104 protein-coding genes, 1 tRNA gene and 2 pseudogenes (1 of these 107 running past the window's edge) are annotated in these 115,343 nt (G+C 71.6%); 36 read left to right on the top strand and 71 right to left on the bottom strand.

The features are described from left to right. Positions 1-188: the 5' portion of a TetR/AcrR family transcriptional regulator gene (locus AB0C76_RS17325; RefSeq protein ID WP_359965374.1), read on the bottom strand. The gene continues 403 nt to the left of window position 1, outside the view; 188 of the gene's 591 nt are visible here — the first part of the coding sequence; its start codon is at positions 186-188; the stop codon falls past the left edge of the window. Between the two features lie 123 nt (positions 189-311). On the opposite strand from AB0C76_RS17325, the gene AB0C76_RS17320 reads away from it, so the two are divergent. The 6 genes from AB0C76_RS17320 to AB0C76_RS17295 all read left to right on the top strand — a co-directional run bounded on the left by AB0C76_RS17320 (position 312) and on the right by AB0C76_RS17295 (position 5,584). After that, positions 312-1,865: an MFS transporter gene (locus AB0C76_RS17320; RefSeq protein ID WP_359965372.1), complete on the top strand. Its 1,554-nt coding sequence runs from the start codon at positions 312-314 to the stop codon at positions 1,863-1,865. Between the two features lie 248 nt (positions 1,866-2,113). Further along, positions 2,114-2,749, top strand: coding sequence for a methyltransferase domain-containing protein (locus AB0C76_RS17315; RefSeq protein WP_359965370.1), 636 nt, complete (start codon positions 2,114-2,116; stop codon positions 2,747-2,749). Positions 2,750-2,885: 136 nt separating this feature from the next. Continuing rightward, on the top strand, positions 2,886-3,455 hold the full coding sequence (locus tag AB0C76_RS17310) for an isoprenylcysteine carboxylmethyltransferase family protein (RefSeq protein WP_359965368.1): 570 nt from the start codon (positions 2,886-2,888) through the stop codon (positions 3,453-3,455). A gap of 201 nt (positions 3,456-3,656) precedes the next feature. After that, positions 3,657-3,935, top strand: a complete 279-nt coding sequence (gene tatA, locus AB0C76_RS17305) for a Sec-independent protein translocase subunit TatA (protein ID WP_359965366.1) — start codon at positions 3,657-3,659, stop codon at positions 3,933-3,935. A 156-nt stretch (positions 3,936-4,091) separates the two neighbouring features. Further along, positions 4,092-5,057 (top strand): hypothetical protein, encoded by a 966-nt coding sequence (locus tag AB0C76_RS17300; protein WP_359965364.1) that lies wholly within the window; start codon positions 4,092-4,094, stop codon positions 5,055-5,057. A gap of 5 nt (positions 5,058-5,062) precedes the next feature. Beyond that, on the top strand, positions 5,063-5,584 hold the full coding sequence (locus AB0C76_RS17295; protein WP_359965362.1) for a potassium channel family protein: 522 nt from the start codon (positions 5,063-5,065) through the stop codon (positions 5,582-5,584). A gap of 151 nt (positions 5,585-5,735) precedes the next feature. Here AB0C76_RS17295 and AB0C76_RS17290 read toward each other — a convergent pair whose 3' ends face one another. Beyond that, positions 5,736-5,996 (bottom strand): hypothetical protein, encoded by a 261-nt coding sequence (locus AB0C76_RS17290; RefSeq protein WP_359965360.1) that lies wholly within the window; start codon positions 5,994-5,996, stop codon positions 5,736-5,738. After that, a complete protein-coding gene (locus AB0C76_RS17285) occupies positions 5,996-6,361 on the bottom strand; it encodes an ATP-binding protein (RefSeq protein WP_359965358.1) in 366 nt (121 codons plus the stop codon). Before AB0C76_RS17285 ends, AB0C76_RS17290 begins: the two co-directional genes overlap by 1 nt. Positions 6,362-6,606: 245 nt before the next feature. Here AB0C76_RS17285 and AB0C76_RS17280 point away from each other — a divergent pair, with 245 nt between their 5' ends. From AB0C76_RS17280 to AB0C76_RS17270, 3 genes are read left to right on the top strand one after another with little or no spacing between them, the layout of a single operon-like run. After that, positions 6,607-7,470: a helix-turn-helix transcriptional regulator gene (locus tag AB0C76_RS17280; protein WP_359965356.1), complete on the top strand. Its 864-nt coding sequence runs from the start codon at positions 6,607-6,609 to the stop codon at positions 7,468-7,470. Next, a complete protein-coding gene (locus AB0C76_RS17275; RefSeq protein ID WP_359965354.1) occupies positions 7,463-7,654 on the top strand; it encodes a DUF397 domain-containing protein in 192 nt (63 codons plus the stop codon). The genes AB0C76_RS17280 and AB0C76_RS17275 overlap by 8 nt, the downstream gene beginning before the upstream one ends. A gap of 42 nt (positions 7,655-7,696) precedes the next feature. Further along, on the top strand, positions 7,697-7,882 hold the full coding sequence (locus AB0C76_RS17270; RefSeq protein WP_359965353.1) for a DUF397 domain-containing protein: 186 nt from the start codon (positions 7,697-7,699) through the stop codon (positions 7,880-7,882). 36 nt (positions 7,883-7,918) lie between these two features. Here AB0C76_RS17270 and AB0C76_RS17265 read toward each other — a convergent pair whose 3' ends face one another. Both AB0C76_RS17265 and AB0C76_RS17260 read right to left on the bottom strand, forming a co-directional pair. Then, positions 7,919-8,290, bottom strand: a complete 372-nt coding sequence (locus AB0C76_RS17265) for a VOC family protein (protein ID WP_359965351.1) — start codon at positions 8,288-8,290, stop codon at positions 7,919-7,921. Between the two features lie 123 nt (positions 8,291-8,413). Beyond that, entirely contained in the window at positions 8,414-9,016 is a 603-nt protein-coding gene (locus tag AB0C76_RS17260; protein WP_359965350.1) for an ABATE domain-containing protein, read from the bottom strand. A 99-nt stretch (positions 9,017-9,115) separates the two neighbouring features. On the opposite strand from AB0C76_RS17260, the gene AB0C76_RS17255 reads away from it, so the two are divergent. Next, positions 9,116-9,859, top strand: coding sequence for an MBL fold metallo-hydrolase (locus AB0C76_RS17255; RefSeq protein ID WP_359965348.1), 744 nt, complete (start codon positions 9,116-9,118; stop codon positions 9,857-9,859). A 63-nt stretch (positions 9,860-9,922) separates the two neighbouring features. Here AB0C76_RS17255 and AB0C76_RS17250 read toward each other — a convergent pair whose 3' ends face one another. The 3 genes from AB0C76_RS17250 to AB0C76_RS17240 form a co-directional block, all read right to left on the bottom strand. Then, positions 9,923-11,437, bottom strand: coding sequence for a protein kinase (locus AB0C76_RS17250; protein WP_359965346.1), 1,515 nt, complete (start codon positions 11,435-11,437; stop codon positions 9,923-9,925). Positions 11,438-11,987: 550 nt separating this feature from the next. After that, on the bottom strand, positions 11,988-13,010 hold the full coding sequence (locus AB0C76_RS17245; RefSeq protein WP_359965344.1) for a hypothetical protein: 1,023 nt from the start codon (positions 13,008-13,010) through the stop codon (positions 11,988-11,990). Further along, positions 13,007-13,834, bottom strand: coding sequence for an RNA polymerase sigma factor (locus AB0C76_RS17240; RefSeq protein WP_359965418.1), 828 nt, complete (start codon positions 13,832-13,834; stop codon positions 13,007-13,009). The genes AB0C76_RS17245 and AB0C76_RS17240 overlap by 4 nt, the downstream gene beginning before the upstream one ends. A gap of 273 nt (positions 13,835-14,107) precedes the next feature. On the opposite strand from AB0C76_RS17240, the gene AB0C76_RS17235 reads away from it, so the two are divergent. From AB0C76_RS17235 to AB0C76_RS17225, 3 genes are all read left to right on the top strand, one after another. Then, entirely contained in the window at positions 14,108-14,803 is a 696-nt protein-coding gene (locus AB0C76_RS17235) for a hypothetical protein (RefSeq protein ID WP_359965342.1), read from the top strand. 178 nt (positions 14,804-14,981) lie between these two features. Then, positions 14,982-15,722, top strand: a complete 741-nt coding sequence (locus tag AB0C76_RS17230; protein WP_359965340.1) for a VC0807 family protein — start codon at positions 14,982-14,984, stop codon at positions 15,720-15,722. A gap of 121 nt (positions 15,723-15,843) precedes the next feature. Next, entirely contained in the window at positions 15,844-16,584 is a 741-nt protein-coding gene (locus AB0C76_RS17225) for a tyrosine-protein phosphatase (RefSeq protein ID WP_359965338.1), read from the top strand. A 19-nt stretch (positions 16,585-16,603) separates the two neighbouring features. Here the strand turns inward: AB0C76_RS17225 and AB0C76_RS17220 are convergent, their stop codons facing one another. After that, complete coding sequence (locus AB0C76_RS17220; protein WP_359965336.1) at positions 16,604-17,188, bottom strand: GNAT family N-acetyltransferase; 585 nt, start codon at positions 17,186-17,188, stop codon at positions 16,604-16,606. Positions 17,189-17,293: 105 nt separating this feature from the next. Between AB0C76_RS17220 and AB0C76_RS17215 the strand changes: the two genes are divergently transcribed. After that, the gene (locus AB0C76_RS17215; RefSeq protein ID WP_359965334.1) at positions 17,294-18,049 is read left to right on the top strand and encodes a Clp protease N-terminal domain-containing protein; all 756 of its coding nucleotides are present in this window, start codon (positions 17,294-17,296) and stop codon (positions 18,047-18,049) included. Positions 18,050-18,111: 62 nt separating this feature from the next. Here AB0C76_RS17215 and AB0C76_RS17210 read toward each other — a convergent pair whose 3' ends face one another. After that, on the bottom strand, positions 18,112-18,603 hold the full coding sequence (locus AB0C76_RS17210; RefSeq protein ID WP_359965332.1) for an NUDIX hydrolase: 492 nt from the start codon (positions 18,601-18,603) through the stop codon (positions 18,112-18,114). Positions 18,604-18,773: 170 nt separating this feature from the next. On the opposite strand from AB0C76_RS17210, the gene AB0C76_RS17205 reads away from it, so the two are divergent. Next, positions 18,774-19,103 (top strand): hypothetical protein, encoded by a 330-nt coding sequence (locus AB0C76_RS17205; protein WP_359965330.1) that lies wholly within the window; start codon positions 18,774-18,776, stop codon positions 19,101-19,103. Here the strand turns inward: AB0C76_RS17205 and AB0C76_RS17200 are convergent. From AB0C76_RS17200 to AB0C76_RS17185, 4 genes are all read right to left on the bottom strand, one after another. Beyond that, complete coding sequence (locus tag AB0C76_RS17200; RefSeq protein ID WP_359965329.1) at positions 19,011-19,988, bottom strand: sigma-70 family RNA polymerase sigma factor; 978 nt, start codon at positions 19,986-19,988, stop codon at positions 19,011-19,013. The genes AB0C76_RS17205 and AB0C76_RS17200 overlap by 93 nt on opposite strands. Before the next feature lie 175 nt (positions 19,989-20,163). Beyond that, on the bottom strand, positions 20,164-20,436 hold the full coding sequence (locus AB0C76_RS17195) for a hypothetical protein (RefSeq protein ID WP_359965327.1): 273 nt from the start codon (positions 20,434-20,436) through the stop codon (positions 20,164-20,166). 154 nt (positions 20,437-20,590) lie between these two features. Further along, complete coding sequence (locus tag AB0C76_RS17190) at positions 20,591-20,860, bottom strand: UBP-type zinc finger domain-containing protein (RefSeq protein WP_359965325.1); 270 nt, start codon at positions 20,858-20,860, stop codon at positions 20,591-20,593. 72 nt (positions 20,861-20,932) lie between these two features. Then, positions 20,933-21,781, bottom strand: a complete 849-nt coding sequence (locus AB0C76_RS17185; protein WP_359965323.1) for a helix-turn-helix transcriptional regulator — start codon at positions 21,779-21,781, stop codon at positions 20,933-20,935. A gap of 167 nt (positions 21,782-21,948) precedes the next feature. Between AB0C76_RS17185 and AB0C76_RS17180 the strand changes: the two genes are divergently transcribed. After that, on the top strand, positions 21,949-22,710 hold the full coding sequence (locus AB0C76_RS17180; RefSeq protein ID WP_359965322.1) for an SDR family oxidoreductase: 762 nt from the start codon (positions 21,949-21,951) through the stop codon (positions 22,708-22,710). A 72-nt stretch (positions 22,711-22,782) separates the two neighbouring features. Beyond that, on the top strand, positions 22,783-25,449 hold the full coding sequence (locus AB0C76_RS17175) for a lysylphosphatidylglycerol synthase transmembrane domain-containing protein (RefSeq protein WP_359965320.1): 2,667 nt from the start codon (positions 22,783-22,785) through the stop codon (positions 25,447-25,449). 28 nt (positions 25,450-25,477) lie between these two features. Here the strand turns inward: AB0C76_RS17175 and AB0C76_RS17170 are convergent, their stop codons facing one another. Then, the gene (locus AB0C76_RS17170; RefSeq protein WP_359965318.1) at positions 25,478-25,684 is read right to left on the bottom strand and encodes a hypothetical protein; all 207 of its coding nucleotides are present in this window, start codon (positions 25,682-25,684) and stop codon (positions 25,478-25,480) included. Positions 25,685-25,906: 222 nt separating this feature from the next. Here AB0C76_RS17170 and AB0C76_RS17165 point away from each other — a divergent pair, with 222 nt between their 5' ends. The 10 genes from AB0C76_RS17165 (at position 25,907) to AB0C76_RS17120 (ending at position 37,840) form a co-directional block, all read left to right on the top strand. Continuing rightward, positions 25,907-26,374: a carboxymuconolactone decarboxylase family protein gene (locus AB0C76_RS17165; protein WP_359965316.1), complete on the top strand. Its 468-nt coding sequence runs from the start codon at positions 25,907-25,909 to the stop codon at positions 26,372-26,374. A 132-nt stretch (positions 26,375-26,506) separates the two neighbouring features. Continuing rightward, positions 26,507-27,151, top strand: coding sequence for a methyltransferase (locus tag AB0C76_RS17160; RefSeq protein ID WP_359965314.1), 645 nt, complete (start codon positions 26,507-26,509; stop codon positions 27,149-27,151). After that, entirely contained in the window at positions 27,148-27,720 is a 573-nt protein-coding gene (locus tag AB0C76_RS17155) for a TrmH family RNA methyltransferase (protein WP_359965312.1), read from the top strand. The genes AB0C76_RS17160 and AB0C76_RS17155 overlap by 4 nt, the downstream gene beginning before the upstream one ends. A gap of 234 nt (positions 27,721-27,954) precedes the next feature. Then, on the top strand, positions 27,955-28,854 hold the full coding sequence (locus tag AB0C76_RS17150; RefSeq protein ID WP_359965310.1) for an ABC transporter ATP-binding protein: 900 nt from the start codon (positions 27,955-27,957) through the stop codon (positions 28,852-28,854). Continuing rightward, positions 28,848-30,446, top strand: a complete 1,599-nt coding sequence (locus tag AB0C76_RS17145; RefSeq protein ID WP_359965308.1) for a hypothetical protein — start codon at positions 28,848-28,850, stop codon at positions 30,444-30,446. The genes AB0C76_RS17150 and AB0C76_RS17145 overlap by 7 nt, the downstream gene beginning before the upstream one ends. A 131-nt stretch (positions 30,447-30,577) precedes the next feature. After that, positions 30,578-31,141, top strand: coding sequence for a hypothetical protein (locus tag AB0C76_RS17140; RefSeq protein WP_359965306.1), 564 nt, complete (start codon positions 30,578-30,580; stop codon positions 31,139-31,141). Positions 31,142-31,306: 165 nt separating this feature from the next. After that, on the top strand, positions 31,307-32,134 hold the full coding sequence (locus AB0C76_RS17135; RefSeq protein WP_359965304.1) for a CPBP family intramembrane glutamic endopeptidase: 828 nt from the start codon (positions 31,307-31,309) through the stop codon (positions 32,132-32,134). Between the two features lie 49 nt (positions 32,135-32,183). Then, on the top strand, positions 32,184-33,476 hold the full coding sequence (locus AB0C76_RS17130) for a histidine kinase (protein ID WP_359965302.1): 1,293 nt from the start codon (positions 32,184-32,186) through the stop codon (positions 33,474-33,476). Continuing rightward, the gene (locus AB0C76_RS17125) at positions 33,428-34,096 is read left to right on the top strand and encodes a response regulator transcription factor (RefSeq protein WP_359965300.1); all 669 of its coding nucleotides are present in this window, start codon (positions 33,428-33,430) and stop codon (positions 34,094-34,096) included. Before AB0C76_RS17130 ends, AB0C76_RS17125 begins: the two co-directional genes overlap by 49 nt. Before the next feature lie 681 nt (positions 34,097-34,777). Then, on the top strand, positions 34,778-37,840 hold the full coding sequence (locus AB0C76_RS17120) for a BTAD domain-containing putative transcriptional regulator (protein ID WP_359965299.1): 3,063 nt from the start codon (positions 34,778-34,780) through the stop codon (positions 37,838-37,840). A 17-nt stretch (positions 37,841-37,857) separates the two neighbouring features. On the opposite strand, the gene AB0C76_RS17115 is transcribed toward AB0C76_RS17120, so the two are convergent. The 3 genes from AB0C76_RS17115 to AB0C76_RS17105 all read right to left on the bottom strand — a co-directional run bounded on the left by AB0C76_RS17115 (position 37,858) and on the right by AB0C76_RS17105 (position 39,865). After that, positions 37,858-38,010 (bottom strand): hypothetical protein, encoded by a 153-nt coding sequence (locus AB0C76_RS17115; RefSeq protein ID WP_359965297.1) that lies wholly within the window; start codon positions 38,008-38,010, stop codon positions 37,858-37,860. 165 nt (positions 38,011-38,175) lie between these two features. Next, positions 38,176-38,538: a transposase family protein gene (locus AB0C76_RS17110; RefSeq protein ID WP_359965415.1), complete on the bottom strand. Its 363-nt coding sequence runs from the start codon at positions 38,536-38,538 to the stop codon at positions 38,176-38,178. A 274-nt stretch (positions 38,539-38,812) separates the two neighbouring features. Then, positions 38,813-39,865 (bottom strand): aspartate-semialdehyde dehydrogenase, encoded by a 1,053-nt coding sequence (locus AB0C76_RS17105; RefSeq protein ID WP_359965295.1) that lies wholly within the window; start codon positions 39,863-39,865, stop codon positions 38,813-38,815. A 233-nt stretch (positions 39,866-40,098) separates the two neighbouring features. Here AB0C76_RS17105 and AB0C76_RS17100 point away from each other — a divergent pair. Further along, a pseudogene (locus tag AB0C76_RS17100) lies at positions 40,099-40,819 on the top strand (transposase). Between the two features lie 28 nt (positions 40,820-40,847). Here the strand turns inward: AB0C76_RS17100 and AB0C76_RS17095 are convergent. From AB0C76_RS17095 to AB0C76_RS16970, 26 genes and pseudogenes are all read right to left on the bottom strand, one after another. Continuing rightward, a complete protein-coding gene (locus tag AB0C76_RS17095) occupies positions 40,848-42,071 on the bottom strand; it encodes an ATP-grasp domain-containing protein (protein WP_359965293.1) in 1,224 nt (407 codons plus the stop codon). Next, on the bottom strand, positions 42,068-42,625 hold the full coding sequence (locus AB0C76_RS17090; protein ID WP_359965291.1) for a flavin reductase family protein: 558 nt from the start codon (positions 42,623-42,625) through the stop codon (positions 42,068-42,070). The genes AB0C76_RS17095 and AB0C76_RS17090 overlap by 4 nt, the downstream gene beginning before the upstream one ends. Beyond that, positions 42,576-43,850 carry a methylaspartate mutase gene (locus AB0C76_RS17085; RefSeq protein ID WP_359965290.1) on the bottom strand — a complete coding sequence of 425 codons (1,275 nt, stop codon included), beginning with the start codon at positions 43,848-43,850 and terminating at the stop codon, positions 42,576-42,578. Before AB0C76_RS17085 ends, AB0C76_RS17090 begins: the two co-directional genes overlap by 50 nt. 1 nt (position 43,851) lies before the next feature. Continuing rightward, a complete protein-coding gene (locus tag AB0C76_RS17080) occupies positions 43,852-44,352 on the bottom strand; it encodes a cobalamin-dependent protein (RefSeq protein ID WP_359965289.1) in 501 nt (166 codons plus the stop codon). Between the two features lie 135 nt (positions 44,353-44,487). After that, positions 44,488-45,699 carry an MFS transporter gene (locus AB0C76_RS17075; protein ID WP_359965287.1) on the bottom strand — a complete coding sequence of 404 codons (1,212 nt, stop codon included), beginning with the start codon at positions 45,697-45,699 and terminating at the stop codon, positions 44,488-44,490. Between the two features lie 52 nt (positions 45,700-45,751). After that, positions 45,752-46,993: an ATP-grasp domain-containing protein gene (locus AB0C76_RS17070; protein ID WP_359965285.1), complete on the bottom strand. Its 1,242-nt coding sequence runs from the start codon at positions 46,991-46,993 to the stop codon at positions 45,752-45,754. 48 nt (positions 46,994-47,041) lie between these two features. After that, the gene (locus AB0C76_RS17065) at positions 47,042-48,112 is read right to left on the bottom strand and encodes an LLM class flavin-dependent oxidoreductase (protein WP_359965283.1); all 1,071 of its coding nucleotides are present in this window, start codon (positions 48,110-48,112) and stop codon (positions 47,042-47,044) included. 11 nt (positions 48,113-48,123) lie between these two features. Next, entirely contained in the window at positions 48,124-49,299 is a 1,176-nt protein-coding gene (locus AB0C76_RS17060) for a hypothetical protein (RefSeq protein WP_359965281.1), read from the bottom strand. After that, positions 49,289-50,509 (bottom strand): hypothetical protein, encoded by a 1,221-nt coding sequence (locus tag AB0C76_RS17055; RefSeq protein WP_359965279.1) that lies wholly within the window; start codon positions 50,507-50,509, stop codon positions 49,289-49,291. The genes AB0C76_RS17060 and AB0C76_RS17055 overlap by 11 nt, the downstream gene beginning before the upstream one ends. A gap of 13 nt (positions 50,510-50,522) precedes the next feature. Beyond that, positions 50,523-51,908 carry a diaminobutyrate--2-oxoglutarate transaminase family protein gene (locus AB0C76_RS17050; RefSeq protein ID WP_359965278.1) on the bottom strand — a complete coding sequence of 462 codons (1,386 nt, stop codon included), beginning with the start codon at positions 51,906-51,908 and terminating at the stop codon, positions 50,523-50,525. A gap of 130 nt (positions 51,909-52,038) precedes the next feature. Beyond that, positions 52,039-53,325: an ATP-grasp domain-containing protein gene (locus AB0C76_RS17045; protein WP_359965276.1), complete on the bottom strand. Its 1,287-nt coding sequence runs from the start codon at positions 53,323-53,325 to the stop codon at positions 52,039-52,041. A 116-nt stretch (positions 53,326-53,441) separates the two neighbouring features. Continuing rightward, complete coding sequence (locus tag AB0C76_RS17040; RefSeq protein WP_359965274.1) at positions 53,442-53,567, bottom strand: hypothetical protein; 126 nt, start codon at positions 53,565-53,567, stop codon at positions 53,442-53,444. A gap of 175 nt (positions 53,568-53,742) precedes the next feature. Continuing rightward, positions 53,743-54,015, bottom strand: a pseudogene (locus AB0C76_RS17035) (transposase); the annotation flags it as partial. A gap of 186 nt (positions 54,016-54,201) precedes the next feature. Further along, positions 54,202-54,360, bottom strand: coding sequence for a hypothetical protein (locus AB0C76_RS17030; protein WP_359965272.1), 159 nt, complete (start codon positions 54,358-54,360; stop codon positions 54,202-54,204). Positions 54,361-54,975: 615 nt separating this feature from the next. Then, complete coding sequence (locus AB0C76_RS17025) at positions 54,976-58,053, bottom strand: HsdR family type I site-specific deoxyribonuclease (RefSeq protein WP_359965270.1); 3,078 nt, start codon at positions 58,051-58,053, stop codon at positions 54,976-54,978. Between the two features lie 3 nt (positions 58,054-58,056). Next, complete coding sequence (locus AB0C76_RS17020) at positions 58,057-59,196, bottom strand: hypothetical protein (RefSeq protein WP_359965268.1); 1,140 nt, start codon at positions 59,194-59,196, stop codon at positions 58,057-58,059. A gap of 52 nt (positions 59,197-59,248) precedes the next feature. After that, entirely contained in the window at positions 59,249-60,823 is a 1,575-nt protein-coding gene (locus AB0C76_RS17015) for an N-6 DNA methylase (protein ID WP_359965266.1), read from the bottom strand. Positions 60,824-61,174: 351 nt separating this feature from the next. After that, a complete protein-coding gene (locus AB0C76_RS17010) occupies positions 61,175-65,113 on the bottom strand; it encodes a P-loop NTPase fold protein (RefSeq protein ID WP_359965264.1) in 3,939 nt (1,312 codons plus the stop codon). A gap of 413 nt (positions 65,114-65,526) precedes the next feature. Beyond that, positions 65,527-66,051 carry an ATP-binding protein gene (locus tag AB0C76_RS17005; protein WP_359965263.1) on the bottom strand — a complete coding sequence of 175 codons (525 nt, stop codon included), beginning with the start codon at positions 66,049-66,051 and terminating at the stop codon, positions 65,527-65,529. A gap of 199 nt (positions 66,052-66,250) precedes the next feature. After that, positions 66,251-66,985 (bottom strand): methyltransferase domain-containing protein, encoded by a 735-nt coding sequence (locus AB0C76_RS17000; RefSeq protein ID WP_359965261.1) that lies wholly within the window; start codon positions 66,983-66,985, stop codon positions 66,251-66,253. Between the two features lie 34 nt (positions 66,986-67,019). Beyond that, the gene (locus AB0C76_RS16995) at positions 67,020-67,706 is read right to left on the bottom strand and encodes a class I SAM-dependent methyltransferase (RefSeq protein WP_359965259.1); all 687 of its coding nucleotides are present in this window, start codon (positions 67,704-67,706) and stop codon (positions 67,020-67,022) included. A 43-nt stretch (positions 67,707-67,749) separates the two neighbouring features. Further along, positions 67,750-69,117, bottom strand: a complete 1,368-nt coding sequence (locus tag AB0C76_RS16990) for a hypothetical protein (protein ID WP_359965257.1) — start codon at positions 69,115-69,117, stop codon at positions 67,750-67,752. 2 nt (positions 69,118-69,119) lie between these two features. Continuing rightward, the gene (locus AB0C76_RS16985; protein ID WP_359965255.1) at positions 69,120-69,884 is read right to left on the bottom strand and encodes a hypothetical protein; all 765 of its coding nucleotides are present in this window, start codon (positions 69,882-69,884) and stop codon (positions 69,120-69,122) included. A 43-nt stretch (positions 69,885-69,927) separates the two neighbouring features. Next, positions 69,928-70,512, bottom strand: a complete 585-nt coding sequence (locus tag AB0C76_RS16980; protein ID WP_359965253.1) for a hypothetical protein — start codon at positions 70,510-70,512, stop codon at positions 69,928-69,930. Between the two features lie 149 nt (positions 70,513-70,661). Beyond that, complete coding sequence (locus tag AB0C76_RS16975; protein ID WP_033346891.1) at positions 70,662-70,961, bottom strand: hypothetical protein; 300 nt, start codon at positions 70,959-70,961, stop codon at positions 70,662-70,664. A 78-nt stretch (positions 70,962-71,039) separates the two neighbouring features. Further along, positions 71,040-71,549, bottom strand: coding sequence for a nucleoside-diphosphate kinase (locus AB0C76_RS16970; RefSeq protein ID WP_033346890.1), 510 nt, complete (start codon positions 71,547-71,549; stop codon positions 71,040-71,042). Between the two features lie 424 nt (positions 71,550-71,973). Here AB0C76_RS16970 and AB0C76_RS16965 point away from each other — a divergent pair, with 424 nt between their 5' ends. After that, positions 71,974-72,639 (top strand): NUDIX domain-containing protein, encoded by a 666-nt coding sequence (locus AB0C76_RS16965; protein ID WP_359965251.1) that lies wholly within the window; start codon positions 71,974-71,976, stop codon positions 72,637-72,639. Beyond that, positions 72,636-73,049, top strand: a complete 414-nt coding sequence (locus AB0C76_RS16960; protein WP_359965249.1) for an NUDIX hydrolase — start codon at positions 72,636-72,638, stop codon at positions 73,047-73,049. Before AB0C76_RS16965 ends, AB0C76_RS16960 begins: the two co-directional genes overlap by 4 nt. Positions 73,050-73,108: 59 nt before the next feature. Here the strand turns inward: AB0C76_RS16960 and AB0C76_RS16955 are convergent, their stop codons facing one another. From AB0C76_RS16955 to AB0C76_RS16930, 6 genes are all read right to left on the bottom strand, one after another. Beyond that, the gene (locus AB0C76_RS16955) at positions 73,109-73,435 is read right to left on the bottom strand and encodes a hypothetical protein (RefSeq protein WP_359965247.1); all 327 of its coding nucleotides are present in this window, start codon (positions 73,433-73,435) and stop codon (positions 73,109-73,111) included. A 163-nt stretch (positions 73,436-73,598) separates the two neighbouring features. Next, entirely contained in the window at positions 73,599-75,350 is a 1,752-nt protein-coding gene (locus tag AB0C76_RS16950; RefSeq protein ID WP_359965412.1) for a relaxase/mobilization nuclease domain-containing protein, read from the bottom strand. Beyond that, the gene (locus AB0C76_RS16945; protein WP_359965245.1) at positions 75,340-76,230 is read right to left on the bottom strand and encodes a hypothetical protein; all 891 of its coding nucleotides are present in this window, start codon (positions 76,228-76,230) and stop codon (positions 75,340-75,342) included. The genes AB0C76_RS16950 and AB0C76_RS16945 overlap by 11 nt, the downstream gene beginning before the upstream one ends. A gap of 249 nt (positions 76,231-76,479) precedes the next feature. Continuing rightward, a complete protein-coding gene (locus AB0C76_RS16940) occupies positions 76,480-77,274 on the bottom strand; it encodes a DUF2637 domain-containing protein (RefSeq protein ID WP_359965243.1) in 795 nt (264 codons plus the stop codon). A gap of 468 nt (positions 77,275-77,742) precedes the next feature. Beyond that, positions 77,743-79,050 carry a DUF3631 domain-containing protein gene (locus AB0C76_RS16935; RefSeq protein ID WP_359965241.1) on the bottom strand — a complete coding sequence of 436 codons (1,308 nt, stop codon included), beginning with the start codon at positions 79,048-79,050 and terminating at the stop codon, positions 77,743-77,745. A gap of 303 nt (positions 79,051-79,353) precedes the next feature. Next, positions 79,354-79,617 (bottom strand): hypothetical protein, encoded by a 264-nt coding sequence (locus AB0C76_RS16930; protein ID WP_359965240.1) that lies wholly within the window; start codon positions 79,615-79,617, stop codon positions 79,354-79,356. Between the two features lie 88 nt (positions 79,618-79,705). On the opposite strand from AB0C76_RS16930, the gene AB0C76_RS16925 reads away from it, so the two are divergent. After that, positions 79,706-80,374 carry a helix-turn-helix transcriptional regulator gene (locus AB0C76_RS16925; RefSeq protein WP_359965238.1) on the top strand — a complete coding sequence of 223 codons (669 nt, stop codon included), beginning with the start codon at positions 79,706-79,708 and terminating at the stop codon, positions 80,372-80,374. Further along, entirely contained in the window at positions 80,371-81,966 is a 1,596-nt protein-coding gene (locus tag AB0C76_RS16920) for a site-specific integrase (protein ID WP_359965236.1), read from the top strand. Before AB0C76_RS16925 ends, AB0C76_RS16920 begins: the two co-directional genes overlap by 4 nt. A 130-nt stretch (positions 81,967-82,096) precedes the next feature. Here AB0C76_RS16920 and AB0C76_RS16915 read toward each other — a convergent pair. The 13 genes from AB0C76_RS16915 to bldG form a co-directional block, all read right to left on the bottom strand. Next, positions 82,097-82,170: transfer RNA gene (locus AB0C76_RS16915), tRNA-Thr, on the bottom strand. Between the two features lie 80 nt (positions 82,171-82,250). Continuing rightward, the gene (gene leuE, locus AB0C76_RS16910) at positions 82,251-82,910 is read right to left on the bottom strand and encodes a leucine efflux protein LeuE (RefSeq protein ID WP_359965234.1); all 660 of its coding nucleotides are present in this window, start codon (positions 82,908-82,910) and stop codon (positions 82,251-82,253) included. Between the two features lie 102 nt (positions 82,911-83,012). Then, entirely contained in the window at positions 83,013-84,617 is a 1,605-nt protein-coding gene (locus tag AB0C76_RS16905; protein ID WP_359965232.1) for an alpha/beta hydrolase, read from the bottom strand. Between the two features lie 112 nt (positions 84,618-84,729). Beyond that, positions 84,730-85,875: a hypothetical protein gene (locus tag AB0C76_RS16900; RefSeq protein ID WP_359965230.1), complete on the bottom strand. Its 1,146-nt coding sequence runs from the start codon at positions 85,873-85,875 to the stop codon at positions 84,730-84,732. Positions 85,876-86,110: 235 nt separating this feature from the next. Further along, the gene (locus AB0C76_RS16895; RefSeq protein WP_359965228.1) at positions 86,111-87,322 is read right to left on the bottom strand and encodes a DNA polymerase III subunit delta'; all 1,212 of its coding nucleotides are present in this window, start codon (positions 87,320-87,322) and stop codon (positions 86,111-86,113) included. Positions 87,323-87,691: 369 nt separating this feature from the next. Next, complete coding sequence (gene tmk, locus AB0C76_RS16890) at positions 87,692-91,093, bottom strand: dTMP kinase (RefSeq protein WP_359965226.1); 3,402 nt, start codon at positions 91,091-91,093, stop codon at positions 87,692-87,694. Positions 91,094-91,397: 304 nt separating this feature from the next. Continuing rightward, on the bottom strand, positions 91,398-94,277 hold the full coding sequence (gene topA / locus AB0C76_RS16885; protein WP_359965224.1) for a type I DNA topoisomerase: 2,880 nt from the start codon (positions 94,275-94,277) through the stop codon (positions 91,398-91,400). A 367-nt stretch (positions 94,278-94,644) separates the two neighbouring features. Continuing rightward, positions 94,645-95,103 carry a DUF3592 domain-containing protein gene (locus tag AB0C76_RS16880; protein ID WP_359965222.1) on the bottom strand — a complete coding sequence of 153 codons (459 nt, stop codon included), beginning with the start codon at positions 95,101-95,103 and terminating at the stop codon, positions 94,645-94,647. Between the two features lie 214 nt (positions 95,104-95,317). Beyond that, positions 95,318-96,850, bottom strand: a complete 1,533-nt coding sequence (locus AB0C76_RS16875; RefSeq protein ID WP_359965220.1) for a methyltransferase — start codon at positions 96,848-96,850, stop codon at positions 95,318-95,320. Between the two features lie 81 nt (positions 96,851-96,931). Continuing rightward, positions 96,932-97,702, bottom strand: a complete 771-nt coding sequence (locus tag AB0C76_RS16870; protein WP_359965218.1) for a hypothetical protein — start codon at positions 97,700-97,702, stop codon at positions 96,932-96,934. Positions 97,703-97,867: 165 nt separating this feature from the next. Beyond that, positions 97,868-98,236, bottom strand: coding sequence for a cyclophilin-like fold protein (locus AB0C76_RS16865; protein WP_359965216.1), 369 nt, complete (start codon positions 98,234-98,236; stop codon positions 97,868-97,870). 196 nt (positions 98,237-98,432) lie between these two features. Further along, a complete protein-coding gene (locus tag AB0C76_RS16860; RefSeq protein ID WP_359965214.1) occupies positions 98,433-98,852 on the bottom strand; it encodes an ATP-binding protein in 420 nt (139 codons plus the stop codon). Between the two features lie 158 nt (positions 98,853-99,010). Then, a complete protein-coding gene (bldG, locus tag AB0C76_RS16855; RefSeq protein ID WP_049659132.1) occupies positions 99,011-99,352 on the bottom strand; it encodes an anti-sigma factor antagonist BldG in 342 nt (113 codons plus the stop codon). Between the two features lie 223 nt (positions 99,353-99,575). Here bldG and AB0C76_RS16850 point away from each other — a divergent pair, with 223 nt between their 5' ends. Next, positions 99,576-101,933 carry a DEAD/DEAH box helicase gene (locus AB0C76_RS16850; RefSeq protein WP_359965212.1) on the top strand — a complete coding sequence of 786 codons (2,358 nt, stop codon included), beginning with the start codon at positions 99,576-99,578 and terminating at the stop codon, positions 101,931-101,933. Here AB0C76_RS16850 and AB0C76_RS16845 read toward each other — a convergent pair. From AB0C76_RS16845 to ssd, 7 genes are all read right to left on the bottom strand, one after another. After that, positions 101,928-102,392, bottom strand: coding sequence for an Rv3654c family TadE-like protein (locus AB0C76_RS16845; RefSeq protein WP_359965210.1), 465 nt, complete (start codon positions 102,390-102,392; stop codon positions 101,928-101,930). The two genes, AB0C76_RS16850 and AB0C76_RS16845, sit on opposite strands and share 6 nt — an antisense overlap. Next, a complete protein-coding gene (locus AB0C76_RS16840) occupies positions 102,380-102,781 on the bottom strand; it encodes a TadE family type IV pilus minor pilin (RefSeq protein WP_359965208.1) in 402 nt (133 codons plus the stop codon). Before AB0C76_RS16840 ends, AB0C76_RS16845 begins: the two co-directional genes overlap by 13 nt. Next, positions 102,771-103,043 (bottom strand): DUF4244 domain-containing protein, encoded by a 273-nt coding sequence (locus AB0C76_RS16835; RefSeq protein WP_359965206.1) that lies wholly within the window; start codon positions 103,041-103,043, stop codon positions 102,771-102,773. The genes AB0C76_RS16840 and AB0C76_RS16835 overlap by 11 nt, the downstream gene beginning before the upstream one ends. Positions 103,044-103,142: 99 nt before the next feature. After that, on the bottom strand, positions 103,143-103,724 hold the full coding sequence (locus tag AB0C76_RS16830) for a type II secretion system F family protein (RefSeq protein WP_359965204.1): 582 nt from the start codon (positions 103,722-103,724) through the stop codon (positions 103,143-103,145). A gap of 182 nt (positions 103,725-103,906) precedes the next feature. Continuing rightward, positions 103,907-105,037 carry a type II secretion system F family protein gene (locus tag AB0C76_RS16825; RefSeq protein ID WP_359965202.1) on the bottom strand — a complete coding sequence of 377 codons (1,131 nt, stop codon included), beginning with the start codon at positions 105,035-105,037 and terminating at the stop codon, positions 103,907-103,909. Between the two features lie 171 nt (positions 105,038-105,208). Next, positions 105,209-106,588, bottom strand: coding sequence for a TadA family conjugal transfer-associated ATPase (locus tag AB0C76_RS16820; protein ID WP_359965200.1), 1,380 nt, complete (start codon positions 106,586-106,588; stop codon positions 105,209-105,211). Continuing rightward, complete coding sequence (gene ssd / locus AB0C76_RS16815; RefSeq protein ID WP_359965198.1) at positions 106,588-107,712, bottom strand: septum site-determining protein Ssd; 1,125 nt, start codon at positions 107,710-107,712, stop codon at positions 106,588-106,590. The genes AB0C76_RS16820 and ssd overlap by 1 nt, the downstream gene beginning before the upstream one ends. 713 nt (positions 107,713-108,425) lie before the next feature. Between ssd and AB0C76_RS16810 the strand changes: the two genes are divergently transcribed. After that, complete coding sequence (locus AB0C76_RS16810; RefSeq protein ID WP_359965197.1) at positions 108,426-109,325, top strand: HAD-IB family hydrolase; 900 nt, start codon at positions 108,426-108,428, stop codon at positions 109,323-109,325. Positions 109,326-109,826: 501 nt separating this feature from the next. Here the strand turns inward: AB0C76_RS16810 and AB0C76_RS16805 are convergent. Beyond that, on the bottom strand, positions 109,827-110,717 hold the full coding sequence (locus AB0C76_RS16805; protein ID WP_359965195.1) for an oxidoreductase: 891 nt from the start codon (positions 110,715-110,717) through the stop codon (positions 109,827-109,829). A gap of 233 nt (positions 110,718-110,950) precedes the next feature. Between AB0C76_RS16805 and AB0C76_RS16800 the strand changes: the two genes are divergently transcribed. Beyond that, the gene (locus AB0C76_RS16800) at positions 110,951-111,958 is read left to right on the top strand and encodes an ATP-binding protein (protein WP_359965193.1); all 1,008 of its coding nucleotides are present in this window, start codon (positions 110,951-110,953) and stop codon (positions 111,956-111,958) included. 529 nt (positions 111,959-112,487) lie between these two features. Continuing rightward, entirely contained in the window at positions 112,488-114,821 is a 2,334-nt protein-coding gene (locus AB0C76_RS16795) for a SulP family inorganic anion transporter (protein WP_359965191.1), read from the top strand. Positions 114,822-115,343 lie beyond the last annotated feature (522 nt).

Here is a 115,343-nt window from a genome sequence, read left to right as displayed (position 1 = left end):
ATGCCCATCTCGCCGATCGCCTCGATCATCGCCGCGTTGAGCAGCGCGTCCTTCGAGCCGAAGTGGTAACCGATGGCGGCCAGGCTCACGCCCGAGGCGGTGGCGACGTCCCGGGCGGTGGTGCGCCCGTAGCCCTTCTCGTACAGGCAGCGCTTGGCGCCGGCCATGAGGTCTTCGCGGTTTCCCATGGCCCCGATCCTACGGAAGGACTGCACAGATGTCTTGCACTGACGTCTGGCACGAAAGTCTCGCACGTTCGATTTACACATACGTACTAGACAGGCGTCTGAAACGCTCGTACGGTACTTCCCATGACCGCAACCACCGGCCGCGCAGGCCGTCGCGAATGGCTCGGCCTGGCCGTCCTCCTGCTGCCGACCCTCGTCCTCGCCATGGACATGGGCGTGCTCTTCTTCGCCGTCCCCTACATCTCCACGACGCTCGCCCCCAGCGGCACCCAGCAGTTGTGGATCATGGACATGTACTCGTTCCTGCTGGCCGGCCTGCTCATCACGATGGGCGCGCTCGGTGACCGGATCGGCCGCCGCCGGCTGCTGGTGATCGGCGCCGCCGGGTTCATCGGCGCCTCGCTGCTGGCCGCCTGGGCCGACAGCGCGTGGCAGCTGATCGCCGCCCGGGCCCTCCTCGGCACGGCCGGGGCCACGGTGATGCCCTCGACGCTCGCGCTGATCCGCACCATGTTCCACGACTCCAAGCAGCGACAGGCCGCGCTCGGTGCGTGGGGCGGCGTCCTCACCGCCGGCGCCACGCTCGGCCCGGTGGCCGGCGGCCTGCTGCTCGACCACTTCTGGTGGGGCTCCGCGTTCCTGCTCGCCGTCCCGGTGATGGCCCTCGTGCTGGTCGCCGCCCCCGTACTGCTCCCCGAGCACCGCGCCACCGCCCGCACCGGCCGCTTCGACCTGCTCGGCGCCGCGCTCTCGATGGCCGCGATCCTGCCGCTCGTCTACGGCGTGAAGACCCTCGCGGTGGACGGCTGGAGCCTGCTGCCCGCGCTCGCCGTCCCGGCCGGACTGCTGCTCGCCGCCGCGTTCGTGTGGCGCCAGCGCACCGCCGCCGAGCCGCTGCTCGACCTCGGCCTGTTCAGGATCCGCACCTTCAGCGGGGCGATCAGCGTCAACACCATCGCGATGTTCGCGATGATGGGCTTCGCCCTCTTCACCTCGCAGTACCTGCAGCTGGTCAAGGGCATGAGCCCGTTCACCGCCTCGCTCTGGTCCCTGGTGCCGAGCGTCGGCGTCGGCGCGGCGGTCGGCCTCGGCGCGGCGCTCGCCGGGAAGGTCCGCCCGGCGGTGCTGATGGGCGGCGGGTTCGTGATCGGCGCGGCGGGCTTCGCGATGATGACGCAGGTCGGCGCGGACTCGCCGCTCGCCCTCGTCCTGACCGCGGCGGGCGTGCTGGCCGCCGGGACCGTCGGCACCATGACGACGACCGCCGAGATGGTCGTCTCCGCGGCCCCCGCCGAGCGGGCCGGCGCCGCCTCGGCCACCTCCGAGACCGCCGTCGAGCTCGGCAGCTCCCTCGGCATCGCGCTGCTCGGCGCGGCGGGCGCCGCGGTCTACCGCCACCAGCTGGACGGCGCCCTCCCGGCGGGCGTGGACGGCGAGGCCGCCCGGGCGGCCCAGGACACCCTCGGCGGCGCCGTCACCGTCGCCGCACACCTCCCGGGTCGGCTGGGCACCGACCTGCTGGACACCGCCCGGGTCGCCTTCACGGACGGACTGCACGTGGCGGCCGTCGTCGGCCTGGTCTTCGCCCTCGGCGCCGCCGTCCTGGCCTACCGCCTGATGCGCCACCTCCCGGCCGCCGCCCCGGCCGCCGCCCCGGAGACCGCCGGGGTCTGCTGAGCCCACCGGCCGGTGCCCACGCGCGTCAGCAGGAGCCCCCGCCCACTCCGGGCGGGGGCTCCTCGCCGTTCCAGGAACCGTTTAGGCTGGCCCCTGCCCTGCGTCGGCCGGCGCCCACACCCCTAAGCGGCGGCCCGTTGTGGAGGGGACCAGCCGTGTTCGAGCCGGGCCGGGGCGGGGGTCACCGGCCGTTCTCCCGGTTGCGGAAAGCGCCCCACGAGCGCCGTCCCGGGTGCCAAGGTGGGCCCATGGTTGCTGATCACACCCGCGTGCGCGGGAGTTACGACACGGTGGCGGAGGAGTACCTCGTTCGGATCGGGGACGAGCTGGAGCACAAGCCGGTCGACCGGGCCCTGCTCTGGGTGGTCGTGGCGGAGGCCGCCGGCGGGGTCGTCGCGGACCTCGGGTGCGGGCCGGGGCACGTGGCGGGGTGGCTCGCCGGGCACGGCGCCGAGGTCGTCGGGATCGACCTCTCCCCCCGCATGGTGGAGCTGGCCCGCCGCGAGCACCCGAAGGCCGCCTTCCGCACCGGTGACCTGCTCGACCTGCCCGCCGAGGACGGCGAGTTCGCGGCGGCGGTGGCGCTCTACTCGGTGATCCACCTCGAACCCGGCGAGCTGGCGCCCGCGTTCGCCGAGATGCGGCGGGTGCTGCGGCCCGGCGGCTTCCTGCTGCTCTCGTTCCACCTGGGCACCGAGGTGCGGCGGCTGGACGAGTGGTGGGGACACCAGGTCGACGTGGACTTCCACTTCCTGCAGACGGACGCCGTCGTCGCGCACCTCACCGCCGCCGGGTTCGCCGTCGAGGCCCGGCTGGAGCGCGAGGGCCTGCCCGAGGAGGCCCCGACCCGGCGCGGCTACCTGCTGGCCCGGAGGACGGACTGAGGCTCCACCCGGGGGTGGAAGCCCGCACGTCCACCCTCGGGTCCGTGCGGGGCCCAGCGGACGGGAGGACCGTGGTGGGTACGCGGCCGCCGTCCGCGGCCCGTGCCCGTGGTCCACGAGCGTCAGGAGCCCCACCATGTCCCTGCCGAGCCTGCTCTCCGTCCTCGGTGTCCTCGCGTGGGCCGGGTACGAGCTGCTGCTGCGCCGGCGCGAGGACTCCGCCGCCGGCAGCTGGCACGCGGACGACCGCGACCGCGGCTCGACCCGGCTGCTGCTCGCCTGCTACGCCGCCTCCGTCCTGGTGATCGCCCTCCTCGACCGTGCGTCGGTCGGCGAACTGCCCGTGTGGGCGCGCTGGTTCGGCGTCGCGCTGATCGCCGCCGGGCTGGCCCTGCGGGCCTGGGGCATGCGCACCCTGGGCCGCTTCTACACCCGCACCCTGCGCACGGTGGACACCCAGGAGGTCGTCCGCACCGGCCCGTACCGGCTGATCCGCCACCCCGGCTACTGCGGCAGCCTGCTGGTGTGGACGGGCTACGCGCTCGGCCTGGGCAGCTGGCCGGCCACCGCGGTCGTGTTCGCGCTGCTGCTGGCCGCCTACGGCTGGCGGATCGCCGCCGAGGAACGCCTGCTGGTGGCCGCCCTCGGCCCCGCGTACGCGCAGTACCGGCGGGAGTCGAAGCGGCTCGTCCCCTTCGTCTACTGAGCCCCGCCCCTGTGAGCTACGACACCCCGGCCGGGGCGCACCGGCCGGGGCCGCGGCACTCGCGGTCCGCTTGAGCGGCACCCGCTTTTCGGCCAGCGTTTCCCGGCCGGTGTATCCGTTCCGCACCGGGGCCAGGCATACTGGCCGGACGGGCACTTTGCCCTCCCGTGACTCTAGACAAGAAGGGACCGGTGGCCAGGGATGCTGCGGAACGGTCTTGAGCCCTGGCACATCTTGGTGGTGCTGGCGGTCGTAGTCCTGCTGTTCGGATCGAAGAAGCTGCCGGAGATGGCACGCGGCCTCGGCAAGTCGATGCGCATCCTGAAGGCGGAGACGAAGGCGATGCGCGAGGACGACACCCCGGCCGAGGCCGCGGGCACCGCGCAGAGCACCGCCCAGCAGCCGGCCGACCGCCCGGCCGTCACCCCGACGAACGTCACCAAGGCGACCGAGACCAAGCGGCCCGAGACGACCGCCTGAGTCCCGTCGGACCTTCCGGAGGCCCCCGGCACCGTCACCGCGACGGCGCCGGGGGCCTCCGTCGTTCCCGGACGCTCCGCGGTGTGATCCCGAGTGGCCGCCCCCGGTGATCCGTTGTCTCCTGGGAGCGACCGCCCGGAGGAACGGAGCCGCCGCATGCCGCCCGACGCACCGTCCGACGAGCCGCGCGACGAGCCGTCCGGCCCGGAGCCCGGCGAACTCGCCGACCTGCGGGCCCGGCTGAGCGCCGTGGAGGCCCACGAGGCGCGGCTCGCCGAGGAGTTGCGGGCCCGCCCGCCGCGCCACCGGGTGCGGTTCTCGTTCGGCGTCCTGCTGGTCCTGCTGGCCTGCCTGCTGGCCTGCCTGCTGACGCCGCTCGGCGCCGTCGCCGTGCGGGCGAAGTCCGAGGTCCCCGACACCGACCGCTACGTGGCCACGACGGCCCCGCTCGCCCGGGACCCCGCGGTCCGGGCCGCCGTCACCGACCGGGTGAAGAGGGCCCTGGTCGACGACGGGCCGTCCCTCGCCCCGAAGGTCCCCGAGATCCGCACCTCGAACGCGCTGGTGCAGTCCGACGCCGTCCCGAAGGTCCGCACCGGCCTGCGGCTGCTCGCCGCGGCCGGCTTCCGGGTGCCGGTCCTGGCCGTGGCCTGCGCGCTCGGCGGGGTCCGGGCCGTCCACCCGGACGCGCTCCCGGCCCACGTGGACCAGGCCGCCGCGCACGCCGTCCACGACGCCCTCGTGCGTTACCCGCGCTCCGCCGTCCGGGTGGTGGTGGCACTCGGGCTGCTGGTCGCGCTGGGCACCTGGATCAGCGGCTCCGGGCGCCGGGCCGGGACGGTGCGCGGGATGTTGCGGGTGGCCGAGCGGGCCGGGCTGCGGCGCGGGCCGGCCGGGCGGCTCGTGCACCGCCGGGAGGCCCGGCCGGGCTGGGCGGCGGTCTCGGGGGCGATACCGGCCTTCGTGCCGCGGGACCGTCCGGTGGAGCCGGCGACGCTCCGCCTGGTGCTCGGGCCGGTGGGGGTGCTCGCCCTGCCGGAGCTGCCGGAGCTGCCGAAGCTGCCGGGCGAGCCCGGACGGAGCACGTCGGCGGGCGTCCGCGGGGCGGCGGGGGGAGGCTGAACGAGATGTCCGAGAACACGCCGCCCCCTGCGGACGTACGGGCCTGGTTCTGGCTGCTGGGAGCGTTCACGCTCCTGATGGTCGGGTACTTCACGCTACCGCTGGAGTGGTTCGGCGACCGTCGGCCGGTAGTGAGCTGGGGTACCTTCGTGATCGCGCTGGCGGGTCTGACCTGGCTGTTGCTGGCCAAGATCGCCGGAGTGATGCGCGGGAACGCGAAGCGCCCGGTGCCGTGGCTGATCTTCCTCATCGTCCTGACGATGACGATCTTCGCCGCCGCCTACTACGTCCTCGGCTCCCACAAGCCGGAGTTCGCGGGCCTGGAGACCCGGCTGGACTCGCTGTACTTCACGATCGTGACGATGGCGACGGTCGGGTACGGCGACATCACGGCGACGGGGCAGGCGGCCCGGCTCGTGGTGATCCTGCAGATCGCGTACAACTTCGTGTTCCTCGCGGCGGCGGCCGGCACGCTGTCGCGGGCGGTCCGGTCGAACGTCGAGAACCGGATCCGACGGAAGGGCTGATCCGACGCGGCGGGCCTGTGCACGCGACCCGCCGTTCGTCCGGTCGTTCCTCAGTCGTCCTCGTGGGGCGGGGTCGCGCGCAGGGCGGTCACGACGCCCAGGACGACGGTGGCGATCGCGAGGGCGAGCAGGACGGCGAAGGCCGCCGCGATCAGGAACCGCACGGCGTGCCCCGCTCCCGGCCGACGTCGAGGAGGAGGGAGAGGAGGTTGAGGAGGGTCGAGGCGGGGGCCGTGTTGAAGCGGACGAGGACGCGGCCGTCGATGGTCCTGTCGGTGCAGGCGGAGGGGAAGATCAGGCCGAACTCCCGTCCGCGCTCCTGAACTTCGGCGAGGAGGGTGCGGATGTGGTCGTCGGTGCAGCCCCGGATCCGGGGGTCGGTCGGCAGCATCGGGTGGCGGCGGGCGGGCATCAGGCGGCGTCCAGCTCGCACTCGAACCACACGGACTTGCCGCGCTGCTGCGGGTCGACACCCCAGCGACGGGAGAGCCCGGCGACGAGCTGGAGGCCCCGGCCGGACTCGGCCAGCTCGGGGAGGGGGCGCTGCTCCGGCAGGGTGGGGCTCTCGTCGGCGACGGAGACCCGGAGGGTGTTGTTGATCGCGATGATCTCGACGACCGGCGCGGGGGTCTCGCCGTGCCGCCAGGCGTTCACGAGCAGCTCGGCGAGGGCGAGTTCGGCGTCGGCGATGGCGGAGGACGGCCAGCCGGCGCGGGTCATCGCGTCGCGGAGGGACTGGCGGCAGATGGCGAGGGAGGGCGTGTTGAGGTGACGCATGGGAGGACTCCCGAGGCGTGGAGGAGAAGGACGGATACGTCACCGTGAGCCAGGTCAGATGGAGGCATGACTGCTCTGCGGTGCGACAGGGGTGCATTACTGACGACCCGTCGGATCGATGTGACATCGACCATAACGCACGAGGACACAAATTTTAGACTCCCGCCGAGAAGTTCCCTCTTCCGTGGCCGCCTGACCCCTGGACCCTGCGGCACACTGATCTCATAACCCGCAGAGAGGACGCCATGGCCCTTCGACCGAACCCGACGCTGCGTCAGCGACGGCTGGGTACCGAGTTGCGGCGGATGCGGGAGCAGGCCGGCCTCGGCGGCAGCCAGCTGGCACGAGAACTCGGCATCCAGCCCGCCCAGATCACGCAGATGGAGAGCGGGAAGAGCGGGATCAGCGTCGAGCGGCTACGGACCATCGCCGCCGTGTGCATGTGCACCAACCAGCCTCTGATCGATGCCTTGGCTGACATGGCCTCGGAGCGCACGAAGGGATGGTGGGAGGAATACCGCAGCACCCTGACCATCGACTTCCTTGAGGTGGCAGAGCTTGAGGGTCACACCAAGCGGATCACCTTCTGCAACACCGTCTACATTCCTGGCCTGCTCCAGACCGGAACCTACGCATCGGCAGTGTTCACTCGACTTGTCCCTCCGCTGCCACCACAGGAAGTCGAGACCCGGACGACCTTCCGCCTCCGGCGCCAGGAACTCGTCAGGTCGGGGACAACTCCTCTCCGCGCCTTCGTCCACGAGGCCGCTCTGCGCATGCAGTTTGGTGGACCCGTAGTGCTCGCGGATCAACTCGCCTCCCTGCTGGATGACTCCGAGCGCCCCGGCATCTCCGTTCGCGTGGTCCCGTTCGCCGTTGACACCTTCCCTGGCGCCGGCGAGAACCTCACCTACATCGAAGGGCCCGTCCCCGAGCTGGACACGGTCGAGATGGATGTCTCGCAGGGCGCTCTGTTCTTCGACTCGCCAGCGAACTTGGCCAAGCACCGAATCATCTTCTCCAGCTTGGATTCCACAGCCCTCACCGATGAACAATCGCGCGACTTCATCCGATCCATCATGAAAGAAGTGAAATCCACTTATGCCTAGCCTGGAGTGGCAGAAGTCCAGCTACAGCGCGTCGAGCAACGAGTGCGTGGAGGTCCGCACGGCCGCCGGGATGGTCGAACTCCGCGAGTCCGACGACGGCGACACCATCCTCCGCACCACCCCCGCCGCCCTCGCCGCGCTCCTCCGCGCCATCAAGGCCGGCGAACACAACCCCCGCGTCTGACCAATCCAACGGCCCCTCACCGCACGACCCTTGGAGAACAAGATGCACCAACTCACGTGGCAGAAGTCCAGCTACTCCGGCGCAAATGACACCTGCGTCGAGGTCCGTACGACCGATGAGGCGATCGAACTCCGCGAGTCCGACGACGGCGACACCATCCTCCGCACCACCCCCGCCGCCCTCGCCGCGCTCCTCCGCGCCATCAAGGCCGGCGAACACGCCCGGTAGCAGGAAGCCGGCCTCCCCGGCCTCCTGCTCCACCCGTCATCCGTGGCTGGTGTCGATGACGCAGAAGACGTTGCCCTCCGGGTCCGCGAGCACCACGAAGTCCGGGTCCTCCGGGTACAGATCCCAGTCGACGTCCTTCGCCCCGAGAGCCAGCAGCCGCTCGACCTCGGCGGCCTGGTCGGCGGCGTCGCGGGCGTAGAGGTCCAGGTGCACGCGCGGGTGGCGCTGGACGGGCGTCTCGCTGAGCCCGAGGGCGAGTTGGACACCCGGGCCCGCCGCGGGTTCGAGCACCGTCCAGTCGTCCTCGACCAGGCCGCCGCGCGGCACGTAGTCGAGCGCGGCCGTCCAGAACGCGACGGCGCGCGCCATGTCGAAGACGCCGAGGACAAGGGATCCGACGGTCAGCATGCGCCCATTGTGGCGCCGTCGTTCGGGCCCGGTCAGTCGTTCTCCGGTCGCCGCGGCCGCCGACCCGACCACCACGCCCGACCGGCGCGGCTCCTCGCACTCGTGCGAGCAGCCGCGCCTTCGTCACGCCGGCTTCGCCTGGCTGCGGCGCGCGTAGGCCCGGGCCGCGCGCACCCGGTCGCCGCAGCGCACCGAGCACCAGTGCCGGGCGGCGTGGGTTCGCACCAGGAAACGGGTGCACGGGCTCGCTCCGCACGGGGCGAGGCGTTCGGCGTCCGGGCCGGTGAGCAGGTCCGCCGCGTCGGCGGCGATCACGGCCATGGCGTGGTCGGCGATCCGGTCGGCCGGATGGACCTGGGCACGACGGAACCCGCTCGTCCCGTCCCAGTGCAGTAGTGCGGCCGCCGGCGCGGCGGTCAGCGCCGCGTTGACCGCGCCCACGGCCTCGGGCGGCGGTACGGTCCCCCCGCTGCGCGCCGCGAGGAGGGCCCGCAGGTGGGTGCGCAGTTCGCGCAGCCGCCCCGCGCAGGGCTCATGGAGCACCGCGTCGGCGCCGGCCAGACCCCGTTCGACCAGCCACTGAGTGGCCTCGGCCGGCGTGGCCAGCAGGTCGAGACGGCCGGCGGGCAGCACGAGCTCGCTGTTGGCGAAGTCGAGCGCGACGTACCGGTCCGCGCCCGCCGCAGGCGGTGGAGGGGCTGCGGCGGTCTCGCCAGGAGTTTTCATGGCTCTCACAGTTCTCATGGTAAACCTTGCGCTCTTCCGTGATGGCCAGTTAGGTTTCATCACGTCAAACATTCGACTTACCCGTGAGGTGAACCCAGCATGGCGACCATCCGCGTCTTCGGCGGCCCGACCACGCTCATCGAGTTCGGCGGCCTGCGTCTCCTCACCGACCCGACCTTCGACGGGCCCGGCGACTACCCGACCGGCGGGGGCTACGCGCTCACCAAGACCGCGCCCTCCGCCACCACCCCCGCCGACCTCGGCCCGGTCGACGCCGTCCTGCTCTCCCACGACGAGCACCCGGACAACCTGGACGCCTCCGGCCGCGCCCTGCTGCCGACCGTCCCGCTCGTGCTCACCACCACCAGCGGCGCGGAGCGGCTCGGCGGCACCGCGCGCGGCCTCGCCCCGTGGGACTCCGTGGAGTTGACCCGCCCGGACGGCGGCACCGTCACCGTCACCGCCGCGCCCGCCCTGCACGGGCCCGAGGGCTGCGAACCGGTGATCGGCCAGGTGATCGGATTCGTCCTGACCGCGCCCGACCTCCCGACCGTCTACGTCAGCGGCGACAACGCCTCGCTGCCGCTGGTCAAGGAGATCGCCGACCGCTTCGGCCCGGTCGACACGGCGGTCCTGTTCGCCGGCGCCGCCCGCACCCGGCGCTTCGACGGCGCACTGCTCACCCTGGACAGCGCGCAGGCCGCCGAGGCCGCCGTCCTGCTGGGCGCACGGCGCGTCGTGCCGGCGCACTTCGACAGCTGGGGGCACTTCACCGAGGGGCGCGAGGCCCTGGAGGCCGCTTTCGCCGCGGCGGGGCTCCGCGACCGCCTGGAGCTCTCCTGACCGGCAGGACCAACGGGCGGGACCGACAGGCCGAGCGGCACGACCGGCCGCAGGGCCGTCGCCTCAGTCGTTCTGGTTGTCCGCGGCCGTGTGGAGGGCGGTGAAGAGCGCGCCGAGGCGGGTGTTCCAGTCCTTGGTGGTCGGGCCGTCGATGGCGTGGCGCTTGCTCATGTCCCGGATCACCTTCTGGGCGTCCTTCAGGTCCTGGGCGGCGTCGTCGGGGCTGCCCTCGTTGAGGCGCGCCGAGGCGTCGTCGAGGATGCGCAGGAGCTCCACCTGACGGTCGCGCTCCTTGCCGCCGACCTGGGTCTGGGCGACCGCCTGGCGCAGCGCGTTCAACTGCACGGCCGGGGGCTGGTTGCGCGGGACGGTCGGGGTGGGGGTGGGCAGGCCGGGCACCGTCGTGGGCGCGGCGCTCGGGCTCGGGGCGGTCGTGGCCTGCGCGGGCGCCTGGGTGGCGGGCGCGGCGGCGGCCGGCTTCTTGGCGGCCGCGTTGCCCGGCGGCGTGTCGAAGGCGGTGAGGGCGATGGCGGTGACCCCGGCCAGGCCGGCCACGCCGAGGGCGCCCAGGACGAGCGGCTTGCGGCTGCGCGCGGGCTTGGCAGGCGCCGGCGGCTCCACCGGGACCGGCGCCATCAGGGAGGTCGCGGGGGCCTGGGGCGGGAGCACGGTGGTGTGCTGCTGGTTCGACGGGACCGGCGGCAGCATCTGCGTGGGCGCGGCGGTGGCGAGCAGCTCCGCCGTCGGGTCGCCCACGGCCAGCCCGGGGACGGTGGCGAGGAGCTCGGCCCGTGCCGCGGTGGCGTCCGCCGGGCGGTCGGCCGGGTTCTTGGCGAGCAGCCGCAGCACCGCGGCGTCCAGCGCGGGCGGCAGCCCCGGGCGGCGCGCGGAGGGGGGCAACGGCTGCTCGCTGACGTGCTTGAACGCGATCGCCACCGGCGTCTCGGCGGTGAACGGCGTCTCGCCGGTCAGCATCTCGGTCAGCACGCAGCCGACCGCGTAGAGGTCGGTGCGGCCGTCCAGCGCGGAGGCGGTGGCCTGCTCGGGCGACAGGTACGCGGCCGTCCCGAGCACGGTGGCGGTCTGGGTCAGGTTGTTGGAGGAGCCGGCCCGGGCGATGCCGAAGTCGACGACCTTCACCCCGCCGTCGTCGGTGATCATGATGTTGCCCGGCTTGATGTCCCGGTGCACCAGTCCGGCCGCGTGCGCGACCGCGAGCGCCTCGCACACCGCCGCCGCGATGCCCACGGCGCGCTCCACCGGCAACTGCGGCTGCTGCGCCAGCACGGCCGCCAGCGAGCGCCCGTTCACCAGCTCCATGACGATGTAGGGCGAGCCCTGGTCCATGCCCGAGTCGAAGACCATGACGACCTTCGGGTGCACCAGCATCGCGGCGTGCTGCGCCTCCCGGGAGAACCGTTCGGCGAAGCGCGGGTCGTCGGCGAGGCCCCCGTTGAGGACCTTGACGGCCACCTGGCGTCCCAGCACGCGGTCCACCCCGCGCCAGACGGTGGCCATGCCGCCGACGCCGAGTATCTCGACGAGTTCGTAACGCCCGTTGAGCGCCCGTCCGATCACCTGGAACTCCCCTCACGCCGTGCCCGGGTCTCCGGGCCGCATCGCGCACCCGTGCACGATAGCCGCCGGCGTCCTTGACGCCCGGCGCGGCGTCCGGGCCGGTCCGGGCCGAGGCCGCCGGAGGACTTCACGCGCGTCGTGGCGGCGGCGGTTCCGCCCGCCCGCCGCGAAGGCCGCCGGCGGGGGGAGGCGGCCGGGGAACCGGGCAGCGGATCCCCGACCGCCCGTTCGGGGTGTGTGTGGCCCGCCCGGACTGCGGGCGGGCGGGCCACACGTTCCGGGCCGGCCGGGCCGGCGGCGCGTCCGGGGTGAGCGCCTGCCGGTCCGGCCGGGGGCCGGCCGGGTGGACGGTGGGCACGGGGGAGCCGACCGGCCACCCGGGGTCTCGGGTGGTCGCCGCGGCGCCGCGGGTGTCGCGGTGCCGCAGGTCCTGCGTTGGTTACTGCGGTGGTGCTGGTCACTGCGGTGGTGCCGGGTACTGCGGTCCTGCTATCCGGGTGGGCGGCGAGCCCGGGGGGATTCGCCCGCCGCCCACCCGGAGTCCTGTGGGTCACCCCTGGGCTGCCTGCCGGTCCTGCCCGCTGGGGCGGACGTCGGGCAGTGCGGGCGACGCCGGGAGCGTCGGCCCGGTCCGGCCGGGCTTGGTTCCGCCTCCGTTGGTGGTGTTCCCGCCGCCGGAGCCGCCGTTGCCCTTGCCGCCGTCGGTGTTGCCACCCGCGGTTCCGGAACCGCCGACGCCGGAGCCCTGGCGGTCGTCGTGCGTCGGCTGCGGGGTGGCGCTGCGATGGGCGTCGTCGCCCGCCCGGCCGAGCGCCTCCCCGCAGTAGTCCTCCACCTTGTCCGGGCCGCCCGCCGCCTCGACCAGCGAAGCGAACACCGGGTCCAGCACCAGCTGGCGCGAGTGCTCACCCTTGCCCGTCCGGTCGCCGAACACGTGGCAGAGCGCGACCATCGCGGCGGAGGCGGGCTGGGCGGCCCGCCCCGTCGCGGAGGGGGTCCCGGGCGTCGGGGAGGCCGACGGCCCGAGACCCTGGGCACCGCCGCCGGAGCCGCCGGCGGACGGGCCGTTGTACGGCCGGGCGGACTGGCCGCCCGGCGTGGCACTGCCCTGCCCGTGCCCGGACGTGGACACCGCGCCCGTAGCGCCACCGCTCGCGAGGGTGCGCTCGGGCTCGGTGCCTCCGCCGAGGGAGGGCAGGTTCCCGGTGCCGGCGGCGACCGCGACCCCGCACAGCGCCGTGGCGCTCAGCACGGCGGCAACGGCCTTCGTGCTGAAGGCCCTGGCGAGGGCGGCGGTTGCCATCGGTCGTCTCCGGACGGGTGCGGTCGTTGTTACGGGGTCGGGCGCGAAACGGGCCTCCCGGAACGCGGTCAGGGCGGCCTGCTCCCCGGTCAGCTCGGCGGCCGTCGCCGGGGCGGCGGCCGCGGCGAGTACCCGGGCGACCTGCCCGGCGGCGTCGCCGTCCGGTCCGGTGAGCGAGGCGTCCTGCCCGGCCGACGGGCCGCCCACGGCGCCGCCGAGCAACTGCTCGGCGGCGTCACGGTCGATCCGACGGGATCGGTTGGTGCTCATCTCATGTCCTTCAGCGTCGCGGCCCGGCGTTCTGTCACACCCTGCGGAGAAATTTTTTTCGCGGCCTTCCCGGCGGCCCTCCCGGAAGGTGTCCCCGGCTCCTGTCCGGCCGCCCGCGCGGCCGGGATCCCACGGTCGGATCCCGGCCCCGCGCCCGGCCCGAACGACTGCTCCAGCAGCTTGGCGAGCCGCCGCAGCCCCCGGTGGGCGGCCATCCGGACGGTGCCGGCCCGCTTGCCGAGCACCTGCGCGGCGCTCTCGGCGTCCAGCTCCATCACCACGCGCAGCAGCACCGCCTCGGCCTGGTCGCGCGGCAGCCGGGAGATCAGCGCGAGCGCGTCGCCGGTGCCGACCCGGGCGAGCGCGGCGCCCGCGGTGTCGTCCCCGGCCGACAGCTCGGCGAGGTACTCGAACGGCAGGTCGGCCACCGGGCGCCGGCGCCGGGCCCGCAGGTGGTCCATGGCCCGGTTGCGGGCGATGGTCGCGGCCCAGCCGCGGAAGCCGTCGCCGTCGCCGGAGAAGCCCCGCAGGTCGCGGGCGACCTGCAGCCAGGTCTCGGAGGCGATGTCCTCGGCGTCCTGCACGTCCTCGGGCCGGCCCCCGACGAGGACCCGCAGGTAGCGCAGCAGGCCGGGCTGGACGGTCCGGAAGAGGAGCCGGAACGCCTCCTCGTCACCGTCCTGCGCGGCCCGCACCGCCTCGGTCAGGTCCGCGGAAGCGGTGGCCGGGCCCGGTGGCGGGGCGGCGGGTGGTACTGGTCCGGACCGGCCTTCGGGGCTGCCGGTGCCCGCTCCGGGGCGCTCTGCACTCTGCACCCGCCACATCATGCGCCATCCGCGCGGTGCGGGCGGGCCTGACCTTGGACCGGCCCGCCCGGGGCACAAGGTCCCGCGGACGACCGCCCTTCGCCCACGGCCCCGGCGGGGCCGCCAGGCCTACGTTGTCCGTGGGCGAATCGACCGGGCCCGCAGCCCCTCGTGACCGCAGCCCCATCCGGGGCGTGCCGTCCGTCACGCCCGCGCCTCCGTGCGCCCCCACCCCGCCGGACTGCGCCGACCCGGCGCCCGGCCCGCCCGCAGCCGCCCGGAAGGACCTCCATGACCGCCGCCCGCGAGCTCCACGCGGCGGGGCTGCGCGACCACCTCGCTCCCGCCCTGCGCGCCCTGGGCCTCGTCGGGTGGCGCCGCACCTTCAGCCTCCCGGACGAGACCCACTGGCTGCTGCTCGGCCTGGTCGAGCGGGCCGCCGTCGACCGGGTCCGCTTCACCTTCGGCCTCAGCGTCGTCCGGCGCGCCGACTGGGCCGCCGCCGGCCTGCCCGGACACCGGCCCGACCCGCGGACCGTCCACGGCGTCGAGACCTGGCGGGCCGGGATCGGCGAGGTGCTGCCGGTCGGCGACGACGTGTGGTGGGAGGTGCTGCCCGGACCGCGCTGGCGGGTGGCGCTGGACGACGCGGCGGCCGCCGTCCGCCACTACGCCCTGCCCGAGCTGCGCCGCCGGGCCGAGCGGGACCGCACCGGTGCCGGCGGGGCCTACCTCTCCCCCGCCGACCTGGACGACGTCAACGCCGCGCTGCTGACCGCCGCGGTGCCGCGGATCCAGCGCGCCGAGCTCGTCGACGGAGCGCTCGTCCTGACCGGCGCCTGGACGAGGGCCGACGCCACCGCCCGGGCCGTGCTGGAGGGCACCGCGCTCGGCTTCCTCTCGGCCGGGGACGAGCGCTTCCACGGCGTGCGGTGTGCGGACACGCTGGGCCGCGAGCTGTGGACGTTCAGCGCGGCCGAGGCGTGAAAGCGCAGGTCACAGGCCCTTCCCGGCGTCCCGGCGGAGGCGGCGTCATGACGCGCACCATGACGTCTGTCATACGGATCAGGCAACGGACGGCACTGATCTGACGGAGGGTCGCGCCGGAACACTGGAGGCACGACGCGGGCACCGGCCCGCGGCCACCAGCGGGGAGGAACCCACCATGAGCCAGACCCTCAGCGCCGTCGCCACCGAGGCCGCGACCATCCCGGCCCGCGACTCCGCCCCGGCCGGCGCCAGGAAGCAGCCGAACCCGATCGGCTCCGCGTTCCGCCCGCTGCTCCTGGACGTCGCCGCCCCGCTGGCCGGCTACTACCTGCTCCACTCGGTCTTCGGGATGAGCGAGTTCGCCGCCCTCGCCTGGAGCAGCGCGGTCCCGGCCGGCCGGACGGTCTTCGGCCTGCTGCGCGAGCGCACGCTCAACCTCTGGGCCGCGCTGATGCTGGCGGTCAACCTGGCCGGCCTGGCCCTCACCTTCCTCACCGGCGACGCCCGGATGATGCTCGCCAAGGACGGCCTGCTCAGCGGCACCGTCGCGGTGGCCGTCCTGGTCTCCGTCCTGGTCGGCAAGCCGGTGATGACCCCGGTGCTGATGCCCTTCCTGACCAAGGGCAACCACGCCCGCGCCGCCGCCTGGCAGCGCCTGGTCGAGGGCCGGGCAGCCGCCTCGCGCTCCTTCCACCGCCACGCGCGCGTCTTCTCGGGGATCTGGGGCACCGCGCTGCTGGCCGAGTGCACCGCCCGCGTGGTCGGCGCCTTCACCCTCCCCGTCTCGACCATGGCCTGGCTGTCCACCGTCTTCCTGATCGGCGCCATCGTGGCCGGCTCGATGCTCGGCCAGCTCGCCGCCGAGCCGATGGAGAAGCTGCTCACCGCCGAGACCGACGCCCCGACCGCCGCCTGACCGGCACCTCTTCCGAACAGCGGGTTCCCACCGGTCGAACGGCGAGGAACCATCCGGATCTCCCGATAGTCCTTCATAACGAGGGGGTAACGGGCCCCCGGACGACGAAACGGGGAACCCCATGGACCGGACGCACGCGCAGACCGCCACCGAGGACCGCACCCTCGTCTGGGACGGCTGCCTGAACGTCCGCGACCTGGGCGGACTGCCCACCGCCTCCGGCCGCCCGACCGCCCGCGGCGCGATCGTCCGGGCCGACAACCTCGACCGCCTCACCGCCGAGGGCTGGGACGCCCTCCTCGACCACGGCGTCCGCACCGTCGTCGACCTGCGCGACGCCGAGGAGCACAGGCCGCTCCTCCCCCGCCCCGAGGGCGTCGAGCTGGTCCGCGTCCCGCTGGACGAACTCGCCGGCCCCGCCTGGTGGGAGACGTACGGACGGCTGGACGGCACCCCGCTCGCACTCCGCCCCTACCTGGACCACTGTCCGCACGCCGCCGCCGAACTGGTCACCACCGTGGCCGGCGCCCGGCCCGGCGGCGTGGTCGTCCACTGCGGCGCCGGCCGTGACCGCACCGGCCTCGCCGCCCTCCTCCTGCTCGCCCTGGCCGGGGTCCGCCCGGCCGCGATAGCCGAGGACTACCTGCTCAGCGGCCCCAACGTCCGCCCGCTCTACGGGATGCTGGGCCTGCCGGACCAGTACCGCCGGATCGACGCGGTGCTCGCCGAGGCCGGCACCACCGCCGAGGCCGCCCTGGCCGACACGCTGGACGGCTTCGACCCGGCCGGCTACCTGCTCGCCGCCGGGGTCACGCCGGCCGACGTCGCCGCCGTCCGGGCCCGGCTGGTGCCCGCGGCCTGACCGCCGCCCGGTCCCGCGTTCACCAGAGCCGGTCGACCGTCCCGGGGTGGAGGGCGATCCGGCGGTGCGGGAAATCCGCCCGGTGGCGCTCGGCGCGCGCGGTGAAGAAGGCCGCCATCGTCACCTTGTCGAAGCCCTCCCGGTCGCTGGGGAACGGATCCTCCGCCGTCCCCCCGACCAGGACCGCGCCCGGCAGCCACTCCCAGCCCGCGCTCTCGTAGAAGCCCCGCAGCCCGCGGTCGCAGGTGAACAGCCCGAGGTCCGCGCCGCGCTCCCGGGCGGTGGCGCGGGCCGCCGCCACCAGCCGCCGGCCGTGCCCGAGCCCCCGGCGGGCCGGGTCGGTGACCACGGTGGACAGACCGCTCGCCGCGTACGTCCGCCCGGCGTGGACGATCTCCTTGGAGAGCACGTCCAGCGCGGCCACCACGCGGGAGCCGTCCAGCAGCAGCATGGAGAGCGGGCGCAGGGCCGGATCGTGCACCGGCGCCGCGGACGGACCGGGTGGACCCGGCCACGCCAGATCCTGCAACTCGGCCACCCGCAGCTTGAGTTCGGCGGGCACCTCGGCCTCGGGCAGGGCGATGATCCGCAGGTCAGCCGTCATGTCCGACTCCTTCTCCGCACTCCGTCACCCGACCGCCCGAAGCCTACCCGGCAGTATCGTCAACTATCGGTTGACGATGCAGGATCGACAACCTACGGTTGACGCATGGAGAATCCCGTTGTTCCCAGCACGACTCCGCTGCGCCTCGACGACCTGATCACCGCGATCAAGAAGGTCCACAGCGACGCGCTCGACCAGCTGTCCGACGCGGTGATCGCCGCCGACCACCTGGGCGACCTCGCCGATCACCTGATCGGCCACTTCGTGGACCAGGCCCGCCGCTCCGGCGCGTCCTGGACGGACATCGGCCGGAGCATGGGCGTGAGCAAGCAGGCCGCCCAGAAGCGCTTCGTCCCCAAGGACCCCGCCACCCCCAACGACCTCGACCCCAGCCAGGGCTTCGCCCGCTTCACCGACCGCGCCCGGCACGTCGTCGTGGTCTCGCAGGAGGAGGCCAGGAACGCCGGCAACGCCGAGATCACCGCCGAGCACCTGCTGCTCGGCCTGATCGCCGAACCCGAGGGCATCGGCGCCAAGGCGCTCGCCGCCCAGGGCGTCGACGCCGAGGCGGTCCGCGCCGCGGCGGGCGCCGCCCTGCCGGCCCCCGCCGCCGAACTGCCCGCACTGATCCCGTTCGACGCGCAGGCCAAGAAGGTGCTGGAGCTGACCTTCCGCGAGGCGCTCAAGCTGGGCCACAACTACGTCGGCACCGAGCACATCCTGCTCGCCCTGCTGGAGCAGGCGAACGGCACCGGCGTGCTCGCCGACCTGAACGTGGACCGGGCCGAGACCGAGACGTTCATCTCGGAGGCCATCGCCGCCATCATCGCCGAGCGGCAGAAGGACCCGACGCAGCCGTGAAGCACGGACGGGCCCGGGGGCGGTCGACCGCCCCCGGGCCCGCACCACTGTCCGGCGTCCCCTCAGAACCCCGACACGCTCGTGGTGACGATCCGCACCCGCCCGTCGACGGCCGCCTCCAGCGCGGCCCGCAACCGCGCCGAACGGGACGGGCCGAGCAGGACGAGCGCCTCCTCGTCGGGGACCCAGCGGTAGTCGTCGAGCTCACCGGCCGGGACGGTCACGGGGGTGCCGTCCGGGACGGTGCCGAAGTCGAAGAGCAAGTGCTCGGCCGGGTGGTCGAGTTCGTCGGAGGGGTGGGTCCAGGAGATCGCCAGCAGGTCGCCGGCGGCCTTGACGATCCCGGTCTCCTCCTCCAGCTCCCGCGCCGCGCACTCGGCGGGCCCCTCGCCGAGGTCGATCGTGCCGCCCGGGAACTGCCAGTGCTCGCGGTACCCGGCCTTCACGATCAGGATCCGCCCGGACTCGTCCCGCAACAGGCAGCCGGCCGCCGCGTAGATCCGCGGCAGGGAGGCCAGCCACTCCTCACGGGACTTCAAAGGCTCAGCCGACACGGCGGTCCTCCTCGCTCGATGCCAACGGCCCACGGCCGCGGCAACGGTGGTCTCTACGCCCCCACTCTGCCATCGCCGCCGACGGCGCACGGACGGGGCGGACCGGCGAACCCGACCTGCGCGCCTGCGCCGGACCGATGATTCGCGACCGCCGGAGCGGTCCAACCCGCATGGAGACCAAGCGAACCACCACCACCACCGGCCGGACGCTCACCTGCGACCTCCGCGCGCTCACCGCCCCCGACCTGGCGGTCGTCGACGCCCTCGCCCGGCTGCGGCTCGCCGCCGCCCGGTACGGCGTGGGCGTGCTGCTGCTGAACGCGAGCGGCCCGTTGCGGGAACTGCTCGCGTTCAGCGGGCTGACCGACGTCCTGCCCGTGGCGGGCGGGCCTTCGGCAGGCGGGCCGCTACTCGGCGTCCAGCCGGGCCGGGAGACCGAACAGCGGGAAGAGCACGTCGGTGTCGAGGAAGTTGGTGAGCCCGGTGATCCGGCCGTCTGAGACCTCGGGCACGATCAGCGCCCAGGGCTCGTGCCCGCCCGCCGGACTCGGCCGGTACTGCGCGAAGGCCGGACCGCCGTTGGCCGTCACCGGGACCAGGCGCGAGCCGCGGCAGCCGCAGCCGGGGCCGAGCATCCACGCCCGGATCTCGTCCTTGCCGCGCAGCCACATCGCGAACGGCGGCATGTTGAGCGTGACGTCCTCGTGCAGCAGTGCGGCGAGGCCCGCCATGTCGTAGGCCTCGAAGGCGCTGACGTAGCGGTCCAGCAGCGCGCGGTGGTCGTCGTCCAGGGCGGCCACCGGACGGGCGGCCGCGCCCTCGCCGGCGAGCACCGCGCGGGCGCGCTGGAGCGCGCTGTTGACCGAGGCCACCGTGACGCCGAGCAGTTCGGCCACCTCGGCGGCCCGCCAGCCGAGCACCTCACGCAGGATCAGCACCGCGCGCTGGCGCGGCGCGAGGCGCTGGAGCACCGCCACGAAGGCCAGCTTCACCGACTCGCGCTGCGCCGCCACGTCGGCCGGGTCGCCCGTCTCGGGCAGCACCCGGCCGTCCGGCGCGGGGCCGATCCACGTCATCTCGGGCAGCTGCGCGTCGCTCGCGGTGGCGACCGTCACCGGGCCGGCCAGGTCCATCGGGCGGGCCCGGTTGTTGCGGCCGTTCAGCGCGTCCAGGCAGACGTTGGTGGCGATCCGGTACAGCCAGGAGCGCAGGGCGGCCCGGCCCTCGAAGTTCTTGTGGCCGCGCCAGGCGCGGACCATCGTCTCCTGCACCGCGTCCTCGGCCTCGAAGACCGAGCCGAGCATCCGGTAGCAGTAGCCGGTGAGTTCCGTCCGGTAGCGCTCCAGCTGGAGCTCGACCGGCTCCTCCGTGATCACGTCCGCCATCGCGCGCCCCCGTCGCCCCATCGCCCTGGCCGCCCTTCGGCCGACGGATCGACCGTACCGCAGGGGTCCGACACGTCGCCCCGGCGCGATCCGGCGGTCGCCCCGGCCGGACCTGAGCACGCGCCGGAGGCAGGTGTCCCGCAGGGACGCCCACCTCCGGCGGCGGTGGCGCCGCTCAGTGCGCGGAGTGCTTCTCGGCGCCGCGGTGCCGGTGGCCCTTGAGCTCGGCGTGCATCGCCGGAGCGGCGTGCGCCGCCGTCGTCCCGGTGTCGCGCCCGCCGTGCCGGAACGGGTCGCCCGCGGCGTACCCGGCCACCGCGGCGGAGGTGCCGCCCGTGCGGACGCGTGGACCGAGCTGCTTGGGGCTGCTGGCCATGCCGCGGCGCTCCAGCAGTTCCTGGGTGCCCTGGCGGAGCTTGGCGGTGCTGGCGGGTGTTCGCTTGGTCATCGTCGGCCTCCCTTCGGCGGTCACCGACGGCGACGGACGTCGGCCGGTGGCCGCTCGGGCGCTGCGCTTCGACTGTCGGGCGAGCGCTATGTCCGGATTTTATCCGGATTGGGGCCCGGTGCCACCGGGAATCCGCCCCCGGTAGCAGCGCTGCTCAGCCCATGGCCTCGTGGACGAAGCACCAGCGCCAGTCCTCCCCCGGCTCGTACGAGCGGATCACCGGGTGCGAGGAGGCGTGGAAGTGCGCGGTGGCGTGCCGCCCCGGCGAGAAGTCGCAGCAGCCGACGTGGCCGCAGTCCAGGCAGATCCGCAGGTGCACCCAGTCCCGCCGGCCCTCGGCCAGGCAGTCCGCGCACCCGTCCGCGGGCGGGGCGGGCCGGATGGTCGCGGGGGCCATGGCGAGGTCTTCGCAGGCGGCGGTCATGCCCGCAGGGTAGTGACGCCCGCCCGGGGCGGGGCGCGAAGACACGCCCGGAGCGGGCCGCGGAGCAGCGGTTCACTCCACCCTGGCCGGGCTCCCGTCCGCCGTCCAGCTCGCCAGCAGCGCGAGCTTCTGCGCGGTCGGCGAGCCGGCCGGTGCCGTGAACGCGACCAGCAGCTGCTCGGGCGATCCGTGCACGCCCAGGGTCTCGTAGCCGAAGTCGAGTTCGCCGACCAGCGGGTGCCGGATCAGCTTCACCCCGTGGGTCTTCTCGCGGACCTGGTGATCGGCCCACAGGCGGCGGAACTCCTCGCTGCGCACGGACAGTTCGCCCACCAGCGCGCTCAGCTTGGCGTCCTCCGGGTGCAGCCCGGCGTCCCGCCGCAGGTACGCGACGGTCTCCGCGGCCACCGCCTCCCACTGCACGTAGAACCCGCGGGCCGCCGGGTCGAGGAACACCTGCCGGGCGGCGTTGGTGTCACTCCCCGGACGGGACGAGTAGCCGTGCACCGCGTCCGCCAGGGCGTTCCACGCGAGGACGTCCATCCGGCGCCCCAGCACGAACGCCGGCACCCCCGCCATCATGTCCAGCAGCAGCCGGGTGCCCTCGCGCACCTGCTGCCGCCCGCGCGCGGCGCCGGCGCCGGACGGCTTCGGCGGACGGGCCAGCGACCGCAGGTGCTCCGCCTCCACGTCGTCCAGGCGCAGCACCCGCGCCACCGCGTCCAGGACCGCGTCCGAGGCGCTGCCGCCCCGGCCCTGCTCCAGCCGGACGTAGTAGTCCACGCTCACGCCCGCGAGCTGCGCCACCTCCTCCCGGCGCAGCCCCGGCACCCGGCGGCGGCCGTGCGAGGGCAGGCCCACCTCCTCGGGCTGGATCCGGGACCGGCGCGAACGGAGGAAGTCCCCCAGGCTGTTCTCCATGCCCGGCAGCGTAGTCCCGGGACGGCGCTGGAAGGTGGTACTGCCGTTCCCAGGAAGGGAGTTCCCGGGTCCGTCCTTCCCAGGAAGAGCTCGGCCCTGGGTGGCCGTCCGCCGCCGCAGCAGAGTGGTCGTCGTCAGCCCGACCGCCCCACCCCCGGAGCCTCCCGATGAGCTACCCCGCCCTCGCCACCCGCACCGCCGTCGTCACCGGAGCCGCCAGCGGCATGGGCGCCGCCACCGCCCGGCTGCTCGCCGCCGGCGGCGCCCGCGTCGCCCTGCTCGCCCGCCGCGCCGACCGGCTGGCGGACCTGGCCGCCGGGATCGCCGGAGCCGGCGGCCAGGCCGTCGCCGTCACGGCCGACATCACCGACCAGGCCTCCGTCGACGCCGCCGCCGAGGCCGTCCACGCCGCCTTCGGACCGGTCGACCTGGTGGTCAACAACGCCGGCGTGATGCTGCCCAACCCGCTCGACGACGGCCGCATCGACGAGTGGGCCCGCATGATCGACACCAACCTGACCGGCGCCCTGCGGGTCGTCCGCGCCTTCACCCCCGACCTCGTCGAGGCCGCCGCCGAGGGCCGCGCCGCCGACCTCGTCAACGTCTCGTCCATCGCCTCACACGTCGTCTTCCCCAACTACGCGGTCTACGGCGCCACCAAGGCCGGCCTCACCCAGCTGTCCGCGGCGCTGCGCACCGAGCTCGGCCCCCGCGACGTCCGGGTCAGCGCCGTCGAGCCCGGCCTCACCGACACCGAACTCGGCGGGCACATCGACAACCCCGCCCTGCGCGAGCAGCTCGGCGGCATGTTCGAGGCGATCCCGGCCCTGAGCGCGGACGACATCGCCGACCTCATCGCCTACACCGTCAGCCGCCCCCGGCACGTCAACCTGCGCCACGTCGTCGCGCTGCCCACCCGGCAGGCGTGAGGGGCCACGACGGCTCCGGCGGGCCCGGCGGCTCACGGCGCGCCCTCAGGGGGGCATGGGAGCATGCCCCCCGTGGCAATCGTGACGGGGAGAACGGACGGCGGCACCGGCGGCGCGGGGGCCGACGGTGCCGGGACGGGCGCTGCGCCCGGGCACCTGCCGGGGCAACGGCCCCGGGAGGCGGAGCGCGCTCCCGCGTCCGGGGGGCACGGGAGCGTCCCGGCCCGGGTGCTCGACACCGGCCGAATACGGCAGCCGGTCGCCCTCGTCCGGCTGCTCACCGGCCTCCTCGGAACCGCCCTCACGCTCCTGCTCGCCGACTACGCCCGCGCCACCACCAGCGGCCTGGCCGCCGACATCTCCGGGGCCACCGAACTGGTGCCCCGGCCCCTGGCGGGCCTGGCCGGCGGCCTCACCACCGCCGCCGTCCTGCTCCTGCCCGTCGGCCTCGCCGCCCGCCGCCTCCTCGGCCCCGACCGGCGGCGCGCCCTCCAGCAGGTCTCCGACGGCCTGCTCGCCGCCGTCCTCGCGTACGGCGTCACCCTCGCCGTGGGCATGTGGGCCGACGGGCTCGCCCCGGCCTCCCTGCTCGCCTCCCTCACCCAGGCCCTGCCCGGCGGGCCCACCGGGCACACCGAGCCCGTGTACGGGTACCTCGCGCCCGCCCTCGCCTTCCTGACCGCCTCCGGCAGCCGCGAACGGCGCGTGCCCTGGACCGTCCTCGCGCTCTCCGGCCTCGCCGGGCTCGCCGCCGGCTACGCCACGCCCACCGCGCTCCTCCTCGGCCTGCTCATCGGCTGGACCACCGCCCACGGCGTCCTCTACGCCGTGGGCACCCCGGACCCGCGGCCCCGGCCCGCCGAGATCCTCCGCGGCCTGCGGGAGAGCGGCCTGCGGCCCACCGCCGTCCACCCCGCCGGGCCCTACCGCCACCTCGTCCGGCAGGCCGACGGCCGACCCGACCTCGACGTCCAGGTCCTCGACCGCCAGGCCGTCACCGCCGCCGCCCTGCACCGCGCCTGGCGGCGCCTGCGGCTGCGCACCGCGCCCCACCCGCGCGCCCTGCGCTCCCCCCGCACCGGCCTGGAGCACGAGGCCCTGGTCTCGTACGCGGCCGTCGCGGCCGGCGTCCGCACCCGCCGCATCGCCGCCACCGCCGGACTCGGCCAGGACACCGCCCTCATCGCGTACGAGCACCTCGCCGGCCGCACCCTCGACGAACTCGCCGACGACGAGATCACCGACGACCTCCTCACCGACGCCTGGCACCAGCTCGCCCTCCTCCAGCGCCGCGAGATCGCCCACCGGGCCCTCGCCCCGTCCGCCCTCCTGGTCGACCCGGCGGGCGCGGTCCACCTGGTCGACTTCGCGGACGGCGACATCGCCGCCAGCGAACTCGTCCTGCGCAGCGACATCGCCCAGCTCCTCACCACCCTCGCCCTGCGCGCGGGCCCGGCCCGCTCCGTCCGCACCGCCATCGCCGCCCTGGGCCCCGACCCCGTCGCCGCCTCGCTCCCCCTGCTCCAGCCGGTGGCCCTGGCCCCCACGACCCGACACTCCCTGAAGCGCAGGCCCGCGGCCACGGGGACGGACGGGGAGGCGGCCGGTTCGACCCCCGGCAACGGCGGTGAGGCCGTGGTCGGAGGCACCACCGGGACCGACACCCACCCCGACGCCGACGGGCCGGCCACCCCGCGGGCGGCCGCGCCCCCCGCCGGGGCCAGGGCGGCGGACCTGCTGGACGGGATCCGGGCCGAGGTGCTGCGGTTGCGGCCGCAGGCTGCGGTGCGGCCGGTGAAGCTGGAGCGGCTGCGGCCGCGGACGCTGCTCGCGGTGGCGGGCGGGGTGGTGGCCGGGTGGCTGCTGATCCCGCAGCTGTTCGCGGCGGAGCAGAACCCGATCGCCGCCGTGGCCGACGCCGATCCGCTCTGGCTGCTGCTGGCCGTCCTCGCCGCCGCGACGAGCCACGTCACCGCGGCGATGGGGTTCGTCGGCTTCGTGCCGGAGCGGCTGGACTTCCGCAACGCCGTGTTCGCGCAGGTCGCCGGGTCCTTCGCGAAGCTGGTGTCGCCGGGCGGCGTCGGCGGCGTCGCGCTGAACACCCGGTTGCTGCAGCAGGCCGGCATCCCGACCGCGCAGGCGCTGTCCAGCGTCGGCGTCGGCCAGTTGATCGGCCTGGTGCTGCACCTGCTCCAGTTGGGAGCGTTCGTCTACCTGCTCGGCCAGGAACCGGGCGGCTCGGAACTGGACGCGCTGCCCGCCGTCGCCGGCGGCCTCGCGGGGGCGGCGGTGCTGCTGGCCGCGGTGTCGGCGGTGCCGCCGGCCCGGCGGTGGCTGGCTGCGCGGCTGCGGCCGCTGACGGCGGAGGTGCTGCCGCGGCTGCTGGAGCTGCTGCGCGACCCGGGACGGCTGGCGGTCGGGGTGACCGGGCAGCTGATGGTCTCGATGTGCCTGACGGCCTGCCTGTACTGCTGCGCGCGGGCGGTCGGCCGGGAGCCGTCGTTCGCGGCGGTCGCGGTGGTGTTCCTGACCGGCAGCCCGGTCGGCAACGCGGCGCCGACCCCGGGCGGGGCGGGCGTGATGGACGGGGTGCTGGTCGGGCTGCTGCAGTCGGCGGCGTCGATGGAGCAGGGCGGCGCGGTGGCGGCCGTCGTGCTCTACCGGTGCCTGACGCTGATCCTGCCCGTCCTGCCGGGTTGGGCGGCGTTCGCCTGGCTGCAGCGGCGCCGCGCCCTGTGAGCCCACGGCGGCCGGAGCGCCACGGCCGCTACTCCCGGTACTCGTCCTCGTCGAGCTGGACCACGCGGCTCTGCTCGGCGGCGTCCGCGAGGTCGGTGGCGGGGTCGGCGCCGAGGGCCCGGCGTTCGGCGACCTCGTCGTACTCGTCGTACTCGTCGCCCTCGGGCGCCTCGTCGTCGGGTTCGACGGTCTCGACGGCCTCGTCGATGAGGTAGTCCTCGTGGTTCTGCGGCATGGCGTCCGTCCTCGCTGTTCGGAGGCTCCCACGAGCGCCGGGTGGCGGTGCGCGGGCGGTGCTGGGCAGTACTGGCAGTATCCGCCGCCGGGCGCCCGGACGCGAAGTGCCGGCCCGGTTCCGGCGTGTTGCCCGAACCGGCTCGCCGTGCGGAATTGACCCATGGATCAAGAGATCGAATGACCCGTGTCCATGGTGCATTCCGTTCCTAGAGTCGTAGTCATGACGACGAACGAGATCACCGCAGCCCCGGCCCGCCTCGACTACGCCCGCACCGTCCCCAAGGTGTTCCGCGCGATGATCGCCCTGGACGCCGCCGCCCGCGAGGGCCTGGACCCGGCCCTGGTCGAGCTGGTGCAGCTGCGCACCTCACAGCTGAACGGCTGCGCCTACTGCCTCGACATGCACGTCAAGGACGCCCGCAAGGCCGGCGAGACGGACGAGCGGATCTACCTCCTCCCGGTGTGGCACGAGGCCCCGGCGGGCGTCTACACCGAGCGCGAGCGCGCCGCCCTCGCACTGGCCGAGGAGATCACCGCGATCGGCGGCGGCGTCTCGGACGCCGCGTACGCGCGGGCCGCCGCGCTCTTCGAGGAGGAGGAGCTGGCCCGCCTGATGTCGGTCTGCTTCACGATCAACACCTGGAACCGGATCAACGTGACCACCCGCAAGACCCCCGGCACCGTCTAGGGTCACGGCACCGGCCGCGGGCGGCCGGACAGAACGCGGCCGGGGCCGCCGGGGGTACGATCGGTGCCGTACCAGGGCTTACCCGCACCCACCCGGTGGCCCCGAAGCCCACACGAACGACGGGGAAAGCACATGTCCGGCTCGCACTACTTCACGGGTGCGCCCGAGGTCGCCAGCGAGCGCCGGCCGATCACGGTCTCCCTGCCGGACCTCACCCTCGAACTGACCACCGACGCCGGGGTGTTCTCGCGCGGCCGGCTCGACCCCGGCACCCGGATCCTGCTGGAGCACGCGCCGCACCCGCGCGTGCGCGGCCCGATCCTGGACGTCGGCTGCGGCTACGGCCCGATCGCGCTCACCTGGGCGACCCGGCGCAAGCGCCTCCCGGTCTGGGCGGTGGACGTCAACGAGCGCGCGCTGGAGCTGGTCCGGCTGAACGCCGGGGCGCTGGGGCTGGGCAACGTCCAGGCCGCGCTGCCGGACGACGTCCCCGAGGACCTCCGGTTCGCCACGATCTACTCGAACCCGCCGATCCGGATCGGCAAGGCCGCGCTGCGCCGGCTGCTGACGCACTGGCTCGGCCGGCTGACCCCCGACGGTTCGGCGTTCCTGGTCGTGCAGAAGCACCTGGGCTCGGACTCGCTGCAGAAGTGGCTGAACGAGCAGGGCTACCCGACCTCCCGGATCGCGTCGGTCAACGGGTTCCGGATTCTGGAAGCGCGGCCCCGCCCGGAGACGGGCGAGGGCTCCGAGAGTGGACGAGGTACGACGTCGTGAAGCAGCTCCGCGGGACCGAACTGAAGCGCCTGCACCGCTCGTGGCGGCGCAGCAACGAGTTCCGGCTCGCGCTGATCCTGGAGAACCTGCAGTCCCCCTTCAACGTCGGCTCCGTCGTGCGGACCGGCGCGGCCATGGGCGCCGAGAAGCTCTACCTGACCGGGGACACCCCGTCGGTGCGGTCGTCCGGCGCCCAGAAGGCCGCGATGGGGACCGACAAGTACCTGAAGGTCGAGCACTTCCCGACCGTCGCCGAGGCGGTGGCGGCGGCGAAGGCGGACGGCTTCAAGGTGGTCGGCCTGGAACTGGCGGACGACGCGGTGCCGATGTTCGCGGCCGAGCTGACGCCGGCGGTGGCCTTCGTCCTCGGCCACGAGGACCGCGGGATCACGCCGGAGGCGCTGGCGATCTGCGACCAGGTCGTGTTCGTGCCGCAGCTGGGCCGGGTCGGCTCGCTGAACGTCTCGGCCGCCGCGACGGTGGCCTGCTACGAGGCACGCCGGCAGGGGTACGCGATCACCGGGACCCCGGACGGCAGCGAGGACGTCGGCGGGCTCGACGACGAGTGACTCCGCGGACCGGCCGGTCCGCTCGAACGCGTGATGGGTGTGCCGATCGGCACACCCATCAGGCGTTTTCGGGGTGGTGCGGCGCGCGAAAGCCCGCCGATATCTCCCGAACGGCAGATGTGCGGGTGCGCCGCGCGGCGCAAGCATGGCGGTCAGGAAGACGCCGACTGCCGGGCCGGCGTGCAACGACCAAGCGTGCGACGCCCGGCCGCACGCACCGGGGGGGGCCGAGCGTTGGAGCTCAGGATCCACGACCTGACCAAGGAGTACGGCGGCGGCAGGCGCGCCGTCGACTCCTTCTCGCTGACCTTGCGGCCCGGCGTCCTCGGCCTGCTGGGCGCCAACGGCGCCGGGAAGTCCAGCCTGATGCGGATCCTCGCCACCGTCACCCGGCCCACCTCCGGGCGGGTGCTCTGGGAGGGCGCCGACATCGCCCGGCGGCCCGGCCCGCTGCGCCGCACGGTCGGGTACCTGCCGCAGGACTTCGGCGTCTACCCGCAGCTGACGGCCCGGGAGTTCCTCGGCTACCTGGCCGCCGCCAAGGGCCTGCGCCGGCGCTCGGCCCGGGCCAGGATCGACGAACTGCTCGCCCTGGTCAACCTGTCCGGCGCCGCCGGGCAGCGGCTCGGCGCGATGTCCGGCGGCATGCGCCAGCGGGTCGGCATCGCCCAGGCGCTGCTCAACGACCCGAAGCTGCTGATCGTCGACGAGCCCACCGTCGGCCTCGACCCGGAGGAGCGGCTGCGCTTCGGCGGCCTGCTCGCCGGGCTCGGCGCCGAGCGGATCGTCGTCCTGTCCACCCACATCGTCTCCGACGTGGCCGCCACCGCCGACCGGATCGCCGTCATGGGCGGCGGCCGGCTGCTGCACCACGACACCCCGGAGGGGCTGCTCCGGACGGCCGCGGGCCGGGTCTGGGAGCTGACCGTCGATCCGTCCCAACTCCCGGTGCTGCGCTCTCGGTTCCTCCTCGGCGGCAGCACGCGCACCCCGCAGGGTGTCCGGGTCAGGGTCCTCGCCCACGAGCGGCCGGCCCCGCAGGCCGAGCCGACCGCGCCCCGGCTCGACGACGCGTACCTGCTGCTCGCCGCCGGCCCCGCCACGCCGGTGGCCGAGGGGGTGGCGGCATGGTGACCACCGGCGCCGTCCGCGCCCTCGCGCTCGCCGACTTCCGCGAGCGGCGGCGCCGGCCGGGCTACCTGGCCGTCCTGCTCGGGACGCTCGCCCTCGGGCTGCTCGCCGCGCCGGTCGGCGACTCCCGCTGGCAGGTCTTCCAGGTCAGCGACCACCTCGGCCGCTACACCAGCGGCTACGTCGGCACCGTGACGGCGCTCGGCGGGGCCGTCTGGCTCTCGCTGGCCGGCTTCGGCATCACCCGCGGCACGGTCGCGCGGGACGAGCGCACCGGCGTCGGCCAGGTCCTCGCCGCCACCCCGCTCAGCCGACTCGCCTACCTGGCGGGCAAGTTCCTCAGCAACCTGCTGGTCCTCGGCTCGATGCTGCTCGCCCTCGCCGGGACGGCGCTCGCCGTGCAGCTGCTCAAGGGCGACTCCGACGACGTGGACGTCGTGCGGCTGCTGCTGCCGTACGTGCTCATCACCCTGCCGCTGCTGGCGGCGGTCGCCGGGTGCGCGGTGCTCTTCGACACCGTGCCGGGGCTGCGCGACGGCCCCGGCATGCTCCTCTGGTCCGTGGTCTGGCTGACCGGCGTCCTCGGCGCGCAGGCGAGCCGCGGGTACGACCTGCTGGGCATGCGCCTGATCACGGCCTCGATCCGCAAAGTCATCGCGGCGAGCGGCTACCCCGCGGACACGGTCGAGTTCGGGGTCGGGCTCACGGCGGACAACCGGGTGCGCGGCAGCTTCGACTGGCCCGGCCTCGGTCCGGAGGAGACGGGCGGGCTGCTCGGCCACGCCGGGCTGACGGCGGCCGTCGCGGTGGCGCTCGCGCTGGCCGGGGCGGCGTGGTTCCACCGCTTCGACCGGGCCGCGCCGCCCGTCCGGCGGCCCACCCGGCGGCCCGTTCGGCAGGCCGCCTCTTCGGGCTCCCCCGGCTCGCCCGCGTCCGGACCGGCCGCGTTCGCCCTCGACCCGGCCCGGATCACCCCGGCGGAAACGGCGCCCTCCCGGGCCGGCGGCACCCTGCTCGCCGCCACGGCCGGCGAGCTGCGCGTGCTCGTCCAGGGCCGGCGCCTGTGGTGGGCCGGCACGCTCGGCCTGGCCCTGCTCGCGGCCGTCACCCGGCCCGACGTCCCGACCCACGCGGTGCTGCCGTTCGCGATGCTCTGGCCGGTGCTGCTCTGGTCCCGGATGGGCCACCGGGCGGACGGCGGCAGCGTCGGCGAACTGCTCACCGCCTGCCCCGCCCCCGCCCGGCGGCTGCTGGCCGGCCTGCTCGCCGGGGTCGTCCTGGCGCTCGCCGTCGCCGCCGCCCCGATCGCCCGGCTGCTCGCCGCCGGGCAGCTCCGGGCCGTCGCGGCCGCGCTCGCCGGGGTGCTGCTGGTGCCCGCCCTGGCGCTGCTCTGCGGCACCGTCACCCGCGGCCCGCGGCTGTTCCAGTCGCTCTACCCGATGCTCTGGTACGGCATGGTCAACCACCTCGCCGGGCTCGACTTCCTCGGCGTCGACCCGGCTCGCGGCCCCGGCCCGGCCGCCGTCGCCGCCACCGCGGCCGCCCTCGCCCTGGGCGCGCTCGCCCTGGAGGCGATACGGGAGTCCACCCGGTGAGCGGGCGGTTCCCCCGCTCGGGGGAGGCGGCCCGTCCTCGGGGTGGAGGCCCAAGTCCATTCCTTCCAGGGATCTTTGATGTGCCGAGGGGAACGATTCCCGCTCCCCCGCACCGATCCGGAGGAACGACCATGCGCAAGCTCATCGCCGGTCTCGCGCTCACCACCGCCGCGGCCGCCGTTGCCGCGGTGACCACCGCCCCGGCCCAGGCCGCCGAGGCCGCCCACCCGCGCCACCAGCACCTGCACGCCTGGACGCTCCTCAACTACCACGGTCCGGGGCCCCTCCCGAACGAACGGCTCACCGCAGAGGTCGACGCCCGCACCACCACCGGCCACGACGCGCGCGGCCACGCCACCGTCCTGCACGTCTTCCCCGACAAGTCGGCCGTGCGGGCCGAGATCGCCGTCGACTGCCTCGTCACCGGGGCCGACGGCGCCGTCACCGTGACCGGCCCGGTCGAGTCGCTCCACTTCACCGTCCCCGCAGGCCAGGAGGAGCCGAAGCCCGCCCCGAGCACCTGGCACCCCGAGACCGGTCTCACCTTCTACCCCGCCGACGCGAGCGGGGCGCAGCGGGTCGGCTGGGCGGGCGCCGACGCACTCGACTACAGCGCCCCGGCCCGGGGCGCCAAGTGCCGGGCCACCGCGCCCGACTCGTGGGTGATCCGGGGCGGCTACACCCTCCGCGGCTGAGCGGGGGTGCAGCTGGCTGCACCCCGACCGGACAGCTGCACGCAATGGCCACCGGTCCGCGAGCCGGAATCGTCGTCTCCGAGAGGTACGGGCCATTCGGAGGCCCGTACGGCACACAGGACGACGATCACCTCGGGGGCGTACGGCATGCGGACGGAGACGGCAGTGAAAGCGGCCGAGGTGGCGTGGAAGGCGGAGGCGGGCGTGTTCCTCGCCGTCGCGTTCCTCGCGGCGGGGGCCCTCGGTGCGGCCCAACCCGCCACCGGCATACCGGCCGTGGTCATCCAGCTCACACAGTTCGGCCCCGCGCTCGGAGTGGCGGCGGTGGCCCTGCTGTGGCCATCCCGGATCCGGCACCGGCTCTCCGGTGCCCTGCCCGCCCGCCGGGCCGTCGACCCGGCGGGGTCGACGGCCCGGCGCCACGCCCGCGGCGCCGGGCTACTGCTCAGCGCCGTACCGGTCATCGCGCTCGGCGCCGGCACGTACGCGTGGGTGGAGGGCGGCCTCCGGGTCACCGACCCGGGCACGCTGGGCAGCCCGTTCGCGCTCGTCGTGGCGGCGCAGCTGGTCGGCGCGTGCGGGGAGGAGATCGGGTGGCGCTGCCTGCTCCAGCCGCTCCTGCGGACGAGGTTCGGCCCGTTCACGTCCTCGGTCGCGGTCGGGCTGCTCTGGGGCGCGTGGCACGTGCAGGTCTTCGGCCAGGGCCCGGCCTACGCGGCCGGGTTCCTGCTGGCCACCGTGGCGATGTCGGTCGTCCTCGGGCTCGGCCTGGAGCGCGCCGGAGCCAACCGCCTCCTGCTCGCGGGCGGCTTCCACGCCCTGGTCAACCTGGGCATGCTGCTGTTCATGGACGACGGCTCCGGCAGCGCTCCGGCCGCCGACGCCGACCTGTCCATGGTGCTGTTCGGCCTGGCCGCCCTGGTCACGGCCGTCCCGTGGGTCGTCCGGGAACTGACGGCCGATATCCTGCCGACCGCGGACGGGGCCCGCTGACATGCGCGCCGGCATCGGCGCCGACCGGCGATTCGGAGGAGAGCACGTGGTGACGGCTCGGGGGGCGGTGCGCCCGCTCGTCGACCGCGCGGCCGCCCTCGGCCGCTGCCAACTGCTCTCGCTGAACGGCCTCCTCGTCTCCGCGACCGGCTCGCTCGTCGTGGGCGCGCTCCTGCTCCTCCCCGTCGGGGCGGGCCTTCCGCTGCTGCCGCGCGCCGCGGCGGCCCTGCGCACACTCTCCGACCGGTACCGGTCCTGGACCACCCGGTGGAGCGGCACCCCCGTCAGCCCGCCCGAACCGCTCGGCGGCCACGGCCACGGCACCGGCCGCCGAACCGGGGCGGCCCGTGTCCTCGGCGACGACGGCTTCTGGCACGACCTCCGGTGGGCCTGGCTGGAGCCGCTGGTCGGCGGGCTGCTCGTGGCCGTCCCGCTCGCGCTCGTCGACTTCGGGCTGTTCGGTGTGCTCGTCCAGCCGTTCGTCTGGCGCCGCCTCGGCCCCGACAACTGGTACGCCTTCGTCCCCGTCGAGTCCACCGCCACGATGCTGGCCGCCGCGGTCCTCGGCCTCGGGTCGATCGCGGCCGGACTCCTCCTCGCCCCCGCCGCCCTCGACCTCCACGCCACCTGGAGCCGGCGCATGCTCTCCGCACCGCGCACCGCCGAACTCGTCCGTCGCATCGCGCACCTCACCGACACCCGGGCCGACGCCCTCGACACCCAGGCCGCCGAACTCCAGCGCATCGAAAGGGACCTGCACGACGGCGCCCAGGCCCGGCTGGTCGCCCTCGGCCTCACCCTCGACCGGGCCACCCGGCTCCTCGACACCGACCCGCGGGCCGGGCGCGAGCTCCTCCTCGACGTCAGGGCCGCCTCCGCCCGCGCCCTGCAGGACCTCCGCGACCTCGTCCACGGCATCCACCCGCCGATCCTCACCGACCGCGGCCTCGGCGACGCCGTCCGCTCGCTCGCCCTCGACAGCCACCTCGACGTCCACGTCGAGAACGGCCTGCCCGGGCGCCTCCCGACCCCCGTCGAGTCCGCCGCCTACTTCGCCGTCGCCGAACTGCTCGCCAACGCCGGCAAACACGCGGACGCCCACGAGGTCCGCATCCGCCTCGTCCACACCGACGGCGCCCTGCGCGTCACCGTCACCGACGACGGCCACGGCGGCGCCGACCCCGCCCGCGGCGGCGGCCTGCACGGCATCCGGCGCAGGATCGGCAGCTTCGACGGAACCCTCGCCCTGCAGAGCCCGCCCGGCGGGCCGACCACCGCCACCCTGGAGATACCGTGCGCGTCGTCATCGCCGAAGACCTCTTCCTCCTCCGGGACGGCCTGATCCGGACCCTCCAGGACCACGGCTTCGAGGTCGTCGCCGCCGTCGACAACAGCCCCGAACTCCTGCGCGCCCTCCGCGAACACGAACCCGACGTCGCGGTCGTCGACATCCGCCTGCCCCCGACGTTCACCGACGAGGGCCTCAAGGCCACCCTAGAAGCCCGCCGCGCCCGCCCCGGCCTGCCGGTGCTGATCCTGTCCCAGTACGTCGACCAGCTCTACGCCCACGAGCTGCTCGCCGGAGGCGGGGGCGCCATCGGCTACCTCCTCAAGGACCGCGTCACCCACACCGCCCAGTTCGTCGCCGCCGTCCGCACGGTCGCCGCCGGCGGCACCGTCATGGACCCCCAGGTCATCGCCAAGCTCCTCGCCCGCAGCGACGCCCGCGGCACCACCGCCGCACTCACCCCGCGTGAACACGACGTCCTCGAACTCATGGCCGAGGGCCGCTCCAACGCCGCCATCATGCACACCCTGCACATCAGCGAGAGCGCGGTGGCCAAGCACACGGCCAACATCTTCGCCAAGCTCGGCATCGAGGCCTCCGCCGACGACAACCGCCGCGTCCTCGCGGTGCTCGCGTACCTGAAGAACGCCGAGCGGATCGCGCAACCGTTCTGATCCTTCGACCGTCCGACCGCGCGGAGGCCGCCGCGAACCACGGCATCCGAGGACGCCTCCGAAGGGCCGCCGACCGTTCCCCGGGGGCACCTTCCGGGGGCGGCTGCTGCTGTCAGGCCGCCCGCCGAGCACCGTCGGCGGGGGCGGGGGCGGGTGCGGCGGCGGGGGGCGGACGCGAAGCCCGTCGGGAGGGCGAGCTCCGTGTAGCGGCTGCGGCCGCCGAGCAGGGTCAGCAGGATCACGTCCCCCGCCCGGCAGCCCTGCAGCGGCGGCGAGTTCGGGCGCGCGGACGCTCCGCACGGGACGCAGGAAGTACCCGCCGGCACCCGCCGCGAGGGCGAGGCGCCGGTAGCAGGCGCCGGCCGCGGTGGCCTGTCCATTCCCCGGTCTCCCGTCACCTGCCGATGAACCCGAGTTCGCCCACGGCAGACGTCCTTGCCGGAAAACGACTACGCACTTCGGCATGTCACATGCCAAAGTACGGAGGTCGGGAGGACCGCAGCTCAACGAAGGGATCCATCCAACCGTGAGCACCTCTGCCACCCTCCTGCCTGCCGTCGTCCGTCCCGAGGCGGACGCTCTCACCTGGGCCTTACATGCTGTTGACCGCCGCGGCAGATGGCTTATGATCCCCAAACCAAGCCTTTGACCTTGGGCATTCTGATGGGCGATAGAGGATCGATGACAGTCGCAGACTCGGGAAAGGATGGTTTTCCGTCCGTACAGGAACTCCGGTTCCATGTACTCGGCTCGCTTGAGGTATGGGCCAGCGGCATACGAGTGCGTCTCGGCGGAACCATCCAAGAGCGAGTACTGGCCACCCTGCTCCTCGAACCCGGGCGGGTCGTACCGATTGCCAGACTGGTTGAGGCCGTCTGGGAGGAGGACCCTCCTGCGACTGCGTCGCACCAGGTGCGCAAGGCTGTCGCCGATCTCCGCCGACGCCTGCCGTCCGGTCGAGAGATGATCAGCACGGACGGCCCGGGCTACCGGGTGATCACGTCGGTCAGCCAACTCGATCTTCTCGATTTCAACGCACGGATCCAGACAGCGGCACAAGCGGTGGGCGTCGGGAGGCTGACCGATGCCTGCGCAGAGCTGCAGGGCGCTCTCGATCTGTGGCGGGGACCCGTCCTCGCGGGTGAGGGCGGCCCGGTGATCGGCCGCGCGGCGAATGCGCTGGAGGAGCGCCGTCTCGCCGCAGCCGAACAGCTCCACGAACTGCGCCTCGAGCTCGGCGCAAGCAGCGAGCTTGTCGCGAGTCTGCGGGCACTCGTCGATGCACACCCCTTGCGTGAGACGCTGCGCGGCCAACTCATGCTTGCCCTGTACCGCTCGGGACGACAGGCGGACGCCCTGGAGGAGTACGGGAAGGTACGCGAGTTGCTCGTCGACGAGCTCGGCATCGATCCGGGGTCCCGACTGGTCAAGCTGTACGAGGGGATCCTGCGGGAGAGTCCGGAGCTGACAGCCCCGCAGGGTGGGCCGCCCGCCACTGCCTCCGGAATGCCAGCTGAGCAACGCGGTCCGGTTTCCACACTGCCGTATGCGCTGCCGGATTTCACGGGCCGGGCCAAGGAGCTGGCGATCCTGCTCAGCCGGGTCCGGGCCGAGAGGTTGCCAGATGAGCACAGCGCCCGGGTCGTAGCCATCGACGGGATGGGCGGCGCGGGCAAGACCTCATTGGCTGTACGCGCCGCTCACCAGCTGACCGAGGAGTTCCCCGACGGGCAACTCTATGTGGACCTGCGCGGGTTCACCCCTGGTGAGCAGCTCCCCATATCGGCATCGACAGCACTGGACATCCTGCTGCGCGCGATCGGTACGCCGAGCGAGCAGATACCCGAGGACCTGCCTGGCCGCACCGCCACTTGGGGGTCTGCACTGGCGGGGCGCCGGATGCTACTACTACTCGACAACGCCTCCGACGCCGCTCAAATCCAGCCGCTGTTGGCGGCTCCCCCCGGCTGCCTTGTGCTAATCACCAGCCGGGTGCGGTTGCTCGACCTCGACGGCATCGAGTGGATCTCCCTGGGGCTGATGCCACCCGAGGACAGTGCCACGCTGGTGGCACGGACGCTGGGCCCGGCCCGTGTGAAAGCCGAACCACAGGCGGCCGCCGAGCTCGCCGAGCTGTGCGGCCATCTCCCCCTAGCGCTGCGTATCGCCACCGCACGGCTGCGCAACCGGCCCCGGTGGACCGTGCGGCATCTCGTCGAGCGACTGCAGGACGAGAGCCGCCGGATGGACGAACTGAGCTCAGGCGAACGCAGCGTCGCAGTGACACTTCAGTTGTCATATCTGGCCATGGACGACAGGCACCGCGCCGCGTTCCGCATCCTCGGGTTGCACCCTGGCGATGGCATCGACGCACACTCGGCGGCCGCGCTGCTCGACACCGGTGTCCGGGATGCCGAGGACATTCTGGAGCTTCTGCTCGACGTACATCTGCTCCAACAGCCCGGATTGGGCGAGTATACCTTCCACGACCTCGTACGCAGCTTCGCCCAGAGCCTGCACGGACCGATGACGGAACGGACCGACGCGGACGCCGTCCAGCGGTTGCTCAGCTACTACCTGACAGCCACCAACGTAGCCTGCGACGTACTGTTCCCAGGCCGTACCGCCCGGTCGACAGGGATCCCTCCGTATCAGGGAGAGCTTCCGGAACTGACGGAAGAGAAGACCGTCAGCCTCTGGTTCCGTCGCGAACATCAGCGACTGCTGGCGGTCGTGGACCTGGCCGATCGGCTCGGCTACGACCGGCACACCGGCTGGCTGGTCCGCGACCTGGTCTTCCATCTGAACGCGGGTGGTTATTTCGAAGAGTTCCGAGCACTCGGCCGCCTCGCGGTCCAAGCCGCGCGCCGGCTCGACGATCCGGTCCTGTTGAGTATCAGCCTGTCCAGTCTTGGCGCCGCTTGCTGGAAGCTCGGCTGCTTCGAGGAGGGCATCAACGTCGCCCGCGAGGGACGCGAGATCGCGGTACGCCTCGGCGACCGTGACGCCGAGGCGAACAGTGAGTCCGCTCTCGGGCTGCTCATGTCGATGCTGGGGCGGTACAACAAGGCCCTTCCTCTGTTGGAGCACGCGGTCGAACTGGCCAGGGAACTTGGCACTGCCCGCGCTGAAGCGGAGACTCAGACGAATCTCAGCTCGCTGTACGCACGATGGGGCCGCTATCCGGAGGCTGCAGCGTCCGCCCTCCGGGCCCTTGAGCTGGAGCGGGACACCGCGAACCCGGTCAACGAGACCATGGCTCTGGCCGATCTGGCTTTCGCCCAGCTGGGCATGGGTCAGTACGTGGATGCCGAGGCGAGTCTGAGGCGAGCCCGCGAGTTGTGTGACGAGAGCGCGCCCCAGGGCGATGTCGCCCTGGTGCTGGCTCTGTCCGCCGAGGTAGCGCACCGTCTCGGCGACAGTGATGCGGTGTCCGAGCTCGCGGAACGTGCCCAGATCCTCGCACGGTCCAGTGGTACGCCGGTCCGCCAGGCGAAGGCCGAGAACATCCTCGGTCGGCTGCATACCGCACAAGGGCGGTACACATCGGCGACGGCGTTGCACACCCACGCGCTCGAGGTCGCCTCGGCGATCCAATTCCGCTCTGAGCAGGCATCCGCGTACCTGGGTCTGGCCCAAGCGGCCGAGGGACTTGGCGACGGCGCGACGGCTCGGAAGAACCATCTGGCAGCAGCCGAGTTGTTCGACCTCATGGAGATCCCGGAGGCCGGCCGCAGTCATTGAGGAAGGAGGCGCGGACCTCATGGGGTGGAGGTTGCCGGCCCCTTGTTGTCCGCGAGGATCTGCTGCTCGGCTGACTGGCCGGTTGCGGCGGCCTGCACGGTCGCACAGAGCCCGAGCGCCAGGATGGCAGCCGCCATGATTCCAGTCAGCCTGATCAGCTTGGTGTGCATTCCGGTCCCCCTGTGAGCATTCTGGCGGATAAGGCGCCGTGCGGCATTGTATCCGTGTCTGTGTTCGACATCCGTGATGGTGTCGCAGGCCGATCCCGGAACGTTCCCGCCTGCATACCTTGGAGGGAACCTGGTTGAGGTTTCCACGGGATGCGGAGGGGCCGCTCACGAGTGTTGCGGTCCAGGAGGTACTCGGCGTGTTCGCGCCGAGTGTGCATCTCGTCGCTCGTGACGACCGTTCCGGCGAGGTCGGCGACGGTGCCGAGCAGCGGCCGGAAGCAGGTGATCTCGTTCGTCTTCTCGCCGACGTCCAGCTGGGCCAGGACCAGTCCGGTGGTGTGCTCCACGGCGGCGAGCAAGTGGATCAGGACGGACGCCGAGCTGTTCCAGCACGTGCGCCGGCGCATCGCTGCTCCACTCGTCGACCGCCGGCAGCGGGGTGGCCCCGGTCAGAACCGCGCACGCGGTGAGTGCGAGGACGACGGCCAGGGCGTGGCGTACCTCGCGGGGGTCACGCCGATCCGGCACCTCCGCCAGTCGCTCCAGCAGCCCCGGGACCTCCTCCAGCGTGGCTCGGAGACACTCGCGGAGCTGGTCAGGTGCAGGAGGGATCAGAGATGATGCGTCGGCCGGCACGGCCTTCCAGTCGGATCACGGGGCGTCGAGAACTCCATGATCTTGGAAGCCCGTGCCTGTTGCACTCCCGGCCCCCTCAACCTGACAGACCACCACGGACCGAACAGCACAGGACTACGCCGAAGCCCTGAGCCAGAGCCTGCTCGGTGTGGCGCTCCACGCCCTGCTACGCGTTGAGCAAGTTCGCCGCGACCAGCTCGGCTACTTGGACAGCGTTGAGGGCCGCACCCTTTCGCAGGTTGTCGTTGCTGATGAAGAGTATGAGGCCACGCCCCTCCTCGACGCTCTGATCCTGGCGAATCCTGCCCACGAAACTGGCGTCCTGGCCGCAGGCTTGGAGCGGGGTCGGAATGTCGGACAGCTGGACACCAGGGGCGTGCTCAAGCAACACGGATGCGCGTTCAGCGGAGATAGGACGGGCAAACTCCGCATGCACCGCAAGGGAATGGCCGGTGAAGACCGGGACCCGGACACAGGTCCCGGCGACACGCAGAGACGGCAGGCCAAGAATCTTCCTGCTCTCATTGCGCAGCTTCTGCTCCTCGTCAGTCTCGGCGGATCCGTCGGCCACGATCGAACCGGCCATCGGCACAGCGTTGAAGGCGATGGTTCTGGCGAATTTCACCGGAGGTGGGAAGTCCACCGCCGCCCCGTCGATCGCCAAGCCGGCCGCTCGGTCGATCACCCCCCTCACCTGAGACCTGAGCTCTTCCACTCCAGCGACCCCGCCGCCGGACACCGCTTGGTAGGTGCTCACAGTGAGCCGCACCAGACCAGCCTCGTTATGCAACGGCTTGATCACCGGCATCGCGGCCATCGTCGTGCAGTTGGGATTGGCTATGATGCCGCGTCGCGCCTCGGACACAGCTTCCGGGTTGACCTCACTGACCACCAGTGGCACATCGGGATCCATCCGAAACGCCGAGGAGTTGTCGATGACGACGGCTCCGGCCGCCGCGAACCGGGGTGCTAGTTGCAGTGCTGTTGCTCCTCCGGCGGAGAAGATGGCGATGTCCAGGCCGGATGGGTCTGCCGTTTCGGCGTGTTCCACGACGATGCTGTCGTCGCCCCATGGAAGCCGTAGACCCGCCGACTTCGCAGAGGCAAAGAAGCGCAGCTGTCCGATCGGGAAAGCACGCTGCCGAAGGATGCTGCGGATCACTACCCCGACTTGCCCGGTCGCGCCCACTACGCCGATTCGGAGACCTTGAGTGGTCATGACTGCCCTACTTTCTTGTCTTGGGTTCGAACTGGTCACTCGTAAGAACAGCGGGACCCGGGGGGCTCCGGGTATGGCTGTCATGGCGACGCCGTGAGATGGCTGGAAAGGCTTGGCCGCCCGGAGTCCCGCGACGACTCGACCGCCAATCGGGAGATGCGACTCGATCGCTGTGCAGGGCAACGTCGGCGAGGTCGTCTGCTGGGTTTTGAAAGCGAGACGAGCCGGCAGAGGTGGCCGTGCCCCAGTTATGGGCTGGAGTGGACCTCGGCAACGAACCCATCACTGCGTGGTGCTCAACTCGGACGGCGAACGGTTGCTGTCCCGCCGGGTCCTGAACGACGAGACCGTCCTGCTGGAACTGATCGGGGACGTCCTGGCCCTCGATACCGACGTGCTGTGGGCGGTCGACCTCAATCACGGCGGGGCCGCCCTGCTGATCGGGCTGCTGCTCAGCCACGACCAGCCGATGGTCTACATCACCGGCCCGACCGTGCGCCGCGCGTCGGCCTTCTACCGGGGCGAAGGCAAGAAGGACGCCGAGGACGCCTTCGTCATCGCGGATCAGGCCCGCATGCGCCGCGACCTGGGCCCGCTGGGTGCCGTGTTCCTCGCCGCGACCGGCGGCGACATGAACGCCTTCGGCAGCGCCGACCGGCTCGCAGGTTTCGCCGGCCTGGCTCCGGCTCCGCGGGGCTCCGGCCGTATCAGCGGCAACCTGCGCCGACCACGCCGCTTCACCGCGCACGGCTCAACGCCATGTACCTGTCGGCGCTCTCCAACCTCACGAGCTGCCCGGCCTCGACGGCGTACTACCAACGCAAACGCGCCGAGGGGAAGGGCCGCAAACAGGCGCTGCTGGCGCTTGCGCGTCGGCGGGTCAATGTCCTGCGGGTCGTGATTCGCGACGGAGCATGCCATCAAGCCGCACCGTCTGTCACAACTGCGGCTTGACGGCAGCATTGGGAAGCCTTTCAGCTGTTCAGGGTTCCACGTCGTTTACAGCGGTGTCGGTCTGCGTGGAATGCGGCGAAATGGTGGTAACGACCAGTGTCTGCTGGACGAACGTGATGGCGCTCTCGAGCTCGGGGGAAGACGGAGCGGCCAGCACGACCTCGCCCGTCCGATGACCCGAACTACGCACCGCCAGGACCGTGTCCCCGGGCTCGACCTCCACGCCCGCCTGGAGCACCGACGGGTGACTTCGCACTGCGTCCAGACCGCGGATGTCCTGCACTACACCCGGTTCCGAGATTGTGAAGATGCTGGCGGCATGCCGGAACGGGCCAACTGGCGGTTGGGGCAGCGGCATCCCCACCGCCATCCGGACCACCATCTCGTACCAGTCAATGCCGTACGTGGCACCGAGGAGATCCATCAGATAGTCGCCTGGAGTCCGGACCGCAACCTCGATGGGAACCGGCCCAGCGGCGGAGAGGCGAAACTCCATGTGCACCAAGCCGGTCCGCATCCCCAACGCGCGCAGCACCCGGGCACCGGTATCGGCTACCTGCCTGGCACTCGATTCCGGCAGGTGTACGCCGGTGCGATGACCCACCTCGACGAACTGGGGCGGCCCGGTGGTTTCCTTGGCGGTGACGTTGGCAAACCACACCTCGCCGTCGCGGACCAGTGCCTCCCAGCTGTACTCCGGGCCGTCGATCGCCTCCTCCACGATGACCCGCTCACCGGCGCGGGCCTGCGCCACGGCACGGAAGCTCTCGGCATCGGTCACCAGTTCCACACCGTCGCTGCCGGCGGAGGACAGCGGCTTGACGATCACCGGCCAGCGCTCGGCGGCCCAGGCCATCTCCTCGGCGAGGGAGTCGGTCACGGTGTACGCCGGCTGAGTGATCCCGGCCGCGGTGAACAGCGCTCTCTGCAGCGCCTTGTTCCGAGAAGCCGTCGCGGCGTGCAAGGACGGCCCGGGGAGACCGAACCGATCCTGGATCATGGCCGCGGCGATGACCTGGGGCTCGTTGAAGGCGATGACGCCGTCGAACGGGCCGTCTTGAAGGGCGAGGCAGGCACCCTCCATCCAGTGCTCGTCGAGCTCGCCCCGGGCCTGCGCCACACTCGCCGTACCCGTCACCTGATCGGCACGGGAGGCCGCCTCGACAGCATGGACGCTCACCCCGAGTCGACCTGCAGCGGCGACGTACGGCCGACCCATCTGGCCGACCCCGATAAGCATGAGCTTCTTCACAGGGCTCCCTCCAACACGGGCAGCGACGCGTCATGGTGAGATGACCAGGCGCTGTATTCGCCGCGGCGATACAACAGCGGGACGCGGGGGAAGACAGCGGTGCCTTCCACCCGGGCGATGAAGAGCCAATGGTCGTCAGCACGAGTGGTGCTGACGATCCGGCACTCGGCGTGGCCCAGGGCGATATCCGTCAGGAGCGGTGCCCCTGCCGCGAGGGCGGAGGGCTCCCAATCCACGTGTGCGAACTTGTCGGCTGCCTTGCTCGCGAACAGCTCCGATGCCGCCTGGCCTTCCACCGAGAGGAAGTTCACCGCGAACGCCTGCGAGGCGACGATCGCCGGCAGCGTCCGCGAGCCCGCACCCACCGAAATCAGTAGCGATGGCGTCGCTGCCGACACCGCGCACACCGCATTGCTGGTGAAACCGAACGGGGTGCTGTCCGCGCCCATCGCAGTCACGATTGCGACCGGGGAGGGGAAGGAACCGAAGAGTTCCCTGAAGCGGTCAGGACTTTCCATCATCGCCCTTCTCTCTGTTTGGCTGACCGTGGTCATAGCGATGGGCGACATGATTCAACATGCGGTAGAGCTCGCTCGATTCGAGCTGCCCCATCGCATTCTGCCGCACCGATCCCCGGAATGGTAGATTCCCAATGTCGCCCCACTTGAGAGCACCCTGATCGTCCAGCACGCACGTTGTCCTGTTCTGGTTGTCGGCGTGCAGGCAAAAGGGAATGTCGAGCAATCCCAACGCGAAGGCACGAGTTAGCGCCGCGCCAACATCGGCGTCCAGATTGAGGACTTCTTCAATCAAGCATCGGGCTTCTTCCATTATTTCATCGAAGTATTCCTTTTCCTGCGGGACGGCAGCTACCCGCGGCCCGCCGGCGGCAGCGGATGCCACTCGCAGCGCGTCCAGGTTCTCTGCCACGCTCGGTATTTGCCACGCCTCGGACACCGTTTTCACGATGAGGCGTTCACAGCTCGTGTCACGGGCTAGACGCGCGCTGCTGCGAATCAGCTCCGTGGCACCATCAGGAGTACTCGGAAACAGCCCCATGTAGGTGTAGAGGACGACATGCCACGTGACCGAAGGAAGATATTCCTGCGCCAATGCCCGCAGCACGCGCACAGCCGCTCTGTCCTGATCGTCGTGCGTCCCCTGGGCGTAGCTCAGCGACATGGACCGCACCCCGTGCTGTGCGAAGAACAGTCCTTCGAGCACCGTCATCGCGATCAGCAGCGACGGCGGGCACAACTGCCCCAGCAGGCAACCTCCGAAGCTCTCAATATGCCCGTGCTCCACCTCGCCGACGAGGTAGCGGCAACTCTCGGCCCACGCCGATACCGCATACTCGAGCGGGAGACGGCTGTACGGCATGCAGTAGGAGACCGGCCCGCCTTCCGTCGTGTCCAGGCCGGCCAGCACCAAGCTCTCGATCACCCGCAACGGCAGGGCAGTTCCGTGCCGGACTTGAATGGGAAACCCGGGCCCGTACAATCCGGCGAGCATTTCTCGGGTTTTTTCCATCGGGTGGGAGACGATGGGGTACCCGTTGAGCTCCTCCCCCGCCCTCAGCCGCTCGATTGAGCTCACATGGTCGCCGACGCGGGTATAACTGTCGACGGTGATGGTTCCGACGACCGGGAAATCGAGGTCATGTACGTCGCGCAGGCCCGCGCGCATCGTAGCGATATTGCCGAACCCCATCCGGGGCTGCACCACCAGGGTTTCGCGTCGGCGAGCGTCGGCAATGAACCGATCCATGTAGCCGGACATGCTATCGGGCCACGGACAGGCTGGCGACGCACCCGTCCCACGGTGCGACCACCGGAATGCTGGGCTGCCAGGCAGCGAACCCGTGACGGACGCCGAAAGCCAGGAATTCCCGGAAGTGATCGATGGCATTCTCACCCAGGAAGACGTCTGTGCAGCCCTGGGAGAGCAATTCCCGGCGCACCCGATCATTGTCTGACGGTGCAGTGGTGAGTTTGCCGCCCGCGACACAAGGAACGCTGATGCCGGCTCGCCTGAGCTCCGTCAGCACGACGCTGGTGCCGTAGTAGCCATGACCGTTGATGCTGGAAACCACAAGCAGATCCGGCTGAAAGTCGCTGACCTCCTTGACGACCAGATCCGCGGGCGTGCAGCCGCCTAGATTGCGAACCTCTCCGCCATTCTCAGCAATGAACTTCTCCAGATAGATGAGGTTCCAGAAATGGGAGTCGGATTCGACAGTGGTCAGCAGGCAGCGAAATACTCCGCCTTCCCCAATGCTCATGGTACGGGCTTCCTCCTATGTGGAAAGTGCGAAACTGAGCGAACATACCGTCAGCAACGAATAGAATGAGCCGACCCCGTCAAGCGCGACTGCGGAGATCCCGATTGATGGCTGCAGCCAGCGGCTGGACGTTGCCTAACTGTTCAATGCGCGTTGGAAGGAACGCATCGTCAGCGGGAACAGGACAGCGGCAACTCCACTCAGCGCGATCGCGGACACCGCGATAAGCGATTGCGGCCCGAGACTGGTGCCGAGGCCGGCCAGCAGCAGTCCACCGAGCGGTGCCGCCAGGAGATTGATCATGTAGAACGGCCCCATGACCTTGCCCAGGTGCTCCGGCGCGATCACCCTGATCCGCTGGGTGCGGTTGTAGACATTGAAGTAGGTCACCCCGACCATCGCCACGACAAGAGCCGGACCGTAGATCAGCAGCGACGGCGCGAAGCCGAGCACCACCAGACAGGCACACAGGACGGCGAGTCCGACCACCCCGATCACCCTGACGCTGAGGAGGCGCAGCAGGAACGGGATGGCCAGCAGGTTGACCAACCCGACCACGCCGATACAGACATTCAGGAGAGCAAATGCCGATTCCGGGCCGTCGAATACGTCGGTCACCAACGCCGCATTGGCGCTGAGCGCCGTGCCGAAGACCAGGTTGATCGAGAAGTTCAGACCGGCCAGCAGGACCAACGGCTTGCTCCTGGCCAGGAGTTTCCAGCCCAGGCCGAGCTCGGTCATGGTTTCCCTCGCGGTGCCGGGCTTTGCGGCCCTCGGTCCGCGGGGTATCGGCAGCCAGCAGCAGGCAGCGGCCATGAACACCGCTGCGGCGACGCCGAGGAGCATGGTCTTGTCGAAGAACATCACGCCCAGCAGCGCGAGCGCGGGGCCGACGGCCATCGCCGAAACCTCCATGCTCTGGACCAGCCCCTGCGTTTTCGGCAGGTCTTCGCCCGTGGCCACTTGTGGCACGACCTTCTCGATCGCCATCTGAACCGGCGCCATGAGCAGGGTGAGGAGCGCTCCGCAGGACATCAGGATCGGAGTTTGCCAGTCCGACAGCAGCAGGCAGCCGGCCAGGGCGAGGATGAGAACGACCGACCGGCCGGCGGTGACGACGGAGAACAGCCGGGGACCCCCGTCCCGGTCGGCTATCAACCCCGCGAACGGATATGCCAGCAACGCCGGAAGCCATTCGATGGCATAGGCGAGGCCCAGGAAGGAAACATCGTTCGTCTTCTGGAAGACGAGCAGGGGAACGGCGAAGGCCACGACCTGTTCTGCCACGGCGACCAGCAGGACCCCGGTCAGGAAGAGGGGCCGTTGCCGGTTGGCGCGCTTCGCCACTGGCGGAATCGGTGTGACGGTCTTTACTGGCGACGACATCTCTCTCCCCCCTTCACGCCGGAAGCGAACTGGTCTCAATACGGAAGTTTTCAATGATGTGCTGAATGTCCGCTTCGACTTGTGCTTCGTCCCCGACGAGGATGTACCGCCCGCTGTGGATGGCGTCATAACTGCCGTCCGGGTCCAGCACCTCCCCCGGGCTGGGCACCAGTTCGCGCCAGACCGTCGGGACCGAGGACCGCATCGAGGTCCGATGGAGCACCTTGGCAGGAAGCCGGTCAGGCTTGGGAATGATCAGCCAGCCACCGGACGGGTCCGACGTCTTGGCCGGGAGGGAAACGGGCTCCCCGCAGATCGCCTGCAGCCAGACCCAGCTCAAGTTGACGCCGAAGAGCCGGTTGATGAGATGCGGCACCTCGGCACCGCCGACACGCCCGGCGATCTCCAGGAAGACGATCTCCTCGTCCTGGGTCACGAAGAGTTCCAGGTGAATCGCCATCGACCTCATGTCGAGCGCGGCGACACAGACCCGGGCGAACTCTTCGACTCTTTCCCTCAGTGCCGATTCCTGCACGACCACGGAACCGAGTGGTTCTCCCGACGTCTCGAAAGCAAGGCAGTCGTTGATGTAGCGGGACACCACCTGGAAGGGTACCCGCGCCTCGTGGTCGGCGAATCCGTCCACGTGGTAGACGGTCCCGTCGATCAATTCTTCGATCTGGTAGTCGGTACTGTCGACGCTCGCCAGCCACGACCGGAGCGACGCTTCGTCCGCCACGCGGTGTACGCCCTTGCTGGCCGCCCCGGCGACTGGTTTGAGGATCAGGGGATAGCCGATGTCCCGAGCGATCCGTGTGGTCGTCTCCACATCCGCGCAAGGGGCGAACCGAGGCACCCGTACACCCGCGTCGGCGAGGAGCTGCTTCATGGTCAGCTTGTTTCGATAGGTACTGACCTCCGCCGGGCGCGGACCGGGTATCTCCAGTTCCTCGCGGACCTGGGCAGCCACGTCCAGCAGATACTCCGACAACGCCACCAGCTGATCGACGGGTCCGACGCGGTCGGCTATTCCCCGTACGGCGGCACACACCGCGGCGAGATCCGTCAGATCTTCGAGAATGACGAACTCCGCGATCTGCGAACGATCGGCAAGGACTCCGGTAGCCCCTTCTGCGTCGACCACGTAGCTGATCTGGTGCCGGTCATGGTCGAGATCCTCGAATCGCTCAAGTTCGTTGTCCCAGCGCCGTTCGTCGGAGAACCTGGGCCAGCGGTTGAGAACCACGATGTGCATGGGGATCCCTCTTTCAGTGAGTTGAGTTCAGCGGGCTTGAGCGAGCAGTCATGACTGCGGCTGCGCGTCACGCTCCAGCTCACGGATGAGGGGCACCACGTGGGTGAAGAAGGTCCTCATCTCCGGCCGGGTCGGCCAGCCGGAGAAGATGAACTCGCTGATACCGGCGAGCTTGTACTGGAAGAGGTAGTCGGCCACCTCTTGGTAGCTACCGACCAAGCACAGCGCCGGGCCTCCGCGATAGGGGACGGCGCCGGTGTAGATGTAGGGCGAGAGCCAATTTCCGGACGCCTGATCGGCGAGCCGGAAGGAGGACTTCACCGCTTCGGAGTCGACGTTCTTGACGAATTCGCGGATCCACGCCTCGTGTTCGACGTCTGGATCACCCATCAGCTCGGCGAGTTCGGCCAGCGCCTCCTCGCGGGTCTCCCGGGCGAGCACATGCATCCGGGTGCCGACCCGGCAGCCCCCCTCGATCAACGGCAGGCTTGCCTGCCGCATCCCTTCCGGGGTGTCGGCGTAACGCATCCAGCAATCGCCGTAGCTGAGGGCGGTCTGCTGCGCCACCTCCGAGGCACCGCTGATGTAGATCTCCGGACGCTTGCCGCCCTTGTAGCCGAGGTGCAGTTCCGCGTCCTTGATCGAGTAGTGGTGCCCGTCAAAGGTCTGCGGGACCTCGCCCTCCCAGAATTCCCGGAGGATGTGGAGGAACTCACCCGCCCTGGCGTACCGCTGGTCGTGGTCCAGGAAATCACCGTAGCCGGCCTGCTCGGCCACCGAGATCCCGGCGACCACGTTGAGGGAGAGGCGGTCGTCGGACATCCAGGAAAGGGTGTTGACGATCTGCGTGAAGAGCGTCGGCGAAAGGAGCCCCGGGCGGTACGCGAGCATGAACTTGACCCGCTCCGTCTGCTGGGTGAGGGCCGCGATGATCGGCACGGGATCCGGCAGGTAGTGCCCGATCCCGAACAGGAGGCTGTCAACGCCGAGTTCCTCGGCCTCTTTGACGAAGTCGGTGATTTCGCCCATGTCCAGGGCGCCCAGCTTGTACTTCTCCGTGGGCTTGGCCTGACCGCCCCCGTCCGTCGGTACGTCCCAATGCAAGCGCAGCGGTTCCACTGTTGTTCTCCTCACTCCGGAAGGTTTACGGGTCGGTGTCCGGCGGAACCGATGAGCAGCCCGCTGTTGGCCGAGCGGGCCTTCGGTGCGAGGCGCGCCGGATCTGTGGAACCGGGCTGCTGATACAGCCGGGCGTGTTCGCGCCGGACATGGGCGTCCACCTCGTCCAGTGGGACCAACCACCGCCGGGCGGTGCCGTCCGGTTCGACGACCGACATCAACCCGGTTCCGTGCACGGCCTCGGCCATGACCCCGGCGCCGGCCAGGGCTTCGGCCACACCACGCTGGTCACCTGTGAACGCCAGGACGGGCTCGGCGGAGGGCACTGCCACGGCGACGAGTCCCGTCTGCCGCATCAGCGTGGCAACCCGGTCGGGATCGACACCGGTTGCGAGCCGGAAGACCTGGGCCTTCCGGTCACCGACCACCGCGGTCGTGCCCGCCCCCGGACCCACGACGGTTCCTCGGTCGTCGCCCAGGGACCGGCACGCGATGGCAACGCCGTACCGCCTGGCCGCCGCCACCGACCCGCCGAACAGGACCTTGGCCCCGCTGTCCGACATCGCTTCGCACTGCGCATAGGACAGCTCCGGCATCAGCCGAGCCGCGGGTTCGGTGTAGGGGTCGGTGGTGTACACACCGGGGACATCGGAGTAGATCTCACACTCGGTGACGCCGAGTGCCCCGGCGATGGCGACCGCGGTGAGGTCCGAGCTGTTGCGGCCGAGCATGGTGATGCGGCCATCGGGCCGTACCGCCTGGCCACCGGCCAGCACGACGACCTGATGCTCGGTCAGCGCTTTGAGCACGGGCGCGGGGTCGATCGTGACGATCTTCGATCGGGTGGCGGTGTCATCACCGACAATGCCCAGCTGGTGCGCCCAGAGATCGATTGCCGTACTCCCCTGTGCGTGCAGGGCGGCCCGGAGCAGAGTGGCGCTCAGCATTTCGGCGGTGGCCAGCGCCTGGTCCTGCACCTCCGGCTTCAGGTCCGGATCGACCGCCAACGCCGCCTCGAGCAGACGTCCGGTGGAGCCGGACATCCCGCTCACTACGGCGATCACCCCGGTGTCGCCATCGCTGGTCATCTCGATCAGATGAGCAGCGACCCGGGCGTAGTCCGCCAGCTCCACGAAGGATGATCCACCGAACTTGACGACACGCAGGCGCTGGGGGTCACGCGGCATCGTTCACCATCCTCGACGACGAGTTCGCTGCCTGCGTGCCCTCGGACGTGCGCCTCTTCTCGCCGCCGAGCCCCCATTCGGTGGGCTTCTCCTGGCTCAGAATCGTGAACACCCGGCCGATGGCATCGCCCATCCCCCAGACGTCGGTGTACGCGGGCCACTTGGGGTGTCCGGCGTCGATGTCGTGCTGACGGGCGTATGCCGCGCGGACCCACTCCTTGGTCGAGGGCCGCCGGTGGTGGAAGTCATGCTGAGCGAGATCGCCGGGTACGACGAGGACTCGAGCCGGGATGTGGTAGCAGACGAGGCGGGCGCCCCATCGGAACCAGGCGCGGAACGCGGCGTACCGGCCAAGGCCCGACGGCGGCAGCGGATCACCGCAGAACCGTCCCCAGGAGTGCGACACGTGGAAGGCCCGGCCGCTCAGGCTGCCGTCCTTGGCCTTGAACCAGGCGTGCTCGCTGAGGAACTCCAACAGCGCGACGACGTGGTAGATCGGGACCATCGGGACGAGCACGGCGACGGTGAACTCCCACCACACCCCTTGCCAGGTCACCACGCCGAGAACGCTGGCCAGGTAGGCGAACCCCATGACTCGTCGGTACGGCGCACAGCGGACGAGGTTCTGGGCCAGCCGGGTGTACAGGAACTCGGCATGAAACCGCGGGGACACGATCATCAGGGCCAGCCGGCGCCTCAACGCCCGGGTGGACATCCCGGGCCGGAAACCGAGCATGAGCAGATGCTGGATGGTGGGATCGGCGAGGGTCGCGAAGGTTTCCTTGCGATGGTGGAGATTGACGTGGTCCTCGTAGTACTGATCCGCGTCGTCGGTGCATACGAGCGTGGACAGCACTTGGTGGATCAGTCGGTCCTGCCGTATCCGACCGGTGAAACGGGTGTGGATGGCGTGGTGCGCGATCACCGTCGAGCACACTCTCGCCGCGGACGCAGTGATGCACCAGGACAAGGGCAGCAGTATGAGCGTCCAGAGCGGACCCCGTGCGACGATCCACCAGGCACTGCCGATACCGGCCGCGAGTGCGACGAGGTCGCAGAGCAGGTAGGTGACAGGGTTCAGGCGAACCAGTGGCTGCTGGCCGGGGAGCGCTTTACCGGTGATCCACGTCCAGCCGTGTTGCGTCCACCGGGGGAAGCGCTGATAGGAAGCTCTGATCTCTTCCGAACGTACTGAGGATGTTGCCGTCATCGCGGATCCCTTCCTACTCGTGACTACCGTCTTGGCGGCCGACGTGGGCACCGAGCGCTTCGGCGCTCACTTCGGCGAAGGCCGCGCCCAGGATGTCCAGGGCCTCCTGGGCTTCACCGCGGCTGAGGTTCAGGGGCGGCAGGAACCGGGCGACACAGTCGTCCCGTCCTGCGAGCTCGAAGAGCAGCCCCCGGCGGAGCGCAGCCATCCGGACCCGGCCGGCGACTTCGCTCGCAGTCCAGCTGCCGACCGGGTTCAGCTCGACGCCGAGCATCAGCCCGCGCCCCCGGACCTCGCCGATCATGGGGCCGATGGCGTGGTTCAGCTGCAGCGCGTCCAGTCCCGCACGGAGGAACTCCCCGATCTCGAGCACATGCGCCAGCACCTCATCGCGCTCGACGATCCGCATGAAGGCGGCACCCGCAGCGAAGGCGAGCTGGTTGCCGCGGAAGGTTCCGGTGTGCGCGCCGGGCGCCCAGCCGTCCAGCCGCTCGTCGTAGATGATGACCGAGGCCGGGTGGCCGCCGCCCAGGGCCTTGGACGAGACGATGACGTCGGGTTCGATCCCGTACTGCTCGAAGGCGTACCACGTACCTGTCCGCCCGCAGCCGGTCTGCACTTCGTCGACCACCAGCGGGATGTTCCGCTCGCGCGTGATCCGGCGAAGCTCAGTGACGAACTCGGGCCGGGCCGGGACCACCCCGCCTTCGCCCTGAACCATCTCGAGCACCACAGCGGCCGGGAGGCGTACACCGCCGTTCGGATCAGCCAGCAGATTCTCCAGGTAGCGCACGCAGTTGACCTGGCAGCTGTCCGGGTTCAGAGCCAGCGGGCACTTGAAGCAGTACGAGTACGGGAAGAACGTCGTACCGGGCAGCAGATTGTGCAGGTGCTCCTTTGAGCCACGCAGCCCGGTGATCGCAAGCGTGCTCTGCGTGCTGCCGTGAAAGCCGCCGTGGAACGAGATCACATCCGCCCGGCCGGTCGCGGTCTTGCAGAGCTTCAGCGCAGCATCGATTCCGTCCGCACCGGTCGGCCCGCAGAAGTGAATCTTCATTCGGTCCCGCATCGCCTCGGGCAGCATCCCGAGGAGCCGGGTGGAGAACTCCGACTTCGCTTCGGTGGGGAAGTCGAGCATGTGGGAAGCGACATTCAGCTGAGCCTGTGCGGCGGCGATCAGTTCGGGATTGCTGTGGCCGAGCGCAAGCACGCCGGCCCCGGACAGAAAGTCGAGAAACCGGTTTCCGTCGACGTCGTGCAAATAGGAACCCTGTCCGCCGGCGACCGCGATCGGCGTGTGTCGCGGATAGGTACGGGCCGAGGACTCATCCCGCTCCTGCTGCTCCAGCAACCGCCGCGAAGCGGGCCCCGGGAGACTGGTGACAACGGACGCACTCACGACGAATTCCTTTCGCCCCGTTCAGGAGCCTGCTTTGACTGCTTGGTGCCCTGGTCGAGAGGGGCGACGAATGCGAAGTGGAGCGCGTCGCGCGCGATCTCGATGAGCCGTTCAGCTCTGCTTTCCGCTATCACGGTTCAACGCTGAAGAGGTTCTCGCTGTGTGCCGCCGCCAGCTCCGCCACCCGCGCCTGGAATTCTTGGGAGTCACCAGGACCGCGCCCGTGCTCGAAGCACTCGATGAGGCCCTCGCGCCCCAGGTAGTCGGTCGGCGGGCGGGAGTGGTCACCGGGCTTCGCCGTCACATAGAGCGCGCGCTCGACCGGATCGAACCCATGCGGCCGGTGTACACCGGTGATCGTGCCGCCGGCGGCCTTGAGGAAGCTGATCGCCGCGATCCCTTGTGGCGTGCCGGGGATCGGCGGCAGCTCTTCGATCGTCCGGCGGTACGCCGCGATGTGCAGGTCGTACGGGCTGAAGCCGTAGACCCGATCGATAAGGTCCATGATGCCGTCGCCGCCAGGACGGGCCCCGACCTCGACCACGCTCAACTCGTCCCCGTTGACCAGGATCTCGACGTGGGCGATGCCGCGGTCGATGTGGAGCGCCTCGCATGCCTTGAGCGCGAGCTCGCGCAGTGCAGCGTTGCCGGTCTCCCGGCTCGGCACCAGCTGGCCGGTCTCGGCAAAGTAGGGGAGTGCGCTCTTGTTCTTGTCGGTGACGGCCAGCACCGCGCGGCTGCCCTCGTAGTTGATGACCTCGACAGAGACCTCGTGCGTCGAGACGAAGAACTCCTCCACCTGGAAGCGTCCGTCAGTGAGATCGAAGGTCCCGGCGACCTCCATGAGCGAGGAACGGCAGTGCTCATAGGCGTCGTCGAGTTCGTCAGCCGCGTTGACCCTGATGATCCCGACGCTCCCGGCGAAGTCCCTCGGCTTCAGCACCAGGGGGAACTCCAGCTCCGCGGCTATTGCTCGCAGCTCCTCAGCGGTGGAGAACAACCGGTGCCGGGCGCAGGGAACACCGGCTTCTTCGAACGCCACCTTCATCGTGTGCTTGTCCCGCGAGAGCCGGAGCGCTTCGTCGGAGAGCGCCGGCAACCCGTAGTGGTGGGCAATCGCCACCGAGGTTTGCAGGGTCATCTCGTAGATGGGGACCACCGCGTCCGGTTTCAGGCCGGTCTGCCGCTCGAATTCCTCCACTGCCTTCAGCGCGGGCTTGGCTTGGTAGCAATTGGCCGGGAGGATGTGGTCGAAATACCGGTTCGCACCGGAAACGGGATCCTCCGTCATACCAATCACCGGGCCGGGATAGGCACGCAGGGCGGAGACGATGGCTCGCTCACGCAACATCAGATCGGCACCGAGCAGCAGAAGGTACCGGTCCCCGTTAGCGTGGGCACGCTGCAAACTGAACATGGACTTCCTTAGCGCGTCGTCACCATGACGTGGCGAGGGTCTCAGTGGTGGTTCCCGAAACGTTCCCCCTCCGGTACTCAGGGCTTCGGCGTAGTCGCGCGACGTCCGTTTTGTGATCACGCGAGGCCGAGGAGGACGAGGGGCCGGGTGGCGTCGCGGGCGTTGCTGCGGAGGGCGGCGGCGATGTTGGTGACGCCGGCGAGTTTCAGGGTGCCGATGGCCAGATTGCGCCAGGACGCCATCGCGCGCGGTGCGTTGCCGGTCCGCAGCTGGGAGGCGTCCTCGGCGAAGGTGGTGTCCCTGACGTGGTGCAGGGCTTCGATGTGCCAGTGGCCGCGGATCAGCTTCGCGAGGTGGACCGCGGTGGCCTGTTCGGCGGTCAGGCTCGTGACGGCGTGGACGGTCTTGGGAGGAGTCTCACGTGGTGATTTTGGCGAGCTTCTTGTAGCAGGTCAGCGCGGCCGCGAGTGCGAGGAAGGCCAGGAAGTGTCCGCCCTGCTGTTCGTAGCGGACGGTCAGACGGCGGTAGCCGAACAGCCAGGCGATCGAGCGCTCGACCTTCCAACGGTGCCTGCCCAGGCGCTCCTTGGACTCCACGCCCGGCCGCGCGACGCGTGGCACGATGCCGCGTTCGCGAAGCCAGGTCAGGTGTTCGGCGGAGTAATAGGCTTTGTCGGCGAGGACTTTGTCCGGGCGGCGCCGACGCGGGCCGCGGCGCTAGCGAATGGCCGGCAGCGCGAGGACCAGCGACTGGAGGGCCTGGCTGTCGTGCACGTTCGCCCCGGAGGCGGCGACCGCCAGGGGGCAGGCCCCGGGCGTCGCAGGCCACGTGGATTTCGCTGCCGGCCTTGCCCCGGTCGACCGGGTTGGGACCGGTCAGCGAGCCCCTACTTCGGCGCGGACCGCGGCGGCGTCGATGATCACCGCACTCCGGTCCGCGCCGCCGCGGGCGCCGAGTTCGTCCAGCACCGCCCGGTGCAGGCGCCGCCACAGCCCGTCCTTGGTCCAGGCGGCGGTCTCTAGTGGTTGTCGCAACGCTCCTGTTCGGGGAGTGCGATGGACTTCGGGATTCGGGTGGACCGACGGCCGCAGGGCCGGGTGAAGCTGGTGCGGGAGCGGGAGGCATACTCGCGGCTCGTGCAGCAGGGCGTGAGCAACACACCGAGGCGTGCCGGATCGTGGGCGTGGACCGCAGGACCAGCGCGCCTCCCGCTATGTCCTGCTGGTCCACCGGTCTGCACGCTCGCTGCACGTCTGTCCACCGGTTGTCCACCGGCGGCGATCATGCTGCTCCTCAAGGGTCGCTTCTCACCCGCATGCCGATCTTGAAAACCACGAAGGCCCAGGTCAGACGATGTCTGACCTGGGCCTTCCGTGGAGCCGCCTGCGGGATTCGAACCCGCGACCTACGCATTACGAGCCCTGCGGTGATCATGTTGGCTGGTGCCAGCATCGATCACTTAGCGATGAACCCGCAGGTCAGAGCACGGTCACGTGATCCACGGTCCTGCTTGGACTGGCGCGTGCCGTTCTGTCCGCTCACGCATCGCTCACGCAGGGGCGAGTCTTGCCGGAAGCATGGACACCAGGGTCCGAGCAGCGCGACGAGGCCCGGCAACCGCCACAGGTTGCCGGGCCTCCGTGCATTCGTCAGTCAACGAGGTAATGGGCTTCGATGTAGGCGACGGTGGAGTCATAGGGCTCCCCCACCGGCTTCAACATGTACCGGCGGAAGACCGCGGCGGTGGCGCGGCGGGCGCCTCGGTTGCGAGCGTCGGCGTTGTCCCATGACTGGGCGAGGGTGCGGGTGACCACCTGGTCGATCTCCTCGGCCAGGTTCCTCTCCGTCACTGTGATTCCGGACGGTGCGTGGTCGTGGATGATCCGCGACAGGACACCCACATGGTCGTCGTCCAGCACAACGACGGCTTCGTCGGGGTGCTTCGCCGCGTCCACGACGGCGCGGGCAACTCTGAGTGCTTCGGACAGGAACTCCAGGGCGTCCTGGGCATTCTGGATGATCCGGTCTCGCAGCAGCCTTATCCGCTCCGCGAGGGCGGTGTACTTCGCGGACCCCGGTTCGACGCCCTTGTCGAGGGCGGCCTTGATGTGGTCCAGGATCTCCGCCGCGGACGGCGGCTTCTTGTCTTCGCCGTCGCCCTTGTCGGGCTTGGGGCGGAGGAGGGCCAGCAACTCCTTGAGGATGGCGATGCCCTGGGTGTCCAGGACGAGTGGTTCCTCCTGGGAAGCGACCACGGCGAAGGAGTGAACGTGGGCATTGATGATCTCCAAGACCATCGGCCCCAGCTCGCCCAGCCGTTCCTTCCTCTCCTCATCGGAGGACTTCTTGAACAGGGTCGTGTACACGGACCCGAACAGCCCGAAGCCGTCTCGGTACTTGGCGACCCGCTTGTCGGTGCTGATGAGCGGGTACAGGCGGGCCAGGAACCGGTAGTCGTTGGTGAACACCTCGGCGGCGCCAGGGTTGGCGTCCAGGAAGACGTTGATGGCTCGCACGGACTCGTATCCGTGAACCGTGAGATCCAGGCCGTCCACGTCCACGAGAAGGTCTTCGATGCGGGCGAAGGTCTTGCGGAACTCGTCGACCAGCTCGGACACGTCAATGACGAACCCGCCACCCTTGCCGGCCCCCGCCGAGGTGGGGTCGACGACGGCCCGCTGGACCTCTTCGGCCAGGCCGATGTAGTCCACGACCACACCGGAGGTCTTCACGAACCCGCTCGGGGACACCCAGGTGCGGTTCGGGCGGGTAATCGTCTGGAACAAGCTGTGGGCCTTCAGCGGCTTGTCCAGGTAGAGGACGCCCTCGTTAGGGGCGTCGAACCCAGTCATCAGCTTCGCGGTCACCACCAGGAAGCACAGCGGGTCGTCCGGGGCGAGGAACCGCCGCTTCTGCTCTTCCTCCTCGGTCTCCGAGAGCTGGAACGGCCGCATGGCGGGGTCTTCGTTCTTGGCGTCCGAGACGGAGATGTTCACCTCGGCGGTGATCCGGTCATGCTTCCCGACCTCGGCAAGCACCTGTGACGCCTCGAAGCCGACCAGCAGCTCGTTGATCTTGTCCGTGTAGGCCACGGCCAGCTCACGGTTGAAGGCGACGACCTGGGCCTTGAGGCCGTTGCGGTAGGCGCCGGCCAAGTAGTGGTCCACGATGTCCTGGCAGACCGTGTGGATACGGTCGGGGTTGGCAAACACCGAGGTGAGGCGCCCGAACTTGCGGGAGAGGGCCTCGCGGTCGGGGTCGTCGAGGTCGAAGTCGTCGGCGAACTGGTCGAACTCGGCCTGCAGCGCCTGGTCGTTTATCTCGAAGGTGACCGGGTGTGGGTCCAGCATGACCGGGACGGTCGCCTCGTCCCGCAGGGATCGGGACACCGAGTACCGGTGCAGCACCCTGCCCGGGTCGGTCTCATCGCCGAAGAGGGCGAAGGTATCGGTGGCGAGGTTCCTGACGGGGGTGCCGGTCATGCCGAAGAACTTCGCGTGCGGCAGCGCTGCGCGCATCTGCCCGGCCAGGGACTTCTCCCTGGCGGACTGGGTGCGGTGTGCCTCGTCAACCAGCACGATGATGTTGCCGCGGGTCGACAGGTTCTTGCCGGCGTCGGCGAACTTGTGGACGGTCGTGGAGATGACGCCGCGCACATCGTCGGCCAGCAGAGAACGCAACTCCTGGCTGGTGGCGGGCTGGTGGAAGTAGGCGTTCCCCATCGCGGAGGTGAACACCCCGGAGGTCTGCCGGACGAGCTGGGTCCGGTCCGAGAGCAGGATGATCGTGGGCGACTCGGTGCGGGTGTCGGTCAGCAGCAGCGAGGCTGCGAACACCATCAGCAGCGTCTTCCCGGACCCCTGGTGATGCCAGATCAGGCCCTTCGACCCGCCCTCCAGGATCCGCTCGTGGATCAGGTGCGCAGCCTCCATCTGCGGGTAGCGGGGCAGGTACTTCTTGTCCGCCCCACCTCCGGAGGTGTCGAAGAGGGCGAAGTTCGCGAGCATGTCCAGGATCGTGGCCGGGTTCATCAGCAGCTCGACGGAGCGCTGCACGTCGGCCTGGCCGGACAGGTTCTCGTCGTCGGCGGTGGACCGGAACGGCTGCCACAGGTTCGTGGGCGCGCCGGCGGCACCGAACCGCAGCTTCAGCCCGTCGGAGGCGACGGCGAAGACGTTGGGGGTGAAGAACCACGGGTACTCGGTGGCGTACACGTCGTTGATCTCGCGGGCAGCATCGGCCCACCCGGAATTCGCAGTTGGGGACTTCACCTCGACCACGACCAGAGGCAGCCCGTTGACCCAGTACACGAGGTCGAACCGGCGGGAGGTCTTGCCGGGGACAGCGATGGTCACCTCGTCCGACACGACCAGCGTGTTGGCGGTCGGGTGCTCGAAGTCGATGACCTTCAGGGCATGCCACACGCCGTCGGCGTCCCGGAACTCCTTACGTCCGCGCAGCAGGCGTAACACTTGCTCGTTGGCCCGCACCAGCCCGCCTTCGACGGCGTTGACCGTGGCGACGATCTCCTCGACCACCGCGTCCACGTCGAACCCGTCGATCACCCCAGGGTTGAGCCGGACGATGGCGTCCCGCAGCTGACCGGCGACTACCGTTTGTGTCGTCTCACGCGGCAGCGACCTGCCCGCTGTGAAGCCCCAGCCCATTGGGAGGGACCACTGGATCATCAGGTTCTGGAACTCACGCTCTCGAATGCCCTTCGCCACGGCTCAGACCTCCAACTCGGCAGACTCGATGTCGATGGTGCGATCCAACAACCCCGACAGCAGGCCCGCCCGGACTTCACGGAGACGGGCGGCCTCCGCACGGGTCGCCTCCAACGCAGACCCCATCGCGTCAAGTTCCACCGCCATCTCGCGTTGGCGGTCGAGCGACGGTAGGCGCACGGCCATGCCCTTCGCCCGCTTGGCGCTGATGTGCTTGATGTTGGTGCCACCCGCAACGTCGAGGAAGGCCCTGGACTCGTAGGCCCACATGCTCCAGTGGAAGACGAACTCAGGGATGCAGACCCCTTCCAGCGCCCGGAGACGGAGCAGGGTCATCTGGGTGCAGACGGGCGCTGGCAGCTCGTCTCGCCACATGGCGGGCATCCCGACCGCATTCGCGCTTGCGCTGCCCTCGGACACCACGACGTCACCGTAGCGGAGGCCAAACTTCTCACGCTCCGCCGGGTCGTAGTTCATCTCAAGCACATCGGACAGGTCGAGCGTCCCGTAGCCGACGTTCGCGGAACGGAGGTAGGGCGTCATGTACGGGCCGGTCGCCCTGTCGGGTGTCCGGCGCACCCCGGTGGAGAAGTCGAAGGCGTGCTCGGCCCTCACGACTTCAACCGAGTCGTCGGTGATGAGGTCGGCTCGTCGGCGACGCAGAACCGCTGTCAGCGCCCCCGCTTCGGCGTCGAGTGCGGTGATCTGGTCGTCGACCGCGCAGATCACCTCGACGATCCGCTCCTGCACCGGCAGCGGCGGGAGTGGGATGTGGTGTGCGAGGAACTGGCTTTCCTTCCACCTGTTCCGGCTTGCAGTCGTGCCAGTCGAGACGGCCTCCACGTAGGCCCAGACCGGCCTCTGCTGGAAGTAGAAGTTCAGGTACTCGGCCGAGAGCCGTTCGGTATCCGTGTCGAACAGCGGGAACTCGTTGGAGACGAAGGCGCCAGCGAACTCAGGAAGTACCAGCCCGAACGACCCCTTGCCTGCGAAGAGCCGGTTGTAGATGAACTGCCCGGGCGCAACCCTGTAGACGGTCGTGGCCTTGGACGTCTCGCGCGTGACAGTTTCTCGATGGAATGCCCCCTCGCCGTACCAGCGCACGCCAAGAAGCCGATACTCGACACAGCTCTCGATCTTCACGGCATCCCGACGCTGGGTGACTAGTTCGGTCAGCGCGACATGCGGCCAGGCACTACTCATCGAAGCCCTCGATCCCGGCTGCGGCGAGGATGGCGAGCATGCGCTGCTCGGTCTTCTGGCGCTCTGCTCGGGCGATGTTGTAGGTGTCGATGAGGGTGCCGAGGTCTTCCTGCTCGGCGGCGACCTGCTTGATGTAACGGCCGATGTTGAGGTCGTACTCGTTCGCCACGATCTCCATGGTGGGGACGAATCGCGCCGCGAGTCCTCCTTCTCCGTCGGGGTCCACCGGGTTGCCGTCGGCGTCGAGTTTCGAGTGGTAGGCGGTCACGACGTCGGCGATGTCGGCGTCAGTGAGGATGTTGCGATTCTTGGCCTTGGTAAACCGCTTGGAGGCGTCGATGAACAACACGCCGCCCCGCCGCTCCGGGGCCTTGGTGCCGTGTGCACGGAACACCAGGATCGCCGTGGGGATGCTGGTGTTGTAGAAGAGGTTGGCAGGCAGGCCAATGACCGCTTCGAGCAGGTCGTCGTCCAGGACACGCTGACGGATGGCTGCTTCCTGGCCGCCGCGGAAGAGGACACCGTGCGGCAAGACGACGCCGGCGCGCCCCTTCATCGGGCCCATGCTGGCGATCATGTGCTGCACGAACGCCCAGTCCGCCGACGACTGCGGGGCGACCCCGCCGAGGGCGCGCGGGTCATTGGTCCAGGGCTTCCACTTCAGGCTGTAGGGCGGGTTAGCGACGATCACATCGAACTGCGCGACGGACCCGTCCGGCTTCTTGAAGCGCGGGTCCTTCAGGGTGTCGCCGACCTCGACCTGGAACTGGGTGAGATTGTGCATGAAGAGGTTCATGCGTGCCACACCCGCAGTGTCCGCTACGGCCTCCTGCCCATACAGGCTGAGCGTGTAGCCCCGCCCGCCGTGGGCCTTCAGGAGGTTCGCGGAGGCGATGAGCATGCCGCCCGACCCACACGTCGGGTCGTACACCGACTCGAAGCCCTTGGGGTCCAGGATCTCGATGATCAGCTCGACGACCTCGCGCGGAGTGAAGAACTGGCCGGCGCGGGTGCCGGACCCATCGGAGAACCGCTTCAGCAGGTACTCGTACGCCCCACCGAGCACGTCGTGGGACATGTTGCCCTCATGCATCTTCGGGGTGCGGTCCATCGCCTGCATCACCGCCGCCAACACCTCCCCCGACAGCACCTCTTCGGAGGTCCAGGTCATGGCCCCGAACAGGCGGGAGAACTTGTCAGGGTTAGCCGTCTCGATGGCCTGCAGGGATGCCCGGACCCTCTGGCCGAGACCGGGCTGGGTGATGGTGGCGAGGATGGACGTCCAGGAGGCGCGACGCTCCTGGACGGTGCCAGGGTGGATGAACGGGATCTCGAACGACTGGTAGTCGCGGTACTCGATCTCGCGAGCTTCCTCGGCGGAGAGGTCGTCCAGGCCCTCGTTGTCGGCCAGGAACTCCTGGTGGTGGTGCTCCCAGGTGTCCGACAGGTACTTCCAGAACATCAGCGGGAAGACGACCGAGGAGTACTGCGCTTCGGGCATCGCCACGCGCAGCTCGTCGGCGGCGTCCCACAACCGGTTCTCGATCTCCTGCTGGGTCACTGCCATCAGTCGGGGGGTGTCCTTGCTCGTCAAGAGGGTGGCGACCCGAAGGCCGTGGTATTCCTGCTGGTCACCCAATGGGCGTGCTCGACATGTACACGCCGGGCGTGTCCTGCTGGGTGAACCCACGCGGGGCGTCGTATCCCTTACGGGCGACTCGCCAACGATATCCCTCCCCTAGGACAAACAAACGGCGCGGCCAACAGTGGCCAGACGTCCCCCGCTTGTTGGTCTTCTTCCCGATCCAGCACACTGCCCGCCTGAGCCACGCCGTCGAACTCCTCGGCCAGGCAAGCGCCATGGTGGCCGTCCCATCTTCGGCAACCTTCCGCACCTTGGGGGAACCTCACCCCTCCGTTACAGGCCTGCGGCCTTGCGGAACTCGGTGCGCCTGCCGCGAGGCTGACCCTCGCGAGGGATGGCGTCGGAGAGTCCCTGGCGTACCTTCCGCGGCAGGGATGCCACTGCCGCACCCAACGCCCGCGTGGCCTCAGGGTCCGCTCCGTAAATGACTGGGGCGAGGCGGCTGACCAAGTCGGCCGGTGCGCTCGCGGGCTTTGCCTCGGCGAGAGCCCCGATTACCGCTGCGGCGCGCCGGGCCGCGTACTGGTCCTCGGAAGCTGTCCGCAGGGCCATGTCCCACACGCCAGCAGGATCGGTCGAGGCGTCGACGGCCACCCGGACAAGGTGGGCGTCCACGTCCCCACTGTGGATCAGGCTCTGCATGTAACTGGTGAGCGACGCGTTAAGGGCGGGGTTGTCGGCACACAGCTTGAACAGGTCCTCGATGTGGTCGCCTGCCCGATGAATGGCTTCGGTCAGCATGTCACCCGGGATTTGCGCGGCGTGGGAGGCGAGATCAGGGCAGCGGCCACGGGCGACGGCCAGCATGTCCACCTGCACCTGCCGCTCGGCGCGCGGCCAAAGCCGGGCTGCCCAGGCCCAAACCGCGTCGTTGCCGTGCGGGATGTGTGAGGCCAGACGCGTGCCCAGGGAGGAGTCCCGGACGTCCTGGCGCTCGGCTCCGCGCACCGCGAGGTCCCGGGACTGCGGGGTGACGGAGGCCCACTGCTGGTCGATATGGGCGATCCAGAACTGGTGGATCTGCGGGTCATCCAGGTATCGGGCGGCGAAGTCAACCGGGGCGGCGACATGGCCCTGGTTCACGCTGGCCTGAAGGCGTTCCAGTATCGCTGGCAGGCTCGACTGTCGGGTCGACGGATCCGCCAACAGCGTGTGGAGGCACACGAGGAGTTCCCCATGCACTCCGGACAGAGGTGCAGGGCCCACCATTGGAACGGGCAGGTGCTGGGCCAGGGTTGCGACCAGTTGCCCGGCCCGGGCCGCGCCGCGCTTGGTGGCAAGGACGGACGAGAGCCCGAGCCTGGCCAGCCGGCCGGCATCGCTGTCTTCGGGCAGCGGGGCGACGAGGACGTCGAGGGCCATCTGCGCGGACCGCAGCACGGGACCCGACTCGGCATCATCAGTCGCCTGCAGGTAGGACGCGAGCATGGTGAAGATGGTGGTGAGGATGTCGGCATCGAGCTCCGGTTGGGCGGAGCGGAGTTGAGTCAAAATCAGCGTCATGAAACCGGCTCCATCGTGCTGCGGCAGCCTGGGCAGGAGTCGAGACATGGCCTGCGCAAGTTCCATCCCAGTCAGAGCCACCTGGGCGAACACGACAAAGATCACATCGTTGCAGGTGGCATTGGTGTTTGGTGCAGGCTGCGGGCCGACTGTCGGAAGCCACTTCTCCAGCAGTTCTTGCGTCCTCAGTGACGTGGCCATGTCCTCGTCGTCGTGGAGGAACTGCGCGAGCTGGCATGCCAGCCAGCCGCCCAGCGTAACCCCATGACGCGGTGCGGCGGTGGGCGAGATCACGGCGGCAAGGGCTTCGTCATCCAGAAGCTGCCCCCAGCTGTCGGCGGGCAGAACCAACTCATCCAGCACCGCGACACGTCGCTGCTTGCAGACGGCCGAGACGGTGTCCCAGTCTGTCATCAGGCCGCGGATGACATTGCGGTCCCAGCGGTGAACTTGGGCATGCGTGCGCGCCAGGTCGACCGCGAAATCAAGGGTGTCGGGGGTACCGTGACTGGCAGCCATCGCGAGCAGGGCACCATAGGCCGACGCAGGCCAGGACTCGCGGTGCCGCCCTGGCTCGGTCCACCGTTCCAACTCCAACTCCGAACCGGAGACGGTCAGGTCGGCAAAGTACTTCTCCACGGCGCCCGCCAACATAGGCGCGAACGCCATGTCTGCGGGAACATCTAGCAGGGCCGACGCCCACTGCCCGGCCTCGTCTGGATCGCCGGGTTTGGCCGTCAACTCTTCGACCAGCAGGGACAGATAGGCAGCTGGTATGGAAGATAGAAGCGGTACCCATGCACGGATGGGCACCGCGTCGGGCGCCTCGACACGGCGACGCGCGAGTTGTTCAGTGAGCGCCGTCAGCTCCGGCCGGGCCGCCTCCGCTCCCGCTTCTGGGGCCGCGGCGATCAGGTCGGGGAGGCTGCCCAGGGCCAGAACGGTGGCCGCCACCGCGTTGTCCAAGGCCAGTCCGGGTCTCAGGCCGGCCAGGGTGTTCCTGACCGCGCCGAGCACGTGGCGACGCTGCCCGACGTCCACGAGCCGCTGGCCCAGCGCCTCACTGTCCCGCTGCTGCAGTTCCAGGGCGATCGCCTGGGCGTTTTCGCTGCCTAGATCACGGCTCGCTGGCGTGGACCCCAACGTGATGAGAGCGTTGAGCTGCGGCGGACGGTGGTTTCGCGTCCTCCAGGCGGTGGCCCTCAGATACGCCAGCCCCGGCCACTCATCCGTGTTCAGGCCCGCCGTGGGTAGGTCAGGAGACTTTAGGAAGTCGCGCAGCAAGGGGTCGTTGAGTGCGTCCTGTGAGCCGAGAAGCGCGTCGTCCAGCAAGGACAGCAGCACGGTCTCCCGCCGAATGCGGTCGTACAGCGTCCGGTGGTCGCTGCGCAGCACCACCAGGCGGGCGAGCTCCAGCGGGAAGCCGGTGACCTCGCCGGGTGCGATGCGGGCAGCCCGGCCAGGGGACGGGCGTTCCCTGCGGTGCGCGAGCCCGTAATCGGTGAGGAACGCGTTCACCAGGCGGATGGCGTGCCGTGGTTCCCGGACCTGGGGGTGCACGAGCGTCTCAAGCACGCTGCGGGTCGCCCCGATGCCGCCGACGTAGCCCACGAGCGGGTGCTCGTCCGGGTGTACAAGGAGGTGCTCGGCGTACTCGAGCAGGTCGTGGTCGTGGTGCGCCGGCAGCGTGATTCGCACCGAGAAGAGCTTGTTCAGGTACTCCTGGGCTGCTTCCTCGGTGGCCTTGCGCCTGCCTTCCTGAGTGCCGGCTGGGGCGGCGCGGTGGGCCAGGCCTGGGTGCACACCCATGATCGCCTCGCGGACGATGTCCTCGTCGCACGAGATGATGAAGACCGGATTGAGGGCACTGTGTGCTCCTGCCAGGAGCAGGCTGCGGATGGTCGCGAGTGCCTCCAGTACCTCGTCCGCGTTCAGCCGGTCAATGTCGTCGATGGCGATGACCAGGCGCTTCAGTTTGCGCTGGTGGATCTCGTCGATGAGGCGGGAGAACACCTGCTCCAGTTCGTCCGTCGAATCCGGCCTCGGGGTGGTGACCGAGATGTCGTACGCACGGAACGCCTGAATGGCCCCGTCCTTGGCCGCGCCGATTGCCGCGACGACGATCGATGCGCTGGACAGAACCGCAGTGACCGGCGCAGCGCCCTTGGATGCAAACCACCTCCACGGAACGACCCCGTGCCCCAGGCCGAGGAGGTGGCCCACGAACACTGCCGCCATCCCCAGCAGCCACACCACTGCGAGCACCCCGGCGATCCACCCCGCCCCCGCCCGGGCCATGGATATGTAACGTCCCGCGCCGGGCTTGCCCGGGCGGTGTGCGTTCGGTGTCGGCCGCGGAAGGGTCCGCTGACGGGATCCCTCAAGGCACGCACGCTCAGTGTCCAGCGTCTCATCGCTGATCAACTTCTCGCGATGAGCAGCTCCCAGAAGCCCGTAAAGCATGGCGCGCGCACGTGCTGTCCCGCTGTGGTGCTCGGCACTGACCTGAAGCACAGCCAGCTTGTTGTCCACTCGTAGATGCTCAGCGAGTAGGCGCACCACCGAGGACTTGCCGCTTCCAAACGGCCCCAGCAGGCCGACAGCGGTGGGATGTTGGACGCTGCGTACGAGTTCGGCGAGCTGCAGGGCCACCGAGTGATGGTCGAAGCGGTCCTGCTCCCTGGTGGAGATCGACGCGTCCTCGATCAACCACGAACGCGATCCACGAGACAAGCCCCTCGCCTCCACTTTCCACCCGCCTCGGCATGGTTGGGTCATCGTAGGCCTCGCCACGGACAAGCGCGCCCAAATTGACCACACCACCGACTTCCCACCAGTCACGCCATCAGCCGCGACGTTCATAACGTGCCGCGTGGTGGTCCCGGTGTTGCCGTCTGGGCCGCCGGATTCGGGGTAGAACGGGCTGTGGTTCAGGACCAGCTCGGCGGTGCTGTCAGTGTTCAGGTCGAGGACAGCGGCTTCGGTATCGAGCGGGTTGTAGCGAACAAGCCTTCATCTGAAGGGTATTCACTTCATGCGCTCGTGATTCAAGGCTTCGTCGACGCCGACAGAGCCTTGATGGACAGCCGGACTCTGAAATCTGTGTAAGGCCGGCTCCTGCTCTAAAGCTCGCGCAGGCCGACCAAGACTCGTCCGATCAGTAGCGGGTCGGAGACTGGGCCAGAAGGTTCGGCTGGCTGCCCACGCTCATTGGCCTTCGTGTGGCCTGGGGCGGACTGCCCGGAACCGTAATGGAGAAGTTCGGCCCAGACGACCTTCCCGGCCGCCGTGGTGGGGTAGTAGCCCCAGCGGTTGGCCATCTCGCTCACCAGGAACAGTCCGCGTCCACCAGTGGCCTCCACACCCACCTCCCGCCGTACTGGCGGCCGGGGATCACGGTCGGCGACCTGGACGAGCAAGCCCGTTCCTGTCAGCTGGAGGGTGAGGGTGAACGTGCCGACGTCGGCCAGGCTCGGGTATCCGGTGTTCTGCGGCTCGTTGTCGACTGGATGGCGGACCGCGTTGGTGGTGAGCTCGGAGACGATGAGGTTGGTCGTCTCGATGACGGCGTCCGGGATCCGCCATCGGCGCAGGATGTCGGCTGTGTGCCGGCGGGCCCAGGGGACCGCGTTGGGGGTGTCGGCCAAGGTCAGGTGGCTGATATACGGATGGCCTTGAGACATGAGGTGCCTCCCGCTCGGGGCTGCCTAGGCGTGCGGGTGCCTGCTGCTGGCGTTGATCAGGTGGTCCCGCCGTCCCGTGGTGGCCGGGCTCGCTTCGGCCACCACGGGCAGAGGTCCTATGCGCTCCCGTGCGGATCGCTCGCGGGTTACGCGCCTCTCGGGGCTACTTCGTGGCGATCACGTAGACGCTGGCCCACTGCCGCTTCGGGTTGGCCATCGCCGGATCGAAGGTCCACGGCTCGACGGTGCGGAAGCCAGCCTCGGTGAAGAGCTGGGCGAGCTTCTCGTGGTCGTACGCCCAGTAGTGGGGGTTGTAGGTCGGGTCGTCGTCCTGGTCGCGGAAGACGTAGTTGATGAGGTCGAGGTAGGTGTTGATGTCGCCTCGGCACTGCCGCTTGGCGTACCACCGGTCGATCATCTCGGCGGCCCGGTCCGGCGGTGCCGGGTACTGGTTCAGGACGAAGGCAGCGTCGGGGACGCCAGTGATGAGCTGGCCGCCGGGCGTGAGGACGCGGTGGGCCTCGCGGGCGTAGTACTTGGCGGAGCGCGGGTAGTCGATGTGCTCCAGGAAGTGCTCGGAGAAGATCGTCTCGGCGCTGGCGTCGGAGAGCGGGATGCCCTCGCGTACGTCCCACAGGAGGTCAGCCGGCGGGACGATGTCGATGTTGAAGAAGCCGTCGATGCGGTGTCCGCCGCCGCCGATCTGGACCTTGGCGGGGCTGGGCTTGAGGACGCAGTCGGGCAGGGCCACGACGCTGGCCCGGTGGTGCCGGTGCAGCTCGACTTCCTTGACGGTCGCTCGGAGGGTGCGGGCGAGGCCGTGCGTGGTCGCGGGTGAGTCAAGGGCCTGGTCGAGTTGGGCGAGGAGGGCGGTTATCTGCTGGTCGTGCGGGCTCATCGGGGTCTCGCTTCCTGGGTCGCCTGGGTGGTGGTCAGGTGGTTCGGGAGCTGAGCTGGTCGATCGTCCATAGGCCCAGCCCGTTGCCGGGGTGGTGCAGGCCGCCGTCCGTGAAGTCGGTGTAGAAGTGTTCGACGGGTTCGGGCAGGTGGAACGGGGCCACTTGAAGGTTGAGCGGGCGCCAGTGGGTGTCCGTGGTGTCGCGGTTCTCGGCCTCGCCGACGTAGGTGGTGGCGAGCAGGTAGGTCGAGCGGCTGGCCGTCACGCGGTCGAGGAACGTGAGCACCTCGTGGTGGGTGAGGTGGACGAGGCAGTCTCGTGCGATGACGAGGTCCGCGGCCGGGATGTCGTCCCTGCTCAGGTCGGCCTGTCGGAAGGAGATGCGCTCGCTGCCGTGCCGTTCCTGGTTGAGCTGGACGAGGTCGGGGACGACGTCGAGGCCGAGGTAGGCGTCCAGCTGGTCGAACCCGTCAACACGGCGGATCCAGTTGACGTCGCCGCATCCGGCATCCGTGACGGTGCGGATCGGGTAGCGCGCGAGGACCGAGGCGAGGGAGGCCCGGACGGCCTCGGTCTGGCGCATCTCGGAGCCGGGCCCGGAGACCGACTCGGGTGATCCCCAGTGGTTGGTGCGGTAGATCTCGGTGAAGAGCGCCTCGGCGGGCTGGCTGGGCGCCGGCCAGTCGGTGGTAGATGGGGTGGTGGGGCCGGGCGTGGACATGCGTCTCCTCCGCGATCGGTCGTCGAGGGGCGTGGGGCAGCGGTCAGCGGCTGCTGTTGCGCATGAGCGTGTACTTGATGTCGACCAGGCGCGGCGCGATGCTGAGCGCCAGCTGCTCGGTCGGGTGGAGGTGCCCGGCGTTGTCCGGCTCGGCACGCCAGACGCGGTAGTCCAGGTTCGGGTAGGCGGGGTTGATGCCAATCTCGCCCTTGGGCATCGTGCCGTTGAACGGCGCGACGATGTCCATGTGGTTCCAGTAGTTCCAGGCTTGCAGGGCCTTGTGCTGGTCGAAGTAGAAGTAGAAGTCGGGGTAGCGGCCGAAGCTGCGGAGTTCGCGGTGGATGAGGTGGCCGAGCAGCGGGCCGAGTTGGGTGGCGAGGCTGTCGAACTCCCAGCGCGTGCGGTGCCAGGCTTCAGGCACCTGCCCGCTGGTGAAGAGCCGGGCCGCCACGAGGTAGCTGATCCGCTCGACCATGTACGCGCGGGCGTGGTCAGCGTCGATGGTCGGGTCCACCCGCTGCAGAAGTGCCGCCAGCTGCTGCGGGCGGGGACGGAACCTGGCGAGGTTGAACTTGCCAGCCATGTCGGGGAAGGAGGCGAACAGCATCTCCTTGTAGAGCCAGTTGTTGAACTCCCCGAGGTCGGCCAGCTGCCGGGTTCGTGCAGAGGTGGAGTGGAGCATCAGGTACTCGGCGAGGGCCTCGAAGTAGAGGTAGCCGAGGATCGGCAGCCGGGGGATGGCTGCATCCAGCAGCTGCAGGAAGCCCTCCGTGGCCACGGTCGAGCCCTGGTAGACGATGCCGGCGGCCAGGGCCAGGAATGCGGCCGAGTTCTTGATCCGGCCGACGACGGTCTCGCGCAGGTGGTGACGCTCGGTCTTGCTGAGCAGGTACTCCAGGTCGGTGTAGATCTGCAGGTGGATCGAGCCCAGCCGCAGGTAGTCCACGCCCGCCAATCCGCGGTACGCCTGGGGCGGCGCGGTGACCTCGAAGATCAGCGGCGTGGGTGCGCGTCCGCCCAGGCCGACCCTGGCGAGGGAGGCGGGGGCCTCCTTGGTGAGGACGTAGGCGGCCAGGTTGTGCATGCGGAAGCCGTGCTCGGTCGCTGTGAGCGGCGCGCAGTAGATGCTGCCGACGAGGCATCCGCCGGAGGGGTAGAGCACCCCCTCCTCGCTGATCTCTTCCAGGGCGTGGGTGACGTGGAGCAGGTGCAGCTTGCCGTCGCTGCTCAGGCTGTCGAAGAGCGCGTTCTTTCGGAGCAGGCTGCCGTTCGGCGTCTCGTCGGTCAGGCGCTTGTGCCAGACGGCTGTCTGGGCTGCCAGCGGGTCGGCCTGCCCGGCGTCGGGCAGCAGCGCGGAGTCGAAGAAGGCGTGTGCGTCGGCCCACAGGTCGTAGGCGTCGCGGAGGCTCACGACTACACCAGTCCCTTCTCGGCGAGTGCGTACAGGACGGCTTCGGCGCTGCTGGCTCCGGCGAGGTGAGCGGTCTCGGAGACGACGATGAGGTCGAAGGCCACGGCGCGGAGCTGGTCGAAGGCCGGCTCACGAACGTGTTGCGCGTCGGGCCACCAGCTGAGCTTCGGCAGGCGGTAACGGTCGAGCGCATCTGCCGCCTTGACCAAGTCGCAGATGAGCCCGGCGCGGTGGTAGTCGGCCTGGTCGTCCAAGCAGAAGGCGCCGTACGGCACGTCGTGCAGGCGGATGGCGGTTGCTGCCTGGATGATCCGCCGAGGCGTTGCCAGCAAGCCGAAGTGGGTCCAGACAGTGTCGGCGTTGGCGGCCAACCAGACGGCGGCACGAGCACCGTGGCCACGGTCGTCCTGATCGTGCACGCGCTGGCAGTCGTGGACGGCTGCTGCCAGGACGACCGTGGCGGTCTCGGTGTCGTCCAGCTCGTGGATCTCAGCGAGCAGAGCGGCCAGTGCGGCGGTCCGCATGCTGTGCCTGAGACCGTGGAGCGAGTCGTGGAGGCGAGGGTCCGCCAGCCACGTTTCCGGAAGGGCGGACCGGCTCAGGAGGTGCTTCGAGGCCGGCCGCAGGGGCGGCGGCCAGGCCGCGCCGAGGTCGGGCCGGTTGGCCTTGATCCACTCAACGGTTGCCGGGTCCATGTACTGGTGGTGCGGCAGCTGCCTTCGGGCAGCCAGGTCGACCAGACTCATGGTCGTCGGGGTCGTGCTCATCTGTGCCCACCCCCTTCTGGTGGTCTACCGCGGTGACGTGCTCCTACCGGATCGGCGCGGCCTGTGCCTCGCGGGCCTTGCGCTCCTGCTCGGCGGCCTCGAAGGCGGCGGCGAAGTCGGCCAGCTCCTGCTCGCTCATCAGCGTCACGCCGAGCTCGGCGGCGACGTCGACGATCTGGGCGGACGCCTCGTCGCGGGCGGCGTCCGAGGCACCGTCGTCGAGCAGCACCTCGAACTCGGCGTGATAGCCCCATGCCTCGCTCCACTTGAGGGCGATCTCCACGCCCTGAAAGCGGAAGTTGTGGCGGAAGTTGAACGCCTCGTGCATCGCGGACTCGAAGCCGAGCGCGTTGAACACCTTCACGGCCGCCGGGACGTCCTCTCGGGCGATCGCGAATTCGGTCTCGTGGAAGGCGGCGCCCTGGCCGATCTTGCTCCCCTTGAGGGTGATCTTGGCGGTGCCGGCAGCCGTGTTGTCCGTGACCTTCAGCAGCTGCTCGGGCAGCACGTAGAAGTAGATGTGCTTTGCGTCGTCGCCCAGGTCCTCGCCGTCCTTCCGCAGGCGGTCCATGAGCTGGGCGTGGGTCTCCTTGTCGAAGCGGGCGCGCATCTCGATCTCGACAGCCACGGTCGTGTCTCCTCGTTTCAGGCATGGCGAATCCAGCCGAACCAAGGCGGGGTGGCCCCTGGCTGGTCCGGATGGGCGGTATGGAGTTGGTGGTGGAGCCGGGTGGTGCGGCGGGCCGTCACTTCACCGGCCGCACCACCCGAGATGGATCAGCCCAGGTCGCCGAAGCGCTCGCGGATCACGCCGGCGTGCAGGTAGTTCGGCAGCGGGACGCCGCCGACCGCCACGCGGGTGGTCGCCACCTGGTCCTCGGTCTCGTTCGGGAAGCCCTCCAGGAGCTGGAGGCACTGCTGGACCCACTCGCGGGACTTGGGCCAGTCCCCGGCGTCACGGAGGCGGACCGCCAGCGCGTAGGCGGTCTCGGTGGCCGCCCAGCGGTCGGTCGCCAGCTCGCGCTGGAAGATCGACTCCAGCTCCTCGGCGGAGGCCAGGCGGGTCTGGTTGGTCATGGTGCCCTCTCAGATCGGACGGTGGTGCCCCGGTAGTGGTCAACGCAGCGGCGTCTCAGCGGTGACGCCGCGATCGGCCTAGTTAGTGAAGATCTCGGCCAGCGTGCGGTACTCGTGCAGCTCGTCCTTGTCGAACCACAGCTCGACTTCCTGCGCGGCCTCCTCCTTGTTGCCGGAGGCGTGGACCAGGTTGGCCACGGCCTTGCCGACTGCCACGCTGCCCGCAGAGCTCATGTGCGAGAGGTCACCGCGGATCGTGCCGGCCGGAGCCTGGTTCGGGTAGGTGCTGCCCACGATCTTCCGAACGGTGGCGATGGCGTCGTAGCCCTCCAGTACCAGGGCGATGACCGGCCCCTGCTGCATGAAGGTGGCGGTGAGGTTGTAGACCTCTGCCCCGAGCCGCTCTTCGAGGTCGAAGTAGTGCTTGCGGGTGAACTCCTCGTCCATCCACTTCATCTTGACGCCGACGATCTTCAGCGCGGCATCCTCGAAGCGCGAGATGATCCGGCCTCCGAGGCCGCGCACCAGCGCGTCGGGCTTGAGCAGGACGAGCGTGCGCTCGACCGTGTGGACCTGGTCCTCGGCCATCAGTTCCCTTTCAGCTTGCTGGCATTCAGACATGACGAACGATCAGCCCGTCATGAACTGAGGTTACCGGCGCTGGCGAGCCACTTTCGGCGCTCCGGCCTACCCCCCGAACGGGTGAACCCTGCTCGGTCCGGCGGCATTCGATCCGCCGCCCTGTCGGCACGGCGGTCTCGCGGGCGCAATCGCCCAACTCACTGTCCTGCTTCGGGTACTCACCTAGAATCTCCGAGGGGATCGGCGTGTGTGTCCTGTTGCTCCCAGGCGCTTCCAGAGCTCAAGTTGCCTAGATGAGCCTGGCCTTGGGGTGCCGACCGCAAGTCTTCCGGTATCCACGCCGCGCAGCGATGAAGCGCCAGTGCAGTCGATGTGCATCTTCGACGCACGCCTCCTGCACTGCAGCGACCACGACGGAGAGGGAACGGCGTTGGACGTCATCGAGGTCTGGAGCGGTCGTTACGCCTGCTTGCTCCAGTCCGCCCTCCGCCTCACCAACGAGGCTTTCGCCAATCAGCTCGGGATCGCGGTGAGAACGGTGGCCACATGGCACGCCGATTCCTCCGTTGTGCCGCGAGCCGAGATGCAGCAGCTCCTCGACGCCGCACACGAGAGAGCTTCCGACGCAGCTCGTCAGCGCTTCGCCCTCCTGGCAGCGAAAGAACGCGGCGACGGAGCCTCCGAGTCCGGCACGCCAGCTGCGCAGGCCCTGCGGGTGGCCATCGCGGTTGTCCTCCGGCAGGGCGATGTGCTGCTGGTCTGCCGGCGCGACGACGACGCGTCCGGGATCACCTGGCAGTTCCCTGCTGGGGTGATCAAGCCCGGCGCGAAGCCGGAGACCGCTACCGTCCGGGAGACGCTGGACGAGACCGGGGTTCACTGTGCTGTCCGCGGGAGCCTCGGCAGCCGTGTCCACCCCGTGACGGGCGTGCTGTGCGAGTACTTCCTGTGCGAGTACCTGGCTGGCGAGGCAACCAACAGCGACGCCGTCGAGAACGTCGACGTGATGTGGGTTCCTCGAAACTCGGTGACCCGCTTCATCGACGCCGATACGATCTTCCCACCCATCCTGGCCGCCCTGGAGGAGCAGACGTGACACAGCAGACTGCGGAGGAACGCCCGGGTATTGCCGCCGCGATCGTGGTCCATGAAGGCCGCGTCCTGATGGTGAGGCGGCGGGTGAGCGAGGGCCAGCTCTCCTGGCAGTTCCCGGCCGGTGAGATCGAGGCTGGCGAGTCGCCCGAGGAGGCGGCTGTCCGTGAGACGGCGGAGGAGACCGGACTGGCTGTGGCCGCCGTCAAGCTCCTGGGCGAGCGGGTGCATCCGAAGACCGGTCGGCTGATGTCGTATACGGCCTGCGAGGCCGTCAGCGGCACCGCCGAAGTGGTCGACACGGACGAGCTGGACCAGCTCGCGTGGGTGGCTCTCGCCGAGATCCCCGAGTATGTGCCGTACGGGCTCTTCGAGCCGGTGCAGGCGTACCTGGACATTGTGCTCACTGCCTGACCGAGGCTCAGGCTCTACGGGCGGTCACCCAGCGGGTGGCCGCCCGTAGAGCTGTTGGTCTAGTCCCAGGTGGTGCCGGCGAGCAGGCCGTCGAAGGCGAGTGCCCGCATGGCGATGTTGTAGTCGTCCCACTCGTCCCACTCGTGTTCGGGCGCGGTGAAGTGCAGGTCGAAGTAGGCGCGGGTGAGGTCGGGCTCGTGCCATTCGGCCGCGCAGCGGCAGCGGACGAAGACCTGGTGGCGGACGTTGAGGAGGAGCCAGTCCCGGCGGGCACGGCAATTGGGACAGGTGATGGGGATGCCCCGGGCGTCGAGTTCGCCGGCGTGGGGGACGGCACGGATGACGGCTCTGTGGTGGCCGTCGTGGCCGGTGCTGGGGTTGGTCAAGTGGTGCCCTTCGATGGCGGTGACGGTTGGCAAGCACACAAGACGCACGGCGGCCGGGATGGTTCCCGGCCGCCGAAGAAGACATCGAAGCGACATCTGTGCGCACGGGCGTTCCTGTGGCTGGGTAGGCGGGGCTCGAGGCATCGGGTGTTTCCGGTCGGGGTCAGCGTCGGCGGGTGGGGTCGTTGGCGGCCCTGGTGCCGGTCGGCACGGCGGGTGTTGTGGGTGCGGGTGTCGGGGTGGTGCGGCTGCCGGTGCGGGCGCGTGCGGCCTGGGTGCGCTGGTCGATGCGGTCGCTGGTGGCGTTGCGCAGGCGCCAGAGGAGGACTTCGGCGGGTCGGTCGGCGCTGGTGAGCTCCCGTTGCTGGGCGGCCTCGGCGAGGGCTCGGCGGGGTGGTTGGCCGGAGGATTCGGCCTGGGCGAGCGCGGTGGCCAGGGCGGGCCAGGAAGGGTCGGCGAGGATGCGCTGGGCGTGGTCGGGGACGGCGGCCTGAACCTGGGCGGCGAGGCGGTCGGTGGTCTTGGGAGTGGGGGTGCGGCGGGTGAGGTCGGCGATGACCGGCTCGGCCGTCTGCCGGTAGGCGGTTCGCAGGTGGACGAGGGACTGCTGGGCGGCGTGGGCTTGCTGCTGGTGGCCTCGGGTCTGGTGCCAGCGGGCAATGGCGATCACGACGAAGACGGCGGTGGACAGCAGGGCAGCGGCCGTGGCGCCGTCATCGCCGGAGCCGGCGGTGTGCAGGAGTTGCTTGGCGGCGGTGCGGAGGGCTGCGGCCTGATGGTGTTCGGCACGGACCTTGGATCGGGTGGCGCGGTTGAACGCGGTTGCGGCGGCTCGTAGTTCGGCGCGGGTTTGGGCGGGTGCGGTGAGGGCGGCGGTGTGGAGGAGTTCGCCGAAAGCGGCGGCCTGGGCCTGGACGACGGTGTCGAACGCGTCGACGTCGGGCACGTCGGGGTGGTGTTGGTCCTGGTAGGCGAAGCGGGCGGTCTCCCGCAGGGTGGTCTCGGCCTGTCGCCAGCGGTCCGGTTCGACCGTGCCCCGTGCGGGCGTGGTGGGCTGCTGGGCGGCGAGGCGTTCGCGCAGGCGGTTGATGGACAGGTCGGGGGAGAGCTTGGAGCCGCCGAAGTAGACGGGTTTGCCTTGGGCGTTGACGTCGCCAGGGCGGGCGAGGCTGTAGCCGATGACGTCGCCGCTCTCGGGTCCGATGCGGTAGCGGACCTGGATGCCGAGGGCGGTGAGGGTGGAGAAGTACTCCTGCTCGTCGCGGACGGCGGCGGCGACGGCTTGGGCCTGTTCCTGCAGCCGCTCCTTCGCGGTCTGCTGGTAGCCGGTCCGCTGGGCCTTGGCCTGCTCGGCGCTGGTGGGCATCGGGGCAGCGGTGTGGTCGCCGGAGTTGAGCTGGCGCAGGCCGAGTTCCTTCTCGATCTTGCGGCACTCGGCCTGGGCCCGTTGGCCGTCGCGCTTGTTGCGGGGCCGGCGGCCGTCCTCGCGGACGCTGGTGGCCATGATGTGGATGTGGTCGTCGGCGTGCCGGACCGCGATCCACCGGCAGCCCTTGTCGTCGCCATCGGGGGCGATGCCAGTGGCGTGGACGATCCGGCGGGCGACCTCGGCCCACTCGGCGTCGGTGAGGTAGCGGTCGCCGGGTGCGGTGCGGACGGGGCAGTGCCACACGTGTTGCGGGACCTTCGCGCCTTGGCGGCGTTCGCGGGCGCGGACGGGCTGGTCGAGGTAGTCGGCCAGTTGGTCGAGGAACTGGTGGTGTTGGTCGAGGGGAGCGCGGCCGGGGTCGGGCAGTCCGGGCATGGCGAACGCGGCGACGATGTGCGGATCGGTGTGCTCGTCGCGCCGGCCGGGGCCGAAGAGGTAGGAGAGCAGACCGCGGGTGCGCGAGCCGGTGGAGACGTCAGGCACCACGGCGACCTCCCGGCAGGACGCGCTGGTAGGCATGGAGAGCCTCGGTGGCGCAGGCATCGAGCTTGTCCAGGACTTCCATGGCCCGCTCGGGGATCGGACCGCTGTAGACCTCGACCATGAGCTGGTTGAGGTTGTTGCCGGCTCGGTCGATTGCCCGCTGGTGGGTGCCGATCGCCTCGGTGAGGAGGGCGATGGCCTCGTAGTCGGGCATGGGGACGAACGCATCGAGGCGGCCGGTCCGCATGTACGCCTGGGCGACACTCATGGCGGAATCCGCGAGGAACGCGGATCGAGAGCGCTTGAGCTTCGTGGCGACGAAGTCGAGCAGTTCCTTCTCGGCCGGCTCGACCGAGCAGGTGATCTGGTCGTCGCGCTTGGTTCCGGAACGCGGCCGGTACATGCGTTCGGCAAGCGGGGTGGTGTTGTCGTCCACCGGAAGTGCGGGGCGGTCGAGAACCGGAACGCGCTCGTGGATGAACTCGGCAGGGGTCACGGTCGGCGCTTCACGCACGACGCGGTCGTCGGCGTCGGCACGCTCGGCGTCGATGTCGCTGCACGGCTCGGCGTCGCGCGGGGGAAGTTCGTCCTGGTCATGGCCGCCCTCGGTCATGACCTCCTGGTCCGGCGCGCCCTCGCGCCGGTCCTGCCCCGCCACCCCTGGGGCGGGGTCAAGCGCAAAGTCCGCGGCGCCAACGGCGTTGTGGACTTTGCCCCAGCTTGCTCCGTCGTCGTCGTGACCCTGGCCGGTCCAGGGCAGGGCCTGCTTGACGCGGGCGAATATGCCACCACGTCCGGGCTTGTCGCTGCCGGTTCCCCGGTGCTGGGCTTCCTGCTCGGGCGTGGCGGAAGCAGGGGCGAGGTGGTGCTGCTGGTCGGGCACGGGGATCTTCCGGTTCTTCTGTGAGGGCAGGTGTTGTCGGCTGGTGGGGCGTTCGCCGGATGCGGGGCGATGGTCCGGCGGAAGAGGGGTTTGGCGGTGCCGGAGTTCCGCTGTAGACGTCGCCGGTTCAGGACTTCCGGGGTCTCCGGATGGACGCTGGGGGGAGTTCCGGTGAGCGTCGGTCAGCTTCGATGAGGGGCCGCTCGCCCGGTCCGGAAGCGGTCCGGTGCTCGGGCGAGCGGCGGGGCCTCAGGCCGCCGATGCGCTGGCTTGCGCGTCGGCCTGCCGGGCGGCCTGTTCGTCCTTAAAGCGCTGGGTCAGCTTGCCGAGGCGGTCGCTGGCGATGGGTATGCCGGCCTCGCGCAGGACTGTCCTGATCACAGCCTGGGTGGGGCCGTGCTCCTGGACGGCAGGCCGGACGATCTCGGCCAGCTCGTCCATCGAGGCGGCGGGCTTGCGGCCGGTGCGCTTGGTGCCCACCACCGGTTCCCGACTGTCGGGCCGGACGTCGTCGTCGGACTCGAGCATCGGTTCGTCGGCAGGCAGGTCATCCTGCTCCGCGTCCGTCACCGGTGCGGACTCGGTTGCCGGTGCAGGACCGGGGTGTTCGCGGAGCGGGAGTTCGCCCTCGGCGCTCTTCGAGTCGGTGGCGGTCGCGGTGGTGTTGTGGGCGAGGAGGGTGCCGCCGAAGAAGGCGAGGGCGGGCCATCCGGCGACCAGGATCCGCAGCCAGGCGGGGACGTGGGCGAGGTCGAGGAGTCCGGCGGTGGCGACGTTCGCGCCGAGGGAGGCGGTCAGGGCGATGGCGAACCAGGTCCAGGCGGTGCCGGCGGGGTGGCCGGTGGTGCGCAGGGTCCGCATGCGGTGCCAGGCGGCGACGAGCAGCAGGTCGACCGAGACGGGGTAGGCCCAGGCTTTCCAGCCGTACTGTCCGGCGGCTTCGGCGATGTCGTGGAGGTGGGCGAAGGACAGGGCGCCTGCGATGGCGGCCTGTACGAGGACGGCGTCCGGGCGGGGCAGACGCGGTGAGGTGGTGGCGGTCATGCGGAAGGTGGTCCTCGCGGGTCGGGCGGTGGTGGTTTGTGGGATTGCCGTCTTTGCCGTCTTGCCGTCTTGGTGCTGCGGGACGGTCTCTGGGCCGGGGCGGGCTCGGCTGCCCGGGTGGTGCCGTGGACACGGCGGAGTTCGGGTTCGGGACGGTGCGGTATCCGTCTTGGGACTCGTATCCGTCCCGAAGCCAAGGCCTTTGACCTGCGGTTTTACGGCAGGGACGGCTGGGACGGCACAAGACGGATGTGTTTCCCGTCCCGGCCAGGGCCCGCCGCTCGCGCCCCGGACGGGGTCGGCGGCGGGCCGCTGGTGAGAGTGGACGGCTGCCGTCTTGGCGTGGGCCTTATCCGTCTTGGTACGGATGCCGTTGCAGTCTTGGGGTGCCGTTCCGTCTTGGCGGCAGGTGCGGTGACCTGCGGTGTTACGGCTGGGACGGCAGGGACGGCATTGCGGGGAGGGTGGTCAGCCTCTGCTGCCCGCTGCGGTGGCGGTCACGGGGTGGACTGCGGGGCAGTAGCGCCGCCAGGCGTCGAGGAACTTGTTGCGCAGGTAGCCCTTGCGCTGGGTTCCGTCGGGCATGCGGACGTTGCCGGAGGAGATGCCGAACTCGCGGAGCATCGCGCCGAGGCCGCGCGGGGTCAGCCCGCCTCGGCTGGTCTCGGCCCAGGGGGCCTCGGGGTCGCCGTTGAGGGTGAACAGCAGTTGGTCGGTGGCGATGCTGTCCGGCTCACCGGCGGCGTGGAAGATCCGCCGGATGTCCGCGAGGATCCGCGCGCTGCCGGGGTTGTCCTCCTCGGTCTGGACCTCGGCGTCGACCATGCGCTTGCACGCCTGGCGAGCCAGGCGAGGCCAGGGGCCTCCAGCGAGGTCGGCGATGATCACCAGCGGTTCCCAGGTGTCGGCGGCACGGTCCTCGACCGGCATGGCGGGCTCCAGGCGCAGGGCCTGGTCGGCGAGCGGTGCCGCCCAACGGGCGATCTTGTCGCGGATCGCGTGCAGGGCTGGCCGGTCCCGCTGTGTGCGGTACGGGGCGACGCGCTCGCCCTCGGCTCGGCGGCGCATGCGGATCACGATCGAGCGGTCCATGATCGTGTCGGGGAGGTCGCCGATGCCGGCGATGGCCGCCATGGCGAAGGTGGGGAACTTGCGCGGGGTGTGGTCGTTGCCGACCACCCGCAGCACGTAGCGGTCGCGCTGGTGCCCGGCGTTGAGCAGGCCGCGCATCTCCTCGTTCTTCTCCGCCGCCTTCGGGCTGCCGAAGATCGTGTCCGCCTCGTCCACCAGCAGGGTGGGCGGCTCCTCGCTGATCGTGCGGAAGATGGCGGCCGGAGAAGAGTTCACCGTCAGCATCGGCTGGTGGACCGTCTCGGCGAGCACGTCGAGCAGGCGGGACTTGCCGCAGCGCTTGGCCGGGCCGACAACGGCCAGGCGCGGGGCGTGCTGCCACGAGCACTGCAGGTGGGTTGCGGCGACCCACAGCGTGGTGGCGTCCAGGGCCTGGTCGGAGGGAAGGATCACGAACTTCGCGATCTGGGCCCTCAGCTGCGCGAGCAGGTCGGCGCCCTCGGTCGCCTCGGTGTCGGGCATCAGGTCGGTCCCGTCCGGGATGGTGGGCTCGGCAGGCGCCGCCTCAGCCTCGCGTCCACAGGCTGTGGACGCAGGCGCCGACCGTTGACCCGACAGGAAGGATCCGGGCTCGCCCGGCGTGGCAACCGGCGGCCAACTCACGGTGGAAGCTGCCGGATCGGATCCGTGGGACGTAGACTCCATGCTGAAGCTCCAGACTGGGACGCGGGACCTGATCCGTCGCGCGCCGCCGATGAAGGTCGTGGGTAAGGACTTCGCCTGGCCCTCGGTGTTCGCAGCACCGGGGGCCTTCGTGCGCCCTGGGGCGGTCGGGCCGGAGATCCTGGCCCTCTCAACTCGCAGGGACTGCTTGCACCTTGGCGGTGGCCCCTCAGCGGCCTCGGCCGCCGAGGGACCACGAACGTACGGTCATGCCGCTGGAAGATCCACTCCAATCGGGCAAGTACGCCCACGGCAGACAGGCTTGTGGATCGGGCTCTCACCACGTCAAGCTGCATCAGCCGCCGAACCTTTGCCGAGCGCCCCGTCGATGCCGAGCAGGCGCAGAAGGTCCGCTGTGATCACGCGGTACTTCTTGCCCAGCCGCAGGACCCGGCAGGGGTAGGCGCCAAGGCGGGCCAGCTCGTAGCCCTTGCTCCGCCCGAGGCCGATGGCCCGGTTGGCGGTGTCGAGGTCGATGGCCGCCGGCAGCCTGAGAAGTTCGGCCCGACCCATCCCCTGCGCCGTCGCCGATATGTCATCAGTTCGCACATGAACTCCAAATCTGAGCTTCCCCTGGACGGGGGCTGCGGCGGAGTGCCGCAACGGATAAGAGCTTTCCAGTGGCTACTGTGTCGATATGACACAACGCCGCGAGGAACACTGGTCCACCGACGACGAAGACGCGCCCGACTGGCCCGAACGGATCACCAAGGACGTGATCCGAGCAATCACTCGAAGGAGGCAAGACCTTGGACTGTCCGCGCAGGATGTGGCCGACGAAACAGGGGACTTGGGCTACGAAGTCCCCCGGAACGTCATCGCCAACTGGGAGTCCGGCAGGCGCAAGACGATCACGATTCCCGAGCTGATCGTCGTGGCCGAGGCCCTGGACATCGCACCGGTCGAGCTGCTCTTCTCCCCAGCCCTCGGCGGCCGGGTCGACTACCTGCCAGAGATGCCCAGCGACCGCTGGTCGGCGCTCACCCACTTCACGGGAGAGGCCCGCCACTCGCTCGGGATGTACCGGCTCCGCCTCTACCGGGAGCACGAACGGATCTGGCAAGAGCTCCAGGAGGAACATCACGACGCGTTCCAGCTGGAATTCAAATTGTTCCGGGAGGAATGGCCTCCCGGCTCGCAGGAAAAACTCGACGCTTTCGTCGCCGCCGTCCGCGAGCGGCTTCAACCCGTCAGGGCACACCTGCGCGAGATCGGCCTGGAAGTCCCGCACCTCGCACCGAGGCTCGACTTCCTCGACGCCGAGCTTCCCCCGCTGAAGACCGATACCGATCTGGAGGACGAATGAAGGGTTCCACCTACCACCGCTGCTACTGCCGCGACGCTGAGACCGGAAAGCCGCTCGGCAAAGCGTGCCCGAAGGCCGGCAGCCGTAAGCACGGCTCCTACTCCATACGCCAGGAGCTGCCCAACGCCGAGGACGGCACCCGCCGTTCGTTCAACCGCGCCGGCTACGAGACGCTGAAGGAGGCGCAGGCCGACCTCGACCACGTTCGCGGCCTGCTCGCCCTCGGCAAGGAGGATCTCGACGACCTGGCCCTGGTCGCCGAGCTCCTGGTGAAGGTCGCCGACGAGAAGGCCCAGCTGCCCGACATCGAGGAGACCCGCAACCGCCTGAAGACCGGTCAGGACCTCTCGACCCGCGTCACCGTGGGCGAGTGGCTCGACACCTGGCTGGCCAGCAAGAAGATCCGCAAGTCCGGCCTCACCCGCTACGAGTGCGACGTCCGGGTGCACCTCAAGCCCCGCATCGGGCACATCCGCGTCGACCGGCTGCGGGTGAGCACGCTCGCCGAGATGTTCACGGCCATCGCCGACGCCAACGAGGAGATCCTGGAGAACAACGCCCTGCGGCACACGCTGAAGGCCGAGCTCGCCACGGTGCCGATCAAGGGCGCGGAGAACCGCGCCCGCCGCAAGGCTCTGCGCACCGAACTCGCCGAGATGCCGCCCTTCCGACGCACGACCGGCGCCGCCACCCGCCAGCGCATCCGGGCCACGCTCCGGACCGCCCTGAACGACGCGATCCCCGAGGGCCTGATCACCCTCAACCCGGCCGCCCACGTCAAGCTCGACCCGGCCGCCAAGCCGAAGGCTCTGGTCTGGACGCCGGAGCGAGTCACCCAGTGGCAGGCGACCGGCGTGAAGCCCTCCCCCGTGATGGTCTGGACGCCGCAGCAGACCGGCTCGTTTCTCGACTTCGTTGCTGCCGACCGCCTGTACGCGATGTGGCACGTGATCGCCTTCCGCGGGCTTCGCCGGGGCGAGGCGTGCGGCCAGCTGTGGTCCGAGACCAACCTCGACAACGGCTCGCTGACCGTGACGGCCCAGCTCGTGCAGGACGGCTGGGAGGTCGAGGAGTCCGACCCCAAGACCGACGGGAGCTTCCGGACCGTGGCGCTGGACGACGACACGGTGGCCGTCCTGCGACGCCACCGCGAGCGGCAGCAGAAGGAGCGGGCCGACTGGGGGCCGGCCTGGAAGGACACCTGCCGGGTCTTCACCAACGAGGATGGTTCCTGGCTCCACCCGGGCAAGGTCACCGAGATGTTCGAGCGGCTCGTGACCGCGTCCGGCCTGCCGCCGATCCGCCTGCACGACCTCCGCCACGGCGCGGCCACCCTCGCGCTCGCAGGAGGAGTCGACATGAAGGTGGTGTCCGACATGCTCGGCCACTCCTCTATCAAGATCACCTCGGACATTTACACCAGCGTCCTGCCCGAGATCGCCAAGGACGCCGCCGAGGCCGCCGCGAAGCTCGTCCCCCTCCAGCGGAAGACCGAAGCCGAGGCTCACGCCAAGGCCGCAGCCAAAGCGGAGAAGGCCAAGCGGAAGGCGGCGAAGAAGGCGAAGTCCAAGGCCAAGAAGGCCAAGGCCTAACCCAAGATCAACACTGGCGCTCACGCATCGCTCACGCAAGCGATCTTGTAGCGCACCACTGACGCCTGCTCACATGCCAAGAAACGGCAAAAGGCCCAGGTCACGGGCTATGTGACCTGGGCCTTCACTGAGCCGCCTATGGGATTCGAACCCATGACCTACGCATTACGAGTGCGTTGCTCTGGCCAACTGAGCTAAGGCGGCGCTGTTGCCGCATGTGCTGGCAACGCGGGCCAGTCTACACAGGTTCGCGGGTGATCCGTACCGGGATATCGCGGCGGGGGTCAGGCGGAGGAGACCGCGAGCTTGGCGGCGAAGCCGGCGAAGAGGACGGCGACCCCGCTGGTGAGGGTGGCGGAGAGCCGCTTGCGGCGGCGGAAGGCGGTGGCGAGGGTGGTGCCGGCGAAGATCAGCAGGGTGAGGTAGAGGAAGCTGAAGGTCTGCAGGATCCCGCCGAGCAGGGCGAAGGAGAACGCCGGCTGGCCGTAGGACGGATCGACGAACTGCGTGAAGAAGGACAGCAGGAACAGGATCGCCTTCGGGTTCAGCAGGCTGATCACGAGCGCGCGCCGGAACGGCCGCTCGACGGTCCCGGTCACCTGCTCGTCCGCCGTCGTGCCGGGGTCGGCGGCGGCGCGGTGTTCGCGCCACAGCTGGCGGGCCGCGCGGAGCATGCCGAAGCCGATCCAGAGCAGGTAGGCCGCGCCGCCGAACTTGACCACCGCGAAGACGGCCGGGTTGGCCTTCAGCAGCGAGGCGGCGCCCAGCGAGGTGAGGCTGATGAGGGTGAAGTCACCGACGAAGACGCCGGCGGCGGCCCGGTAGCCGGTCCGGACGCCCTTGCGGGCGGCGACGGACAGCACGTACAGGGAGTTGGGGCCGGGCAGCAGGACGATGACGAGGGCGCCGATGACGTACGTCGCCAGGTTGTTGACACCGAGCACGGTGCACTCCGGGGAGAGGAGAGGGCGGGGAGGCGCTCATCGTAACGTCGTACCGGTGATCGATTGAAGCGGAAACTACCTGGTGGGACGGCCCCCGATCCCCTACCGGCCGCAGCGCTTGCCCTGCTCCGGCGGTTCACCGGTCAGCAGGTAGTGGTTGACCGCGCCGTCCACGCACGCGTTGTGCCGCCCGTACGCGGTGTGCCCGTCCCCGTCGTAGGTGAGCAGCCGCCCGGACTCCAGCTGGCCCGCCAGCGCCTGGGCCCACGCGTACGGCGTGGCGGGGTCGCGGGTGGTGCCGACGACGACGATGGGGGCGGCACCCGCGGCCCGCACCGTGTGCGCCGAGCCGGTGGCCTTCACCGGCCAGTAGGCGCAGGTCAGCGCCATCCACGCCATGTCGCGCCCGAAGTGGGGCGAGGCGTGCTCGAAGTCCGGCACCGCCCGCCGGACGTCCTCCGGGCCGGAGAAGGGCGCGGGCAGGTCGAGGCAGTTCACGGCTGTGTTGGCGAACATCAGGTTGGGGTAGGAGCCGTCCGGCTCGCGCCCGTAGTACGAGTCCGAGAGCTTCAGCAGGCCGGTGCCGTCCCCGGCCCCGGCGTCGGTGAGCGCGCTGCGCAGCTTGGGCCAGAGGAAGTCGGCGTACATCGCTTCGAGGACGCCCGTGGTGGCCTGGGCGTGGCTGAGACGGCGGCCGCCGTCGGTGGTGGCCAGCGGCTGGGCGCGGACGGCCGCCAGCAGCGCCGCGAGCCGGTCGCCGGCCTCCTGCTCGGTGCGGCCGAGCGGGCAGTCGTCGCGCCGGGCGCAGTCCTTGGCGAAGGCCGCCCAGGCGGTCTCGAAGCCGCCGGCCTGGGTCCGGTTGCCGGCCACGGAGTCGAGGGACGGGTCCATCGCGCCGTCCAGGACGAGCCGCCCGACCCGGGCGGGGAAGAGCCCGGCGTACGTGGCGCCCAGGAACGTGCCGTAGGACTTGCCGACGTAGCTGAGCCGCTCGTCGCCGAGGAGCGCGCGCAGCACGTCCATGTCGCGGGCGGCCTCGACGGTGCTGACGTGGCCGAGCGCCGCGCCGGCACGCTCCTGGCAGCCCTCGGCGAACTCCTTGTCGGCGGCCACCAGGGCGTCGACCTCGCGCTGGTCGGCGGGGGTGAAGCCGACGGACGTGAAGGCGTCCATCCGGTCACCGCTCAGACAGGTGACGGGGCTGCTGCGGCCGACGCCGCGCGGGTCGAGCCCGACGAGGTCGTACCGGGCGCGGACCCCGCCGTCGTACGTCCGGGCGGCGGCCTCCACGTACTCGACCGCAGACCCGCCGGGCCCGCCCGGGTTGAGCAGCAGCGAGCCGATCCGGCCCCCGGCCGCCGCGGCCCCCGCGCCGGGGATCGCCGGGGCGCGGACGGCCGCCAGGGAAAGGTCGCCGTCACCGGGCCGGCCGTAGTCGACCGGCACCTTGAAGCTGGTGCACTCGAACCCGTCGTCGCACGGCTGCCACGCCAGCCGCTGCGCGTAGTACGAACCGAGCTCGGCGGGTACCTCGGCGGGCAGCGGCTCCAGCGGCGTGACCCCGGCGGGTGGTGAACCCGGCGACGACCCGGGCGACGAACCCCGGGCCGCCCCGCCGCCCGACCCGGGCGCGCCCGCACTGCACCCGCCCGCCAACAGCCCGGCCGCGACGAGCGCTGCGGCCAGTACCCGCCCGGTGGCCTTCATCCGGATCCCTTCGATTCCATCCGCTCCACTTCGCCCGGACCGGCCGACCAACGGCGACCGCCCGGCACCCGCCCGGGGTACCGGGCAGCGCAGTGCCCGCCGAAAGCGCAGCTCAGGAGGCCTTCCCCAGCGTGTCGGCCAGGTACTGCGCCGCCTGCCGCACGAGCCGCAGCCGCTCCCGGTCGGGCGTGAAGTCCTGCACGTTGTCCGAGATCCGCACGTCCGCCTTGGCCGCGGGACCGGCCCCGCCGTGCAGCGCGGCCTGGAGCTTGCGCGCCGCGTCGAGCCCGGCGGTGTCCGCCTTCGCGGCGGCGAGCATCAGCTTCGCCGCCGTCCCCGTGGGCGCCTCCGCACCGGCCTGGGTGAGCGCGGCGGCGTCGTACCGCCCGGAGACGGCCGCCGCGGCGCCGTACAGGTCCGGGCGGGCCAGCCCGGCCGCCGCGGCGCACGGCGCGCCGCCCTCGACGCCGAGGGTGCCCCAGGAGGCCGGGCCGGGCGGCATGGCGCGGAAGGTGGCGGCGATGGTGGTGCGCAGCGCCGCGTCGTCGGCGACGGCCTGCGGGGCGGCGGCGACGAGGTCGCAGGGGTGCGCGGTGCCGTTCGGCGCCTCGGGGGCGACCAGGATGAACGGCCGCGCCTTGCCGGTCTGCAGGGCCGAGCCGATGCCCTCGAAGACGTCCGGGACCTCGGCGTCGGCGGTCTTGCGCGGGGTCGCGGCCTGCATCACGACGACCGGGAAACGGGCGTTCGGCTCCTTGGCGTACTGCGGCGGCAGCCAGACCCGGACGTTGCGCGGCTTGCCGTCCGGCCCGAGCACGGCGGACTGCAGCAGCTCCCCGCCGCCCGGGTGGCCGACGCTGTCGAACCGACTCGGCACGGCGGCCGGCGACGTCGCCGCCGCGGCCTGGGCCACGGCGGCCTCCGCCGTGGGCGGCACCGCCTGCTGCCGGGCGCCGACACCCTGCGCCCCGCCGGCGGCCGCCGCGTCCACGGCGGGCTCCGCGCGCTCCGCCGGCTCCTCGTCGGTCCGGGTCATGCCGCCGAACGCGCCGAAGGCGGTGAGCAGCGTCAGCGCCGTGACGCACACCCCGCAGACCATCGCCCCGGCCGCCCGCAGCAGCATCGGCCACCGGTCGCCGGCCAGCTCGTACGCCTGGGCGGCCCTTAGGTCGCGCCAGCGCTGGTGGGCCCCGCGGGCCAGCCAGAGGCCGCCGAGGGCGGCCGCCAACAGGGGGATGACGAGGAGCGAGCGGACCACGGAACGCACCACCTAGGGCGGAGGACCGGACGACCGGGGCGGACCCGGCGCCGTACGGGACGCGACGGCCCCGGCAGCGGGGCGCAGTCGGCCCCCAGCGTGCGGGACGACCCGGCGGTCACACGCGGGTGTGCCCGGCGCGTATCGCCCGTTCACTCGAAGGTGGGACACCGGGGTAGGGCGGGAAGCGGAACGCGCCCGCCCTCGGAACGGCCCGCGCGCCGCCGTGAGCGCCTCAGCCCGCGCGCAGCGCCACCGTCATCGCCTCGACCGCGAGCAGCGGGTCGACGTTGCGGTCCAGCGCCCGGCGGCACGCGAGCACCGCCTCGATGCGGCGCAGCGTGCCCTCCGCCGGGCCCGCCTGGGCGACCCGGTTCAGCGCCTGCCGCTGGTCCTCGTTGGCCAGCGCGCCGGTGGAGCCGAGCTGGAGCGCGAGCACGTCGCGGTAGAAGCCGAGCAGGTCGAGCAGCGCGACGCCGAGTGTCTCGCGGCGGGTGCGGGTGGCCCGGCTCTTCTGCCGCTTCTCCAGCTCCTTGACCGCACCGGCCATGCCGCGCGGCGCCTTGCCGCCCTCGGCGGCGCCGTAGACGGCCTTCAGGTCGTCGGTCTCCTTGGCGTCCTGCGTCTCGGCGAGCGCCTCGGCGTCGGCCTTGGCCGTGTCCACCAGGCGCTGGGCCGCGGCCAGGCAGCCGCCGATGTCGGAGACCTCCAGGGGGATCCGCAGCACCTCGGTGCGCCGGGTCCTGGCCTGGTCGTCGACGGCCAGGCGGCGCGAGCGCTCGACGTCGCCCTGTCCGGCGAGCGCGGCCAGGCGCGCGGTGTCCGGGTCGACGCCGTCGCGGCGGACCAGCATGTCGGCGACCGCCTCGGCGGCCGGGGTGCGCAGGACGAGCAGGCGGCAGCGCGAGCGGATGGTCGGCAGGACGTCCTGGACGGAGGGCGCGCAGAGCAGCCAGACCGTACGGGGGGAGGGCTCCTCGACGCCCTTGAGCAGCGCGTTCGCGGCGGCCTCGGTGAGCCGGTGCGCGGCGTCCACGAGGATCACCGACCAGCGCCCGCCGGTCGGGTAGCTGGAGGCGCGCAGCACGAGGTCGCGCATGTCGCCGACACCGATCGACAGCCCGTCGGTCCGGACGTACTTCACGTCCGCGTGGCTGCCGGCGAGCACGGTGTGGCAGCCCTCGCAGAACCCGCACCCGGGCGTGCCGCCGAGCGCGAGGTCCGGACTGGTGCACTGGAGCGCCGCGGCGAACGACCGCGCGGCCGTGACCTGCCCGGCCCCGGGCGGCCCGGTGAACAGCCAGGCATGCGTCATCAGGGAGGCGTTGGCCCCCTCCGCCTGGCCGGCGCCGCGGCCGACCGTCACCATCGCTCCGGCCGCCCTGGCGGCGGCGGTCAGCTGCTCGACCACCCGCTCCTGGCCCACCAGGTCGTCCCAGACGGCCACTGCTGCTCCCAAGCTCGGTACGGCTGCGCTCCGCCGTCGAGCATACGTGCCCGCCCCGACACCCACTGCGCCGTCCGGGCGACGCACCACCCACCGGCCTGCACACCCGCACCGACCCGAACCACCCCTGCCCCCTCCCCGCCCAAGGCGAGAGGGTGCGCTGCGGGAGGGGGTGGCCGCGGAGAGGGGCATGGCATGACGGGTGATTGTCAGACTGCCAGCGGCGAGACCCCCACAGAGTCGGCAGTCGGAAAATCATCCAGCCCCCGGAGCGGCCACCCCCGGAGCGGCCACCCCCGGCGAAACCCACCCACCCGAAAGCCCACGACCACACCCCGAGCCCCGCGCAGCGAAACCCGCAGCACGGAATCAGCTCCGGCGCCCCCAACGACGGCCCTTGCCCTTGCCCGGGTCGTCGCCGTCGCCCTCCGAACCAGTACCTGCGCTCGCGCCCGCTCCGCCACGCGGAGCCTGCGGCTCCTGGCCGGGTCCACCGCCCCGCTCCCAGCGGGACCACTCGTCACGCGAGCCGAGCAGCGTGTCGGTGAGGCTCGGGAGGTCGTCCATCGGCGTCTCCTCGGCCCAGTCCGGCCGCTGGCGCGGCTCTGCGGCGTCGGCCGGGGCCTGCCCCTCGCCGACCACCGGAAGCTCGCGGGTGGTCTCCGCGGGCTCCTCGCGCCACAGGCCCGGGGGGACCCGGTCCTCGGCCCGGCCGGGCTCGACCTTCGGCAGCACCGCAGTCCGGTCGGCCTCGGCCGGCACCTTCGGCAGCACGGCGGTCTCGTCCGCCGCAGCCGGGCCGCCCGGCACCCGCGGCAACACAGCCGTCTCGTCCACCGAACCGGCCGAACCGGGCGGAACGGGCGGGGCAGGCGGAACCGCCGGAAGCTTGGCGGTCTGCTCCGCGGCCGACTGCCGGTCCCGCAACGACAGCTCGCGGGTGGTCTCGTCCGCCTCCCCCGAAGCACCCGGAGCACCCGGAGCACCGGGAACGCCCGCCGCCCCCAGGCCCTTCGGCGCCCGCAGCTGCGTGGTGGCCGCGTCCTGCGCACGCCCCGCCGCCGTCTCGGCCGCCGCAGCGGCCTCCGCAGCCGCGGCGAGCGCGGCCGCCTGGGCCAGCCGGGCCTCCTCGGCGCGCTGCAGTGCCTCCTCAGCACGGCGGCGCTGCTCCTCGCGCTGGAGCTCCCGCTGCCGCTGGAGTTCCGCCTGCGCGGCCGCCTCGGCGGCGAGCCGCTTGCGCTCGGCGGCCTCGGCGGCGAGGCGGGCCTCCTCCTCGGCCTTGCGGCGCGCCTCTTCCTCGGCCCGTCGGCGGGCTTCCTCCTCGGCGCGGCGCCGCGCCTCCTCCTCGGCCTTGCGGCGGGCCTCGGCGGCGACCCGCTCGGCCTCCTCCTTGGCCAGCCGCTCCTTCTCCGCCTGCTCGGCCCGCAGCTGCTCCAGGAGCTCCAGCCGCTTGCGCTCGGCGGCCTCCGCTTCGGCCTTCTTCCGGGCCTCCTCGGCGGCACGCCGTTCGGCCTCCTCCCGCGCGAGCCGCTCCTGCTCGGCGCGGGCGGCCTTCTCCTTCTCGGAGAGGGGCAGCTCGCGGTCGAGCCGGTGGCGGATCGCGGTGGTGACGAAGCCGGGCGCCTGGCTGCCGTCGACGACCAGGTAGCGCGCCGGGTCGGCCGCCGCGAGGGCGAGGAAGCCGGCCCGGACCCGCTGGTGGAACTCGGTCGGCTCGGACTCCAGCCGGTCCAGCGCCTCGGTGAAGCGCTCCCGGGCCTTGGTCGGGTCGACGTCCAGGACGACGGTCAGGTCGGGAACCAGACCGCCGGTGGCCCAGCGGGAGATCCGGGCGACCTCGGTCGCGGCGAGGTCGCGCCCGGCGCCCTGGTAGGCGATGGACGAGTCCATGTACCGGTCGGTGATGACGACGGCGCCGCGCGCGAGGGCGGGACGGATGACGTTCTCGACGTGCTCGGCGCGGTCGGCCGCGTAGATGAGGGCCTCGGCGCGGTGCGAGAGGCCGGTGTTGCCGACGTCCAGGACGAGGCCGCGCAGCCGCTGCCCGACCGGGCTGCCGCCGGGCTCGCGGGTCAGCACGACCTCGTGGCCCTTGCCGCGGATCCACTCGGCGAGCGCCTGGGCCTGGGTGGACTTGCCGGCGCCGTCGCCGCCCTCCAGGGCGATGAAGAACCCGGTGCCGGTGGTGCGGTGCGCCGCCGGGCCGCTGCCGCCGCGCACGGCGTCGACCAGGTCGCGGCCGAACGGGGCGGTGCCGCGCCGGTCGTCGGTCTTGACCAGCACGACGGCGGCGAGCACCAGGGTGAGCAGGCCGGCGGTGGCGACGGCGAGGGCCGCGCCGCCGTGGATGAAGGTGAACGAGCCGGGCTCGACCGTGCCGTACTCGACGTCGCCGTAGGCGCCGGCGATCAGCGGGACGGCGACCAACGCGGCGCCGACGACGGCCCGCAGCACCGCGTACAGGTGCTCGGTGACCTTGGGCAGCCGGGCCTCCTCGACCTCCTGGGCGAGCAGGGTGCGCCCGGCCGAGACGACGATCCCGGCGGCGAGACCGGCCAGCACGGTGAGCAGGAGGACCAGGACGTAGTCGAGCACGAGCCCGGCCAGGATCAGGGTCACGCCCTCGGTGATCAGCGCCAGCGCGAGCAGCCGGCGGCGGGAGAGGGCGGGCAGGGTGGCCCGGGTGAGGCGGACGCCGGCGGCCGGCGCGCCGGTGGCGGCGAGCACGAGCAGGCCGTAGCCGATCGGCCCGGCCCGGTGCTCGGCGGCGGTGAGCAGCGCGAGGGCGGCGACGCCGGCCATCGAGGCGTAGGCGGCGGCGACGGCGAAGGTGAAGTAGGGGGCGCTGCCGGTGCGGCCCTTCTTGAGGGCGGGGCCGGGGGTGGCGTCGGTCGGGGCGCGCAGGCCCTGCAGCGGTGAGTACGGGGCGACGGCGACCGGGCCGACGGCCAGCTGCTGGAGGTAGCCGCGGACCGCGGAGGCGGTGAACAGGCCGGCCGCGCCGAGGGCGGCGAAGGTCACCTGGTGGGCCCGGAGCCAGTCCGAGCCGAGCGCCGCGAAGATGTTGTTGAACAGGGTGAGGACCACCAGGCCGACGGCGGCGAGCGGCAGGCAGACCCAGCCGGTGAACCGGTCGACGCTCCGGACGGTCTCCAGGTGGGCCGCGGACGGCCGCTGCTCGGCGAGGGGCGCGTACGGGTCGGCCGGCGGCAGCAGGCCGGGGACGGCGGCGTCCTTGGCGACGGCCCACACGCGCTCGGCGGCGCCGGTCACGAAGACGGTGGCGAGCAGGACGTACGCGGCGGCGCCGGACGGCTTCGGGCCGGAGCCGAGCCACACGATCCACCACGGCGCGACGCCGATCAGCACGGCGCGCAGCGCGTCGGCGCCGAACAGCGTCCAGCGCCGGTCCAGCTTGCCGGCGACCAGCCGGTGCACCGGTCCGAGCAGCAGGACGCCGGCGACCATGGTGGCCGCCAGCCGCGCGGCGAAGACCGCGGCGACGGCGAAGGCCAGGCTGCGCGGCAGGTCGCCGAAGCCGCCGCCGAGGGCGGCCGCGATCACGGTGAGCGCGAGCAGCACCAGCAGGCCGAGCCGGTCGGCGGTGCCGCCGATCAGCTGGTTGGTCCACAGCCGCCGGTAGGACCGCGTGCGCAGCAGCGCACGGGCCCGCTCCACCGGGGTTCCGGCGGGCGCGACCTCGGGCAGGTCGGGTGTGGCGGCTCTGGCGGCCGGGGCGGCGCTGGGGGTGGGCTGCTCCTCGCTCGTCATACGGTCAGCGTAGCGGTCGGGGGTTGGCCGGAAAGAGACGAACGACGTTCCGGATCGGGCTCATCACCGGGTTGTGACGATCCCCGCACACACACCCGCCGTCCCCGAACGGTCCCGGCCCCTTTCCTCGCACGCCCCCTGCCCCCTCCCCGGGCCCGCTGCCGGCCCTCCCCCGAAGAGCCGTTGCTCCTCCCGGGCCCACCGCACCGCCTCCCCCGAACGGCCCAGACGGCGTTCACCGGAAACGCCTCGGGCCCGCGCCCCCGGTGAAGGGGGCACGGGCCCGGGAGCCGCCGGCGGAGGATCAGCCCTCGTCGGTGGCCGTGGCCTTGCTCGTGGCGGTCTTGCTCGCGGTGGTCTTCTTCGCCGCCGTCTTCTTCGCCGCAGCCGTGGTGGTCTTCTTGGCGGCGGTCTTCTTGGCGGCCGTCTTCGTGGCGGCGGCCGTGGTGGTCTTCTTGGCCGCCGTCTTGGTGGTGGCCTTCTTCGCCGGGGCCTTCTTCGCCGTCTTCTTCACCGGCCCGCGCGCCCGCTTCTCGGCCAGGAGCTCGTAGCCGCGCTCCGGCGTGATCGAGGCGACGTCGTCGTCCTTGCGCAGCGTGGCGTTGGTCTCGCCGTCCGTCACGTACGGCCCGAAGCGGCCGTCCTTGACCACGACCGGCCGCTCGCTGACCGGGTCGGTGCCGAGCTCGCGCAGCGGCGGGGCGGCGGCGGCCCGGCCGCGCTGCTTGGGCTGCGCGTAGATCGCCAGCGCCTCGTCGAGGGTGATCGTGAAGAGCTGGTCCTCGCTCGTGAGCGAGCGCGAGTCGGTGCCGCGCTTGAGGTACGGGCCGTAGCGGCCGTTCTGGGCGGTGATCTCGACGCCCTCGGCGTCCGCCCCGACCACGCGCGGCAGCGAGAGCAGCCGCAGCGCGTCCTCCAGGGTGACGGTGTCCAGCGACATCGTCTGGAACAGCGAGGCAGTGCGCGCCTTGACCGCGTTCTTGCCGGTCTTCGGCGTGCCCTCGGGCAGGATCTCGGTCACGTACGGGCCGTAGCGGCCGTCCTTGGCGACCAGCATGTTGCCGCTGACGGGGTCCTGGCCGAGCTCGAAGTCGCCGCTGGGCTTGGCCAGCAGTTCCTCGGCCAGCTCGACGGTGAGCTCGTCCGGCGGCAGGTCGTCCGGGATGTCGGCGCGCTGGCCGGGCTCGCCCTCGACGGCGGAGGCGCGCTCGACGTAGGGGCCGTAGCGGCCGACCCGCAGCGTGATCTCGTCGTTGACCCGGAACGAGCTGATCTCGCGGGCGTCGATCGCGCCGAGGTCGGTGACGAGCTCCTTCAGGCCGCCCAGGTGGTCGCCGTCGCCGTTCCCGGCGTCGGCGGCGCGCCCGGTCTCGACTCCCTCGCCCTCACCGAAGTAGAAGCGCTTCAGCCACGGCACGGACTGCGCCTCGCCGGCGGCGATCCGGTCGAGGTCGTCCTCCATCTTCGCGGTGAAGTCGTAGTCGACCAGCCGGCCGAAGTGCTTCTCCAGCAGGTTGACCACGGCGAAGGACAGGAAGGAGGGGACGAGCGCCGTCCCCTTCTTGAAGACGTACCGGCGCTGGATGATCGTGTCGATGATCGACGCGTACGTGGAGGGGCGACCGATCTCCCGGTCCTCCAGCTCCTTGACCAGCGAGGCCTCGGTGTAGCGAGCCGGCGGCTTGGTCGCGTGGCCCTCGGGGGTGAGCTGCTCGGCGGACAGCGGGTCGCCCTGGGCGACCTGCGGCAGCCGGCGCTCGCGGTCGTCGAGCTCGGCGTTCGGGTCGTCCGCGCCCTCGACGTAGGCCTTGAGGAAGCCGTGGAAGGTGATGATCTTGCCGGAGGCGGAGAACTCGACGTCCCGGCCGTCGGCGGAGGTGCCGCCGACCCGGACGGTGACGGACTGGCCGACCGCGTCCTTCATCTGGGAGGCGACGGTGCGCATCCAGATCAGCTCGTACAGCCTGAAGTCGTCGCCGCTCAGGCCGGTCTCGGCCGGGGTCCGGAAGCGGTCGCCGGAGGGGCGGACGGCCTCGTGCGCCTCCTGGGCGTTCTTGACCTTGCTGGCGTAGGTGCGCGGGGCGTCCGGCAGGTAGTCGGCCCCGTACAACTGGGTGACCTGGGCACGGGCGGCGGAGACCGCGGTGTCCGACAGCGTGGTCGAGTCGGTGCGCATATAGGTGATGAAGCCGTTCTCGTACAGCTTCTGGGCCACCTGCATGGTCCGCTTGGCGCCGAAGCCCAGCTTGCGGCTGGCCTCCTGCTGGAGCGTGGTGGTGCGGAACGGCGCGTACGGCGAGCGGCGGTACGGCTTGGACTCGACGCTGCGGACGCCGAACGAGGTCCGTTCCAGGGCGGCGGCCAGCTGGCGTGCGGCCTGCTCGTCCAGGTGGAGGGTGTTGGTGCTGGCGGCCTTCAGCCGGCCGTCCGAACCGAAGTCGCGACCGCTGGCGATCCGCTTGCCGTCGACGCTCGACAGCCGGGCGCCGAAGGTCTCCGGGTTGGCGGCGTCGGCCGGGGTGCGGCCGGTGCCGAAGGTGCCGACGAGGTCCCAGTAGGACGCGCTGCGGAAGGCCATCCGTTCGCGCTCGCGCTCGACCACCAGGCGGGTCGCGACGGACTGCACGCGGCCGGCCGAGAGCTTCGGCATGACCTTCTTCCACAGCACCGGCGAGACCTCGAAGCCGTAGAGGCGGTCGAGGATGCGACGGGTCTCCTGGGCGTCGACCAGGCGCTGGTTCAGCTCGCGCGGGTTGGCCACCGCCTCCTGGATCGCGGTCTTGGTGATCTCGTGGAACACCATGCGGTGCACCGGCACCTTGGGCTTCAGGACCTGCTGGAGGTGCCACGCGATGGCCTCGCCCTCGCGGTCCTCATCGGTGGCGAGGAAGAGCTCGTCGGACTCCGCGAGCAGCGACTTCAACTTGCTGACCTGGGACTTCTTGTCCGCGTTGACCACGTAGATGGGAGCGAAGTCGTGGTCCACGTCCACCCCGAGGCGGCGCACCTCGCCGGTGTACTTGTCCGGCACCTCGGCCGCGGTGCTGGGCAGGTCGCGGATGTGCCCGACGCTCGCCTCGACGATGTAGCCGGGGCCAAGGTAGCCCTTGATCGTCTTCGCCTTGGCCGGCGACTCGACAATGACGAGTCGCTGTCCGTGCGCGGTCTCGCTGCTCGGGGACACCTTCGCTCTTCTCTCCCGGTCGTTATGTGAGCTGGTCGGCGCTGGCAGCACGGGCTGCGCTCCGCCCGACCCCTCCACCGTCCCGGGGCTGCCGCTGAACGACGACCCCACCAGCGGAGTGTGACCGTACCCCGGCCACCCTTGTCAAACGGACGGATCCCGCGTTTTCACTTGCCAGGCCCACCGACGCCACTCGAACGGTAACCCGATGATGGAGCATCGCGCCCCGTGGAGGGGGGCATCGGCGGGTTCCGGAGGATGGAATGACGGATTTCAAGATCTGTCAACGGAAAATCCGCGGAGCGTGGGTCTCCGGATGGTCCGGTCCGAGCAGGCGACCGACCGGACCGGCCGCGGCCCTGCGGATTCAGCCGACGACGGCCGCCAGCAGGCCCGCCCCGGCCGCCAGGCAGCAGGTGCCGAGCGCGCTCCACAGCAGGTCCGCCACCGCCGGGCGGCTGATCTCCCCCGCGGCCAGCACGACCCGGTCCGGACGGCGCGGGTCGTAGCAGATCCGGACCGAGGCGCCGGGGGCGAAGCGGACGGGACGGCGCAGCGGCGTGTGGCCGCGCGGACGAGCGAGCACCCGCTCGGCGCACCGCCCCGCTCCGGGGCCGCCGACCGACGGCAGCGCCGAGAAGGAGAGCAGCGGCGCACTGTCGAGCTCGCCGTGCGCGTCCTCCTCGGCGACCACGACGGCCTCGGCCGACACCCCCCGGCGGCGGACCCGGTAGCGAAGGCGCACTTCGGCGGCGCACCAGAGCAGCAGCGCGCCACCGAACAGGGCGAGCACCAGCCCGCCCACGACCGCCGTCGTCCTGTCCACCCCTCGCCCCCGGCTCCCCAGCTCTGTCCACAGCCTGTGGACAGAGCCTCGCAGTGGGCGGCCAACGCGGTACGGCCGTCGGGAGGCCGATGGACGAACCAGGGGCTACGGGGAGGTGAACCGGGGCGCCCGTCCAGTCCGGGAGGCGGGAGCCCGTCCCGTCCTGGCGGGCGGGTGCCCCTCCCGTTCGGGCAGTGGGCGCCGGGGCTTCGGCTCAGGCGACGGGGCGGATGAAGCCCTGCTCGGTCAGCAGCCGCAGCGACTCCGGGACGCGGTCCCGCAGGACGACGCGGTCCTCGCCGAGCAACTGGGCGATGGCGTCCACGATCTCGCCCGCCGACAGCGTCCCGTCGCAGACGCCGACGAAGCCCGCACCGACGGTGTCCACCTTGGTGGCCCGCCGCATGCCGCGGTTGTGACGCAGGATCACGTGCTCCGGGTCCTCCGCGCCGGGCGCGCCGACCTGCTCCTGGACGACCTCGTCGGCCAGCACGTACCGGGCCGCGAGCAGGCCCGCGTCGTCGTGCGAGCGCAGGAAGTCCTGCCGGTCGAACCACTCCTCGATGTGCGGACCGAGCGGCTGCTCCACCGGATGCGGCCACTCCTCCACCCGGACCGTCGGACGCTCGGCGCCGCTCGCCCGGAGGGTGATCCAGCCCATGCCGATGCCCTCGACCCGGCCCGCCTCGAAGGCGTCCAGCCACTCGCCGTAACGGGCCTGGTAGTCGCCGCCCGGACCGCGGTGGTCGCCGCCGTCGCGCAGCCACAACTCGGCGTACTGGGCGACGTCCTGGACCTCGCGCTGGACGATCCAGGCGTCCAGCCCGGTGCCCGCGACCCAGCCGGCCAGCCGCTCGTGCCAGTCCTCGCCCTTGACGTGCTGCCAGTTGGCCAGCAACTGGCAGTAGCCGCCCGGCTCCAGATGGGCCGCGGCGGAACGGACCAGGGTGCGGCACAGGTCGTCGCCGGCCATGCCGCCGTCGCGGTAGGTGAACCGCCCGGCCGGCGAGATCACGAACGGCGGGTTGGAGACGATCAGGTCGAACTTCCGCTCCCCGACCGGCTCGAAGAGGCTCCCGGCGGCGGCCTCGGTGTTGTCGAAGCCGGACAGCGCCAGCGTCAGCTCGGAGAAGCGCAGCGCGCGCGGGTTGAGGTCGGTGGCGGTGACCTTCTGGGCGTGCCGGGCCGCGTGCAGCGCCTGCACGCCGGAGCCCGAACCGAGGTCCAGCGCGGCGCGGACGGGCCGGCGCACGGTGATGTTGGCCAGCGTCGTGGAGGCGCCGCCGACCCCGAGCACCAGGTCCTTGCGGGCCACGCCGTGCGCCGTCTCGCCGGAGCCGATGCCGCCCGCGCCGCCCACCGCGCAGCCCAGGTCGGAGACCACCCAGGCGTCCGAACTGGGCAGCCCGGCGACCTCGTTGGCGTAGGGGCGGACGTCCACGGTGGCGCGCACCAGGTCGCCGTCCGGACGCAGCCAGCCGTCCGCGAGGCAGTCCTCGACCGGCAGCACGGCCGCGGCCGCCTTGTAGGGCACCGGCTGCTGGAGCAGGAACAGCCGGACCAGCGTCTCCAGCGGGCCGTCGCCGCGGGTCGCGCGCAGCGCCGGGACCGCCTCGCTGCGGGCCAGCGCCGCGTAGCCGGTGGGCCCGAGCAGGTCGAGGCAGCCGTCGGCGGTGAACGAGGCGGCGAGCAGCGCCTCGCGCAGCTTGGCGAGGCGGGTGGGGTCGAGAACGGGGCTACTGATCACCCAGCCATTGTCCCCCGGGCCGCGGGCGCACCCGCCGTGCCCGGGCCGGGCGCGACGGGTGTGCCTCGGGCGTGCGGCGGGTCAGCTCGCGCTGGGCGCGGGCGCGGACGGGGCGGCGGCCGGCGTGGTGGCGGGCGTGGCCGCCGGGCCGGCGCTGCCCGTCGCGGACGGGGCCGGGGTGCCGCCGGGCGCGGCGGAGGGGGCGCCGGTCGCCCCGTCGGTCGGTGCGGCGGTGCCCGGAGCCGTCGCCGGGGCCGTGCCACCGCCGCTCGGGGCGGGGGTGGCCGACCCGGCGCTCGGGGCGGCGGTGGCCGCGGAGGGCTTGCAGCCGTCCTGCTTGGCCATGGCCGCGCCGAGGTCGCCGCGCTGGAGCTTGCCCTGCGCCTGGGTGGACAGCGTGGCCAGCTGCTGGACCTGGTCGGCGACGCTGCGCAGCCCGTCCGCGAACTTGGACTGGTCGGCGCTGGACAGCGCGTCCAGCTTCTTCTGGACGTCCAGGTAGCCGTCGGCCGCCTTGTTCAGCTCGGCGACGGTGTCCTTCTGCAGGTTGGCGCCGTCGTCGACCTTCGGCGCCCCGGCCGCGTCGATCGCCTTCGCGATGTCCTGGTTGGTCTTGGCGAGGCGCCCGATGTCGGCGGAGAGCCGCTTCTGCAGGTCGGCCGGGGCCTCGCCGGTCTTCACCTGGCCGGTGTCGGCGAGCGCGCTCTGCGCCTGGGCGATCGGGTCCTTGGCCGCGCCGCAGACGTTCGACGCCCAGGACTCCAGCTGCTTGCTGTTGTCGTCGCCGCAGCCGACGGCTCCGAACGCGAGCAGCACGCCGAGGGCGGGTACGGCCAGCAGTCGCTTGTTCACCGGGAGAAGCCTTTCGGTTCGGTCGTCTTCGGTCGTCGAACCTACACGCCGCCGATCGACCCCCGGTTCCCGGCCGCCCGGGCCGGGTTCGGGCCCGACGAAGGCCTGCCTCGGGCTCGCCCGGGGCCTCTCTCAGCCCGAACCCGGCCCGAACCCGGCCCGAACTCAGGCGCGCTCGACGCGGATCGGGTCGCCCGGCCGGACCGTCCGCAGCACCTGGGCGTCGCCGTCCAGCGCGCCGAGGATGTTGCAGGGGCTGGCCAGTCGGCACTCGTCGCCGCGCGAGATCGGCGTCGGCCCGTACGGCAGGGCGAGGCTGTCGCCGTCCGTCCAGAACGCCACCGTGCCCGGCTCGACGACCTGTTCGGCGTCGTCCTCCCGCGGCACGCTGACCGGCGTCCCGAAGTAGACCTCCTCGCCCCAGGTGCTGGCCGAGGAGCCGATCGGCAGCTCGGCCCAGAGCGCCTCGGCGGTGGGGGTGGCCCGCAGGGTGGCGGTCGCCTGACCGGCCGGCCACAGAATGCGTATCCGCATGCTCGTCCTCTTCCGCGACAGGTCCGATCGTCGATCGCCGGTCGGACCCGGTCGTGCCGGAAGCAGCGAACCGCCGGGTTCAACAGTTTGTCAACGGGATCCCGAGGAATGGACGCACGTCGTAACGGCCCTGCGGCCACACGGGCTCACAGGTCCAGTCGCGGCGAAGCCGGAGATCGTCCGGCCCTCCCGGTCCTCAGACCGCGACGGCGTCGACCGAAACCGGCCAGCTCATCCGGATCAGGCCACCGTCCGTGCCGTTGGTGACCTCCAGGTCCTCGACCAGGCCGGTGATCACGGCAAGGCCCAGGGTGTCCTCGTCCGGATCGCCGCCCTCGGCCGCGCCGGAGGCCGGAACGGCGGGCGGGCCCGCCTCGTCCTCGACCTCGATGAGGAAACGCTTCTCCTGGTCGATCAGCGCGACCCTGACGGTGCCGCCGATGCCGCCGCGCTGGTGCAGCCCGACCGCGCGGGAGCACGCCTCACCGACCGCGAGCCGTACCTCGTCGAGCACCGACTCGTCGACGCCGGCCCGTCTGGCGACTGCCGCGGCGACCAGCCGGGCCGTGCGGACGTGCTCGGGAAGCGCGCTGAATCGAAGTTCGACGGTTGCCATCTCTCCCCCTCGGGGTGCTCCGACCGGGGCCGACGCCGCGGCCCCTGCGGGCCGGCCGAACCGGCCCCGGTGCGGCCGGGGACGACCGGGGCGAGGAGCCCCGACCATCCCGACCGCGTGAATCGGGCGGGCCGGCCACCAGGACCGGCCCGGCCGCATCAGTCGGTCGCGTTGACCGCGTCGTCCACCGAGGTGTGGATCGGGAAGACCTTGGTCAGGCCGGTGATGCGGAAGATCTTCAGGATGCGCTCCTGGTTGCAGACCAGGCGCAGCGAGCCCTCATGGGCACGCACCCGCTTCAGACCGCCCACCAGTACGCCCAGACCGGTCGAGTCGAGGAAGTCCACACCCTCCATGTCGACGACGAGGTGGTACTTGCCGTCGTTGACGAGCTCGACCAGCTGCTCCCGCAGCTTCGGGGCGGTGTACACATCGATCTCGCCGCCAACCTCGACGACCGTGCGATCGCCGACTGAACGGGTCGACAGGGACAGGTCCACGGAACCTCCAGCACCTTGCCTTGCTACGTCATGTGCGTTCCTCGGCCGGACGGCCGCCACCGCATGGTCGCGAGCCTCGGGCGCGCCCAGCCAACGCGTGGCAAGCCTCGGCGCTGCGACCCACGGCCATACGGCCGTCACGGCCACATTCAACCACCTGCGACCATGCCCGCACGATGGCTTAGGACGATTCTCCGTCACGCCGGTGACACACTGGGTCCCCATGCCGCCCCGTCACAGCCTGCCCGAGGCACTGCTCACGACCCTGTCCACCACCAGGGGGCGGTCCGACCGGCTCACCCATACGGAGCACCTTCCCGCCCGACCTGCGCGTTATGCGCCTTGGCCGGACTCGATCCGCGCCGAGATCACGGCCGCCGCGCGCGCCGTCGGCGTGGAACAGCCCTGGGCGCACCAGGCGGAAGCCATGAACCTGGCCAAAACCGGCCAGACTGTGGTGATCGCCACAGGCACCGCCTCGGGCAAGTCGCTCGGCTATCTGGCCCCGGTCCTGAGTGATCTGCTGGACGGCACCGAGGCCCGCAACGGCCGCGGCGCGACCGCCCTCTACCTCGCCCCGACCAAGGCGCTCGCCGCCGACCAGCGACGCCGCGCCGCCGAACTCGCGCCGCCCCGGGTCCGGGCCGCCCTCTACGACGGCGACACTCCGCCCGAGGAGCGCGAGTGGGTCCGCCAGTACGCCTCCTACGTGCTCACCAACCCGGACATGCTGCACCGGGGCATCCTGCCCGCCCATGCCCGCTGGTCTTCTTTTTTCAAGGTGCTGCGCTACGTGGTCGTCGACGAGTGCCACAGCTACCGGGGCGTGTTCGGCTCGCACGTCGCCCAGGTGCTGCGGCGGCTGCGCCGCATCTGCGCCCGCTACGGTTCGTCACCCACCTTCCTGCTCGCCTCCGCCACCACCGCCGACCCGGCCGCCACCGCGGGGCGGCTCACCGGCCTGCCCGCCGTCGCCGTCACCGATGACGCCTCGCCGCGCGGACCGATGGTCTTCGGCCTCTGGGAGCCGCCGCTGACCGAGAACATCGGCGAGCACGGTGCACCCGTCCGCCGCACCGCCACCGCCGAGGCGGCCTACCTGCTCACCGACCTCGTCGAGCAGCAGACCCGCACCGTCGTGTTCGTCCGCTCCCGCCGAGCCGCCGAACTCGTCGCCCTGCAAGCCCAGGACCAGCTCGGGCGACCGCTCGCCGCGCGGGTGGCGGCCTACCGCGGCGGCTACCTCGCCGACGAACGCCGGGCCCTGGAAGGTGCCCTGCACAGTGGTCAGCTCCTCGGCCTCGCCTCCACCTCCGCCCTCGAACTGGGCGTCGACGTCTCCGGCCTCGACGCCGTCCTGATGGCCGGCTACCCCGGCACCCGGGCCTCGCTGTGGCAGCAGGCGGGCCGGGCCGGACGCGAGGCCCAGGGCGCGCTCGCCGTCCTGATCGCCCGGGACGACCCGCTGGACACCTACCTGGTGCACCACCCCGAGGCGCTGTTCGCGGCTCCCGTCGAGGCCACCGTGCTCGACCCCGACAACCCGCACGTCCTCGCCCCCCACCTCTGCGCGGCCGCGGCCGAACTCCCGCTCACCGACGCCGACCTGGAGCTGTTCGGCCCCTCCACCGCACCGCTGCTGCCCGTCCTGGAACGCCGCGGTCTCCTGCGCCGGCGCAGCGACGGCTCCTGGTACTGGACCCGCCGCGAACGCGCGGCCGACGCCGTCGACCTGCGCGGCAGCGGCGGCAGCCCGGTGCAGATCGTCGAGGCCGCCACCGGCCGGCTGCTCGGCACGGTGGACGCCTCCGCCTCCCACACGACCGTCCACACCGGCGCCGTTCACCTGCACCAGGGGCGCACCTTCCTGGTCCGCGAGCTCGACCTGGAGAACTCCGTCGCCCTGGTCGACGCCGCCGACCCGCCGTACACCACGGCCGCCCGGGACATCACCTCCATCTCCGTGCTCGACACCGACACCACCGTCCGCTGGGGCGAGGGCCGGCTCAGCTTCGGTTCGGTGGAGGTCGTCAACCAGGTGGTCGGCTACCTCCGGAAGAGGATCTCCACCGGGGAGATCATGGGCGAGAGCAAGCTCGACCTGCCGCCCCGCACACTGCGCACCCGGGCGGTCTGGTGGTCCGTCACCGAGGACCAGCTGCTCGACGCGGACATCCCGCTCGACCGGCTGCCCGGCGCCGCCCACGCCGCCGAGCACGCCTCGATCGGACTGCTGCCGCTGTTCGCCACCTGCGACCGCTGGGACATCGGCGGCGTCTCCGTCCCGCTGCACCCCGACACCGAGCTGCCCACCGTCTTCGTCTACGACGGCCACCCGGGCGGAGCCGGCTTCGCCGAACGCGGCTTCCAGCGGGCCGTCCAGTGGCTGACGGCCACCCGCGAGGCGATCGCCGCCTGCGAGTGCGAGCACGGCTGCCCGTCCTGCGTGCAGTCGCCCAAGTGCGGCAACGGGAACGACCCGCTGGACAAGACGGCGGCCGTCCGGCTCCTGGACGTCCTGCTGGCCGGCGCCCCGGAGGCGGCGGACGGGGCTCCCGCCCCCACCGGCACGGACTCATGAACCCTCCTCGACCGGGGTGACCGCGGCCCGGACCGGTCCGGCGCGGGCCCGCGCTCGCGCCGGACCGACCGGAAGCCGCACCGGCAGCCCCGCGACGGGCACCTCGGCCACCACTTCGACGGCGTCGTCGTCCCGGTCCAGCACGCAGGACACCAGGCCCGCCCCCTGTGCGGCGACGATCCCGACCGCCCGACCGCACCCGCCGTCCGGGTCCAGAAACAGCCGGTCCGCCGCCGCGAGGGCCGCGAGATCGGCCGCCGCCTCGGCCCGGTGCCGGGCGACGACGACCGCACCGACCGCCATCGTCGCCGCGAACACCGAGCAGCCGAGCATCGCGAAGGCCACCAGCCAGACCGTCGCCGAGCCGGCGTCCGCGGCACCGCCACGCCCGCGCGCCGCAGCGACCCGGGACCGTGCGCCCACCACCGCCGGCATCAGCCGTCGGGTCAGGCCGGCCATGCCGTTCCTCCTCCCACCAGCGTGTCCTCCCGCGCCGCCACCGCGACGGCGCTCAGCCGCACCGAGAGCAGGCCGCCGAGCCTGCCGGGCGCGCCGCAGGGCGCGTCCACGGTGACCCGCACGGTGTCGGCCGCCAGGGCGACCTCGACCTGCGCTCCGGGCGGGGCCGCCTCACGGGCGACCACAACGGCGTCGGTCTCCCCGCGGGCCGCGGCCCGGGCGCCGACCCGGGCCGCGTCCACGCACCGGATCTGGGCCGCCGCGGCGAGCACGCCCCAGATCAGCAATGCCGCGAGCAGGACCAACGCCGGCATGGCCACCGCCGTCTCCGCCGTCACGAACCCCGCGTCACCGGGTGCCCTGCCGCGCCGACACCTGCTACGTCGCATGGAGCGCCCGCTCCAGCAAATCGGTCAGTGCCCCCGTGACGGTCGCGCTGGTCACCACCTTGTAGAGCCCGGCCGCGAACGCACACGCGCCCAGCGTGCCGACCGCGTACTCCGCAGTGGTCATCCCGGCGTCCGAGCGGCCCCTGGCCCGGACCACCCGCCGGACCCGGCGCGCGGCCCAGCGTCCTCGGCGCCTCCACACCCCCGGCAACGGCCTGGCCGGAAGGGCGTTCACGAGCCTGGGCCCGATCACAACAGCCATGGTCTTCTCCTCATCGGTTTCGGTTGCACGCAATGCACGCGACGCGTGCGAGATGCGTGCGATGGACTCGGTGGATTCGGTGGGGCTGCCGGGGACCCCTCACACCGCCAGTGCGAACCGGCTGGTCAGCCCCACGACGACCGGTACGACGCCGATCAGCACGAAGGCCGGGAGGAAGCAGAGCCCCAGCGGCGCGGTGGCCAGTACCCCCGCACGGCGGACCCGGGCGTGGGCCGCCCTGCCCGCCGCCGTCCGCCGTGCGTGGGCGAGCCCGACCAGGGGCCCGGCCGCCGGGGAGCCCCCGAGGCTCGTGCGGACCATGCAGCGGGCCAGCGGTGCCAGCGAGGGGTGCTGCTCGCCCAGTCGGTTCCAGCACAGCTCCGGCGGTGCGCCCAGGGCCAGTTCGGCCCCGATCGCCACCAGCCGGGGCCCCATCGGAGCGCTCACGCTCCGCCCGACCGCCATGACCGCCGCGGAGGGGGAGGCCGCCGAGCCGAGGCAGGCCGCCAGCAGCTCGGCGCTCAGCGGGAGTTGCCGGGTGAGCAACTCCTCCGCCAGCTCGGCCCGTCGATCGGCCCGGGACCGCGCTCGCGCCAGCGCCTGGTAGGCGCCTACCGCCAGCACCACCCCGAGCAGCAGCCCGAGGCCACCACCCAGCGCCAGAGCCGCTCCAGCGCCCACCAACGCCGCCATCGCCGACCGCCGGAACAACCCGGCCCCGCCCGCCTCCCGCGCCAACGGAGCCGACCGCGCCACCGGAACCCCTCCGAAGAGCCTGGCCGAGGCTCGGCGCCGCCTCACCCACCGGCGCGCCGGCACGACTCCCGCCGCCACAGCGGCCATCAGGACCACCGCACCCCACATCACCCGGCCACCGCCTCTGCCCTGGCGCTCCTGTTGCTCACCGGCCTGCGCCGGGCCCGGCGGCGTGGCAGGCCGCTCAACGGCCGCCCGGCGCCCCGGACTCCCCACTCGCCACGCACTCGCCCGGAGCGGCGCGTGGCGGCCTTCAGGGCCCGGGACGCCGCTCGCACGACTCTCGGCACCTTCGGGGCCCGCGCCGCCCACGGGCCCGGAGCAACAGCGCCGATCCCCGGGCCTGCGGGGTCCTCCAAGCCGCCCCGGGCCGCCGCCCGCACGATCCGAGCCGTCCAGGCCACGCCCAGTCCTTCCAGCCCGGCCCCCACCACGAGGCAGCCGAGCCCGGCAGACGTGTGCAGGAGGACGTCCACCGGCCTCGCTCCCATCGCGGTGCCCAGAAGCAGCCCGGCCGCCGGCAACACCGCCAGGACGGCGATCGTCGTTCGAGGCCCCGCCAGTTCACCGGCGATCTCCTCGGCCAGGGCCTGCTCACCGCGCAGCGCCTCCGCGACCCGGTCCAGCGCGGCGGCCAGCCCCGCACCCCCGTCCGACGCGACCCGCCAACAGGCCGCGATCGCCGCCGCCCCGCTCCCGCCCGGCAGTTCGGCGAGCAGGTGCAGCGCGCCGGGAACGTCGCCCCCGTAGCGGCCGGCCGCCAGCCGCGCGACCGGCTCCTCGCCCAACCTGCGCAGGGCCTCCGGGTCGGCCGCGGTGCGTGCCGTCACCACGTGGAGCGCCTGCTCCGGCGTCGACCCGCTGCGCAACTCGCCTGCCAGCCCGGCGCAGAGCTCGACCACACCGGCTGCCCGGCGCCTTGCCTCCGCCGCCACGGCCCGCCGCAGCCGCCACCTCCGGAGCGGCACCACGGCGAGAGCACCGACGAGCACCGGTACCGGCGAGGCCGTCACGTACCCGGCCGCCAATCCCACGGGGAGGAGCAGCAGTTCGGGAACCAGCCACTGCGGTGGCCCGAGTGCACCCGCCGGCCCCATGGGAGGCACCGGCGGCCCGGCACCCGCCAGCACGAGCCTGGAACGCCGCCCGCCCGGCTGCTGCTGCACCACGTACCACCCGCCGAGCGCGAGCACACACAGCGCCGCGGCCCACCACAGCGAGATCTGACTATTGATCACCTCGTGAACCTCCTTGTCATCATCCACGTCGTCGACGTCATCCACGTCGTCGACGTCATCGGCCTTTCCGCCCCCAGTCCCCCAGCAGCGCGAGGGCGCCCACCGAGAGCACGCTCAGCAGCAGGACGTACCCGAGTTCCACCGCTCGCGTGCTCACCCCGGCGAGCCCCGTCACGGCGGCCCCGCCGAGAGCGTGACGCCGCGCGCCGCCAGCAGCCCGAGCAGTCGCTCCCAGCCCGCCTTCGGGGCCGTTCGGCCGTCCGCCGTGAACTCCACCGCCGGGATGGTCACGGCCAGACCTTCGCGGTCCCCCGTCAGCGTGTGGATCTCGGCCACCCGGCGCCGCCCCGAGCCCGGCTCCCGGACCAGGTGCACCACCAGGTCGAGCGCGGCGCGCAATTGGCTGTGCAGCGACGGCCGGTCGAGCCCGGCGAGCGAGCCCAACGCCTCCAGCCGCACCGGCACGTCCGCCGCCGTGTTGGCGTGGACCGTCCCGCAGCCGCCCTCGTGGCCGGTGTTCAGCGCGGCCAGCAGGTCCGACACCTCGGCCCCGCGCACCTCTCCGATGACCAGCCGGTCGGGCCGCATCCGCAGTGCCTGCCGGACCAGGTCCCGGAGGGTGAGCTCGCCGAGCCCCTCCTGGTTGGGCGGTCTGCTCTGCAGCCGGACCACGTGCGGATGGGCCGGTTGCAGCTCGGCGGAGTCCTCGGCGACCACGATCCGTTCGTCCGGGCCGACGAGGCCGAGCAGGGCCGCGAGGAGCGTGGTCTTGCCCGTCCCCGTGCCGCCGGAGACCAGGAGCGACAGCCGGGCCCGCACGATGCCGGCCAGCAGGTCGGCGCCCTCGGGTGGCAGCGTCCCGCCCGCCACCAGCTCGGCGAGCGTGAACGGCCGGGGCCGACAGACCCGCAGCGAGATGTGCGTGCAGCCGGCCGCGATCGGCGGCAGCACGGCGTGCAGCCTGGTCCCGTCCGGGAGCCGGGCGTCCACCCAGGGGCGGGCGTCGTCCAGCCGCCGCCCCGCCGCGGTGGCCAGTCGGTGCGCCAGCCGCCGGACCGCCTCGGCGTCGGCGAAGCGGACCCCGGTGGCGCGGTACAGGCCGCCGCCACGGTCGACCCACACCTCCTCCGGACCGTTCACCAGGACGTCCGTGACGTCGGGCGCCGCCAGCAGCCGGTCCAGCGGGCCCGCACCCACCAGTTCGGCGCGCAGGGAGCGCACGGTGTCCAGGACCTCGTCCCCTCCGAGCGGCGGCCGGGTGGCCCGCAGCGCGGCGGCGACGGAGCCGTCCGTCGGAGCGGCGCCCGACTCGGCCAGCCGCAGCCGGACCGCGTCCAGCAGCGCCGCCGTCCGCTCCTCCCGGGCCGTCCGCCCGTAGGGGCACGGACGGGACTGTTCCGGCGGCCCGTCGGGCGGGGGGACGCTCCGGAGCAGCCGGTGCTCCCGCGCACCGCCGCTCCGGCCGGGCGAGCCGCTCACCCCTCCGGCACCGGCGGCAGCACCGCTGCCGGCCGAGCCGGACCCGATGCCTGTTCTGCGCAGACGGACCATCAGTACACACCTCCTCCGACCGCCGGCACCGGCGGCAGCACTTCGTCCAGGAAGGTCGCGCAGAAGCGCGCGAGCGGGCCGTTGTCCCGCGTCCCGGGCGGTACGCCCTTCTCGACGTCCTCGACCAGCCCGGGCTCCGGCTCCAGCTCTCCCGCGAGCTCCAACCGCAGCCCGCGGGCGATCCGCCCGGCCGGGAGGCCGCGCGACCGCAGCGGACGCACCACCGCCCGGACGTCCCCGAGCCGCATCCGGACCGCCGCCGCGACCCGGTCGGCGGCGGCCACCGCCCGCAGTTCGGCCGGGACCACCAGCAGCGCCAGGTCCGACTGCTCAAGCGCCTGCCCCGCCGCCGCGTCGAGGTGGCGCGCCACGTCGACGACGACGAGCCCGCCGCGCCGTCTGGAGGCGGCCAGGACGCTGCGCATGGCCTCGGGCGGCACGGCCAGCGTGTCTCCGCGGTCCCACGACAGGCAGGAGAGTCTGGACGGCCGTTTGAGCGCCGGCAGCGCCCGGGCCAGTTCGGTCCCGCTGACCCGGCCGCGGGAGCCGGCCAGATCGGGCCAGCGCAGCCCGCGGGCCGTCTCTCCGCCCAGCAGGATGTCCAGGCCGCCGCCCAGCGGATCCCCGTCGATCAGCATCGTCCGCCGGCCGGACCGCGCCGCGGTGACCGCGAGGGCACACGCCAGGGTGGAGGCCCCGGCCCCGCCGCGGCCGCCGAGCACGGCGACGGTGAGCGCCGGGGGCCCGACGCCCTCGGCCGCGTCGGCGATCCGGTCGAGCAGCCAGGCCTCGGCGTCGGGGAGGAACAGCACGTGCTCGGCGCCGAGTTGGACGGCTCTGACCCACACCTCCGGGTCGTCCAGGTCCAGCCCCAGCAGCAGGACCCCGGCGCGCCGGGGCAGCCCCGCGCACCGGGCCACCTGGTCGTCCCCGACCAGGACCAGCGAGGAGCTCTCCCAGAGCCCGCGCGGCGGCGGGGCACCCCGGATCAGCTGCGGTTCGGTGCCCGCGGCCGCGCAGAGCCGCACCAGGTGCTCGGCGAGGCGCTCGTCCTCGGTGAGGACCAGCGGCCCGGCGGCTCCGGGCCCCTCGACGGTGGTGTGGCCGGTGATCGGCGTCGACATGGTGCTCTCCCCTCCGCGCTGGCGACCGCTGTCCACGGCCGACGGCGCGCGTCCGACGGTTGGGGCGGACGGCCGCCCGGGAGGGCCCGGGAGAGGCCCTGAGGAAGGCCCCGGCGACCGCCGCCGAACCTCACGGTGGGGGCTGATCGGGATTCCGTCATCGGGCTTCCGAATCCCTGTGGACAACTCGACGCCTGTGGATAAATGCGTTCACCCGGGCGGGGGGCTAATGAGCCAAGAATTGACGCACCGGGATCACGGAGATGAACCGGGGACTCCGGTCGCACTCACCGCGCGACATCGCCGGACTCCTCTCACGGCGCCGTCCGGCATCCCGGACCGCCGCGACGGGGGCGGCAAGTGGCCACCGGCAGGCATGAGCAAACGGCGACGCAGAGTGACGAAAGGTGGTGGACGGGCCCCGCTGCCGACACCCCCTGTACACCGCGGGCGGTCGGCCGGGCACACTCGCCGTGAAGGGCCTTCAAGCCCTGAAAATGGCCCCGGACGTGCGACGACCCCCGCCGGGGGGGAGAGCGGGGGTCGTCTATCCACAGCCCGACTCGGGGGGGAGGAGCCGGACCGGGTTAGCACGGTCGCGAACGATCCGTGACTTCCATGGTGTACCCGAGAGGCCAGAAACACAAACCCGCACGCCCGCGAGTACGCCGAATGGCGGGGTGTTTTTGCAGCTCCCTCTATCCTCGGTTCCCGTGGACACCACCGAGAACGCCGACGACCGAGCCGACGACTCCGCGGGCGGCACCACCGGGCCCGCCGACGCTCCCGCCCCCGCGCACCCCCGGCCGGACGGCACCCGCACGGCGGCCTTCTTCGACCTGGACAAGACGATCATCGCCAAGTCGAGCGCACTGGCCTTCAGCCGCCCGTTCTACCAGGGGGGACTGATCAACCGTCGGGCCGTACTGCGCAGCGCGTACGCCCAGTTCGTGTTCCTCGTCGGCGGCGCGGACCACGACCAGATGGAGAAGATGCGCGCGTACCTCTCGTCGCTCATCCGGGGCTGGAACGTGCAGCAGGTCCGGGAGATCGTCGCCGAGACGCTGCACAACCTGATCGACCCGATCATCTACGACGAGGCCGCCTCACTGATCGAGCAGCACCACGCGGCCGGCCGGGACGTGGTGATCGTCAGCAGCTCGGGCTCCGAGGTGGTCGAGCCGATCGGCGCCCTGCTCGGCGCGGACCACGTGATCGCCACCCGGCTGAAGATCGAGGACGGCTGCTACACCGGCGAGATCGAGTACTACGCCTACGCCGAGAACAAGGCCGCCGCCATCCGGGAGTTGGCCGGGACCGAGGGCTACGACCTGACCCAGTCCTACGCCTACAGCGACTCCTCCACCGACCTGCCGCTGCTGGAGGCCGTCGGCCACCCGTCCGCCGTCAACCCGGACCGCGCCCTGCGGAAGGAGGCCGCAGCCCGGGAGTGGCCGGTGCTGGTCTTCGACAAGCCGGTGGAACTGCGGCGGCGGCTCCCGGAGTTCTCCGCCCCGAGCGGCTCGGTGCTCACCGCCGTGGCGGTCGGGACGGCCGTGCTGACCGCCGGCGTGATCTGGTACCTGGCCCGGCGCCGCCGGCCGACCGCCTGACGCCCGGGACGGGCCGTTCCGGAGCCGCCCCGGGCCGGATCCGGGCCGGCCCCGGCCCGGATCCGGCGTCGCCGACTCTCCGACTTTGGGACAAAACGGGCAATTGCCGCAGACTTCCCGTTTCGGGTTCCCCTTTCACCCGAAACGCGATACAAAGGAAACACGGCCCGCGAGACCCGGTCAGGACCGAAGAGGTCAAACCGACAACGCAGTTCAGGCCCCACGGACCGCGTGTACACGTAGCCGAGCACCCACATGCAGCCGACCCGCTGTCGGGCCGCCGGACCAGGCGAACGGGCAGGATCCCCGTCTGATCGGCACTTCCGGAGCATGCTTGGTCACCCGGCACTTGTACCAGCGGCGGCACCCGACAGGATCAGGTGCCGCCGCATTTCGCGTCCGGGCAAGGCCGTTCGGTGCCGCGCGCGGCCACCGCGGTCCGGGGTGCCGGGGCCTCCCAGGCCCCGGCACCCCCACAACCCCCGCGGGCTCGCCGCCCAGTCAGACCATTCCGCGCTGCATCGCCTCGCAGACCGCCGTGCTCTCCCGCACGCCGAGCCGCAACGCCCGGCCGCAGTGCGCGATCCAGGCACCCATGCCCTCCGGCGTCCCGGACAGGTAACCGGCCAGCGCCCGCCGGTAGGCGTCCGTCCCGAGCTCGGCGAGGCCGACCTCGGCCGGGCAGATCGACTTCGGGTCGAGCCCCTCGGCGATCAGCACGATCCGCTGGGCGGCCCGCGCGATCACCCCGTTGTGGGCGCCGAACGGGCGCAGCGCGAGCAGTTCCCCGTGGACCACCGACGCGACCACGAGGGCCGGCGTCCCGACGCCCTGCCCCTCCGCCCGCGCGACCAGGAGCCGCGAGAGCTGGTCGAGGCGCGCGGCGACCTCCTCGGCCGCGGGCGCGGGCGGCAGCACCGGCAGCGGGGCGTCCACCACGACGGCCTCGACGCTCTCCACCGGCTCCAGGTCGAGCGGGAACAGCTCCTCCGCCGCCTCCCCCGCGCGCCGCGGACGGCCCGCGGACGGGTCGGCGTCGCCGACCGCGAGCAGGTGCAGCCGGGCCAGCACCTGGAGCGGCGAGTGCCGCCAGATGCTGAGCAGCTGGCCGGCCTCGGCGGCGATCCGCAGAGCGGCGCCAACCGTACGGGCGCCGTCGTCCGCACCGAAGTCACTGCGGCGCCGGACCTCCTCCAGCGGCCAGTCCGCCCCGGCCAGTGCCGCGGAGGCGCGGGCACCGCGCAGCGCGGACTCGGAGGTGACCTCGGCCGCGCGGCGGCGCATCACCCGGTGGCCGTAGAGGCGGTCGACGGCCTTGCGCACCTCGGCCACCGCGTCGGGCACCCCGGGGAGCTGGGCCAGCGGGGCGAGGGGATCTGTTCCAGTGCTCACCTACCCGAGAGTAATGAACCGGCCGCCCCTCCCGGAACAGCAACCCCGCATCACCCGTTAGAGGCAATCCTCACTTCCCGTCCGCAGGGACGCCCAAACCCCGGCTAGCATGGCCACTATCGGAGACGATAACGATTTCCAGTTACGTCCCGGCGCCAGTTGAGCTCCCAGGGCGAGGCCCGGGGGCGGAACCCCCGGAGCGAGAGCCCCCGAGCGAGAGCCGGAGTCCCCAGATGAAGATCGCCTTCGTCGGAAAGGGCGGCAGCGGCAAGACGACGCTGTCCGCGCTGTTCATCCGCCACCTGGCCGCCACGGGCCGGCCGGTGATCGCCGTCGACGCCGACATCAACCAGCACCTGGGCCCCGCCCTCGGACTGACGGACGACCAGGCCGCCGCACTGCCCTCGCTCGGCGCGCACCTGCCGGAGATCAAGGAATACCTGCGCGGCGGCAACCCGCTGATCGGTTCGGCGGACGAGATGATCAAGACCACGCCGCCCGGCCGGGGTTCGCGCCTGCTGCGCATCGTCGAGGAGAACCCGGTCTACGCCGCCTGCGCGCGGCCGATCGCCCTGGACGAGGGCTCGGTACGGCTGCTCGCGACCGGCGCCTTCACCGAGGAGGACCTCGGGGTGGCCTGCTACCACTCCAAGGTCGGCGCGGTCGAGCTACTGCTCAACCACCTGGTGGACGGCCGCGACGAGTACCTCGTCACCGACATGACGGCGGGCTCGGACTCCTTCGCCTCCGGCCTGTTCACCCGCTTCGACCTGACCTTCCTGGTAGCCGAGCCGACCCGCAAGGGCGTCTCGGTCTACCGCCAGTACAAGGACTACGCCCGCGACTTCGGCGTGCACCTGCGAGTGATCGGCAACAAGGTGCAGGGCCCGGACGACCTGGCGTTCCTGCGCCGCGAGGTCGGCGACGACCTGCTCACGACGTTCGGGCACTCGGACTGGGTGCGACGCCTGGAGCAGGGCGCCGAGCCGCCGCTGAGGACCCTGGAGCCGGCCAACCGGGCCGTGCTGGAGCAGTTGCTGACCGAGGTCGACGCCGCCCACGGGCGCCGCGACGCACGCCGCTACACCGACCAGGCCGTGCTCTTCCACCTGCGGAACGCGGAGAGCTGGGCCAGCGCCAAGGTGGGCGTCGACCTCGCGACCCAGGTCGACCACGGTTTCGTACTCGGCGAGTCCGTCCACGACGGCGGGCGGCCCGCCCCGGCCGGCGCACCCGCCTGACGAGCCGTCCGGACCGAGCCGGCGGGCGGCACCGGAACGGGCCGTGCCCTCCCCCACCCCGGGGAGGGCACGGCCCGTTCGACGTGTCCGGGGTGCCCACCAGCAGATTTACAGCGGTTCGAACACCACCCAATGGGGTGAATCAGGGGCTTTTCCCCTTCCGTCACGGGTGACCGCGTGCAAAGCTTTCATTACCCTCGGTTTACCGAGTCTTGATGGTCCGTCCCGACGGCCCTCTGCGAGGCCTCCCGCTCCTCGCCGAGGCCCCTGGCGGGCCCTGATGGTCAAGGTCCGGCCGGTGACACCCGCACTCCCCGCCGCGCCTGCACCATCCCGCCACACCGTCGCGACCCACGACAGCCGATCCGCCCCGGAACCCCACGACCGGATTCGCCGCCGGACCTGACTGCGTTCGTTCCCCCGGACAGACGGGAAGACAATGACCCTCGACATCTCCAGCGCCCCCATCGCCTCCGACACGACCGACCACGCACCGCCGGGTCCAGGATCCGGCCCCCGCGTCCGGTGGATGCAGGACCTCTCGGCCTCCCTGGTGGTCTTCCTGATCGCCGTGCCGTTCTCCCTCGGCATCGCGCTCGCCACCGGAGCCCCGCTCACCGCGGGCCTCGCCGCGGCCGCCGTCGGTGGCATCGTCGTCGGACTGCTCGGGGGCACGCCCCTCCAGGTCAGCGGACCCTCGGCCGCGCTGACCGTGATCACCGCCGGGCTGATCGCCCAGTACGGCTGGCGGGCCACCTGCGCCATCACGCTCGCGGCCGGGCTGCTCCAACTCCTCCTCGGCGCACGCCGGGTGGCGCGGACGGCGCTCGCCGTCTCGCCCGCCATCGTGCACGGCATGCTCGCCGGGGTCGGGCTCGCCATCGCGATCGCCCAGCTGCACGTCGTGCTCGGCGGCTCCCCGCAGAGCTCCGCGATCGCCAACATCCTGGCCCTGCCTGGGCAGTTGGCTGGTCCGCACCCGCCCGCCGTGCTGATCGGCGCGGTGACCGTGGCCGTCCTGCTCGGCTGGCCTCGGCTCGGCCGAATCCCGGGCCGAGCCGGCGAGTTGGGCGCGAAGCTGGCCAAGGTGCCCGGACCGCTGGCCGCCATCGCCGCCGCCACGGCGCTCGCCACCGCGACGAACCTGCCGCTCGCCCACATCGAACTCCCCTCCTGGCAGCCGCACTCGTTCGTCCCCGCGCTCCCGCACGGACCACTCGCCGGCGTGGTCGCCGCCGTCCTCACCGTCACCGCGGTCGCGAGCGTCGAGTCGCTGCTCTCCGCCGTCGCGATCGACCGGATGTCCCGCCGCACCGGCGACCTCGACCGCGAACTGCGTGGCCAGGGCGTCGCCAACGTCGTCAGCGGCCTGGTCGGCGGACTCCCGATCGCCGGGGGCGCGGTCCGCAGCACCGCCAACGTGCGCGCGGGCGGGCAGACCAGGTGGGCATCGGTCCTGCACGGCGTCTGGGTTCTCGCGGCCGCCGTGGCGCTCACCGGCGGGCTGCGCCGGATCCCGCTGGCCGCACTGGGCGCGCTGGTGCTGGTCGTCGGACTGCAGATGATGAGCTTCGCGCACATCCGCAAGGTCCACCGGCACCGCGAGTTCCCGGTCTACCTCATCACCGGGCTGGGCGTCGTGGTGTTCGGCGTGCTGTGGGGCGTGACGCTCGGCGCCGCGACCGCCGTCCTGCTCGCGCTCTACCGGCTCACCCGCGCCCATGTGGACGTGGTGGCCGGCCCCGGCGGCTCGGTGACGGTCCAGACGCACGGCCCGCTCACCTTCACCGCCGTACCCCGCCTGAGCCGGGCACTGGCCGGGATCCCCGCCGATGCCGACGTGACGGTGGTCCACGACGGCTCCTTCCTGGACCACGCCGCGTACGAGACGCTGCACAGCTGGCGCTCCGGGCACCAGGCCGGTGGCGGACGGGTCTCCATGGTGACGAGGCGCCAGGACGACGAGGTGCTCGACCCCGACGGGACGGTCCGTGCCGGCAGCTCCCCGGGTCCGCACCGCTGCCGGGCCTGGACGCCCTGGGTGGGCCACCACTGCATCGACCAACAGGAGGACCCGCACGGCCGGCTGCTCGACGGCGTCCGGGTGTTCCAACAGCACACCGCCCCGCTGATCCGGCCCGAGCTCGCCCGGCTGGCCAGGGAGGGGCAGACGCCCTCCCAGCTCTTCCTGACCTGCGCGGACTCCCGGATGGTCACCAGCATGATCACCAACAGCGGCCCGGGCGACCTCTTCACCGTCCGCAACGTCGGGAACCTCGTGCCGGCCCCGTTCGAGCCCGGCGCGGCCGACGACTCGGTCGCGGCCGCGGTGCAGTACGCCGTCGAGGCGCTGGAGGTGCGATCGATCACGATCTGCGGCCACTCCGGCTGCGGGGCGATGAAGGCCCTGCTGGACGGCGTCCACGAGCGCCCGGGCACACCGACCCCGCTGACCCGCTGGCTGCGCAACGGCCGCGGCTCGCTCGACCGGCTCCGTCGGGCCCCCGCCGAGTTCGCCGACCGGCCGGTGGTGGACCTCGCCGAGCAGCTCTGCATCACCAACGTCGTCCAGCAGCTGGACCAGCTGATGGCGAACCCGGCGGTGGAGCGGCGGGTCGAGGACGGCACCCTGCGCCTGGTCGGGATGTACTTCGACTTCGCGACCGCCCAGGCGTACGTGCTCGACCGCGAGGCCGGCACCTTCAGTCCGGTCCAGGCTCGTCCGGCCGAAGCGGGGCCCGACGAGGCGCTCGCCGGCGCGGTACCGGGCGCGCCGGCGGTGTGCCCGCCCGGAGGAGTGAAGGGCATCCCGGACCGGGTGTCCACCGCCGGCAGCGAGGAGGACCCCCAGCTGGCCGCCTGAGAGCCGGGCCCGTGTCCCCGCCGGGCGGGCCGGGGCACGGGCCCCTCCAACCTCCACGACCTCCACGACCTCCACGACCTCCACGACCTCCGCGACTTCTGCGACCCGACCTCCACGACCTCCGCGACTTCTGCGACCCGACCTCCGCGACCTCCGCGACTTCTGCGGCGCCGCCGCTTGGCAGTCCGGCCGGCCGTCCCGATGGCCACCGGGGCAGCCAGCCCGACGGCCACGGCGGAGTCCGCCGACGGGGGCCCTCCACGACGACGTCCGTTCGACTCTCGGTCAAAGGTCTACACCAATTCCCGGGTGCCTCTTGTCAAGTGGGCGCTTCGCCTGGTGAGCTGTGCGCTGGGACACACGGGACAATCCCCACGCACGGGATCGTCCCAGATCATGACTCGATGAGGAGTGCGTGTTGAGCAACGAGAGCCTGGCCAACCTGCTCAAGGAGGAGCGTCGTTTCGCTCCCCCGGCAGAGCTCGCCGCAGCGGCCAACGTCACCGCGGCCGCGTACGCGCA

This window comes from Kitasatospora sp. NPDC048722 (genome assembly GCF_040650235.1).
Lineage (GTDB): Bacteria > Actinomycetota > Actinomycetes > Streptomycetales > Streptomycetaceae > Kitasatospora.
This window is presented reverse-complemented; position numbering and strand designations above follow the sequence as displayed.

Coding starts and splice junctions, on each gene's coding strand:
- AB0C76_RS17320 (WP_359965372.1), top strand. CDS start 312: ATGACCGCAACCACCGGCCGCGCAGGCCGTCGCGAATGGCTCGGCCTG.
- AB0C76_RS17315 (WP_359965370.1), top strand. CDS start 2,114: ATGGTTGCTGATCACACCCGCGTGCGCGGGAGTTACGACACGGTGGCG.
- AB0C76_RS17310 (WP_359965368.1), top strand. CDS start 2,886: ATGTCCCTGCCGAGCCTGCTCTCCGTCCTCGGTGTCCTCGCGTGGGCC.
- tatA (WP_359965366.1), top strand. CDS start 3,657: ATGCTGCGGAACGGTCTTGAGCCCTGGCACATCTTGGTGGTGCTGGCG.
- AB0C76_RS17300 (WP_359965364.1), top strand. CDS start 4,092: ATGCCGCCCGACGCACCGTCCGACGAGCCGCGCGACGAGCCGTCCGGC.
- AB0C76_RS17295 (WP_359965362.1), top strand. CDS start 5,063: ATGTCCGAGAACACGCCGCCCCCTGCGGACGTACGGGCCTGGTTCTGG.
- AB0C76_RS17290 (WP_359965360.1), bottom strand. CDS start 5,996: ATGCCCGCCCGCCGCCACCCGATGCTGCCGACCGACCCCCGGATCCGG.
- AB0C76_RS17285 (WP_359965358.1), bottom strand. CDS start 6,361: ATGCGTCACCTCAACACGCCCTCCCTCGCCATCTGCCGCCAGTCCCTC.
- AB0C76_RS17280 (WP_359965356.1), top strand. CDS start 6,607: ATGGCCCTTCGACCGAACCCGACGCTGCGTCAGCGACGGCTGGGTACC.
- AB0C76_RS17275 (WP_359965354.1), top strand. CDS start 7,463: ATGCCTAGCCTGGAGTGGCAGAAGTCCAGCTACAGCGCGTCGAGCAAC.
- AB0C76_RS17270 (WP_359965353.1), top strand. CDS start 7,697: ATGCACCAACTCACGTGGCAGAAGTCCAGCTACTCCGGCGCAAATGAC.
- AB0C76_RS17265 (WP_359965351.1), bottom strand. CDS start 8,290: ATGCTGACCGTCGGATCCCTTGTCCTCGGCGTCTTCGACATGGCGCGC.
- AB0C76_RS17260 (WP_359965350.1), bottom strand. CDS start 9,016: ATGAAAACTCCTGGCGAGACCGCCGCAGCCCCTCCACCGCCTGCGGCG.
- AB0C76_RS17255 (WP_359965348.1), top strand. CDS start 9,116: ATGGCGACCATCCGCGTCTTCGGCGGCCCGACCACGCTCATCGAGTTC.
- AB0C76_RS17245 (WP_359965344.1), bottom strand. CDS start 13,010: ATGAGCACCAACCGATCCCGTCGGATCGACCGTGACGCCGCCGAGCAG.
- AB0C76_RS17240 (WP_359965418.1), bottom strand. CDS start 13,834: ATGTGGCGGGTGCAGAGTGCAGAGCGCCCCGGAGCGGGCACCGGCAGC.
- AB0C76_RS17235 (WP_359965342.1), top strand. CDS start 14,108: ATGACCGCCGCCCGCGAGCTCCACGCGGCGGGGCTGCGCGACCACCTC.
- AB0C76_RS17230 (WP_359965340.1), top strand. CDS start 14,982: ATGAGCCAGACCCTCAGCGCCGTCGCCACCGAGGCCGCGACCATCCCG.
- AB0C76_RS17225 (WP_359965338.1), top strand. CDS start 15,844: ATGGACCGGACGCACGCGCAGACCGCCACCGAGGACCGCACCCTCGTC.
- AB0C76_RS17220 (WP_359965336.1), bottom strand. CDS start 17,188: ATGACGGCTGACCTGCGGATCATCGCCCTGCCCGAGGCCGAGGTGCCC.
- AB0C76_RS17215 (WP_359965334.1), top strand. CDS start 17,294: ATGGAGAATCCCGTTGTTCCCAGCACGACTCCGCTGCGCCTCGACGAC.
- AB0C76_RS17205 (WP_359965330.1), top strand. CDS start 18,774: ATGGAGACCAAGCGAACCACCACCACCACCGGCCGGACGCTCACCTGC.
- AB0C76_RS17200 (WP_359965329.1), bottom strand. CDS start 19,988: ATGGCGGACGTGATCACGGAGGAGCCGGTCGAGCTCCAGCTGGAGCGC.
- AB0C76_RS17195 (WP_359965327.1), bottom strand. CDS start 20,436: ATGACCAAGCGAACACCCGCCAGCACCGCCAAGCTCCGCCAGGGCACC.
- AB0C76_RS17190 (WP_359965325.1), bottom strand. CDS start 20,860: ATGACCGCCGCCTGCGAAGACCTCGCCATGGCCCCCGCGACCATCCGG.
- AB0C76_RS17185 (WP_359965323.1), bottom strand. CDS start 21,781: ATGGAGAACAGCCTGGGGGACTTCCTCCGTTCGCGCCGGTCCCGGATC.
- AB0C76_RS17180 (WP_359965322.1), top strand. CDS start 21,949: ATGAGCTACCCCGCCCTCGCCACCCGCACCGCCGTCGTCACCGGAGCC.
- AB0C76_RS17170 (WP_359965318.1), bottom strand. CDS start 25,684: ATGCCGCAGAACCACGAGGACTACCTCATCGACGAGGCCGTCGAGACC.
- AB0C76_RS17165 (WP_359965316.1), top strand. CDS start 25,907: ATGACGACGAACGAGATCACCGCAGCCCCGGCCCGCCTCGACTACGCC.
- AB0C76_RS17160 (WP_359965314.1), top strand. CDS start 26,507: ATGTCCGGCTCGCACTACTTCACGGGTGCGCCCGAGGTCGCCAGCGAG.
- AB0C76_RS17145 (WP_359965308.1), top strand. CDS start 28,848: ATGGTGACCACCGGCGCCGTCCGCGCCCTCGCGCTCGCCGACTTCCGC.
- AB0C76_RS17140 (WP_359965306.1), top strand. CDS start 30,578: ATGCGCAAGCTCATCGCCGGTCTCGCGCTCACCACCGCCGCGGCCGCC.
- AB0C76_RS17120 (WP_359965299.1), top strand. CDS start 34,778: ATGACAGTCGCAGACTCGGGAAAGGATGGTTTTCCGTCCGTACAGGAA.
- AB0C76_RS17115 (WP_359965297.1), bottom strand. CDS start 38,010: ATGCACACCAAGCTGATCAGGCTGACTGGAATCATGGCGGCTGCCATC.
- AB0C76_RS17105 (WP_359965295.1), bottom strand. CDS start 39,865: ATGACCACTCAAGGTCTCCGAATCGGCGTAGTGGGCGCGACCGGGCAA.
- AB0C76_RS17090 (WP_359965291.1), bottom strand. CDS start 42,625: ATGACCACGGTCAGCCAAACAGAGAGAAGGGCGATGATGGAAAGTCCT.
- AB0C76_RS17085 (WP_359965290.1), bottom strand. CDS start 43,850: ATGTCCGGCTACATGGATCGGTTCATTGCCGACGCTCGCCGACGCGAA.
- AB0C76_RS17080 (WP_359965289.1), bottom strand. CDS start 44,352: ATGAGCATTGGGGAAGGCGGAGTATTTCGCTGCCTGCTGACCACTGTC.
- AB0C76_RS17070 (WP_359965285.1), bottom strand. CDS start 46,993: ATGCACATCGTGGTTCTCAACCGCTGGCCCAGGTTCTCCGACGAACGG.
- AB0C76_RS17060 (WP_359965281.1), bottom strand. CDS start 49,299: ATGCCGCGTGACCCCCAGCGCCTGCGTGTCGTCAAGTTCGGTGGATCA.
- AB0C76_RS17055 (WP_359965279.1), bottom strand. CDS start 50,509: ATGACGGCAACATCCTCAGTACGTTCGGAAGAGATCAGAGCTTCCTAT.
- AB0C76_RS17045 (WP_359965276.1), bottom strand. CDS start 53,325: ATGTTCAGTTTGCAGCGTGCCCACGCTAACGGGGACCGGTACCTTCTG.
- AB0C76_RS17040 (WP_359965274.1), bottom strand. CDS start 53,567: ATGGCGTCCTGGCGCAATCTGGCCATCGGCACCCTGAAACTCGCCGGC.
- AB0C76_RS17015 (WP_359965266.1), bottom strand. CDS start 60,823: ATGGCAGTGACCCAGCAGGAGATCGAGAACCGGTTGTGGGACGCCGCC.
- AB0C76_RS17000 (WP_359965261.1), bottom strand. CDS start 66,985: ATGAGCCCGCACGACCAGCAGATAACCGCCCTCCTCGCCCAACTCGAC.
- AB0C76_RS16995 (WP_359965259.1), bottom strand. CDS start 67,706: ATGTCCACGCCCGGCCCCACCACCCCATCTACCACCGACTGGCCGGCG.
- AB0C76_RS16985 (WP_359965255.1), bottom strand. CDS start 69,884: ATGAGCACGACCCCGACGACCATGAGTCTGGTCGACCTGGCTGCCCGA.
- AB0C76_RS16975 (WP_033346891.1), bottom strand. CDS start 70,961: ATGACCAACCAGACCCGCCTGGCCTCCGCCGAGGAGCTGGAGTCGATC.
- AB0C76_RS16970 (WP_033346890.1), bottom strand. CDS start 71,549: ATGGCCGAGGACCAGGTCCACACGGTCGAGCGCACGCTCGTCCTGCTC.
- AB0C76_RS16940 (WP_359965243.1), bottom strand. CDS start 77,274: ATGACCGCCACCACCTCACCGCGTCTGCCCCGCCCGGACGCCGTCCTC.
- AB0C76_RS16935 (WP_359965241.1), bottom strand. CDS start 79,050: ATGGAGTCTACGTCCCACGGATCCGATCCGGCAGCTTCCACCGTGAGT.
- AB0C76_RS16925 (WP_359965238.1), top strand. CDS start 79,706: ATGACACAACGCCGCGAGGAACACTGGTCCACCGACGACGAAGACGCG.
- AB0C76_RS16920 (WP_359965236.1), top strand. CDS start 80,371: ATGAAGGGTTCCACCTACCACCGCTGCTACTGCCGCGACGCTGAGACC.
- AB0C76_RS16905 (WP_359965232.1), bottom strand. CDS start 84,617: ATGAAGGCCACCGGGCGGGTACTGGCCGCAGCGCTCGTCGCGGCCGGG.
- tmk (WP_359965226.1), bottom strand. CDS start 91,093: ATGACGAGCGAGGAGCAGCCCACCCCCAGCGCCGCCCCGGCCGCCAGA.
- AB0C76_RS16865 (WP_359965216.1), bottom strand. CDS start 98,236: ATGCGGATACGCATTCTGTGGCCGGCCGGTCAGGCGACCGCCACCCTG.
- AB0C76_RS16860 (WP_359965214.1), bottom strand. CDS start 98,852: ATGGCAACCGTCGAACTTCGATTCAGCGCGCTTCCCGAGCACGTCCGC.
- AB0C76_RS16850 (WP_359965212.1), top strand. CDS start 99,576: ATGCCGCCCCGTCACAGCCTGCCCGAGGCACTGCTCACGACCCTGTCC.
- AB0C76_RS16845 (WP_359965210.1), bottom strand. CDS start 102,392: ATGGCCGGCCTGACCCGACGGCTGATGCCGGCGGTGGTGGGCGCACGG.
- AB0C76_RS16840 (WP_359965208.1), bottom strand. CDS start 102,781: ATGCGACGTAGCAGGTGTCGGCGCGGCAGGGCACCCGGTGACGCGGGG.
- AB0C76_RS16835 (WP_359965206.1), bottom strand. CDS start 103,043: ATGGCTGTTGTGATCGGGCCCAGGCTCGTGAACGCCCTTCCGGCCAGG.
- AB0C76_RS16820 (WP_359965200.1), bottom strand. CDS start 106,588: ATGGTCCGTCTGCGCAGAACAGGCATCGGGTCCGGCTCGGCCGGCAGC.
- ssd (WP_359965198.1), bottom strand. CDS start 107,712: ATGTCGACGCCGATCACCGGCCACACCACCGTCGAGGGGCCCGGAGCC.
- AB0C76_RS16800 (WP_359965193.1), top strand. CDS start 110,951: ATGAAGATCGCCTTCGTCGGAAAGGGCGGCAGCGGCAAGACGACGCTG.
- AB0C76_RS16795 (WP_359965191.1), top strand. CDS start 112,488: ATGCAGGACCTCTCGGCCTCCCTGGTGGTCTTCCTGATCGCCGTGCCG.